This window comes from Roseovarius salis, from assembly GCF_044472985.1.
In the GTDB taxonomy this organism is placed as follows: domain Bacteria; phylum Pseudomonadota; class Alphaproteobacteria; order Rhodobacterales; family Rhodobacteraceae; genus Roseovarius; species Roseovarius salis.
In genome coordinates this window covers 1-111,334 of sequence record NZ_JBISDG010000007.1, presented here as the reverse complement: position 1 = coordinate 111,334, position 111,334 = coordinate 1, and the positions used below count along the sequence as shown (strand labels likewise).

General features: G+C 64.6%; 110 protein-coding genes, 2 tRNA genes, 1 other RNA gene and 5 pseudogenes (1 of these 118 cut by a window edge). 57 read left to right on the top strand and 61 right to left on the bottom strand.

The features are described from left to right. Positions 1–645, top strand: partial view of a hypothetical protein gene (locus ACH13J_RS04455; RefSeq protein WP_397542104.1) — the 3' portion only. It extends 471 nt beyond the left edge of the window; only the last 645 of its 1,116 coding nucleotides appear in the window; its start codon lies off the left edge, out of view; its stop codon occupies positions 643–645. 73 nt (positions 646–718) lie between these two features. On the opposite strand, the gene ACH13J_RS04450 is transcribed toward ACH13J_RS04455, so the two are convergent. After that, complete coding sequence (locus ACH13J_RS04450) at positions 719–922, bottom strand: hypothetical protein (RefSeq protein ID WP_397542103.1); 204 nt, start codon at positions 920–922, stop codon at positions 719–721. A gap of 437 nt (positions 923–1,359) precedes the next feature. On the opposite strand from ACH13J_RS04450, the gene ACH13J_RS04445 reads away from it, so the two are divergent. Together ACH13J_RS04445 and ACH13J_RS04440 are read left to right on the top strand one after the other, a co-directional pair. After that, positions 1,360–1,602, top strand: a complete 243-nt coding sequence (locus ACH13J_RS04445) for a hypothetical protein (RefSeq protein WP_251419746.1) — start codon at positions 1,360–1,362, stop codon at positions 1,600–1,602. Positions 1,603–1,649: 47 nt separating this feature from the next. Further along, positions 1,650–1,832: a hypothetical protein gene (locus ACH13J_RS04440; protein WP_397542102.1), complete on the top strand. Its 183-nt coding sequence runs from the start codon at positions 1,650–1,652 to the stop codon at positions 1,830–1,832. A gap of 46 nt (positions 1,833–1,878) precedes the next feature. Here the strand turns inward: ACH13J_RS04440 and ACH13J_RS04435 are convergent, their stop codons facing one another. From ACH13J_RS04435 to hpt, 5 genes are all read right to left on the bottom strand, one after another. Further along, entirely contained in the window at positions 1,879–2,145 is a 267-nt protein-coding gene (locus ACH13J_RS04435) for a hypothetical protein (protein WP_397542101.1), read from the bottom strand. A gap of 19 nt (positions 2,146–2,164) precedes the next feature. After that, on the bottom strand, positions 2,165–3,478 hold the full coding sequence (locus ACH13J_RS04430) for a relaxase/mobilization nuclease domain-containing protein (RefSeq protein WP_397542100.1): 1,314 nt from the start codon (positions 3,476–3,478) through the stop codon (positions 2,165–2,167). Next, positions 3,475–3,936 carry a hypothetical protein gene (locus ACH13J_RS04425; protein ID WP_397542099.1) on the bottom strand — a complete coding sequence of 154 codons (462 nt, stop codon included), beginning with the start codon at positions 3,934–3,936 and terminating at the stop codon, positions 3,475–3,477. The genes ACH13J_RS04430 and ACH13J_RS04425 overlap by 4 nt, the downstream gene beginning before the upstream one ends. A 145-nt stretch (positions 3,937–4,081) precedes the next feature. After that, complete coding sequence (locus tag ACH13J_RS04420; protein ID WP_397542098.1) at positions 4,082–4,264, bottom strand: hypothetical protein; 183 nt, start codon at positions 4,262–4,264, stop codon at positions 4,082–4,084. Then, entirely contained in the window at positions 4,261–4,803 is a 543-nt protein-coding gene (gene hpt, locus ACH13J_RS04415) for a hypoxanthine phosphoribosyltransferase (RefSeq protein WP_397542097.1), read from the bottom strand. The genes ACH13J_RS04420 and hpt overlap by 4 nt, the downstream gene beginning before the upstream one ends. Positions 4,804–4,880: 77 nt before the next feature. On the opposite strand from hpt, the gene ACH13J_RS04410 reads away from it, so the two are divergent. After that, positions 4,881–5,336, top strand: coding sequence for a type II toxin-antitoxin system RatA family toxin (locus tag ACH13J_RS04410; RefSeq protein WP_397542096.1), 456 nt, complete (start codon positions 4,881–4,883; stop codon positions 5,334–5,336). 8 nt (positions 5,337–5,344) lie between these two features. On the opposite strand, the gene ACH13J_RS04405 is transcribed toward ACH13J_RS04410, so the two are convergent. Genes ACH13J_RS04405 through ACH13J_RS04395 form a run of 3 tightly spaced genes read right to left on the bottom strand, consistent with a single transcriptional unit; the run spans position 5,345 to position 7,430 of the window. Then, positions 5,345–5,809, bottom strand: a complete 465-nt coding sequence (locus tag ACH13J_RS04405; protein ID WP_397542095.1) for a nicotinamide-nucleotide amidohydrolase family protein — start codon at positions 5,807–5,809, stop codon at positions 5,345–5,347. Next, positions 5,806–6,303, bottom strand: coding sequence for a phosphatidylglycerophosphatase A (locus ACH13J_RS04400; RefSeq protein ID WP_397542094.1), 498 nt, complete (start codon positions 6,301–6,303; stop codon positions 5,806–5,808). Before ACH13J_RS04400 ends, ACH13J_RS04405 begins: the two co-directional genes overlap by 4 nt. Further along, a complete protein-coding gene (locus tag ACH13J_RS04395; protein WP_397542093.1) occupies positions 6,294–7,430 on the bottom strand; it encodes a bifunctional 2-C-methyl-D-erythritol 4-phosphate cytidylyltransferase/2-C-methyl-D-erythritol 2,4-cyclodiphosphate synthase in 1,137 nt (378 codons plus the stop codon). The genes ACH13J_RS04400 and ACH13J_RS04395 overlap by 10 nt, the downstream gene beginning before the upstream one ends. Positions 7,431–7,609: 179 nt before the next feature. Between ACH13J_RS04395 and dusB the strand changes: the two genes are divergently transcribed. The 5 genes from dusB (at position 7,610) to ntrX (ending at position 14,808) form a co-directional block, all read left to right on the top strand. After that, a complete protein-coding gene (gene dusB / locus ACH13J_RS04390; RefSeq protein ID WP_397542092.1) occupies positions 7,610–8,605 on the top strand; it encodes a tRNA dihydrouridine synthase DusB in 996 nt (331 codons plus the stop codon). Further along, positions 8,602–9,678 carry an ATP-binding protein gene (locus ACH13J_RS04385; protein ID WP_397542091.1) on the top strand — a complete coding sequence of 359 codons (1,077 nt, stop codon included), beginning with the start codon at positions 8,602–8,604 and terminating at the stop codon, positions 9,676–9,678. Before dusB ends, ACH13J_RS04385 begins: the two co-directional genes overlap by 4 nt. Further along, complete coding sequence (locus tag ACH13J_RS04380) at positions 9,678–11,045, top strand: response regulator (RefSeq protein ID WP_397542090.1); 1,368 nt, start codon at positions 9,678–9,680, stop codon at positions 11,043–11,045. Before ACH13J_RS04385 ends, ACH13J_RS04380 begins: the two co-directional genes overlap by 1 nt. A 99-nt stretch (positions 11,046–11,144) precedes the next feature. Next, complete coding sequence (locus ACH13J_RS04375; RefSeq protein WP_397542089.1) at positions 11,145–13,406, top strand: sensor histidine kinase NtrY-like; 2,262 nt, start codon at positions 11,145–11,147, stop codon at positions 13,404–13,406. A gap of 7 nt (positions 13,407–13,413) precedes the next feature. Then, positions 13,414–14,808: a nitrogen assimilation response regulator NtrX gene (ntrX, locus tag ACH13J_RS04370; protein ID WP_397542088.1), complete on the top strand. Its 1,395-nt coding sequence runs from the start codon at positions 13,414–13,416 to the stop codon at positions 14,806–14,808. Between the two features lie 8 nt (positions 14,809–14,816). On the opposite strand, the gene ACH13J_RS04365 is transcribed toward ntrX, so the two are convergent. Both ACH13J_RS04365 and ACH13J_RS04360 read right to left on the bottom strand, forming a co-directional pair. Beyond that, a complete protein-coding gene (locus tag ACH13J_RS04365) occupies positions 14,817–15,746 on the bottom strand; it encodes a cyclase family protein (RefSeq protein WP_397542087.1) in 930 nt (309 codons plus the stop codon). Between the two features lie 81 nt (positions 15,747–15,827). Continuing rightward, a complete protein-coding gene (locus tag ACH13J_RS04360; RefSeq protein ID WP_397542086.1) occupies positions 15,828–16,298 on the bottom strand; it encodes a hypothetical protein in 471 nt (156 codons plus the stop codon). A 99-nt stretch (positions 16,299–16,397) separates the two neighbouring features. Between ACH13J_RS04360 and trkA the strand changes: the two genes are divergently transcribed. From trkA to hflX, 4 genes are all read left to right on the top strand, one after another. Further along, complete coding sequence (trkA, locus tag ACH13J_RS04355) at positions 16,398–17,774, top strand: Trk system potassium transporter TrkA (protein WP_397542085.1); 1,377 nt, start codon at positions 16,398–16,400, stop codon at positions 17,772–17,774. 13 nt (positions 17,775–17,787) lie between these two features. Then, positions 17,788–19,308, top strand: a complete 1,521-nt coding sequence (locus ACH13J_RS04350) for a potassium transporter TrkG (protein WP_397542084.1) — start codon at positions 17,788–17,790, stop codon at positions 19,306–19,308. A 128-nt stretch (positions 19,309–19,436) separates the two neighbouring features. Then, positions 19,437–19,679: an RNA chaperone Hfq gene (gene hfq / locus ACH13J_RS04345; RefSeq protein ID WP_397542083.1), complete on the top strand. Its 243-nt coding sequence runs from the start codon at positions 19,437–19,439 to the stop codon at positions 19,677–19,679. Positions 19,680–19,691: 12 nt separating this feature from the next. Continuing rightward, on the top strand, positions 19,692–20,969 hold the full coding sequence (gene hflX / locus ACH13J_RS04340; RefSeq protein ID WP_397542082.1) for a GTPase HflX: 1,278 nt from the start codon (positions 19,692–19,694) through the stop codon (positions 20,967–20,969). A gap of 55 nt (positions 20,970–21,024) precedes the next feature. On the opposite strand, the gene ACH13J_RS04335 is transcribed toward hflX, so the two are convergent. The 7 genes from ACH13J_RS04335 to ssrA form a co-directional block, all read right to left on the bottom strand. Continuing rightward, entirely contained in the window at positions 21,025–21,246 is a 222-nt protein-coding gene (locus tag ACH13J_RS04335; RefSeq protein WP_397542081.1) for a ribbon-helix-helix domain-containing protein, read from the bottom strand. Next, positions 21,243–21,422, bottom strand: coding sequence for a DUF4169 family protein (locus ACH13J_RS04330; RefSeq protein ID WP_397542080.1), 180 nt, complete (start codon positions 21,420–21,422; stop codon positions 21,243–21,245). The genes ACH13J_RS04335 and ACH13J_RS04330 overlap by 4 nt, the downstream gene beginning before the upstream one ends. Beyond that, positions 21,419–22,810 (bottom strand): class II fumarate hydratase, encoded by a 1,392-nt coding sequence (fumC, locus tag ACH13J_RS04325; protein ID WP_397542079.1) that lies wholly within the window; start codon positions 22,808–22,810, stop codon positions 21,419–21,421. Before fumC ends, ACH13J_RS04330 begins: the two co-directional genes overlap by 4 nt. 54 nt (positions 22,811–22,864) lie before the next feature. Then, complete coding sequence (locus ACH13J_RS04320) at positions 22,865–23,422, bottom strand: rRNA adenine N-6-methyltransferase family protein (RefSeq protein WP_397542078.1); 558 nt, start codon at positions 23,420–23,422, stop codon at positions 22,865–22,867. A gap of 102 nt (positions 23,423–23,524) precedes the next feature. Next, positions 23,525–23,998: a ClpXP protease specificity-enhancing factor SspB gene (locus tag ACH13J_RS04315; protein WP_397542077.1), complete on the bottom strand. Its 474-nt coding sequence runs from the start codon at positions 23,996–23,998 to the stop codon at positions 23,525–23,527. Between the two features lie 66 nt (positions 23,999–24,064). Next, entirely contained in the window at positions 24,065–25,306 is a 1,242-nt protein-coding gene (chrA, locus tag ACH13J_RS04310; protein ID WP_397542076.1) for a chromate efflux transporter, read from the bottom strand. 146 nt (positions 25,307–25,452) lie between these two features. After that, positions 25,453–25,805: a transfer-messenger RNA gene (ssrA, locus tag ACH13J_RS04305) on the bottom strand. A 236-nt stretch (positions 25,806–26,041) separates the two neighbouring features. Here ssrA and ACH13J_RS04300 point away from each other — a divergent pair. The 13 genes from ACH13J_RS04300 to ACH13J_RS04240 all read left to right on the top strand — a co-directional run bounded on the left by ACH13J_RS04300 (position 26,042) and on the right by ACH13J_RS04240 (position 39,198). Beyond that, positions 26,042–26,458, top strand: coding sequence for a universal stress protein (locus ACH13J_RS04300; protein ID WP_397542075.1), 417 nt, complete (start codon positions 26,042–26,044; stop codon positions 26,456–26,458). Between the two features lie 51 nt (positions 26,459–26,509). Next, on the top strand, positions 26,510–28,159 hold the full coding sequence (locus ACH13J_RS04295) for a BCCT family transporter (protein ID WP_397542074.1): 1,650 nt from the start codon (positions 26,510–26,512) through the stop codon (positions 28,157–28,159). 112 nt (positions 28,160–28,271) lie between these two features. Next, entirely contained in the window at positions 28,272–29,492 is a 1,221-nt protein-coding gene (locus ACH13J_RS04290; protein ID WP_397542073.1) for an aminotransferase class V-fold PLP-dependent enzyme, read from the top strand. Between the two features lie 54 nt (positions 29,493–29,546). Next, on the top strand, positions 29,547–30,971 hold the full coding sequence (locus tag ACH13J_RS04285) for an FAD-binding domain-containing protein (RefSeq protein ID WP_397542072.1): 1,425 nt from the start codon (positions 29,547–29,549) through the stop codon (positions 30,969–30,971). Between the two features lie 74 nt (positions 30,972–31,045). After that, complete coding sequence (locus tag ACH13J_RS04280) at positions 31,046–32,254, top strand: class I SAM-dependent methyltransferase (protein WP_397542071.1); 1,209 nt, start codon at positions 31,046–31,048, stop codon at positions 32,252–32,254. A gap of 6 nt (positions 32,255–32,260) precedes the next feature. Continuing rightward, complete coding sequence (locus tag ACH13J_RS04275; protein WP_397542070.1) at positions 32,261–32,719, top strand: TrgA family protein; 459 nt, start codon at positions 32,261–32,263, stop codon at positions 32,717–32,719. A gap of 2 nt (positions 32,720–32,721) precedes the next feature. After that, a complete protein-coding gene (locus ACH13J_RS04270; protein ID WP_397542069.1) occupies positions 32,722–33,834 on the top strand; it encodes an NUDIX domain-containing protein in 1,113 nt (370 codons plus the stop codon). A gap of 55 nt (positions 33,835–33,889) precedes the next feature. Continuing rightward, complete coding sequence (locus ACH13J_RS04265) at positions 33,890–34,921, top strand: cysteine synthase A (protein WP_397542068.1); 1,032 nt, start codon at positions 33,890–33,892, stop codon at positions 34,919–34,921. Further along, a complete protein-coding gene (locus ACH13J_RS04260) occupies positions 34,918–37,404 on the top strand; it encodes a DUF3772 domain-containing protein (protein WP_397542067.1) in 2,487 nt (828 codons plus the stop codon). Before ACH13J_RS04265 ends, ACH13J_RS04260 begins: the two co-directional genes overlap by 4 nt. Next, positions 37,401–38,120, top strand: a complete 720-nt coding sequence (locus ACH13J_RS04255; protein WP_397542066.1) for an alanine--tRNA ligase-related protein — start codon at positions 37,401–37,403, stop codon at positions 38,118–38,120. The genes ACH13J_RS04260 and ACH13J_RS04255 overlap by 4 nt, the downstream gene beginning before the upstream one ends. Before the next feature lie 66 nt (positions 38,121–38,186). Beyond that, a tRNA-Ser gene (locus ACH13J_RS04250) sits at positions 38,187–38,276 on the top strand. Positions 38,277–38,428: 152 nt separating this feature from the next. Beyond that, positions 38,429–38,911 (top strand): hypothetical protein, encoded by a 483-nt coding sequence (locus ACH13J_RS04245; protein ID WP_397542065.1) that lies wholly within the window; start codon positions 38,429–38,431, stop codon positions 38,909–38,911. Between the two features lie 74 nt (positions 38,912–38,985). Then, a complete protein-coding gene (locus tag ACH13J_RS04240; protein WP_397542064.1) occupies positions 38,986–39,198 on the top strand; it encodes a hypothetical protein in 213 nt (70 codons plus the stop codon). Here the strand turns inward: ACH13J_RS04240 and ACH13J_RS04235 are convergent. Genes ACH13J_RS04235 through ACH13J_RS04205 form a run of 7 tightly spaced genes read right to left on the bottom strand, consistent with a single transcriptional unit; the run spans position 39,186 to position 44,798 of the window. Beyond that, entirely contained in the window at positions 39,186–40,241 is a 1,056-nt protein-coding gene (locus ACH13J_RS04235) for a phage portal protein (RefSeq protein WP_397542063.1), read from the bottom strand. The genes ACH13J_RS04240 and ACH13J_RS04235 overlap by 13 nt on opposite strands. A gap of 2 nt (positions 40,242–40,243) precedes the next feature. Next, the gene (locus ACH13J_RS04230) at positions 40,244–40,780 is read right to left on the bottom strand and encodes a hypothetical protein (protein WP_397542062.1); all 537 of its coding nucleotides are present in this window, start codon (positions 40,778–40,780) and stop codon (positions 40,244–40,246) included. Between the two features lies 1 nt (position 40,781). Further along, entirely contained in the window at positions 40,782–41,354 is a 573-nt protein-coding gene (locus tag ACH13J_RS04225; RefSeq protein ID WP_397542061.1) for an HK97 family phage prohead protease, read from the bottom strand. Then, positions 41,354–42,610, bottom strand: coding sequence for a phage major capsid protein (locus tag ACH13J_RS04220; RefSeq protein WP_397542060.1), 1,257 nt, complete (start codon positions 42,608–42,610; stop codon positions 41,354–41,356). The genes ACH13J_RS04225 and ACH13J_RS04220 overlap by 1 nt, the downstream gene beginning before the upstream one ends. Continuing rightward, positions 42,603–42,944: an HNH endonuclease gene (locus tag ACH13J_RS04215; RefSeq protein ID WP_397542059.1), complete on the bottom strand. Its 342-nt coding sequence runs from the start codon at positions 42,942–42,944 to the stop codon at positions 42,603–42,605. Before ACH13J_RS04215 ends, ACH13J_RS04220 begins: the two co-directional genes overlap by 8 nt. Then, a complete protein-coding gene (locus tag ACH13J_RS04210; protein ID WP_397542058.1) occupies positions 42,937–43,293 on the bottom strand; it encodes a hypothetical protein in 357 nt (118 codons plus the stop codon). Before ACH13J_RS04210 ends, ACH13J_RS04215 begins: the two co-directional genes overlap by 8 nt. Then, on the bottom strand, positions 43,284–44,798 hold the full coding sequence (locus ACH13J_RS04205) for a terminase TerL endonuclease subunit (protein WP_397542057.1): 1,515 nt from the start codon (positions 44,796–44,798) through the stop codon (positions 43,284–43,286). Before ACH13J_RS04205 ends, ACH13J_RS04210 begins: the two co-directional genes overlap by 10 nt. A gap of 38 nt (positions 44,799–44,836) precedes the next feature. Here ACH13J_RS04205 and ACH13J_RS04200 point away from each other — a divergent pair, with 38 nt between their 5' ends. Further along, positions 44,837–45,142 carry a hypothetical protein gene (locus ACH13J_RS04200; protein WP_397542056.1) on the top strand — a complete coding sequence of 102 codons (306 nt, stop codon included), beginning with the start codon at positions 44,837–44,839 and terminating at the stop codon, positions 45,140–45,142. Between the two features lie 212 nt (positions 45,143–45,354). Here the strand turns inward: ACH13J_RS04200 and ACH13J_RS04195 are convergent, their stop codons facing one another. The 5 genes from ACH13J_RS04195 to ACH13J_RS04175 form a co-directional block, all read right to left on the bottom strand. Continuing rightward, positions 45,355–46,533 (bottom strand): AAA family ATPase, encoded by a 1,179-nt coding sequence (locus ACH13J_RS04195; protein WP_397542055.1) that lies wholly within the window; start codon positions 46,531–46,533, stop codon positions 45,355–45,357. Further along, entirely contained in the window at positions 46,533–46,925 is a 393-nt protein-coding gene (locus tag ACH13J_RS04190; RefSeq protein ID WP_397542054.1) for a hypothetical protein, read from the bottom strand. Before ACH13J_RS04190 ends, ACH13J_RS04195 begins: the two co-directional genes overlap by 1 nt. Beyond that, positions 46,922–47,110, bottom strand: coding sequence for a helix-turn-helix transcriptional regulator (locus tag ACH13J_RS04185; protein WP_397542053.1), 189 nt, complete (start codon positions 47,108–47,110; stop codon positions 46,922–46,924). The genes ACH13J_RS04190 and ACH13J_RS04185 overlap by 4 nt, the downstream gene beginning before the upstream one ends. A 73-nt stretch (positions 47,111–47,183) precedes the next feature. Then, entirely contained in the window at positions 47,184–47,819 is a 636-nt protein-coding gene (locus tag ACH13J_RS04180; RefSeq protein WP_397542052.1) for a hypothetical protein, read from the bottom strand. After that, positions 47,816–49,042 carry a phage integrase central domain-containing protein gene (locus ACH13J_RS04175; protein ID WP_397542051.1) on the bottom strand — a complete coding sequence of 409 codons (1,227 nt, stop codon included), beginning with the start codon at positions 49,040–49,042 and terminating at the stop codon, positions 47,816–47,818. Before ACH13J_RS04175 ends, ACH13J_RS04180 begins: the two co-directional genes overlap by 4 nt. Before the next feature lie 570 nt (positions 49,043–49,612). Here ACH13J_RS04175 and ACH13J_RS04170 point away from each other — a divergent pair. Then, on the top strand, positions 49,613–50,449 hold the full coding sequence (locus ACH13J_RS04170) for a DUF3883 domain-containing protein (RefSeq protein ID WP_397542050.1): 837 nt from the start codon (positions 49,613–49,615) through the stop codon (positions 50,447–50,449). Between the two features lie 3 nt (positions 50,450–50,452). On the opposite strand, the gene ACH13J_RS04165 is transcribed toward ACH13J_RS04170, so the two are convergent. Genes ACH13J_RS04165 through ACH13J_RS04155 form a run of 3 tightly spaced genes read right to left on the bottom strand, consistent with a single transcriptional unit; the run spans position 50,453 to position 52,655 of the window. Next, the gene (locus ACH13J_RS04165) at positions 50,453–50,836 is read right to left on the bottom strand and encodes a hypothetical protein (RefSeq protein WP_397542049.1); all 384 of its coding nucleotides are present in this window, start codon (positions 50,834–50,836) and stop codon (positions 50,453–50,455) included. Continuing rightward, complete coding sequence (locus ACH13J_RS04160) at positions 50,836–52,161, bottom strand: recombinase family protein (RefSeq protein WP_397542048.1); 1,326 nt, start codon at positions 52,159–52,161, stop codon at positions 50,836–50,838. Before ACH13J_RS04160 ends, ACH13J_RS04165 begins: the two co-directional genes overlap by 1 nt. After that, on the bottom strand, positions 52,158–52,655 hold the full coding sequence (locus ACH13J_RS04155; protein ID WP_397542047.1) for a DUF2924 domain-containing protein: 498 nt from the start codon (positions 52,653–52,655) through the stop codon (positions 52,158–52,160). The genes ACH13J_RS04160 and ACH13J_RS04155 overlap by 4 nt, the downstream gene beginning before the upstream one ends. 57 nt (positions 52,656–52,712) lie before the next feature. Here ACH13J_RS04155 and ACH13J_RS04150 point away from each other — a divergent pair, with 57 nt between their 5' ends. Continuing rightward, positions 52,713–52,943 carry a hypothetical protein gene (locus ACH13J_RS04150; RefSeq protein ID WP_397542046.1) on the top strand — a complete coding sequence of 77 codons (231 nt, stop codon included), beginning with the start codon at positions 52,713–52,715 and terminating at the stop codon, positions 52,941–52,943. Positions 52,944–53,029: 86 nt separating this feature from the next. On the opposite strand, the gene ACH13J_RS04145 is transcribed toward ACH13J_RS04150, so the two are convergent. Beyond that, a complete protein-coding gene (locus ACH13J_RS04145; protein WP_397542045.1) occupies positions 53,030–54,754 on the bottom strand; it encodes an AAA family ATPase in 1,725 nt (574 codons plus the stop codon). Positions 54,755–54,944: 190 nt separating this feature from the next. Beyond that, the gene (locus ACH13J_RS04140; RefSeq protein ID WP_397542044.1) at positions 54,945–55,622 is read right to left on the bottom strand and encodes a S24 family peptidase; all 678 of its coding nucleotides are present in this window, start codon (positions 55,620–55,622) and stop codon (positions 54,945–54,947) included. 108 nt (positions 55,623–55,730) lie between these two features. Here ACH13J_RS04140 and ACH13J_RS04135 point away from each other — a divergent pair, with 108 nt between their 5' ends. The 3 genes and pseudogenes from ACH13J_RS04135 to ACH13J_RS04125 all read left to right on the top strand — a co-directional run. Continuing rightward, positions 55,731–56,414, top strand: a complete 684-nt coding sequence (locus ACH13J_RS04135) for a hypothetical protein (RefSeq protein WP_397542043.1) — start codon at positions 55,731–55,733, stop codon at positions 56,412–56,414. A gap of 211 nt (positions 56,415–56,625) precedes the next feature. Then, entirely contained in the window at positions 56,626–56,838 is a 213-nt protein-coding gene (locus ACH13J_RS04130; RefSeq protein ID WP_074219579.1) for a helix-turn-helix transcriptional regulator, read from the top strand. Between the two features lie 608 nt (positions 56,839–57,446). Continuing rightward, positions 57,447–59,489 (top strand): annotated as a pseudogene (locus ACH13J_RS04125) (baseplate multidomain protein megatron); the annotation flags it as partial. Between the two features lie 72 nt (positions 59,490–59,561). On the opposite strand, the gene ACH13J_RS04120 reads toward ACH13J_RS04125, so the two are convergent. Then, positions 59,562–60,092, bottom strand: a complete 531-nt coding sequence (locus tag ACH13J_RS04120; protein ID WP_397542041.1) for a hypothetical protein — start codon at positions 60,090–60,092, stop codon at positions 59,562–59,564. A gap of 68 nt (positions 60,093–60,160) precedes the next feature. Between ACH13J_RS04120 and ACH13J_RS04115 the strand changes: the two are divergent. Both ACH13J_RS04115 and ACH13J_RS04110 read left to right on the top strand, forming a co-directional pair. Further along, a pseudogene (locus tag ACH13J_RS04115) lies at positions 60,161–60,463 on the top strand (hypothetical protein); the annotation flags it as partial. Between the two features lie 10 nt (positions 60,464–60,473). Continuing rightward, positions 60,474–61,550 (top strand): DUF2793 domain-containing protein, encoded by a 1,077-nt coding sequence (locus ACH13J_RS04110; RefSeq protein WP_397542039.1) that lies wholly within the window; start codon positions 60,474–60,476, stop codon positions 61,548–61,550. Between the two features lie 23 nt (positions 61,551–61,573). On the opposite strand, the gene ACH13J_RS04105 is transcribed toward ACH13J_RS04110, so the two are convergent. The 8 genes from ACH13J_RS04105 to ACH13J_RS04070 form a co-directional block, all read right to left on the bottom strand. After that, positions 61,574–64,903 carry a DUF499 domain-containing protein gene (locus ACH13J_RS04105; RefSeq protein ID WP_397542038.1) on the bottom strand — a complete coding sequence of 1,110 codons (3,330 nt, stop codon included), beginning with the start codon at positions 64,901–64,903 and terminating at the stop codon, positions 61,574–61,576. 12 nt (positions 64,904–64,915) lie between these two features. Then, the gene (locus ACH13J_RS04100) at positions 64,916–67,711 is read right to left on the bottom strand and encodes a DUF1156 domain-containing protein (protein ID WP_397542037.1); all 2,796 of its coding nucleotides are present in this window, start codon (positions 67,709–67,711) and stop codon (positions 64,916–64,918) included. After that, positions 67,708–68,496 carry a hypothetical protein gene (locus ACH13J_RS04095; protein WP_397542036.1) on the bottom strand — a complete coding sequence of 263 codons (789 nt, stop codon included), beginning with the start codon at positions 68,494–68,496 and terminating at the stop codon, positions 67,708–67,710. Before ACH13J_RS04095 ends, ACH13J_RS04100 begins: the two co-directional genes overlap by 4 nt. Next, a complete protein-coding gene (locus ACH13J_RS04090; RefSeq protein ID WP_397542035.1) occupies positions 68,493–72,014 on the bottom strand; it encodes a helicase-related protein in 3,522 nt (1,173 codons plus the stop codon). The genes ACH13J_RS04095 and ACH13J_RS04090 overlap by 4 nt, the downstream gene beginning before the upstream one ends. Next, entirely contained in the window at positions 72,011–72,859 is an 849-nt protein-coding gene (locus ACH13J_RS04085) for a WYL domain-containing protein (RefSeq protein WP_397542034.1), read from the bottom strand. Before ACH13J_RS04085 ends, ACH13J_RS04090 begins: the two co-directional genes overlap by 4 nt. Positions 72,860–73,230: 371 nt before the next feature. Then, the gene (locus ACH13J_RS04080) at positions 73,231–74,148 is read right to left on the bottom strand and encodes a plasmid partitioning protein RepB C-terminal domain-containing protein (protein WP_397542033.1); all 918 of its coding nucleotides are present in this window, start codon (positions 74,146–74,148) and stop codon (positions 73,231–73,233) included. Then, a complete protein-coding gene (locus tag ACH13J_RS04075) occupies positions 74,145–75,053 on the bottom strand; it encodes a plasmid partitioning protein RepB C-terminal domain-containing protein (RefSeq protein WP_371060248.1) in 909 nt (302 codons plus the stop codon). Before ACH13J_RS04075 ends, ACH13J_RS04080 begins: the two co-directional genes overlap by 4 nt. Beyond that, complete coding sequence (locus ACH13J_RS04070) at positions 75,053–76,570, bottom strand: recombinase family protein (RefSeq protein ID WP_397542108.1); 1,518 nt, start codon at positions 76,568–76,570, stop codon at positions 75,053–75,055. Before ACH13J_RS04070 ends, ACH13J_RS04075 begins: the two co-directional genes overlap by 1 nt. Positions 76,571–76,720: 150 nt before the next feature. On the opposite strand from ACH13J_RS04070, the gene ACH13J_RS04065 reads away from it, so the two are divergent. Together ACH13J_RS04065 and ACH13J_RS04060 are read left to right on the top strand one after the other, a co-directional pair. Next, positions 76,721–77,122 carry a hypothetical protein gene (locus ACH13J_RS04065; RefSeq protein WP_397542032.1) on the top strand — a complete coding sequence of 134 codons (402 nt, stop codon included), beginning with the start codon at positions 76,721–76,723 and terminating at the stop codon, positions 77,120–77,122. A gap of 732 nt (positions 77,123–77,854) precedes the next feature. Next, positions 77,855–79,138 (top strand): annotated as a pseudogene (locus tag ACH13J_RS04060) (phage tail protein); the annotation flags it as partial. A 129-nt stretch (positions 79,139–79,267) separates the two neighbouring features. On the opposite strand, the pseudogene ACH13J_RS04055 reads toward ACH13J_RS04060, so the two are convergent. The 5 genes and pseudogenes from ACH13J_RS04055 to nhaA form a co-directional block, all read right to left on the bottom strand. Continuing rightward, a pseudogene (locus tag ACH13J_RS04055) lies at positions 79,268–79,441 on the bottom strand (patatin-like phospholipase family protein); the annotation flags it as partial. Further along, positions 79,438–79,659 (bottom strand): hypothetical protein, encoded by a 222-nt coding sequence (locus ACH13J_RS04050; RefSeq protein WP_397542031.1) that lies wholly within the window; start codon positions 79,657–79,659, stop codon positions 79,438–79,440. The pseudogene ACH13J_RS04055 and the gene ACH13J_RS04050, both read right to left, overlap by 4 nt. Positions 79,660–79,758: 99 nt before the next feature. Further along, complete coding sequence (locus tag ACH13J_RS04045; RefSeq protein ID WP_397542030.1) at positions 79,759–80,568, bottom strand: ATP-binding protein; 810 nt, start codon at positions 80,566–80,568, stop codon at positions 79,759–79,761. Continuing rightward, entirely contained in the window at positions 80,565–80,729 is a 165-nt protein-coding gene (locus ACH13J_RS04040) for a hypothetical protein (RefSeq protein WP_397542029.1), read from the bottom strand. Before ACH13J_RS04040 ends, ACH13J_RS04045 begins: the two co-directional genes overlap by 4 nt. Positions 80,730–80,988: 259 nt before the next feature. After that, complete coding sequence (gene nhaA / locus ACH13J_RS04035) at positions 80,989–82,299, bottom strand: Na+/H+ antiporter NhaA (RefSeq protein WP_397542028.1); 1,311 nt, start codon at positions 82,297–82,299, stop codon at positions 80,989–80,991. Positions 82,300–82,929: 630 nt separating this feature from the next. Here nhaA and ACH13J_RS04030 point away from each other — a divergent pair. Beyond that, entirely contained in the window at positions 82,930–84,717 is a 1,788-nt protein-coding gene (locus tag ACH13J_RS04030; RefSeq protein WP_449619224.1) for an SLC13 family permease, read from the top strand. A gap of 156 nt (positions 84,718–84,873) precedes the next feature. On the opposite strand, the gene ACH13J_RS04025 is transcribed toward ACH13J_RS04030, so the two are convergent. Both ACH13J_RS04025 and ACH13J_RS04020 read right to left on the bottom strand, forming a co-directional pair. Then, on the bottom strand, positions 84,874–86,100 hold the full coding sequence (locus ACH13J_RS04025; RefSeq protein ID WP_397542026.1) for a fatty acid desaturase: 1,227 nt from the start codon (positions 86,098–86,100) through the stop codon (positions 84,874–84,876). A gap of 33 nt (positions 86,101–86,133) precedes the next feature. After that, positions 86,134–86,376, bottom strand: a complete 243-nt coding sequence (locus tag ACH13J_RS04020; RefSeq protein ID WP_397542025.1) for a hypothetical protein — start codon at positions 86,374–86,376, stop codon at positions 86,134–86,136. 170 nt (positions 86,377–86,546) lie between these two features. Between ACH13J_RS04020 and ACH13J_RS04015 the strand changes: the two genes are divergently transcribed. From ACH13J_RS04015 to ACH13J_RS04005, 3 genes are all read left to right on the top strand, one after another. Beyond that, positions 86,547–87,281, top strand: coding sequence for a helix-turn-helix domain-containing protein (locus ACH13J_RS04015; RefSeq protein ID WP_397542024.1), 735 nt, complete (start codon positions 86,547–86,549; stop codon positions 87,279–87,281). A gap of 310 nt (positions 87,282–87,591) precedes the next feature. Further along, positions 87,592–87,924 (top strand): hypothetical protein, encoded by a 333-nt coding sequence (locus ACH13J_RS04010; protein ID WP_397542023.1) that lies wholly within the window; start codon positions 87,592–87,594, stop codon positions 87,922–87,924. 164 nt (positions 87,925–88,088) lie between these two features. After that, positions 88,089–88,280, top strand: a complete 192-nt coding sequence (locus tag ACH13J_RS04005) for a Thivi_2564 family membrane protein (protein WP_397542022.1) — start codon at positions 88,089–88,091, stop codon at positions 88,278–88,280. Positions 88,281–88,426: 146 nt separating this feature from the next. Here the strand turns inward: ACH13J_RS04005 and ACH13J_RS04000 are convergent, their stop codons facing one another. Both ACH13J_RS04000 and ACH13J_RS03995 read right to left on the bottom strand, forming a co-directional pair. After that, positions 88,427–88,816 carry a hypothetical protein gene (locus tag ACH13J_RS04000; RefSeq protein ID WP_397542021.1) on the bottom strand — a complete coding sequence of 130 codons (390 nt, stop codon included), beginning with the start codon at positions 88,814–88,816 and terminating at the stop codon, positions 88,427–88,429. Beyond that, complete coding sequence (locus tag ACH13J_RS03995) at positions 88,813–89,232, bottom strand: hypothetical protein (RefSeq protein ID WP_397542020.1); 420 nt, start codon at positions 89,230–89,232, stop codon at positions 88,813–88,815. The genes ACH13J_RS04000 and ACH13J_RS03995 overlap by 4 nt, the downstream gene beginning before the upstream one ends. A gap of 312 nt (positions 89,233–89,544) precedes the next feature. On the opposite strand from ACH13J_RS03995, the gene ACH13J_RS03990 reads away from it, so the two are divergent. The 11 genes from ACH13J_RS03990 (at position 89,545) to ACH13J_RS03940 (ending at position 97,671) form a co-directional block, all read left to right on the top strand. Then, positions 89,545–89,859 (top strand): hypothetical protein, encoded by a 315-nt coding sequence (locus ACH13J_RS03990; protein ID WP_397542019.1) that lies wholly within the window; start codon positions 89,545–89,547, stop codon positions 89,857–89,859. After that, positions 89,856–90,200, top strand: a complete 345-nt coding sequence (locus tag ACH13J_RS03985; RefSeq protein WP_397542018.1) for a hypothetical protein — start codon at positions 89,856–89,858, stop codon at positions 90,198–90,200. Before ACH13J_RS03990 ends, ACH13J_RS03985 begins: the two co-directional genes overlap by 4 nt. Before the next feature lie 102 nt (positions 90,201–90,302). Next, positions 90,303–91,370 carry an FtsH protease activity modulator HflK gene (gene hflK / locus ACH13J_RS03980; RefSeq protein WP_397542017.1) on the top strand — a complete coding sequence of 356 codons (1,068 nt, stop codon included), beginning with the start codon at positions 90,303–90,305 and terminating at the stop codon, positions 91,368–91,370. Beyond that, a complete protein-coding gene (gene hflC, locus ACH13J_RS03975; protein WP_397542016.1) occupies positions 91,367–92,455 on the top strand; it encodes a protease modulator HflC in 1,089 nt (362 codons plus the stop codon). The genes hflK and hflC overlap by 4 nt, the downstream gene beginning before the upstream one ends. A 23-nt stretch (positions 92,456–92,478) precedes the next feature. After that, positions 92,479–92,940, top strand: coding sequence for a phosphate-starvation-inducible PsiE family protein (locus ACH13J_RS03970; RefSeq protein WP_397542015.1), 462 nt, complete (start codon positions 92,479–92,481; stop codon positions 92,938–92,940). Between the two features lie 300 nt (positions 92,941–93,240). After that, positions 93,241–93,720 (top strand): hypothetical protein, encoded by a 480-nt coding sequence (locus ACH13J_RS03965; protein ID WP_397542014.1) that lies wholly within the window; start codon positions 93,241–93,243, stop codon positions 93,718–93,720. A 197-nt stretch (positions 93,721–93,917) separates the two neighbouring features. Next, the gene (locus ACH13J_RS03960; protein WP_397542013.1) at positions 93,918–94,721 is read left to right on the top strand and encodes a hypothetical protein; all 804 of its coding nucleotides are present in this window, start codon (positions 93,918–93,920) and stop codon (positions 94,719–94,721) included. 34 nt (positions 94,722–94,755) lie between these two features. Next, positions 94,756–95,598 carry a transglutaminase domain-containing protein gene (locus ACH13J_RS03955; RefSeq protein WP_397542107.1) on the top strand — a complete coding sequence of 281 codons (843 nt, stop codon included), beginning with the start codon at positions 94,756–94,758 and terminating at the stop codon, positions 95,596–95,598. Positions 95,599–95,713: 115 nt separating this feature from the next. After that, complete coding sequence (locus ACH13J_RS03950; protein ID WP_397542012.1) at positions 95,714–96,205, top strand: hypothetical protein; 492 nt, start codon at positions 95,714–95,716, stop codon at positions 96,203–96,205. Between the two features lie 69 nt (positions 96,206–96,274). Next, positions 96,275–96,559: a hypothetical protein gene (locus ACH13J_RS03945; RefSeq protein WP_397542011.1), complete on the top strand. Its 285-nt coding sequence runs from the start codon at positions 96,275–96,277 to the stop codon at positions 96,557–96,559. Between the two features lie 245 nt (positions 96,560–96,804). Continuing rightward, entirely contained in the window at positions 96,805–97,671 is an 867-nt protein-coding gene (locus ACH13J_RS03940) for a transglutaminase family protein (protein WP_397542010.1), read from the top strand. Positions 97,672–98,292: 621 nt separating this feature from the next. Here the strand turns inward: ACH13J_RS03940 and ACH13J_RS03935 are convergent. The 5 genes from ACH13J_RS03935 to ACH13J_RS03915 form a co-directional block, all read right to left on the bottom strand. Further along, positions 98,293–99,486: an oxidoreductase gene (locus ACH13J_RS03935; RefSeq protein ID WP_397542009.1), complete on the bottom strand. Its 1,194-nt coding sequence runs from the start codon at positions 99,484–99,486 to the stop codon at positions 98,293–98,295. Between the two features lie 173 nt (positions 99,487–99,659). Beyond that, positions 99,660–99,736, bottom strand: a tRNA-Arg gene (locus tag ACH13J_RS03930). A gap of 59 nt (positions 99,737–99,795) precedes the next feature. After that, positions 99,796–101,190, bottom strand: coding sequence for an ATP-binding protein (locus ACH13J_RS03925; RefSeq protein ID WP_397542008.1), 1,395 nt, complete (start codon positions 101,188–101,190; stop codon positions 99,796–99,798). A gap of 12 nt (positions 101,191–101,202) precedes the next feature. Next, complete coding sequence (locus ACH13J_RS03920; RefSeq protein WP_397542007.1) at positions 101,203–102,627, bottom strand: FAD-dependent oxidoreductase; 1,425 nt, start codon at positions 102,625–102,627, stop codon at positions 101,203–101,205. Then, positions 102,624–103,337, bottom strand: a complete 714-nt coding sequence (locus ACH13J_RS03915; protein WP_397542006.1) for a VTT domain-containing protein — start codon at positions 103,335–103,337, stop codon at positions 102,624–102,626. Before ACH13J_RS03915 ends, ACH13J_RS03920 begins: the two co-directional genes overlap by 4 nt. A 304-nt stretch (positions 103,338–103,641) precedes the next feature. Between ACH13J_RS03915 and rpmH the strand changes: the two genes are divergently transcribed. Genes rpmH through yidD form a run of 3 tightly spaced genes read left to right on the top strand, consistent with a single transcriptional unit; the run spans position 103,642 to position 104,443 of the window. Beyond that, positions 103,642–103,776 (top strand): 50S ribosomal protein L34, encoded by a 135-nt coding sequence (rpmH, locus tag ACH13J_RS03910; protein WP_397542005.1) that lies wholly within the window; start codon positions 103,642–103,644, stop codon positions 103,774–103,776. Positions 103,777–103,799: 23 nt separating this feature from the next. Continuing rightward, on the top strand, positions 103,800–104,204 hold the full coding sequence (gene rnpA, locus ACH13J_RS03905; RefSeq protein ID WP_397542004.1) for a ribonuclease P protein component: 405 nt from the start codon (positions 103,800–103,802) through the stop codon (positions 104,202–104,204). Next, on the top strand, positions 104,201–104,443 hold the full coding sequence (yidD, locus tag ACH13J_RS03900) for a membrane protein insertion efficiency factor YidD (RefSeq protein WP_397542003.1): 243 nt from the start codon (positions 104,201–104,203) through the stop codon (positions 104,441–104,443). Before rnpA ends, yidD begins: the two co-directional genes overlap by 4 nt. An 8-nt stretch (positions 104,444–104,451) precedes the next feature. Here yidD and ACH13J_RS03895 read toward each other — a convergent pair whose 3' ends face one another. Beyond that, positions 104,452–105,333: a cation diffusion facilitator family transporter gene (locus ACH13J_RS03895; RefSeq protein ID WP_397542002.1), complete on the bottom strand. Its 882-nt coding sequence runs from the start codon at positions 105,331–105,333 to the stop codon at positions 104,452–104,454. 59 nt (positions 105,334–105,392) lie between these two features. Further along, positions 105,393–106,355, bottom strand: coding sequence for an agmatinase (gene speB / locus ACH13J_RS03890; RefSeq protein ID WP_397542001.1), 963 nt, complete (start codon positions 106,353–106,355; stop codon positions 105,393–105,395). Between the two features lie 137 nt (positions 106,356–106,492). Here speB and guaB point away from each other — a divergent pair, with 137 nt between their 5' ends. Beyond that, positions 106,493–107,941 carry an IMP dehydrogenase gene (gene guaB, locus ACH13J_RS03885; RefSeq protein ID WP_397542000.1) on the top strand — a complete coding sequence of 483 codons (1,449 nt, stop codon included), beginning with the start codon at positions 106,493–106,495 and terminating at the stop codon, positions 107,939–107,941. On the opposite strand, the gene ACH13J_RS03880 is transcribed toward guaB, so the two are convergent. Next, positions 107,938–109,368, bottom strand: a complete 1,431-nt coding sequence (locus ACH13J_RS03880) for a sodium/proline symporter (protein WP_397541999.1) — start codon at positions 109,366–109,368, stop codon at positions 107,938–107,940. The genes guaB and ACH13J_RS03880 overlap by 4 nt on opposite strands. A gap of 143 nt (positions 109,369–109,511) precedes the next feature. Between ACH13J_RS03880 and ACH13J_RS03875 the strand changes: the two genes are divergently transcribed. Together ACH13J_RS03875 and ACH13J_RS03870 are read left to right on the top strand one after the other, a co-directional pair. Further along, positions 109,512–110,720 (top strand): RsmB/NOP family class I SAM-dependent RNA methyltransferase, encoded by a 1,209-nt coding sequence (locus tag ACH13J_RS03875; protein WP_397541998.1) that lies wholly within the window; start codon positions 109,512–109,514, stop codon positions 110,718–110,720. 62 nt (positions 110,721–110,782) lie between these two features. Next, positions 110,783–111,334: pseudogene (locus ACH13J_RS03870) on the top strand (hybrid sensor histidine kinase/response regulator); the annotation flags it as partial.

Here is a 111,334-nt window from a genome sequence, read left to right as displayed (position 1 = left end):
CAGGTGAACGCCTGCTTTAGCGATGATGGCTTGCATGACCTTGTTATTGCCTTACGGGTGCTCCTTCATCATCTCCACATCGTCAAGACAGGCTGGTCGTTGAGCTCCGACATTGCGGGCACGCGAACGGCAGAATTCAGGATAGATCGCGATGAACTTGAACGCGCTATCAAGCAGTCAGGCAACTATGACGGTCCGAAATACGTACCAATGCGCGCGCTGATCCAAAGCTACGAGAGCGGAATTAACCTTCTCACCTTCTTCGATGAATACCGGTCCCGATTAGAAGGGTTTTATGGCTGGCTCGACAACGTAATTGACAACCAACCACCTTTGGCGTTGCAGGACTATGACCGATGTATACTTGAGAAGAATAGGCGTTCTGTGCGCATGAGCTGGAACGCTCTGATAGGCAACTGGTTAAACTGGGAGCGCATTCCAGACATACACAAGCACCTTCCGAACTATTTGCGGCCCGAACAGTTAGAGGCGATCTATAAGCTACGACGAAACTCGAAAGAGCAAGTCGATCTCATCATCGAATACTTCGACGAGTATGGTGCAATGAACCAAGAATTCAGAGATAAGATTTACCGGCTATTCCAGCGGCTTGACGAACAAGAAGCAAGTGCACAGATGAACTGACGCAATTATGGTCCGTTCCAGTATCGATTGAGATAATAAGCGGGTCGGCCCTGACAAGGCCGATCCGCGTTGGTTAGCGACGGCACAGCGGCCGTACGGCAGGTCGCGCCTTACTATGCATCGCGCGTTCGATATTTTCGAGCGTTGCCAGTATATTGCGGCGATCCGGCGTGTCGGGCTCGGTTTCGATCAGCAGAATCGAAAAAAGTTGATGCAGTTCGCCGAGTTCCTGAGCGGTCAAGCCGTGCAGCTCTTGCATGGTGAGAAGCGTGATCATGTGATCCTCCTTTTCCTCTTCGAGACCCGGCCTATCCAGGTCTTCTCGGAATCAGGACGACGCAGGAAGCGGCCATCGCGGACACCTTCGGGCGCAACGCAGTGGAGCAGGCTTATCGCCTTGGCCGCCAAGTGTGGCCCTTTCTGCCAGCACTGAATTCTCGGAAGCACCGCAGGACGGTCGCCAGAGGAAAGAGGGGAGCGCCTTGATCGCTTGGGTATCAACTCATGTGATGTCTGTGCGATGAACGCTCTTTGGATCGCGGTCGGCTCGTTTTCGGGTAACGCCTGACTTCCTGACCGCACGCGGCCCGCCATCAATTTCCTGCCCGCACCACTCCGGCAGAGCCGGACCGTGTTGGAAATGACGCCGTGCCTTCTTCGTCCGGTCTTGCGGAATGGCGTAACGAGCCAACCCCAAGCCAAAGGAGAACCATCATGGCACGCACACAGAAAAAATCTGAAACCCCGCAGTACAACGCGCCGGACTTTCTGGCCTGGCACGTCATCGACAAGGGCGAGAAATCGTACTGGAACAAGGTCGGAGCCGCCTGGCGGCACAAGGACGACAAGGGCTACACTCTCCAGCTCGAAACGGTGCCGATCAATGGCCGCATCGTCCTGCGCCAGCCCCTCGAAGGGCCGGATCACCAGAACGAAAAGGAAAACGGGCGCGCATGAGCGCGCCCCGCTTCTCACTCAAATTCATGCAAGGAAAGGAAAACACCATGCCACGCTACATCATCTCACGCGGCGAATATGTCGTGCACAACATCATCATCGAGGCCGACGACGAGGACGTCGCCGTCCAGATCGCCAAAGACACATCGATCCATGACGAACGCTGGCGCGACTGCGGCCCCCTTGGTCATGACGTCCTGTACCAGTGCGAGGGCGCGGCACCCGTTTGATGCCGACACCGCATCCTGAACGCCGCCCTCCATCGAGGGCGACGCTTCAGTTCAGATTTTCGGGCAGCACGCAGTGCAGACGGTCAAGTGACGGATCATCGACGATGATGACCTTGATCGCCCCGCACATGTCCTGATTTTCATACATGTGCATGAAGTGCTGCGCGTCGTGATGCTCGCTTTCATGCGCCTCATCGGCGAGCCTTATGTCCTCTTCGGCCATATCGCACACATCCTTCGGATACGCGTAAACAGCTTCGTACAGCGTCAGGACACGGCGCGGTACGAAGACAATGCAGATGAACTCATCCATTGGTTTTTCCTTTCTTTCTCTATCGTTCAAATCCGCGATCCCGCCTTCGGTCGCGGCCACGTTGACGCTTGCGGTTTTCGCGTTCGGGATCGGGCTCGCGTTGCTGCGGTTCCCGCTCCGGCAGGGCCATATCCTGATAACGGGCGACATCCTCGCGCAGCAGGAGCAGATCGGCCTGCTGCCGTTCGCGCTGTTCCCGAATCCGCTCTTGCAGCGCGCGGCGCTCGTCAAGCTGGCGGGCGATCAGGCTGTCACGTTCGGCGCGGTCGCGTACGAGCGCGGCCCAGGCTTCGCGATCATTGCGCTCCTTGATCTTGCTGTATTTGCCGGTCAGGCGCTGCCAGAGGCCGGAAATCCCGCGCGGCAGTCGTGCCGCGCGCGCATTGGTTTCGGCGATCCAGCGTTTTTCCTGTGCTTCTTTCTGCGCTTGCCGCGCCTGCCGATGCCGATTGGCCAGTTCGCTGCGCTCGGCTTCCAGTGCCTTGCGGCCCTGTCCGGCTTCCAGCTCCGCCTGCCGGATGAAGCCCTTGATCCGCTCCGACATGCGGGCGGCGATATAGGTGCGGGCTTCATCGACCGACGGATAGGCTTCGGGATTGCCGAGTCGTGCCGCCACATCCTTGGTCTTCACGCCTGCCTGCCGCGCGACCGCGTAGACTTCACCGCGATAATCGACAGCGACAAAGCCGCGCCGATCACCGCGCGCAAGCACGAAGCCGCGTTCCTTGAGCGCTTGCGCGAAGGCGGTGCCGGAATCCGAGCGGTTCCAGCTTTCCTGAAACAGCGCCTTTATGTGTTTGGGATCGAGGCCAACGCGCCGCGCTTGCTGCCATTCCTCGCCTGTGTAGCCGAGTGGATCGCGCTCCCGCCAGTCGCGCAGTCCCTTCGGCATTTCCCAGCCATGGCTGCGGAACAGATCGCGCGACACATCCCGCAGGCGCATCTTGTAATGCGGCAGGTTGATCGCCCGCATCCGGTCGGCATCAATGCGCGACCAGACAACATGGGCGTGCCGCCGCCCGTCCTTCTCGTGGAAGACTATGGCGCGGGGTTGGCCCTCAAGGCCGAGCTTGCGCTCGACCTCATCGGCGGCGGTCTCGAAATCGGCGGTTGTGACGGTTTCGCCGCCAGGCGGGTTGAGACTGGCCGAGAACAGATAATTTTCGCAGCGCGTGCCTTTGGCAATGGCATCGACTTCGCGGAAGGCGGACAACAGATCATCGCCGACGAAGCCGCGAACCTCGTGCAACTCGACATGATCGTTGTCCCGCATCGAAAGCAGGTAACGGGCAAGCTGCGCTCCGCCGCCGCGTTCTTTGGCCTTGAGGATCATGGTTTCAGCTCCGGTCCGGCTTTGGAGGCTGATCCCGTCTCGTGCAGGCCGAGCGCGATCAGCAGATCGCGCCGCATCGCCTGCACATCCTTGCACGCCTGCCGCAGATCGGCTTCGGTCTCCGGCGTGACGGGCAGCGAGCCTGTGTTCACCGCCTTGGCGAGCTGGTTGAGGTTGTTTGACAGGCGCGACTGACCGAGCGCAGCCAGCACGCGCCCAAGGGCAGCATAGTCCTTCACCGGAAAATGCCCGCGCGTCTGGCGCGGCGCAGCATCCTCACCGAATAGCCGCTCGCGGATATACGCGCCGAGCGCCATACCGGAGGCATCCTGTTCCAGCCGCGCCCGTTCGTCGAAGCTCAGGCGCAACGAAAACGGCGTCGGCTTTTGGGTGGCCGGTTTTTCAGCAGGAGGGGCGTATCCGTCTAAGTTATTGAATTTGTGTGTTAGTTTCGCCATGATCACGCTCCAGACCATCAAGGTCTAATGGCGTGAGATGGCGCTCCCATTCCGCCAGCACCTCAAAGAGAGTGTTCGAACTTTCTCCGTCGAGGTGCGCCATTTCGCTCTCGATGACAGACCGTGATGGTGAGGTGCGTGGCCGTCAGGGGCGCCAAACCCTCCGTCCTGCTTGCTCCATCGACAGCCAGTCGGGCCATCCCACGAACACTTCGACAGCGTACAGCACCAGGCAGACGCCGATCACGGCGAGTACCAGCTTCACCCGTGCCGCGCTTGGCGGGTTGCGGGCCCAACGGGCCATGCGGAACAGCCAGTGAAGGCTCATCGGTCCGTGAAGCGGACCCTGCCGATATAGGGCAGGTTGCGGTTGCGTTGCGCGTAGTCGATTCCGTAGCCCACGACGAATTCGTCGGGAATCTCGAAGCCGGTCCAGTCCGCGGTTATGTCGGTCTCGCGGCGCGACGGTTTGTCCAGCAGCGCGATGGTGCGCAGTTTCGCAGGCTGGCGGCTCTGGAGCAGGGCAAGCACGTGGCTGAGCGTGTGCCCCGTGTCGACGATATCTTCCACCACCAGCACGTCGCGCCCCGCGATGTCCCCCCGCAGGTCCTTGAGGATGCGCACCTCGCGGCTGGAGTGCATGGCGCTGCCGTAGGAGGAGGTCTCGATGAAGTCCACCTCGACGGTCATCTCCAGCTCGCGCACGAGATCGGCAATGAACACGAAGGAGCCCCGCAGAAGCCCGACAACCACGAGCTTTTCCGCGCCGGCGAACTCGGCGCTGATCTCGCGGGCCAGCGCCTCTATGCGGGCGGCGATTTCCTTGGCCGAGATCATGCGGTCGATGACATATGCCCGCTCACTCATGACACACCCTTGATTTTCCGGCGCCAGTCTACGAAACAGCCGCCGACTGTCACGTAAATTCCCGGGGCCGCCCGACGATGCCATCCCACTCCGAATCCCGTCATCTGCCCTATTCGGCACAGCAGATGTACGACCTTGTGGCGGATGTTGGATCCTACCCGAAATTCCTGCCCTGGACGGCCGCGGCCCGCGTGCGGCAGGTGGTGCCACGGGCCGACGGCGCAAAGGTGATGGAAGCCGATCTCGTCATCAGCTTCAAGGTTTTCCGGGAACGTTTCGGCAGCCGCGTGACGCTCTGGGAGGACTCGCGCGTCATAGAGACCGAGTATCTCGACGGGCCGTTCGATTACATGAAATCCAACTGGCGGTTCGAAGAGGCCGGGGACGGAGGCTGCGTCGTGCATTTCGATGTGGACTTCGCTTTTCGCAACCGGCTGCTGCAATCGGCGGCCGAGCTGTTCTTCTACGAGGCGATGAAGCGCGTCGTTCGCGCCTTCGAGGCCCGCGCAAGGGATCTTTACGGACAGGGCTGAGGCCGCGTTCAGAGCGCGGCGCCGAGCAAGGCGAGGGCATGGTCGCGGGCGAGCGCGCGCACCTTGTCGCGCCCCTGCGCGCCGAACTCGCGTGTCTCCGTCCGCGTGGGCCGTCCGGTCATGGCGAGGCCGAAGCAGACCCGGCCCTCGGGCTTTTCGGCGCTGCCGCCCGGACCGGCCACGCCGGTGATCGAGACCGCGACCTGGGCGTGCGATTGCCGCAGCGCGCCCTCGGCCATCTCGCGGGCGGTTTCCTCGGAGACGGCGCCGTGGCGCTGCAGCGTTTGCGGGCGCACGCCGAGAAGCTCGATTTTCGCGGTGTTCGAATAGGTTACGAACCCGCGTTCAACCACGTCGGACGAACCCGGAATGTCGGTCAGCGCGGCAGCGACCATGCCGCCGGTGCAGCTCTCGGCAGTCGCGATCATGACGCCGGCGGCGCGGCTCTTGTTCAAAAGCTCGGCAACAGTCATACGCCCATCCCCAGATGCGCCATTGCGGCCAGCCCCACGACGCCCAAGGCGGCGAACAGCCCGGCGATTAAATCGTCCAGCATCACGCCGAGCGCGTCGCCGCGCCTGTCGGCACGGCCGACCGGCCCGGGTTTCCAGATGTCGAATAGGCGGAAAAGGACGAACGCGGCGGCCCAGCCGGGCCACAGCGCGGTGATCGGCACCCCCACATGCGCCGCCCCCAAAGAGACCGGCCAGAAGGCGATCCACTGGCCCACGACCTCGTCCATGACGATTTCCGATGCGTCCGGGTCCGCCCGGCCCGCCGATTCCCGGTGCGTGGCCCAAAGACCGGCGGCAAAGCCGGCAACGATGGCCCCGCCGAGCGCCCACGGGCCGCCCGCGGCGTGCAGCCCCCAGGCAAGGGGCAATGCCGCGAGCGATCCCCACGTGCCCGGTGCGGGCCGCAGATGGCCGACAAGGCCGACGGTTGCCACCAGATGACTCAGCCGCATGACGGCACCAGCGTCACGGCCGCCTGCGCGGCGATACCTTCCTCGCGGCCGGTGAAGCCCAGCCTTTCGGATGTCGTGGCCTTGACCGAAACCCGGTCGGCCGCAACGCCGGTGATGCGTGCCAGTGTCTCGGCCATGGCGGTGGCATGCGGCCCCACCTTGGGCTGCTCGCAGACAAGTGTGATGTCCATGTTGTTGATCCGGTATCCTTTTTCGGCGGTCAGCCTGACTGCGTGCGCGAGAAAGACACGGCTGTCCGCGCCTTTCCACTGGGGATCCGAGGGGGGGAAGTGGCGCCCGATGTCCCCCTCCGCGAGGGCCCCGTATATCGCGTCGGTCAGCGCGTGCATGCCCACATCGGCGTCGGAATGCCCCTGAAGGCCGCGCGCGTGCGGGATGACAACCCCGCACAGAACCACCGACTCCCCGGGGCCGAAGCGGTGCACGTCGTAGCCGGTGCCAATCCTTATATCCATGGAGCGCAGCATCCTTTCGGCGCGGGCGAAATCGCCCGGCGTCGTGATCTTGAGATTATCCTCGTCGCCGTCAACGATCTCGATCGTCATCCCGGCGCTGCTGGCCACGGCAACGTCGTCTGGCGCGTCACCCCGATGGGTGCGGTGGGCGGCAAGGATCGCATCGAAATCGAACCCTTGCGGTGTTTGCGCGCGGTAGAGCCCGGCACGGTCGTGCAGGCCGGTCACGATGCCCCCGTTGCCACGCCACAACGCGTCGCTGACCGGCAGGGCCGGCGCGGCCGCCTCGGCACCGTGGCGCAGCGCGGCAATGACCCGGGCGATCAGCGCGGGTCGGACGCAGCAGCGCGCGGCGTCGTGGACGAGGACATGCGTGATGCCGTCATTTGCAAGGGAGTCCAGACCTTTACGCACCGAATCGGCTCGGGTCGTGCCGCCGTCTACGATGGTCAGCCCCGGTCTCGGCGCGATCGCGTCCCGCTCGTCGGGATGCAGCACCGCGACAATCCTATCCAGCGCGGCCACCTCGGCGAAGGCCTTGAGCGTCCAGTCGATCACCCTGCGGCCCGCGAGGGGCTGCCACTGTTTGGGGCGGTCCCCCCCGGCGCGGGTGCCACGGCCCGCGGCGACAATGATGGCGGCGATACGCATGGGGTCTGATAGCTTGGCCGTGACGTGCTGCGCAATACGGGGCTTGCATCACGGCGCGCGCCGCCGGAAGCGCCCATTTTTTCAGCGACCGGCCCGGGAAAGCAGCTTGCACACCGCGCAAACGTTGTGGTTTCGCGGTCCGCGCAGTAGAAGGAAGTACCTGCACAAGGATTAGGCAAATGGCCGTCACCCTGAATGACAAGGCGCTTGCGCCGCCCGTGTTCCTCGCCCCGATGGCGGGAATCACCGATCTGCCGTTCCGGCGGTTGGTGTCGCGCTTCGGCGCGGGGCTGGTCGTCAGCGAGATGGTTGCGAGCCAGGAAATGGTGCAATCCAAGCCGGGTGTGCGCGAAAAGGCGGAACTGGGGTTCGGCATCGAAAACACGGCGGTGCAACTGGCCGGACGCGAGGCGTACTGGATGGCCGAGGCCGCCCGCCAGGTCGAGGGAAACGGCGCGCGGATGATCGACATCAACATGGGCTGTCCGGCCAAGAAGGTCACCTCCGCCAGCGGGACCGGCGCCAGCGGCTCGGCCCTGATGCGCGATCTCGATCATGCGCTGCGCCTGATCGAGGCGGTCGTGGGCGCGGTGTCGGTCCCGGTGACGCTCAAGACGCGGCTCGGCTGGGACGAGACCCTGATGAACGCACCGGAACTGGCCCGCCGGGCAGAGGGGGCGGGCGTGCAGATGATCACGATCCACGGGCGCACACGGTGCCAGTTCTACAAGGGGGCCGCCGACTGGGCCGCGATCCGCGCCGTGAACGAGGCGGTAAGTATTCCGGTTATCGCCAATGGCGACATTACCGGCCCGGGGTCTGCGCGTCGTGCATTGGAAGAGTCCGGGGCAGACGGCATCATGATCGGGCGCGGGGCGCAAGGACGGCCCTGGCTGCTGGCGCGGGTTGCCGGTGCCCTCCGGGATGCGCCGGCGCCAGAGATCCCGCGGGGCGACGCCTTGGCGGGGCTGGTCGCGGAGCACTACGAGGCGATGCTGAGCTTCTATGGCACCGAGTTGGGCGTCCGCGTCGCCCGCAAGCATCTGGGTTGGTACATGGATCACGCGGCAACCGGACCAATGCTGCGCAAGCGTATTCTCACCAGCGATGCCGCGCGGGACGTGCTGGCCCTGCTGCCCGAGGCGTTGCAAGACGCCGAGAGGTTGGCCGCATGACAGATTCGGATGATGCCGTGTGGACATCCCTGCCGGTCCCCGCGCTGGTGCTGGATGCCCAGGACCGGGTGACGCGCGCCAATCCGGCCGCCGAGGGGTTCCTGATGCATTCGGCCCGCGCGCTGGAGGGGCAACCGGTGTGGGACTGGCTGGCGGTGGATGCGCCGCTGGAGGATGCGCTGGCGCGTGCGCGTCGCGATGGCGCGCCGCTCTTCGTCAACGACGTGGATGTTGGCACCGGCGACCGCGCGCCGATGCAATGCAATCTTCAGATCGCGCCGCTGGCGGGCGAGGCGGGGCAAATGATCCTGCTGGTCTCCCCGCGCGAACTGGCCGGGCGCGTAAGCCAGGGGCAGTCGGTCAAGTCCGCCGCGCGCTCGGCCATCGGCATGGCCGAGATGCTGGCGCACGAGATCAAGAACCCGCTGGCCGGGATCACCGGCGCGGCGCAGTTGCTGTCGATGAACCTCGGCTCCGACGATCTGGAGCTGACCGACCTGATCGTGAACGAGGGGCGACGCATCGTCGACTTGCTGGAGCGGGTGGAGCAGTTCGGCAATGTGGGGGCGCCGCGCAGGACGGCGGTGAACATCCATGATGTGCTGGACCGCGCGCGGCGCTCGGCGGTTCTGGGCTTTGCCGCCGACATGACGGTGCGCGAGGATTACGATCCGTCGCTGCCGCTGGCGCTCGGCGATGCGGATCAGTTGCAGCAGGTGTTCCTGAACCTGATCAAGAACGCGGCCGAGGCGGCCGGCACCGGCGGCGGCACGATCACTTTGCGGTCCTATTACGAACAGTCCCTGCGCGTGCGGCGCGATGACGGTGGCGGCATGTCGCTGCCGATGCAGATCGAGGTCGAGGACGATGGTCCGGGCCTGCCGCCCGATATCGCGGGCGAGGTGTTCGAACCCTTCGTTTCCGGCCGCGAGAACGGCACCGGGCTGGGGCTTGCCCTGGCCGCCAAGATCATCTCGGACCACGATGGCTGGATCTCGCTGAGCTCGGTGCCGGGGCGGACGGTGGTCCGTATCTCGCTGCCGCTGGCGCCAAAGGACATGGAGGAAAGCTGATGGATGGCACGGTTCTGGTCGCCGATGACGACCGCACGATCCGCACGGTTCTGACACAGGCGCTGACACGGGCGGGGTGCAAGGTGCATGCCACCAGTTCCCTGACCACGCTGATGCGGTGGGTTGGCGAGGGCCGGGGGGACGCGGTCATCACCGATGTCGTCATGCCCGATGGCAACGGGCTGGAAATGCTGCCCAAGATCAACGAGGACCGCCCCGGCCTGCCGGTGATCGTGATCTCGGCGCAGAACACCATCATGACCGCCATCCAGGCCGAGGAGGCAGAGGCCTACGACTACCTGCCAAAGCCGTTCGACCTGCCCGACCTGATGAAGCGGACGGCCCGCGCTCTCGACGCGCGCAGCCGCGCCGCCGCCGCGCAGCGCGCCGAGGAGGACGAGCGCCCCGACGAGCTGCCGCTGATCGGGCGGACGCCGGCCATGCAGGATCTCTACCGCGTGGTGGCACGGCTGATGAACACCGACCTGCCCGTGCTGATCACCGGGGAATCGGGCACGGGCAAATCCCTCATCGCCCGCGCGATCCACGATTTCTCGGACCGCCGCACATTGCCTTTCGTGTCCGTCGCGCCCGCCGACCTGGCCGACCTTGAAGGCCCGTCAAGAGTGATGGCGCGCGCCAAGGGTGGGACAGTGGTGCTCGACGAGGTGGGCGACCTCGATGCCGAGGCGCAGGCGCGGGTGGTGCGCATGATGGATGCCCCCGGTGACCATGTGCCGCGGTTCATGGCCACCAGCCTTGGCCGGCTCGCGGACCGTCTGGAGGCCGGCAAGCTGCGCGAGGACCTGTATTACCGGCTGTCCGGCGCGGTTGTGGATGTGCCCGCGCTGCGCACCCGTGTCGACGACATCCCGCTGTTGGTGGAGCATTTCATGGGCCGGGCCGAGCGCGAGGGACAACCTCATCGGCATCTATCCGAGGACGCGATGGAGTTGATGCGCGCCTACAGCTGGCCCGGCAACGTGCGTCAACTGGAAAACATGGTGCAACGCATCGGCCTGACCGCCCGCGGGGCCGAGATTTCCCGCGCCGAGGTGGAGGCGGTTCTGGGCAACCAGCCCGAGGCCGCGCCGGTGGTTGGCACAGGCGGCGGCGAAAGCCTGTCGGAATCGGTGGCGCGTCATCTCAGGCGGTATTTCGACCTGCACGGCAACGCGCTGCCGCCGCCGGGCCTCTATGCCCGTATCCTGCGCGAAGTGGAGTTGCCGCTGATCGAGATCGCGCTGGATGCCACCGGCGGCAACCAGGCGCGATGCGCCGATCTGCTCGGGATCAATCGCAATACCTTGCGCAAGAAGATCACCGATCTGGATATCCACGTGACACGCCGCCGCAAGTTGATGTAAAACTGCAACATGCACTGTTGCCATTGAGGGGCAGTGCATCGGGGCACGCCATATGTTGGGGTGCTTTGCAGCGGAACAACAACCTGGCGGAGGGCGGGCGTGGCGACCCGGACACGCAGATTTTCCTGGGAAAAGATCAGCCGCCTCCGGCGGCTGCGGCGCGTGCGCACGCTGGCGACCTTCGGGCTCGTGGTGCTGGGGCCGGTTCTTGCGGTGACGACCTATCTCGTGATGGGGCCGCTGGACAAGGGCGCGTCCTCCAACGTCCTGCGGATCGTTCTGCTGAGCGACCTTGTCTACGTGATCATGATCGCGGCGCTGGTGCTCCAGCAACTCACGCAGATGATCGCGGCGCGCCGGCGGCGTTCGGCGGGGTCGCGGCTGCATCTGCGGCTGACAGGGGTGTTCGCGCTGATGGCGCTTTTGCCCACGATCACGGTGGCGGTGTTTGCGACCCTGTCGATCAACATGGGGTTGGAAGCGTGGTTTTCCGACCGCGTGGGGCGCGTCGTCGACAGCTCCGTGGCCGCCGCCAAGGCCTACGAGGAAGAGCACCGGCGCGATCTCGTGACCGACGCCCGCGCGCTCGCCTCGGTCATCAACGCGACCAAGCGCGCGACGGTCTTTCTGGATGACGGGCAAATCCGGCAGGTGCTTTCGCGCGGCCAGCGCGAGATCCAGCGCGGCCTGCGCGAAGCGTTCGTTATCGACGGGACCGGCGAAATCCGGGCGCGCGGCGAACGATCCTACCTTTTCGACTACGAGGAGCCGAGCCGGGACCAGATCGAACGGGCCGACGCGGAGGGCGTCGTCGTCATCCGGGATTGGGACAACAACGAGTTCCGCGCGCTGATGCCGCTGGAGGAAATACCGGGGCGATACCTCTATGTCAGTCGCAACGTGGATGGCGACATCCTCAACCTGCTGGACGAAACGCAGGAAACGGCGCGGTTCTACAACCAGCGCGAGAGCGAGCGGGGCAGGGTGCTTTTCGAATTCGGCCTGCTCTACCTCGGCTTCGCGGTCATCCTTATCCTCGCGGCGGTGTGGCTTGGCATGTGGTTCGCCGAACGCTTGTCCCGCCCGGTCGGGCGCTTGACGAGCGCCGCGCAACGGGTCGGCGAGGGCGATCTCGACGTGCGCGTGCGCGAAGAGGAAGGCGGCGACGAGATCGCCATGCTGGCGAGCTATTTCAACCAGATGACCCGGCAGCTCAAGGGGCAGCGCGACCGGTTGCTGGCCAATACCGAGCAGATCGAGCGCCGCCGCCGGCTGTTCGACTCGGTGCTGAGCTCGGTGTCCTCTGGCGTGGTCGGGCTTGATGCCGAGGGACGTGTGACGTTCGTCAACCGGGCAGCGGAGCGGTTGCTCGACTGGCACGAGGAACAGCAATCGCTCGATCTCAGCCTCGCGGTGCCGGAGTTCGGCGCCTTGTTCGAACGGCTGAAATCCAGCACGAACGGGTTCGTGCAGGAAGAGGTCAAGGTCAGCCGCGGCGGGCGCATGGAAAACCTGCTCGTGCGCATGTCGACACGGCGGACGCGGGACGGGGCGCGCGAAGGGTACGTGGTTGCGTTCGACGACGTGACCGACCTCGTGGCCGCGCAGCGGATGGCGGCGTGGGGCGACGTGGCCCGCCGCATCGCGCACGAGATCAAGAACCCTCTCACCCCGATCAAGCTGTCGGCCGAGCGGATACGGCGCAAGTTCGGCCGTGTCCTTTCGCCCGAGCAGGTGGAGGACCTCGAGACACTGACCGGCGTGGTCATCCGGCAGACCGATGACCTGCGCCGTATCGTCGACGAGTTTTCGAAGTTCGCCCGCATGCCGCAGCCGCAGACCAGCCGCCAGGATCTCGGTGCACTCCTGCGCGAGGCTGTTCTGTTGCAGGAGTCCGGTCAGCCGGAGGTGCGCTTCGAAACCGAGTACGCGGCCGAGGAGATCTGGGCCGACGTGGATGCCACGATGATAAGTCAAGCATTTACGAACCTTATCAAGAATGCCGGCGAAGCCATTGAAACATTGCAGGAAAGCGGTGCGCCAGAAGGACATCAGCCGTGCATCCGGGTCACCAGCCGCCTCGACGATGACACGGCAGAGATCCGCATCGCCGACAATGGCATCGGCCTGCCGGAGGACCGTGCCAGGCTGTTCGAGCCGTACGTGACGACGCGCGAGAAGGGCACGGGGCTGGGCCTGCCCATCGTGCGCAAGATCATCGAGGAGCATGGTGGCACGCTCACGCTGGAGGACGCGCCGGCGTTCGCCGAGGGGGCGCATGCCGGCGCGATGGCCGTGATACGCATGCCGGTGGTCCCGGCAGAGCGCATGGCGATGCAAACGACAAAACAGGCGGTATGAGGACCTCATGAGCGACATTCTGATCGTCGATGACGAGAGAGATATTCGGGAGTTGATTGCGGACATCCTCGAGGACGAGGGGTTCACCACGCGGCTGGCCGCCAATTCCGAGGAATGCATGGGCGCCATCGGCAAGGAGCCGCCGGGCCTGCTCATCCTCGACATCTGGCTGAAAGACAGCAACATGGACGGGATCGACATCCTCAAGACCGTCAAGCGCGACTACCCCGATGTTCCGGTCGTCATAATCTCGGGACACGGCAACATCGAGATCGCCGTGGCGGCGATCAAGCAGGGTGCCTACGACTTCATCGAGAAGCCGTTCAACATCGACCAGCTGCTGGTGGTCATCCGCCGCGCGATGGAGGCCAGCCGCCTGCGCCGCGAGAACCAGGCGCTGAAGCGGCGCGGTGCGGAGCCGTCGGAGATGCTGGGCAACAGCGCGGCCTTCCGCGCGCTGGTCGCGCAGCTTGACAAGGTCACCAAGTCGAACGGACGGGTCATGCTGTCCGGGCCTTCCGGTTGCGGCAAGGAACTCGCCGCGCGCTACATCCATGCCAATTCCAACCGTGCGGGTGCGCCGTTCGTGTCCGTCTCCTGCGCCTCGATCGCGCCGGAGCGGATGGAGGAGGTGCTGTTCGGCCGCGAGACCGAGGAACGCGGTGTCGAGCCCGGCCTGCTGGAGGAGGCCAATGGCGGCGTGATCTATTTCGACGAGGTGGCCGACATGCCGCCCGGCACCCAGTCCAAGATCCTGCGGGTGCTGGTCGACCAGACGTTCCTGCGCGTGGGCGGGGCGGAGAAGGTGCAGGTGGATTTGCGGGTGATCTCGTCGACAAGCCGCGACCTGGAGGCCGAGATCGCCGCCGAGAGGTTCCGCAGGGAACTGTATCACCGGCTCAACGTCGTGCCCATCACGGTGCCCAGCCTCGAGGAGAGGCGCGAGGATATCCCGGCGCTGGCAGAGTATTTCATCGAGCAGCTCAACCGCGAGCAGGGCCTGCCGCTGCGCAGTCTCAGCGCCGAGGCGGACGCGCTCTTGCAGACGATGCAATGGCCGGGCAACGTTCGGCAGTTGCGCAACGTGATAGAACGCGTGCTGATCCTGGGCGAGGCTGCCGGCGAGATCGAGGCGCGCGAATTGCCGGGCGAGGCGCAGCCGGCCGAGACGGAGGGGCGCGTTGTGCTCTCGGGGCAGGTCGCCACGTTGTCGCTGCGCGAGGCCCGCGAGGCGTTCGAGCGCGAATACCTGCTGACACAGATCAACCGGTTCGGCGGCAACATAAGCCGCACGGCCGAGTTCGTCGGCATGGAGCGCAGCGCGCTGCACCGCAAGCTCAAGAGCCTGGGGGTGGTAACCGGCGGCAAGGGCGCGCGCGCCGAGACGGAAACGGCCGACTGAGCGGCTGGTCAGTAGACGGCGAGCGGGGCGCCGGGTGATCGCGTGGCCCCCCTGAACGGCACGGGCGCAAAGACAAAGGCGAACTCGGCAACCTCGGCGTCGATCAGCCGCTCTGTTTCGAGGTTTTCGTGCAGGAATATCCCGTGCCCGGCGATCAGTTCCAGATGTACGGGCAGGGCAGGGGGCGCGTTGGCTTCGGCCACCGACTGCACCTCGACCGCCCAGGTGTCGGCGCCGATGAGCGCCACCTTCCGTGCGGCCAGCCATTCGGCCGCCGCCATGCCGATCCCGGGCGCGCCGGAAAGATAGGTGTCGTTGTCCGCGATCCAGTGCCGGCCCCACCCGGTGTGAAAGATCACCACATCGCCCTTGCCGGGTGGCGCGAGCCCGAACCAGTCGAGTGCCGTTTCAATATCCTCAACCGTGATTTCCTCGCCCGCCTCCATGGGGCGGCCGCGCACGGTGACCATGTCGATCAGGATACCACGGGTGAAGAACGGCTTGACATGCTCTATTCCAAGCACCCCCTCCGCCGCGGTGACATCCGCGGTTGCATGACCGTTGTAGAACCTTCCGCCCGTCTCCGCCGGCCCGGCATGGCCGACATGGCCCAGCCCGTCGAGCCGGGTGCCCGCGCCAAGCGCGGCGGTCACGCGCGACTCCACGCGGATTGCACCTTGCCCGGCGCTCACCGACCGGGTCAGTTCGAACCGCTGTTCGTCGCGCAGCGGCATGTCGGGCCGGTAATCGCGGCCGATCTCGACGACGCGCCCACGCCGGATGAGGTTCGCCGCGTCGATTGCCGCGCCCTCCGTCATGTAGTTGGACGCGCCTGACGCGTCCTCCGGCCCGTGCCCGGCCTCGCGCCATTCCTGCGCCCGGGCCGCAGGCGCCGCGATCAGGAGGGCCAGACAAAGCACAAGCCGCACGCCGACCATGATGCCGTTCTCCCACTTGGAAATCCCGCGTCGATTAGAGCGCAGCAATGGCCTGTCGATCAAGCTTTTCGCGCCCGCCGGTCAGGGGGTGACGATGCGGTACCGGCCGGACCTGAAACGGATGATGCAGGACTCGCCGGTGATCGGTGGTTGCACATGGCTGGCGCTTTTGCGGGTCGCCTTGATCGTTTCGGCGCTGCACGCAGGCAGGCGAACGCGTTCGTACCCCTTTCGGGCCATGCATTGCCGCGCCACCCGCGCGCGAAGCTCTTCGTTGGCGTCGTACGACTCCCACCGGCCCGGCGTGATCACCGTCCGATAGGTCCGGCAGGCGGCCGCCGGCGTGCAGATCGTTTCGTAATCATAGACCGGCGGAATGTATCGCTGTCGCATGTCGCGCGGAACGCGGTCCAGCGCGGCGACCTCGCAGGCGGTTTCGTCCGCCTCGACCCGGGCGACGGGCGCGCCCTCGCGGTAGTACAGCGACACGGGGAAGCATCCGCCCAGCAACAGGGCGGCGAGCAGACAGGTGGCAAGGACCGGCAACCGCATGGGATGGAGTTTACCCGCCCGGGGCGGCGCCGACAATTCAATTGACCGCCACATCCCCTTCTGTCATTCAAAACTCCCGACGCGGAACGGGATGCACCCATGAAGATCATCATCTGCGGCGCCGGACAGGTCGGCTGGCAGATCGCCCGGCACCTCAGCGGCGAAAAGAACGACGTGACGGTGGTCGACAACAACGGCGACCTCGTGCGCCGCGCCGCCGAGACGCTGGACGTTCAGGGGATCACGGGCTTTGCCAGTTACCCCGACGTGCTTGACCGGGCCGGGGCGGGGGATGCCGACATGATCATCGCCGCCACCTATTCCGACGAGGTCAACATGGTGACCTGCCAGGTGGCGCATTCGGTATTTGCCATCCAGCGCAAGATCGCGCGCCTGCGCAGCCAGTCCTACCTCGACGCGATCTATTCCGACCTCTACCGGCGCGATCACATGCCGATCGACGTGGTCATCAGCCCCGAACGCGAGGTGGCCGAGGCCGCCCTGCAGCGGCTTTCGGCGCCTGCGGCCTTCGACATCGAGACCTTCATGGGCGGCAAGGCGCAGCTGCTGGGATTGCGGCTGGCAGAGGACTGCCCGGTTCTCAACACGCCGCTGCGCCAGCTGACGGACCTGTTCTCGACCCTGCGGGTCGTGGTCGTGGGCGTGCGGCGCGAGGGGCGTCTCTTCGCGCCGGAAGCCGGCGACCAGCTCTTTGCCGGGGACGAGATCTACGTCTTTTCACCCGTGGATGACGTGCCGCGGATGCTGGAGGTGTTCGGCAAGTCGGAGCGGCGACAGGAGCGTCTGGTCGTGATCGGTGGTGGCAATATCGGCCTATCGGTGGCCGCGGCGCTGGAAAAGAGCGGCCGCCACACCCGCGCCAAGATCGTGGAACGTGACCGGGGGGCGGCCGAACGGGCCGCGGAGGCGCTGGAGCGGACGATCGTCCTGAACGGTGACGGGCTGGATGCAACCCTGCTGGCCGAGGCGGGGATCAGCCGCGCCGACGCGATCCTGACCGTGACGGACGACGACAAGACCAACTTGCTGGCGGCAGTGCGCGCCAAGGCCGAGGGCTGTCCGTTCGCGATCGCGCTGATCAATGACCCCACGCTGGTGCCGCTGATGCAGCCATTGGGTATCGACGCGTTCATCAACCCGCGCGCAACCACCGTCAGCTCCATCCTGCGGCACATACGCCACGGCCGGGTGCGCACGGTCTATTCCCTCGGCGATGCCGAGGCCGAGGTGATCGAGGCCGAGGTGCTCTCCACCTCCCGGATCGCGGGGTCGGCGATCCGGGACATCGACTTTCCAGAGGGCGTTCTGGTCGGCGGCGTGCTGAAGGGGGACAAGATCGTGAAACCGTCGGGCACGCTGCGGATCGAGGCGGGCGACGTGGTCGTGATGTTCGCGCTGGCCGCGGATGTGGGGCAGGTTGAACAACTGCTTCAGGTCTCGATCGATTTTTTCTGAGGCGGGCGGAAAAATGGGCGCGCGCATCCTCGACCTTCCGCTGATACTGCAGTTGACGGCGCTGTTCGCGCTGGCGATGTTCGCACCGGCGCTGCACGCCCTTGCGCAGGGGGATCACAGCGTTGCGCGGGTGTTTCTTTACTCCGGCTTGGCGGGGCTGGTGCTGGTTTCGATCATCGCGCTGGCCATGACGCACCGGGTCGGCCGCGAACCCACCGACCTTGAAAACCTCGCCTCCCTCGTTCTGGCCTATACCCTGCTGCCGCTCTTCCTTGCACTGCCACTTTACGAAGGGCTGGAGACGACCAGCTATCTCAACGCCTATTTCGAGATGGTGTCCTCGCTGACCACGACCGGCGCGACACTGTTCGGCGATCCCGAAAGGCTGACCGAAAGCCTGCATCTCTGGCGCGGCCTCGTGGGCTGGCTCGGGGGGCTGCTGGTGTGGATTTCCGCCTCGGCCATCCTCGCGCCGCTCTATCTGGGTGGCTTCGAGGTGACCGCACGGGCCGAGCCGGGGCAGGGTGCGGAGCGGCTGGACCGTTTCCGGAGGGCCTCTTCTGCGCGCCGGATCGCGCAGATCGGGGCCCAGCTCACCCCGGTTTACGCGGCGTTGACGGGAGCGCTTTGGGTTTTCCTGCTGATCTGCGGCGACCGCCCGCTCGTGGCGGCCGTCCACGCGATGTCGACCATGGCGACGAGCGGTATCTCGCCCGTCGGCGGCGCGCAGGAGTCGAACGCGGGCCTCGGGGGAGAGGCGATCATGTTCCTGTTCATGCTGTTCGCGCTGTCCCGGCTGACCTTTTCCTCCGACACGGTCACCACGGGCCGGCCGGGGTTGCAGAACGACCCGGAGTTCCGGATCGGCATCGCGCTGGTTCTGGGGGTGCCGCTGATCCTGTTTGCCCGCCACTGGCTCGGGGCGTACGAGGTCGACGAGGGCGAGAACCTGGGGCAGGCCGCGCGCGCGCTGTGGGGGGGGATGTTCACCGTCCTGTCCTTCCTGTCGACGACGGGCTTCGAAAGCGCGTCATGGGACGCCGCGCGGAACTGGTCCGGGCTGGGGACCCCGGGGCTCATCCTCATGGGGCTGTCCATCATGGGCGGAGGTGTCGCGACCACGGCGGGCGGGGTCAAATTGCTGCGGGTTTACGCGCTCTATCTCAATGGCCAGCGCGAGATGGAGCGGCTGGTGCATCCCCGCTCTGTCGGCCGCGCCACCGGCGGCAGCCGCAGGATACGCCGCGAAGGCGCCTTCGTGGCGTGGATCTTCTTCATGATGTTCGCGCTGTCGCTCGCGCTGGTGACGACGATTCTCGCGGCGCTTGGGCACAGCTTCGAATCCGCGACGGTGCTGTCCATCGCGGCGCTCTCCACGACCGGTCCGCTTATCCAGTCTGCCACGGAAACGCCGATCGGACTGCTGGAAATGGGCAGCGCGGCCAAGCTGGTCGTGTGCGTGGCGATGGTTCTGGGACGGCTTGAGACGCTTGCCGTCATCCCGTTGTTCAAGCCGAGCCTGTGGCGCGAGTGACGGCCGCGATCCATCCCGGCAACAAGTTGATTTTGGGGGTGGAAACTCGGGCTATGGCACTCCATACTCGCGAACGGGCGAGGGAAGCGCCGGCATCGGCGTCTGCAAGAACAAAGGCTTTATCGCAAATGGCAACAGATAGACACAACCTGCAGGACGCATTTCTCAATCAGGTCCGCAAGACGAAGATCCCTGTGACCGTATTTCTGGTCAACGGCGTGAAGCTGCAAGGCGTGATAACGTGGTTCGACAATTTTTGCATCCTGCTCAGGCGAGACGGGCAGTCACAGCTTGTGTACAAGCATGCCGTGTCGACGATCATGCCGTCCCAGCCGGTGAACCTTTATGACGGTGACGACGCCGCGTCCTGACCCGGGGGCAGTTTGAGCCTGACAGAAACGTCCGAGACCCGCGCGTGGGTCCTGCATCCCGACATCCCCGGCGAGGCCGCCGCGCGCGATCCGGGACATGCGCTCGAGGAAGCCGTGGCGCTGGCGCGGGCGCTGCCCGGCTTGACCGTGTGCGGCGCCGATGTCGTGCGGCTCAACCGCCCGCATCCCGGCACGTTGTTCGGCAAGGGCAAGATCGAGGAGTTGCGCGCCCTGGTCGCGGCGGAGGAGCTTGAGCTCGTCGTCGTCGACGGCCCCGTGACTCCTGTGCAGCAGCGTAACCTGGAGAATGCGCTCGGTGTCAAGCTGCTGGACCGGACTGGGCTGATACTCGAGATCTTCAGCGACCGGGCGGCAACGCGCGAAGGCGTGCTGCAGGTAGAGATGGCCGCCCTGTCGTATCAGCGCACGCGGCTGGTGCGCGCGTGGACGCACCTTGAGCGTCAGCGTGGCGGGCTGGGATTCGTGGGTGGCCCGGGCGAGACCCAGATCGAGGCCGACCGGCGGGCCATCGACGACCAGATCGTGCGGCTGAAGCGTCAGCTCGACAAGGTGGTCAGGACGCGCAGCCTGCACCGCGAGTCGCGCGCCAAGGTGCCGTTTCCCATCGTGGCGCTGGTGGGCTACACCAACGCCGGAAAATCGACGCTTTTCAACCGTCTGACGGGCGCCGAGGTTATGGCCAAGGACATGCTCTTTGCCACGCTTGACCCGACCATGCGCCGGATCGAGCTTCCGGGCAACGGGCCCGAGGTTATCCTGTCGGACACGGTGGGGTTCATCAGTGACCTGCCGACCGAGCTTGTCGCGGCTTTCCGCGCCACGCTGGAGGAGGTGACGGCGGCGGACCTCATCGTGCACGTGCGGGACATATCGCACCCCGAAACGGAGGCGCAGGCCCGCGATGTCGCGGAAATCCTTGAAAGTCTCGGCGTCAAGGAAACGACGCCGCGCATCGAGGTTTGGAACAAGATCGACCGGCTGGATGCCGATGCGCGGCGCGCGGCAGAGAACCGCGCGGCCCGGGCCGAGAATGTTCATCTCCTCTCGGCGGCGACGGGAGAGGGGCTGGACCCGTTGATCGACGCCGTGAAGGAGGCGATCCGGGGAACGACGCATCTCACCCGCTTGCATCTGGGCTTCGACGACGGGCGGCGGCGCGCGTGGTTGTTCGACAAGGGGCTGGTGGAATCCGAGGCACAGGACGAGGCGGGATATCATCTGACGGTGCGCTGGACCGACAAGCAGGAAGCGCAGTTCGAGCGGCTATGACGCGCGGAAATCGTGCCGCCCGGCGGCGCGTGGCGGCCCAGGGTCGCGCCGGATATCAGGCCCGATCGCGGTAGTGGCGCAGCACGTAGAGGCGAATGGCGGTGGCGAGCCCCGTATCCGTGCCGCGCGCCTCGTCGATCTCGGCGGCGAGCGCGTTGAGCGGGCGGCCCTGCCGCGACGCGATTTCGCGGAACGCCTCCCAGAACTCCGCCTCCAGCGAGACGGAGGTGCGGTGTCCGTGCAGTGTGAGAGAATGCTTGACCGGTCGGTCGCTCATGGCTCGCGCTTGTGCCCGTCGACGTGGCGATTGGCGCGTTCCGAGTTGGCTTCGTCGCGCGCTTTCTCGGCCTTGCTGCGGCCGAACTTGACCGCGTTCTCGTCGGCCCGGGCGCGTTTCTCCGCCCGGGCCTTTTGCTTGCGGACCCGGTTCAGGTTGACCGGCTTGCCGTTCATTTCGGCCCGATCATCTGTTCGGGGCGCACGACGCGGTCGAAGGTTTCGGCGTCGACGAAGCCCAGATTGATCGCCTCTTCCTTGAGCGTGGTGCCGTTCTTGTGCGCGGTCTTGGCGACCTTGGTGGCATTGTCGTAGCCGATTTCCGGGGCGAGGGCCGTGACCAGCATCAGCGATTCGCGCATCAGCTTCTCGATCCGGTCGGTGTTGGCGTCCAGCCCGTCGACGAGATTGTCGGTGAAGGCCGAGGCCGCATCGCCCAGAAGCTGCATGGATTGCAGCACGTTATAGGCCATCATCGGCTTGTAGACGTTGAGTTCGAAATGCCCCTGCGAGCCGGCAAAGCCCACCGCCGCGTCATTGCCCATGACATGCGCGCAGACCTGGGTGAGCGCCTCGCACTGGGTGGGGTTGACCTTGCCGGGCATGATCGAGGAGCCGGGCTCGTTCTCCGGCAGGATCAGTTCGCCCAGCCCGCAGCGGGGGCCGGAGCCGAGGAAGCGGATGTCGTTGGCGATCTTGAAGAGGCTGGAGGCGACCGTTTTCAGGGCCCCCGACATTTCAACCATCGCGTCATGGGCGGCGAGCGCCTCGAACTTGTTTGGGGCGGTGACGAAGGGGAGCCCGGTGATCTCGGCCATGTTGGCGGCGACGGTCACATCCCACCCCTTGCGGGTGTTGAGCCCGGTGCCCACGGCGGTGCCGCCCTGGGCCAGCTCGTAGATGCGCGACAGGGCGCCCCTGACGCGCTCGATGCCCATGGCGACCTGGTGGGTGTAGCCGGAAAATTCCTGCGCCAGCGTCAGCGGCGTGGCGTCCTGCGTATGGGTGCGGCCGATCTTGATGATGCCGTCGAAGGCCTGGACCTTGCGTTCGAGCGCCGCGTGCAGCTTGGCCAGCCCCGGCAGCAGCACGTTATGGGCGGTGGTGGCGGTGGCGATGTGCATCGCGGTGGGGAAGGTGTCGTTGGAGGACTGCCCCATGTTGCAGTGGTCGTTGGGGTGGACCGGATCCTTGCTGCCCATCGTGCCGCCCAGGATCTCGATCGCGCGGTTGGCGATCACCTCGTTGGCGTTCATGTTCGACTGGGTGCCCGAGCCCGTTTGCCAGACGACCAGGGGAAAGTTGTCGTCGAGCTTGCCGTCGATCACCTCGCCCGCGGCCTCGATGATGGCGTCGGCCAGCCGCGCGTCGAGCGTGCCCTGTTCCTTGTTGGCCATCGCGCAGGCCTTCTTGATGACGCCGAGCGCGCGCACCACCGCAACCGGCTGCCGTTCCCAGCCGATCGGGAAATTCATGATCGATCGTTGGGTCTGGGCGCCCCAGTACTTGTCACTGGGCACCTCGAGCGGGCCGAAGCTGTCGGTTTCGGTGCGGGTATCGGTCATGGCTGGGCCTCCTGAAGATCGGTTCGCCCTGTCATAACCGAGTGACCGCGGAGATCAATGCGTGCGCTGGCGGAACACGAAGACACGCGCGGGCGGCAGGTTGGCCCAGACGGTGCCGCGCTTTTGCACCGACAGACCGAGTTCGCGCCGCATCTCCTCGGGGATCGGGGCGCCGGGGCTGTAGGTGATCTGGGTGAAAAACCCGCCCGGCGCCATGAGACGAAAGGCGGGGCGCACCACCTCGCGCTGGATCGTGGGACGGGCCAGCACGGGCACGCCCGACACCACCGCCCCGATCCGCTGCAGGCCGATCTGCTCGATCTCCTGCGCCGGGCGGTTGAGAACGCGCACCCCGGGGAACCGTTCGCGCAGGATCTCGCAAAAGCGCGGGTTCATCTCCATCAGGGTCAAGCGTTCAGGCGCAATGCCGCGGGCCAGAATCGCCTTGGTGAAGCTGCCGGTGCCAGGGCCGATCTCGACCACGGGTCCGGTGACATCCTCCAGCCCCTCGGTCATCTTCCACGCGACGGCGCCGGAGGATGGCAATAGCGCCGAAACCTCGGCCGGATTTCTCAGCATCTCGCCGAAAAACAGCCCCAGATCCTTGGTCATGCTACGCTCCTGCACGGTTCGGCGCACCCCGGGTACCAGAGGCCGCCGGAGGAGCAAGCATCGCGCGTGATTCTTCACGCAAACTTCATGCAGTCCTGCGCGCTACTTGCGGAACCTGTCGAGGCTGACCACCTCCGCGTCGGTGCGCGGCGCATCTTCCTCGACGTCCTCGGCCATGTCGGCCTGCTCCGCCTCGGTCTCGGCGCCGTCCTCGCCCTCGTCCTCGTGGCTTTCGAAGCGCAGCCCGAACTCCACCGAGGGATCCACGAAGGTCTGGATTGCGTCATAGGGAATGTAGAGCCGTTCCGGCGCGTCCCCGAAATTGAGCGTCACGCCGAAACCGTCGTCGTTGACCTCCAGATCGGCGAACCAGTGCTGCATGACCACGGTCATCTCGGTCGGATAGCGGTCGCGCAGCCACGGGGCCAGCTCGGCCTCGGGATGGGTGGTGTCGAAGGTGATGAAGAAATGATGCGCCCCGGGCAGGCCGTTGTCGCGGACGTCCCGGAGAACCTCCTGGATCAGGCCGCGCATGGCGCTGTGCATCAGTTTTCCGTAATCGATCTCGCGATCCATGTGGTTTTTCGGGTTATGCCCGCCCCCTTGGATTTCCCTCTAACAAAGCCCCGCTGCGCCCCGGCGTCAAATCAAAAATTCCGCGCCGCCCGAAAGGGCAGCCATGATTGCCAGAACCGGGATGAGAGGAAGGCGTAACCAGAGCAGAAGAATGGCCGCGGCAAGGATCAGCGCCGCGTTCGCCGGAACGAGGCTGGAGAGCACCACACGCGGCCCCAGGGCGCCCGGCTCGACCGTGGCGAAGATCACGTGCAGCGCGAACCAGACCGAAAGGTTGAGGATCACGCCCACGACGCTGGCCGAGATCGCGTCGAAGGCGCCGCGCAGCCGGGGGCGCGCGAGCAGGGATTCGACATAGGGCGCCCCGGCGAAGATCCACAGGAAACACGGCGTGAAGGTGACCCAGAGCGTGACCAGCGCGGCGACGAGGCCCAGCCCCGCGCCGCCCTGGTCGAACCCGGTCAGGAAGCCCACGAACTGCGTGACGAGGATCAGCGGTCCGGGCGTGGTTTCCGCCAGTCCAAGGGCATCGATCATCTCGGGCGTGGTCAGCCAGCCATGCGTCTCGACCACGGCCTGCGTCATGTAGGCCAGAACAGCATAGGCGCCGCCGAACGTCACGACCGCCAGCGTCGAGAAGAAAACGGCGATGTCGAACAGAAGCTCTGCATTCACCAGCCAGAGCGCGGCCACCGGCGCCAGCCAAAGCGTGGCCCATGTCACGACGGTGCGCAGCGTGCGCGGGGCGGCGCGCGGCGGCGGGGGGCTTTGCGTGTCGGTGAGACGGGTCGACGCCCATCCCCACAGCGCAGCGGCCGCAATGATAAGCGGGAACGGCACGGACAGGAAAAAGAGCATGGCAAAGGCAAGCCCGGCCAACGCCCAGCTGGACGGCCCCGCCAGCGCCTTGTGTGACAGCCGCCAGAGCGCCCGCAGGACCACGACGACCACGGCCGCCTTGACCCCGGCAAAGAGCGACTGCACCAGCGGGACGTCGCCGTAATGCGCGTAGCCCAGGGCCAGCGCCATGATGACTGCCGCCCCCGGCAGAACGAAGAGCAGCCCGGCGATCAGCCCGCCCGGTATGCCGCGCAGCTTCCATCCGGCATAGGTGGCCAGTTGCATCGCCTCCGGCCCCGGCAGCAGCATGCAGAAAGAGAGTGCCTGGAGGAACTGTTTTTCCGTGAGCCAGCGATGCCGATCGACCAGCTCGGAATGCATGAGCGATATCTGCGCCGCCGGGCCGCCGAAAGAGAGCACGCCGATGCGGGCGAAGACGGCGAATATCTGAGACAGCGGCGTATCCATGCGTGGGGTGTAACCCGGCCGACTGCCGTTGCAAGGTGAATGCGCCCCATTCATGAAACTGTCACGCGCGAACGCACCGGCCGGGCCGGCGGGGTATACGCGGCGCCGATCCTGTTCAAAACGCGGGTGATGTTTGTTGAAGGGAAAGTGCAGGCTTCTGTTGCCAGGTGCCTGCGAACCCCGCCTGACCTTGCTAGAGGACAGGGCTTCAAGGTTTCGGTCTTGTTACCGCTTACGCGGCAACGGCGACCGGAGCACGATTGTCGTTGGCAATTATGCTTTTACGGACCGATAACGGTGGTACCTCACCGGGACAAAGCCACTCCTTTACACGTTCGTCGATCCTGTTTCGGCCCCTCTGTCCCGCCAACGACCGGGTATCTGGTGGAGCCGCCGGGTACTGCCCCCGGGTCCGATCCGCTTATTACGAGCGCGTTTATGCCCATAGTCCCGTAGGGGACAGGGTGAATATAGGTAATGCACGCGCGTTTGCAATGGGGAAAAGACGGCCGACAGGCGCACGTGACCGGGCACGCGTGGTCATCGCGAGGGCGTCGCAAATCGGGGCTCAGGCGTCGTGGTTATTTGATTGTCAGTGCGGAATCGCGTTAGCGTTGCGGGTCAGGGTGGCGAAAATTTGCTTGTCCCCCTGTTCTGAAGGGCAACAACGAGGCACCACGGAGCCGAGGCGGTCTGCCCGTTTCGTTCCCTTGGTGTCCAACCAGGAGGGAACTCGTGTTCAAAAAGATCATGACGCCGGTGGATCTGGCGCATCAGGGAGATCTGAAGAAAGCGCTTCAGTGCTCGGCGGACCTGGCCAAGCATTACGGCGCAGAAGTCGTTTATGTCGGCGTTACGGCGGCGACCCCGAGCGCGACCGCGCACAACCCGCAGGAGTTCGCCGAAAAGCTGGAGGCCTTCGTCGCAAACGAGGCCGAACAGCACGGGATCAAGGCGAAGGCGGACACGATCGTCAGCCACGACCCGAGCACGGACGTGGATGACGCGCTGCTCAAGGCTGTCAAGGATACCGGCGCGGACCTGGTCGTGATGGCCAGCCACGTGCCGAACGTTCTCGATTATATCTGGCCGTCCAACGGCGGCAAGATGGCCGAGCATGCCGACTGCACGGTGATGGTGGTCAGGAGCTGACCGCGCGCGGATCGACCGGACCAAAAAGAAAATCAGAGAGGGAGGCCGCACATGGCCGATGAAACAGACATTCAGGGTATCCCGAAGCCTGAAGGGCATTCGGATATCATCGAGACCGATTACAGGATCGGTCAGGACAACATCCAGACCAAGATCGGGCCGCTCGGGCTCGACATCCACAACCCCGTCTTCGTGATCTCCGGGTTGGTGATCATAGCGTTCGTGGCCTATGCGCTCGCCGCGCCGGCGCAGGCCTCGGAATTCTTCGGGTGGCTGCGCCCGACGCTGACCAGCACCTTCGACTGGTTCTTCCTGTGGTCGGCGAACATCTTCGTGATCTTCTGCCTGCTGCTCATCATCAGCCCGTGGGGGTCGGTGCGGCTCGGCGGCACCGAGGCGACACCGGATTACAGCTACGCGGGGTGGTTCGCCATGCTCTTCGCGGCGGGCATGGGCATCGGCCTGATGTTCTTCGGCGTGCTGGAGCCGGTATATCACATGGCGATCTCGGAACCGCTCGGCGTTGCCTCGCCCATTGCCGATGATGGCACGATCATCGCCGGCAACGTCGAGGAAGCGCGCCGCATGGGTCTTGCCGCGACGTCCTATCATTGGGCGCTGCACCCGTGGGCGATCTACGCGGTGGTGGCGCTGGCCCTCGCGCTGTTTTCCTACAACAAGGGTCTGCCCTTGACGATCCGCTCGGCGTTCTACCCGATCTTCGGCGAACGGGTCTGGGGCTGGACGGGGCATATCATCGACACGCTGGCGGTGTTCGCCACGCTGTTCGGTCTGGCCACGTCGCTGGGCTTCGGCGCACAGCAGGCCAATGCCGGGCTCGAATACATCTACGGTGTCCCGAACACCACGACCGTGCAGGTCATCCTGATACTTGCGATCACGGCCGTCGCGCTGGTCTCGGTGCTGCGTGGCCTTGATGGCGGCGTGAAGGTGCTCAGCGAAATCAACATGGTCATCGCGCTCGTGCTCCTGCTCTTCGTGCTGTTCACGGCCGGCGCGGCCGCGATCTTCACGGACTTCATCTCGGGACTCGGGGCCTACGTGCAGGAGGTCATCCCGCTTTCCAACCCGCACGGCCGTGACGATACCGGCTACATGCAGGGCTGGACCGCGTTCTACTGGGCCTGGTGGATTTCCTGGTCACCCTTCGTGGGCATGTTCATCGCCCGCGTCAGCCGCGGCCGTAGCGTGCGCGAGTTCATTACCTGCGTGCTTATCATCCCCTCGGTCGTCTGCATCTTCTGGATGGCCGTCTTTGGCGGTGCGGCGATCGAACAGGTGCTCAGCGACCCCGAGGGCAGCGCCGTCAAGGCGCAGGTGATCGACAGCTACAACCCGCCGCTGTCGCTCTTCGCCATGCTGGAAAGCCTGCCGCTGGCGGCGATCACCTCGACGGTCGGGATCATCCTGGTGATCGTTTTCTTCGTCACCTCGTCGGACTCCGGGTCGCTGGTGATCGACACGATCACGGCGGGCGGCAAGGTCGACGCGCCGGTGTCGCAGCGCTTCTTCTGGTGCACCTTCGAGGGGCTCGTGGCCATCGCCCTGCTCGTCGGCGGGGGACTGGGCGCGCTGCAGGCAATGGTGATTTCAACCGGGCTGCCGTTCACGGTCATCCTGCTGATCATCTGTTACGGCATCCTGCGCGGGCTGATGTCCGAAAAGCAGCGCGTCGGCTGACGCGCACGACCTTGAATTACGCGAAAGGCCCCGGCACAGCCGGGGCCTTTTTTGTTTCGCGGCCGTTGCGGGACTGCTTGACCCCGCGCGCCGGGCGCTGTTTTGTTACGCCATGACGCTGGATACCGATTTCGTACGCGGGCAGTTCCCCGCCTTTTCCGAACCGTCCCTGCGGGGGCAGGCATTCTTCGAGAACGCGGGCGGCTCCTATGCCTGCGCTCCCGTTATCGAGCGGCTGGAGCGGTTTTACCGCCAGCGCAAGGTGCAACCCTATGCCCCTTTCGAGGCCAGCCGACTGGCGGGAGAAGAGATGGACGAGGCGCGCACCCGCCTTGCCGCCATGCTGGAGGTCACCCCCGACGAGCTGTGCTTTGGCCCGTCGACGACACAGAATGCGTACGTTCTTGCACAGGCGTTCCGCGAGTGGCTTTCGCCCGGTGATGCCATCATCGTCACCGATCAGGATCACGAGGCCAATTCCGGCCCTTGGCGCCGTCTGGTCGACAGCGGGATCGATGTACGGGAATGGCGGATCGACCCCGAGACCGGCCTGCTGAGCCTTGCCGCGCTGGAGCGCCTGCTGGACGAAGACGTGCGGCTGGTGTGTTTTCCCCATTGTTCCAACATCGTCGGTGCCATCAACCCGGTGACCGAGATCACCGCGGCCGCCCATGCCGCGGGGGCGTTCGTCTGCGTGGACGGGGTGAGCTACGCGCCGCACGGCCTGCCACAGGTCGGGTCCATGGGGCCCGACATCTACCTGTTTTCGGCGTACAAGACCTATGGCCCGCACCAGGGCATCATGGTCATCCGCAAGGAACTGGCCGGGCTGCTGCCAAATCAGGGGCACTGGTTCAACGCTGATACGCCCTACAAGAGGTTCACACCGGCGGGTCCGGATCATGCGCAGGTCGCGGCCTGCGCGGGCATGGCCGATTATTACGACACGCTGGCGCGTCACCACGGGATAGAGGGGGATGCGCCCACCCGCGCACGCGGCGTTCATGATCTTTTCCGCGGTCATGAAACGGAGCTCCTCCAGCCGCTGCTGGACTTTCTGGCAAGCCGCGACTCGGTCCGGCTGATCGGCCCCGCCACGGCCGCCGACAAGGCGCCGACCGTGGCGGTCGAACTGCCCGAACCGGGCGAGGCGGCCGCGGAGAAACTGGCGCGGCACGCGATCATGGCGGGCGGCGGCGATTTCTACGGGGTTCGTCCGCTCAGGGCCATGGGTGTCGACACGCGCAAGGGCGTGCTGCGCCTCAGCTTCGTTCATTACACGACGAGGGACGAAGTCGACCGGCTCATCGAGGCCCTGGACAACGTGATTTGATCCGTCGGGCCGGCACCTGCGTACAACACCCGCAAACACTGGACGAGGCTGCCGATGACCGACGCGTCCCCGACATTGCTATGGCTGCGGCGCGACCTGCGGCTGCGCGACCATCCCGCGCTGGAGGCCGCGATTGGCCGCGGCGGGCCGGTCATCCCCGTCTTTGTACGCGACGGGGTTGTAGACGCGCAGGGCACGGCACCGATATGGCGTCTTGGCTTGTCGCTGGTGGATCTGTCCCGCCGGCTGGAAGCCGTGGGCAGTCGCCTGATCCTGCGCTCCGGCCCGGCACTGGAGGCTTTGCGCGCGCTCGTGCGCGAAACGGGGGCCGGGGCGGTCTACTGGTCACGGCTCTACGATCCCGACGCCATCGCCCGCGATACCGAGGTCAAGAACGCGCTGGCCGAAGACGGGATCGACGCGCGGAGCCATCCGGGGCACGTGCTGTTCGAGCCGTGGACGGTGCAGACCGGGGCGGGAGGATACTACAAGGTCTATACCCCGATGTGGCGCGCGGTGAAGGACCGCGACGTGCCCGCGCCGGGACCGGCGCCCGGCCGGATCCCCGCGCCGGCAGTCTGGCCTGTCAGCGAGGACGTGAGCGAGTGGGGCATGGGCGCCGGGATGCACAGGGGGGCCGCTGTCTGCCTGCCTTATCAGAACGTCGGAGAAGAGGCCGCGCAGGACCGGCTCGACCGGTTCGTGGCCGGCCCCGTCGCCGCCTACGACACGGCCCGCAACCTCGTGGCCGAAGACGGATGCTCTGGCTTGTCGGAAAACCTCGCCTACGGGGAAATCTCGCCGCGCCGGTGCTGGCACGCGGGGCTGCGCGCGTGGCAGGACGGTGCGAATGGCGCCGAGGCGTGGCTGAAGGAACTTGTCTGGCGCGAGTTCGCCTATCACCTTGTCTACCACGCTCCGCACATCACGCGGCACAGCTGGCGCGAGGGGTGGCAAAACTTTCCATGGGAAACCGAAGAGAACCGCGACAGCGTCCTGCGTTGGAAGCAGGGGCGCACCGGGGTGCCCTTCGTCGACGCCGCCATGCGCGAGCTGTATATCACCGGCAGGATGCACAACCGTGCCCGGATGATCGTGGCATCCTACCTGACCAAGCACATGTTGACCCACTGGCGCATCGGCCAGCGCTGGTTCGAGGATTGCCTGACCGACTGGGACCCGGCCAGCAATGCCATGGGCTGGCAGTGGGTGGCCGGGTCGGGGCCTGATGCGACGCCCTATTTCCGGGTGTTCAACCCCGAGACACAGGCCGAGAAGTTCGATCCGGGCGGTCACTACCGGCGCCGCTGGATCGCGGAGGGCCAGGCAAACCCGCCGTCCACGGCACTGAGTTTCTTCGACGCCGCACCGCGCAGCTGGAACATTTCGCCGGGCGACGCGTATCCGGCGGAACCCGTTGTCGGCTTGTCGGAGGGCAGGAAGCGGGCGCTGGCGGCCTACGAGGCGCGCGATTTCTGATCTTGCCACGATAACCGCTTGCCGACCGCGCGCGGTGTGGCAATGCTTGCACCGCATCACGCTGGGGGAAATGGATGATCCTGACTGATACGACCGGGCAGAAAGACCTGCCGCGTTATTTTGCGCAGGTATTCGAGAGCCTCAAGACCATCAACAACGGCCGGATCGACATCGTGCTGCCGGACGGGCGCCGGTTCCGCGCAGAGGGGCAGGGGCCCGGCCCCGTGGGCGAGGTGGAGATCCACAACCCCGACTGCTTTGCCCGGCTCATACGCGAGGGCGACATGGGCTTCTCCGACGCCTACCTGGATGGCTGGTGGAGCACCCCCGACCTTCAGGCGCTGATGGATTTCTTCCACGAGGACAACTGGGAGGTCTATGACGGGTTTCCCGGCATGGGTCTCTTGCGTCTCTACGAGCGGATGCGTCACTGGCTCAAGGGCAATTCCAAGGCGCAGGCGCAACGCAACATCAGCCATCACTATGATCTCGGCAACGATTTCTACGGCCTCTGGCTCGACGAGACGATGACCTATTCCAGCGCGCTGTTCCGGACCGGGCAGGAAAGCCTGGAGGCGGCGCAGCGCGCCAAGTATGCCCAGCTCATCGACCAGATGGGCGCGCGGCCCGGCGACCACGTGCTCGAGATCGGCTGCGGCTGGGGCGGTTTCGCCGAGTACGCCGCCGGCGAGCGCGGCCTGAGGGTGACGGGGCTTACCATCAGCCGCGAGCAGCACGCCTACGCGCAGGAGCGCGTGGCCCGCGCGGGGCTGTCGGAGATGGTGGACGTCAAGCTGCAGGACTACCGGGACGAGCGGGGCAGCTATGACGGCATCGCCAGCATCGAGATGTTCGAGGCGGTCGGCGAACGCTACTGGCCGACCTATTTCGACACGGTGCGCGACAGGCTGCGTCCTGGCGGGCGGGCCACGCTGCAGGTCATCACGGTCGAGGATTCGCGATTCGAGGCCTACCGCAAGGGCGTCGATTTCATTCAGAAATACATCTTCCCCGGCGGCATGCTTCCATGCCCCTCGGCGCTGCGGGCCGAGGTGGAGCGCGCGGGGCTGAGCGTTCTGCACTCCGTCGAGTTCGGGCAGAGCTACAGTCAGACGCTGCGCCGTTGGCACGAGACTTTCAACGCCAAGTGGGACGATGTCGCCAGCCTCGGCTTCGACGACCGGTTCCGGCGCATGTGGAATTTCTATCTCACCTCTTGTGCGGGGGCATTTCGTGGAGGAAACTGCGACGTGACACAGATCACCATCGCACGGCCCGGATAATCTCGCATGCCTCCCACCGACCGGATGCCAACCGCCGGAAAGCTGGTTTCGGCCCTCGGGCTGGCGGCACTCGCATGGTACGCGACGCAGATCGTCAAGGCGATCTGGCCGGTGGAACAGAATTTCGGTTTCTTCAGCGAATTCGCGGCGGTGCTTGGGCTTCTGATGGGCTGGCGCGTGATCGGCACGCGGTTGGGTCGCGGATACATGCAGGGGCTCAGCGCCGGTCTGACCGGGCTGTTCGCGCTGGTGTTCTGGGCCGTGGTCCTGCTGGCCTTCTACGAGGCCATCGAACGTTCCATGGACCAGCGCTACGGCGGCCCCTTCGAGGCCGCGGTCGGCATGTTCAACATCATGCTGGCCTATCTTGGCAACGTGGCCTACTGGCCGCTGGTGGGGCTGCTGGTCGGCGGCGCGGCGGTTCTGGGGCTGTTCGGCGAATTCATAGCGCGGCGGATGGGCTGAAGATGGCCCGGGTGATCCTGACCGGCCCGATGGCGTGGCCGCCGCTGCTGGCCCGGGTCGCGGGCCGCGACCTGTCCGACGGGGCAGAGCAGGTCGAACTCGCAGATTTGGCGGTGGCCGGCGGCGATGCGTGTTTTCCGCTGACGGTGCCTGTCCATGGCGGCTCGGTGGTTGGCCTTGAGGTGGAGGCGGGAGATACCTTTGACAGGTTGTCCTTCTTCGCGGCGGTGATGGGCGCCGCCCCGGTTCCAAGGCATGTCGGCCCCGACGCGGGCAGCGCCAGGATCACGTTTCTCGGACCGGCAGAGGCCGCCCCCGTGACCGATGCGTGGGACCGGCAGGCGTGGATCGACCGATGGGGAGACATCGCGCTCGCCGCGGCGGACGAGGTGATGGGATATCACGGCACCCGGAACCCCGCGGCGCTGCACCAGCGGATGCCGATGATCCTGGGGCGCGCGGCCTCGCGCAAGGCGGCAAAGGCTGTCGCGCCCGCCACCGTGCGCAGCGACACCGGTGCCGACACGGTGCAGACGGTCGCGATGGACACGCCGCATGCCGGGTACTTCCTGACGCGGGAATATCATCTGCGCCATCCCGCGTTTGGCGGTGGGATGGGGGCCGAGGTCCGGCGCGAGGTGTTCGTGGCCACCGACGCGGCGCTGGTGCTGCCATATGACCCGGCGCGCGACCGCCTGCTGCTTGTCGAGCAGTTCCGCATGGGACCGTTCGGGCGGGGCGATCCGCGCCCGTGGGTGCTGGAGCCCGTGGCCGGCCGCGTCGATGCCGGCGAAACGCCGGAGGAAGCCGCCCGCCGCGAATGCGCCGAGGAGGCGGATCTCGTGCTTGGGGGGCTTGAGCACATGACAAGCCATTACTGTTCGCCGGGATGTTCGACCGAGCTGTTCCATTGCTACCTCGGCTTGGCAGAGCTGCCGCGGATGGAAACGGGGCGGGGCGGGCTGGAGACCGAGCACGAGGATATACGCACGCATGTGCTGTCCTTTGACCGGGCCATGGCGCTCGTCGCCAGCGGCGAGGCGAATATCGGGCCGTTGGTGCTCATGCTGCTGTGGCTTCAGCGCGAGCGTGCGCGGCTGCGCGCGGCTGCTTGAGTTCGGCAGGTACAGCTTCTATTGCTGGGCGCGCAAGAAAGAGGGAGTCCGGGTGATGCGTGTCGTCAAAGACCTCGCGGATGCGATTGGAAACACCCCGCTGATCCGCCTGCGCGGGGCGAGCGAGGCGACGGGGTGCGAAATCTACGGCAAGTGCGAGTTCCTGAACCCGGGGCAGTCGGTCAAGGACCGCGCGGCGCTCTACATCATCCGTGACGCGGTCGAACGCGGGGTGCTCGCCCCCGGCGGCACCATCGTCGAGGGGACCGCCGGAAACACCGGCATCGGGCTGGCGCTCGTGGGGGCGTCGATGGGTTTCAGGACGGTTATCGTCATCCCGGAAACCCAGAGCCAGGAAAAGAAGGACATGATCCGCCTTTGCGGCGCGGACCTCGTGCAGGTGCCGGCAGCGCCCTACAGGAATCCGAACAACTATGTCCGCTATTCGGGCCGGCTGGCGGAGGAACTGGCGCGCACGTCCGAGGCCGGCGCCGTGTGGGCCAACCAGTTCGACAACACGGCCAATCGGCGTGCGCATTTCGAAACCACGGGCCCCGAAATCTGGGAACAGACGGGCGGGAAAGTGGACGGTTTCGTCTGTGCCATCGGCTCCGGCGGAACGATCGCCGGGGTGGGGCAGGCGCTGCAGCCGCGCGGCGTGAGGATCGGGCTGGCTGACCCGATGGGGTCGGGCATGTACACGATCTACCGCGACGGCGAGGCGCACGCGACGGGCAATTCCATCACCGAGGGAATCGGCCAGGGGCGGATCACCGCGAACCTGGAGGGTTTCAAGCCGGACATGCTCTACCAGGTGCCCGACGAGGAGGCGCTGCCGGTGGTCTTTGACCTGCTCCAACAAGAGGGGCTCTGCCTCGGCGGATCGTCTGGCATCAACGTCGCGGGGGCTATGAGCATGGCCCGCGAGATGGGGCCGGGCCATACGATCGTCACCGTGCTCTGCGACTATGGCACCCGCTACCAGTCGAAGCTGTTCAACCCGTCCTTCCTGCGTGAGAAAGGTTTGCCGGTGCCCGGGTGGCTGGAGAGTGAACCGCGCAGCATCCCGGGGGTTTTCGTCGAGTGAGCCGCCTTTGCGCAACCCTGTGGCTTTGTCTGGCGCTGTTGTGCGGGGCCGCGGCCGTCACGTTGGTCGCGGTCCCTCAGGCCGCGGCACAGGACACCGAAACGGAGTCGGAAATCGACTACGAGGCGTGGGCGCGCACGGCGAGCCGGGCCGAAGAGGCCGTGGAGGCCGGCCGCGCCTCCACCGCGGCGCTGGAATCGCTCCGCGCCGAGCTTGTTAAATGGCGTGATCGTTTCCAGAGGGCACAGCAGTCCAATGCCAGCACGATCGAGACCGTCGAGGGTCAGCTCGACGCGCTTGGCCCGCCCCCCGAGGAGGGCACCGAATCCCCCGAGATCGCGCAGGAACGCGAGCAGCTCAACGCGCGGCTGTCCCAGTTGCGGGCGCCGGTCAAGAAGGCCGAGGTCGCTTATAGCCGCGCTGACGGGCTGATCGGGGGCATCGATCGCATCATCCGCGAGCGCCAGACCGAGCAATTGCTGGAATTCGGCCCGTCGCCGGTCAACCCGGTGCATTGGCTGCCCGCGCTGAACACGCTGAGGCAGGCCGCCGGGCAGCTGAAGGGCGAATTCGTCTCCGCGTGGTCCAACCCGGTTCAGCGGGGCGAGACACAGGAGGACCTGCCGCCCGTCGTGGTCCTGCTGGCGGTGGGTTTGGTGCTGGTATTCCGCGGCAGACAATGGAGTCGCCGCCTGATGCGGCGGGTGGTGGGCGACCACCCCGGCGCGGGGCTGTGGCTGGCGGGCTTCGCGATATCCCTCGGCAGCCTCGTGCTGCCCTTCCTCGGCGTCTACGCGCTGATCGAGGCCGTTTACGCGACGGGCCTTGTCGGGTTGCGCACCGATCAGTGGCTCGCCGCGTTTCTGCCGGCGGCGTTCGTTTTCCTCATCGCGCGCTGGCTGTCCACCCGCATCTTCCCCTCGCGTGAGGCCCGGATGCTGCCGCTGGCGCTTGACGACGGGCAACGCTACGCCGGCCGGTGGTATGGCGCGATGCTGGGTCTGGTGGTGGCAGGCTACCACCTGTTGCGTGACGTCGCCGAGTTCTCCGGCTGGTCAGAGGCCGACACCAACACCCTGCTGTTCCCCTTCATAGTCGCGGCCGGCCTGCTGCTGCTCCGGATCGCGGGGCTGCTGCACGTCCATTGCGTCGCGGCGGCGGGCGAAGACGGTGACGAGACCTACCGCATCCGCCTGACCCGGTTTCTGACGCTGGTCCTGAGGATCCTGTCGGTCGGCGCGCCCGTGCTGGCCGCCGTGGGATATTTCAAGCTGACGCATTTCCTGCTTTTCCCGTCGCTGACGTCGCTGTTGCTGCTCGGTGCGCTCCTCGTGCTGCAACGTCTTGTGGTCGAGGTCTACGTGCTGGTCACCGGCAACCGCGACGGGGCGGCGGACTCACTGGTCCCGGTCCTGATCGGTTTCCTGATGGTTCTGGCCGCGTTGCCGTTTTTCGCCCTCGCCTGGGGGGCGCGGGTCGCCGATCTGACCGAACTGTGGTCCCGTATCCTCAAGGGGGTCGAGATCGGCGGCACGCGCATCTCGCCCTCAATCTTCCTGACCTTCGCGATCGTCTTCGTCATCGGCTACACGGCCACGCGCCTGCTGCAGGGGGCGCTGCGCAACAGCGTGCTGCCCAAGACGCGGATGGACGTGGGTGGCCAGAACGCCGTGGTTTCGGGGATCGGCTATGTCGGGATCTTCCTGGCTGCGATCATCGCGATCACCAGCGCGGGGCTGGACCTGTCATCCATCGCGATCGTCGCCGGTGCGCTCTCGGTCGGGATCGGTTTCGGCTTGCAGACGATCGTGTCCAACTTCGTCTCCGGCATCATCCTGCTGATCGAGCGGCCCATATCCGAGGGCGACTGGATCGAGGTCGGGGGCATTCACGGATACGTCCGCAAGATCGCGGTGCGTGCCACGGTGGTCGAGACCTTCGACCGCTCCGACGTGATCGTTCCGAACTCCGACCTCGTGAGCGGACGCGTCACCAACTATACGCGCGGCAACACGGTGGGGCGCGTGATCGTGCCCGTCGGCGTCGCCTACGGCACCGATACGCGCAAGGTCGAAAGGATACTTCAGGAGGTGGCAGAGGCCCACCCGATGGTGTTGATGTCGACGCCGCCCTTCATCGTGTTCCAGGGGTTCGGCGCGGATTCGCTCGACTTCGAGATCCGCGCCATCCTGCGCGACGTCAACTGGGTGCTGGTGGTCAAGTCCGACATGAACCACGAGATCGCCCGCCGTTTCGCCGAGGAAGGCATCGAGATCCCGTTCTCGCAGCGCGAGGTATGGTTGCGCAACCCCGAGGCCCTGCGCGGGGTCATCGGCAACGACAATGCCGAGCGTTCCGCCGACGCGCAGGCCACGGACCCAAAGGCGCACACGTCGCGGGCGCACCTGACGAAGGGCGACATGGACGACACCGCCGACGCCGACGATGCGGCCGACCCCGACACCGGTGGAGACGGAAGATGACCCGGATGCTCTTTCGCGACGACCCCTACAGGACCGAGGCGAACGCGACGGTCGTGGGCCACACGCCCGAGGGGGGACTCGTGCTCGACGCGACGGTTTTCTACCCGCAGGGCGGCGGCCAGCCCGGTGACAGCGGGCGGATCGAATGGGCCGGCGGCAGCGTCGACATCGCCACCACGGCGAAGACCGGCGAGGGCGGGATCGCCCTTTTTCCGGCCACGGCGGGCCATGTGCCGCCGGTCGGCGCGGCGGTGACACAAACGCTCGACTGGGGGCGGCGCCATGGCCACATGCGCGTGCACACCGCGCTGCACTTGTTGTCTGTGGTGATCCCGCTACCCGTCACCGGCGGATCGATCGGCGCGGGAAAGGGACGGCTGGATTTCGACATGGCCGAGGCGCCCGGGGACAAGGCAGCGCTGGAGGATCGGCTCAATGCGATGATCGCGCGCGATCTGGCCGTCGGGGAGGACTGGATCAACGAGGCCGAGCTGGACGCGCGGCCGGAACTGGTGAAGACCATGTCGGTGCAGCCCCCGCGCGGGGCCGGGGAGATCCGGCTGATCCGGATCGGGCAGGGCGCGTCGCAGGTCGACCTGCAACCCTGCGGCGGCACCCACGTGGCAAGTACCGGCGAGATCGGGCGCGTGCGTCTCGGCAAGATCGAGAAAAAGGGCCGTCAGAATCGCCGCGTGACACTGCACCTCGACGCGTGAGCGGGATATCGCACGTCAAGAATCCGCTTGAAAGCCGCGCCGTTGCGCGGCTAAACAGAGCGGCACGGAGAGGTGGCCGAGCGGTCGAAGGCGCACGCCTGGAACGCGTGTAGGCGGGAAACCGCCTCCAGGGTTCGAATCCCTGTCTCTCCGCCAAATACTCCAAAATTATTATTTACAATCAGCGTCTTAGCGGGGAATAGGCATCAAAAATATCCTCCTACCCGCCTACATAAAAATCGCTTGTGTCCAACGGGTAGCAGGTGTTTTCGTACCTGCATGATATTGATCCGGCGGGGTAAATCTAGATGGAGTTTCGAGACGTCGCACTTGTCCTTACAGCTGCGGGCTCATTAATCGCAATTATTTGGCCGATAATCGAAAAGGTTTGGTTCGACACCCGCGAACATAACCGTAAAGTGGGTGCAGAGTTGAAGGCGCGTTTAGTTGAATGCCTAGAAAGCATTGATCACGAGGCTGAAACTCGCAGCATTCAGTATCGTGATTTGAAGCGTGCAAGCGAGGGACGCGCCCCCGCCGGTAGCTTCGAGGCGTTTTCTTGGTCACGCAAGATAGAAGCTCAAACCCTTGTTATTCTTGCAATGTTTGAGGCTGCCGGTATTGACGCATTTGATTTCCAAAAACAAGCCAATGATTACTTAGACATCAGTAGCAAGAAACTGGTGATAGATGGCTATTCCTCGCCCGATGAAATATCGGTTGCTCGCGCATCGCTGGCTGCATCTGCAGCAAAGCTATTTGAAACTATTAGGAAGAAATATGGCACCTAAGTCGCGACCTCCAACATTTTGCGAGCCGTCGCAGATCGTCTATAGAATATCTAGAAGCTAGCTATGGGAGCGCCATGACTGACAAACCGAGCAGCCGAGAGTTGAACGTACTGCACCATTTCGTGGGCAGTCATATTGAGCCGCCGGGGGCTTTCCCGGGCGCTGGGGAAAAGACCTTTGCGGCTATGCTAGCCAAAGGCTGGATTGAATGGGTCGACTCACCCGAGACGAACGAACACGGCTACCGCATCACCGAAGCCGGGGAAAAAGCGGCCTACCCCGAGTGATCCCATCCCACCAACTTCATTGCCGTGTCAGGATCAACGCCCGCCTCTTTCGCTTGCGCTAGGGCACCCACAATCGCCGTGATCGCCCGCGCCCGTCCGCCTGCATCGAATGCTTGAAGGGGCCGCATCACGTCCAGCGTGACCGCCGATCCCAGCTTGTCCGTCGCTTCCTCGGCAATGCCCGTGGCGATAGGTTGCAAAACCCATTGCGCCAAATGCCGTTGCGCTTCCCTGACCATCGGCCCGGTTGTGGCGGGTGCGGTCAGACCGGGCAGGATACCAAACGCCATGTTGATGCCGTCGCGCGCCGCCGCCAGCGTCTCGCGCGTCATGGCTTTCGACAGGTCCGGGGAAAGATCGTGCGGCTTCCAGTCCTGCATCGGGGCCGGTCCGCCCGCCGCCGCCACGTTGACGGATTCGCGGATCAGCACCTTGCCCCGGTTGCCCCGGAACCCGCGCGCCATCGCTTCGAGGTCGGTTTGCGGTGCCTCGGGGAACGGGACGATCTGACTGGCCAGCGGGGCCGTCTCATAGACCTCGGCAAGCGCCGTCTCGACCGCGTTCAACAGCCCCGCCGTCAGTTGCGCCCGCTTGAGCGGGGCCGTGCCATAGTAAGGGGCGGACACGTCGCACCCGATCCGAAAGTGCAAGACCTCAGCCGCCAGCGCGGTTTCAGACCGTCCGCCGCCCGCCTCGGATACCGACACGCGGTAAGCCGTGGGGCGTCCATCGCGGGTTTTCAGATCCCAATCGGAACACGGCACAAGCCCCGCGTCACGGATCAGGAAAAGCGCCTCGCCACGCAAGGCCAGAGACCGCGCGCAGAGCGTTAGGGACCGCCGGTCCAGTAGATCGGTGCCCGACACATCGGCAAGCCCTAGACCGCCTTCCCAGAGCGTCACAGCGCCTTGTGCCGTGGCCGTCAGTTCGGCAATGCCGCGCCGACCGGATACATAGGCTTCCCGCGCCGCCATGATCTCAGCCGTGAAGCCCGATCCGCTGGACCGGGTTTCCTCAGCCGTTTTTCGCTTGAATGGCCACATGCTCAGGCCCTCCTTTTGTAAGGCCGCAGCAGGTCCGCCGCGCCGCTCAGTTCCATTGCGCGCGCTACCCATGCCGGGTTGCGCTGATAGCTTTCCTCGATCGCGCCACCCATGTTGACGGAATAGCTGGACACGCCCGCCCGATCCGTCGCGTCCGTCAGGTATTCGGCAAGCCGCCGGAACGCCTCAGAGACAGCCGCGGGAACGTCACCGCCCCCCACGTCCGCCGTGATCCGATAGGGGCCGTCACCGGGCAGATCATAGCCGCCCCAAGGGGACGCCGCCGGGGTGCATTCCACCCATGCGACGCTTTCCCAGACCTCGACCGCATTCAGGGTGGCGGGCGTCAACGGGGCTTCCCATGCGCCTTCCCCCTCGACCGTCCAGACCACTTCCCGCACCGCCCAGCGCATCCGGCAATAAGCCTCGATTCGCTGCCAGAGCGCCGCTTGATCCAGCATCATCGCCGGAACGCTCAGGCCCGTGACGTTCGGATAGCTGGCCGGGATTGCCTCGACCTCTTTCAGTGTTACCGCCATGTCAGAGCCTCCACCGATTGAGCGCATGGGCAAGCGTCCGATCCTCGACCGCCGCGCATGGCGTCCAGTTGCGCGCCTCGATTTGCGCCGCCGGATATGCGGGTTTCGTCACGGCGCTGATCTCGATCAGGTCCGCAGAGCGCACCACCCGCAACAGCCCGTCGCTATCGCGCTTCACCAGATCGCCGCCGTCCGTCACGCGAAAGCCGGGGCTGATCCCGCCCACCAGCCCCGCCGCAAGGGTGCCCAGGAAGTCGGTGACATAGCCCACGCCGCGCATTTCCGGGGCAATCGTCGCCTCGAAAGTCAGGGCGTCATCGCCGTCCCTGACCTCAAGGCTTCCCGCCGCCCGCGATGCAAGCGGACGGTCAAAGTCGTGATGCACCAGCAAGTGAACGTCACCGCCAGCCGCGACCGATGCACCGAAAGCCCGTGCCTCGAATACTTCCCGCCGCCGTTCCCGACCGCCTTGCAAGACAGTCGGGACGGCATACGGAAACCGGCCCCGCAGGACGGTTGCCCCGTCCGCAGAGGTGCGGACCTCAAGCCCGCCTTTGGAACCGGCCCAGAGCATCACTGAATGCCCGTCAGGATGCGGGTTTGCACCGCGCGGGAAATGGTCACGTCCATCGTGGCCAGCGCCGTGAGCCGCAGCCCGCCCGATTGCGCATCCGAATACGGATCGCGGACCAGGTCGATTGCGCCCCAGGTGCCGACGAAGAACGGGGGAACACCGCCCGCCGTGGTCGTCAGGACCGCGCTTGTCTCAGCCGGGGTGCCGGTCGGATCAGCAAGGGCATTGTGCGACATGACCACCGCGCCCAGCGCCTCGGTGAGACGGTCATACTCGAATTTGAAACCACCATCTCCGACCATGAGGCCATCCATGAAGTCCCAGACCTCGGGACGGATCAGCGCCCGCACATCGCCGGGGCCGGTCGCGGCGTTGCCGGTGATGAAGCTGACCACCTCGGACCGGAACGCCGCCCAGCTTGCAGCCGCGTCCACCGCCGTTTCGGTGATGCCCCATGCCGACGCCCCCGCGAAAAGCCCCGTAGGTTCGCCCGCCGATCCGCTGCCCAGGAACACCGCGCGGTCAAGGGCTTCCTCGATAGCGCCGTTCATGTCGCGCCGCACGGCTTGCTCAAGGCCGCTGCCGGATTGCTTGAGCGTCTTGCGGGTGAGGCGCATCTGGACGCCAAGGTTGTGATCCGGCTTCAAGGGCCGATCAACGGTCGTGTAGGCACTCGGTCCGGTCACATTGCCGGTTTCCGAAGTCGCCCACCCCGCCGTCACGCTGGACGTGGCAACGGGATATTCGACCTCGCCCACGCCCACGTTGACCATTTGGCCACCCATGCGGGCCGCGACCGATCCCGCGAAAAGCCTCTCGATGATCGGCGCGGTGCGGATCGGATCGGGGGTGCCGCTCGCCACGGTTTCACCGGCCCGGATTTCCAGGGCTTCCCACGGAATCGGAACGCCGCGATAGCCGCCGCGCGACCGCAGTTCGGTGACGATCTCGCCCGTCTGCCCCTCAAGGGCGCGGCCCTCGTCCAGAGCAAGGGCCACTTGGCGCATTTCAAAGCCCGCCATGACCTCGGACCATTCCCGGCTGGACCGGGTTTCCAGATCGGCCCCGGCTTCCCGCCGTTCCTCATCCTCGGCAATGAGCGCCGCGCGATAGCGGGTTTCGTTGGACCGATATTCCCGATCCATTTCGTCCATCTGGCGGGTTTCATCCTCGGACGGCTTTTCCTTGCCGACCAGTTCCGAAAGTGTCTGGCGGATTTCGCTTTGCCGCCGTGCGATTTTCACAGAATCAAGCATCTGGTTTCCTTTCGTGCTCGATAGGGTTTCGGCCCGTCTGACGGACCAGCTTTTTCCACGCCTCGCGGGCGGGGTCGGGTCGGCCAAGGCCGATCTCGATTCGGGTCTTGCGGGAATGACAGCGCCCGCAGAGGCATTGCAGATTGGACAGCGACCACGCCAAATCGGGCCGGTCCCTGACCGGCTCGATATGGTCGATCTCAAGCCGGTGCCGGTTGCCGCACTGGACGCATTTCCAATCGTCGCGCTCAAGCGCCTGCATCCGCAGAGCCTTCCAGCGCGGGCCGCGCGTGATCCGCCGGGAATGGCGGGCGTATTCCTTTCGATCAGTCATCCCGCACCTGCAATTCCCAGAAAATGACCTCGCCAGCGGGGGCCAGCGGGGAAACGCGGATCGTGCGGAACACCTCGCCACCGATGCGCAGCCGGTCGGTTGTGGCGGGCGTGAGGGTCAGGCCCTCGACCGACAGGAAAACCCGCTGATCGCCCACGTCCATCAAGCCGCCCGCGATGAATTGCAGCTCGACCGCGTAAGTCGCCGTCAGGATCGTGACGGGGTATTCGGTATCCGGGCCGGGGGTGTATCCCCCAAAGCCGTCCGTTGTGCCTTCACCGGGCCGCAACAGCGTTGCCGCCTGACCGTGTTTCGCTATCAGCCGCGAAGCGGTCTCCATCATCCCCATGCGATGCGCCCTCCCTTGTGAGCGGGGCGGCCCATCATCCGGGCACCCTCAGCGACCGCCAGCACCGTTGCCGCCGCCGCGTCGATCCGGCCCGTGGACCGTGCCTTTGCCAGTTTCAGATTGTTCGCCGGGTCGCGCAGCGTGACCGCATCCGCGAAAGCGGACCGCAGCAGCAGCGACGGGGCGGTTTTCACCTTGCCGTCATAGGCCGCGCGCCGGAACCGCTCGCAATCCTCGCCGCCGTCCTTGAAGCCTTGGCCGCGCCAGGTGATCGGGCACCGGATGCCCGCGCGGTCTATCGCCTCGCCAAGTTCGGCTTGCTTGTATCGGTCCGCCGTGATCGCCGCGACCGGCTCGCCTTCCACATGGGCCATGACCTCGACCAGCCAGGGCGCGACGGGAACCGTCTGATCGCCCAGGGTGGACAACTCGCCCCGGTCCTGCATTTCGACATAGCGACCGGACACGCCGTCATTCTGGCCCCGGTCCAGCAGGGAAGGCTTTGACGGGAAGGTGCCCAGAGCCTCAAGCCGCCCCGTCTCGGGCCAGTAGAACGCCGCCGCCGTCATGCTGGCAGAGCCGCCCAGGTCGATCCCGATGACTACCTGACCTTGCCGGGGTGGCAGGTCCGCCGTCTCGCAAGAGAGCCATTCATCGACCGTCAACAGCAGGTCGCGGGTTTCGCCGCTCACACGCTCATTCCGGTTGTAGAGCCGAAAACTTGTCAAGGTCGATCCGCCCCGCGCAATCGCCCGCCGCGCCTGACCTTGCAGCCAGTCAAGGCTTGAGCCGATCCCGTATGCCGCGCCGGGATTGGCCAGCTTGAGCGACTCCAGATCGTCCGCAGGAAGGCCGGGGGCGGGCCGGTGCTCTTGGCGATAGACGCCCTCTTGTTCCTCATCCAGCCATACGGAAAACGGGTGCGCATCATCCGCCGCGCTTGTGCTGATAATCAGCGCCCGCCCGCCACGCTTTCCCAGACCGGACAACAGGGCGTGTTCCAGGGCGTCCCCTTGATCCGCCTGCCAATGGCCGCGCTCATCCATCAGGACCAGAGTCGGGGCCGATCCCAGAGCCGTCTTGCCATCCGCCGCAATGGCCCGGACGAAGTGTCCGCCGCCGTCGCCGTCATACTCGACCTCAAGCCGGGGGCTGCGCCGGATCGTGAAGGCCGCTTGCTCATCCTCGGGAAGCGACCGGATGAAACCCACCACGAAGTCAAAAGCGATGCGCGCCTGATCCCGCGTCCGGGCCGCAATCAGGATTTCCCGCCGGGGCTGACGATCCCAGACGCCCTTGACCGCGCCAAGGGCGATGCCCGCCGATTGGGCCGTTTTCGCGTTGCCCCTGCCGATGCTCAGACAGGCCACGTTGATCCCGTCCGCCAGGGCACCCTTGACGAATTGCTTTTGGAACGGGGCCAGCTTCACCGCCTGACCGGCTTTCGGCCCCTCGGGGATGCTCAGGCTTTCAAGAAAGCGGATTGCCTTGGTGGATGCCTTCATGCGACCCTCCCACAGACATTGGCCACGCGAGAAAGCACATGCTTGAAGAATTTGCCTTTTGTACCGTCGTCTTGGATCAGGGTGGGCTTTGGATCAGTTTCCTCCCGGAGCAAATGAAAAATACAGTATTCGATAGCCTTGGATTTGACCCTTGGAGCGACGATGCGATTTCGGCATTGCGAACAAGCATTGGCGTTGCATCCGGCGGAGACACGGATAAGGCACTGACGGCTCTCTTTGAGGCTGAAAAACGTTATCACGCACTCACAGTTGACGAAGTCAAAGTTGCCTTGAATGAATGTGGCGCAAAAATTTCGGGCATAATTGCTGCGTCGGACAAGTAGGCACAGCGCGAAAGCGCAAGTACGCCCCCCGGTTTCCTGCCCACTCGGAAACGGGGGCATTGGGACCAGATCATTGCCCCACCCCACGCCAAACAGGTGATGCACGCCCCACCACCCCCGCCCCCCCGTTAGGGGCGGGGTGGTGTGGCACCTGTTTTCAAGGGTGTTTGCCCCACCTTGCCACACCATGCTTTCAGGGGTGGGTGTGGCACTCATTGGTTTGCCCATTCGCCTACCTCCAAACACGGGCGTTCCATGCGCTTTGCATCCAGCAGCTTGACCTTTTTCAAAGCCCCGGATTTCAGCCACGCCTCGATCATTTTCTTGATGCGCTTGCGGTCCGCCGTGGCGTCCAAGCCCAGCACCTCGGCCACGGCTACGCCTGCCCAATCGTCGCCTGCCTGATCGGAGTAGCGCCGCCCCTTGCCGTCCAGCGCGCGTTGCACCGACATCAGATCATCGACCGACACGCCGTCGAAAGTGTCGGGCCATTCCCAGACCTCGGGCACGCCCACGCTATCGCCGTTGGCCAGATGCACCGACGCCATGCGCCGCCAGACACGATCCCCCACGGGGGCAAGGTTTGCCTTGTCGCGGGTAATGGCAAAGTAGGTGGCAGGGTCATCCTGCACCCCAGCTTCGGCTTTCAGATCGTCGCTCATCTTGTTGAGCACCCGACCGGAACGCGCCGCCGCCAGAAGGGCCGATGCGCCGCGCCCGCTTTCGGTCGTCGCTTCCTCGCCATTGGTCTTGCGGGTGTGGTGAACCAGTTCGATTGCGCAGTTGCACCGATCCGCCAGACGCGCCCATTCCTTCGCCACCAGGTCGATTGCGCCGTTGTCGTTTTCGGACGCTTGATGCGATGACACGAAAGGGTCGATCACCAGCACGTCGATTTCCCGCGCCTCGATCTCATCGCCCAGCGCGTCCAGTTCCGGCTTGATGATCTGGACGCCCTCACGGGTTTGGATAGCCGTGCTCAGGGCACGTTCCCGGCCCGTGTCCACATAGAGCCGCCCCGCGATTTCCTCGGGGCTGACGTGGTGGTGCTGCATCGCCGCGATGATGCGTCGATCCATTTCGTCGCGCGGGTCTTCAAGGTTGTATATCCAGACCTTGAGGCCCTTGGCGGTCCAGTCCCCCAGCAGTTCCCGCCCGGATGCCATCGCCAGCCCCTCACAGATCGTCAGAGACGATTTGCCGACGCCGCCGGGGGCAACCGTCACCGATACTTGCTTGCGGATCAGGTGACGCCCATAGACCCACGGGCGCGGGGGAATGCTTGCCGGGTTACGCCAGACAAATTCCGTGGGCAACCGATCCGTCCTTTCGCGCGGAAACTCGGCCCGGTGCGCATCAAGCTGCATCGCCATGTCAGAAAAATCACGCATCACGCCGCTTGCCTCCCCTGCACATGGTCAAGGAAAGCCGCCTGCCGACCGCGCGGCATGGCTTGGAACGTGGCAAGGCAATAGGCTTCCAGTTCCTCGGGGGATGCTATGTCGGCCCAATATGCCGCCTCGTCCATCGGTGAGATAAAAGGCGGTAGCGGTGCGCCCGCGTCCTGAATGACCGTGTTTGCAACCTCGCGCGCATGGTCCAGGTCAAGCGACCGCAGAGCCGCCCAAGCGAGTGCCGCGCATTCCTCGGGCGTAAGCCGCGCCTGCCAGACCGCAGAGGCCGCTTCCCACGTTTCAAAATCGTTCATCGTGAGAGCGTAACCAATCATCCGGGTAGCCCCGAGATGCGCGCGCTTCATCAGTTTTGAGAAAGACGCGCTCATGCCGCCGTCTCAGCGCGGACTTGCTCCCACGCGATCAGCTCGGACAGTTTCCAGCGGGTGCAGCCGCGCGATAGGCGCACCGGGCGCGGCAAGCCGGTGCGCTCGCGCTGCCAGCGCCACCACGTATTGCGACTGATACCGTATCGCGCGGCGCAGTCAGTATCTCTAAGGTATGTCTCGGGCATGATTGGCTCCGTTCGTTACAGGAGCCAATCAGCCAGATTTCAGGAGGCTTTCATAAATGAGATAATGCGCTCATTATCGCGGGGTTTTCTCACTTATCGCGCGAACCTGCGCGGCAACGGATGCGTCGATGTAGAGCGCATCAAAAACGGCAGATAGAAAATCAGGCCAAGCGCCACTCACTTTGCCGGTGAGCGGATCGGTTGTGAACGTCGCCCGCCGCCCGCTGATATGCTCGAAGAGTCGAGACGAAAGAAAGGCAACCTCCGCCGCTTCGATCTTCTTCGGAGCGCCGCTTGGCGTGCTTTCTACCTCAAGCGCGGAGAACGCATGGCGCGCGTTATCTTGCGTCTCTTGTAGCGTCCGCACCAGCTCGAACAAACCTCGCCCACCGCGCGCAGTTTCGGCATAGAACGCCGAAACAGCAGGCTGGCGCATCGACAGGATATGCCGCTCCAGCCGCTCCGCGAGCGCGGCCAGCTTGCGCAACTCGCCTTCGCTGGCCTTCTGCGATGCGGGCCGATTGCGCGGCAGCTCTTCATCGCGCCCGCCCTCGGACACCGCATAGAGCATCCGCGCCTTGCCTTCGACGTCATCCTCCGTCAACGGCTCCGCGCCCGGTATGGCCCAGATTGCCTGTATCAATTTTGCGCCGAATCCGCTCATCGCAAATTCGCACGGCCAGCCGTCCGCGCCGATAAAATCATTCATCTTGCCGCTTCCATCTTCACCACCTTGGCGCCTGCCTCGCCTTTGAGAAACCGCGCCCAAGCGGCCATCATCTGTCGCCGTTTTTCTATCATATCTGAGCGCCTATAGGCACGCTCAACCGTGCTGCCCACCGTATGCGCAAGCGCAATTTCGGCCATGTCGCGCTCAAATTCGGTGCGCTCCGCCGCCCAGTCGCGGAACGTGCTGCGGAGCCCGTGAGGCACGGCAGGACGGCCCGAACGCGGGTCGAGATACCCGCCCTCGCGTGCCTCGTTTATCCGCTTCATGCAGGCGCTCAGCGCCATGTCAGACAACGCGCCGCCGCGTGCGGCCGGGAACACGTAGTCGCTGCCCTTCATCCTTGGCAGAGCCTTCAGCAGCGCCACGGCCTCTTGCGTGAGCGGGACGCGGTGTTCCTTGCCCGCCTTCATCCGTTCGGCCGGGATGATCCACACGCCCGCGTCCAAGTCGATCTCGGCCCATGTAGCGCCGCGAACCTCGCCAGATCGTGCCGTCGTGAGCGCGACAAATTCCAGCGCCCGCGTTGCCATGCCGTCGCGCTTGCGCAGATCGGTGAACCAGTCCGCCGCATCGGCCAGCGACAGCGCCGGGTTGTGCTTCACCTTTGCCACCTTGCCGGGCTTGGGTAGCACCGCGTCGAGATTGCCGCGCCAGCGGGCCGGGTTGTCGCCCGTGCGGTGCCCGCCGACCGTGGCCCATGACAGCACCGCCTCGATACGCCCGCGCAGCCGCGATGCCGTCTCGGTCTTCGTGGCCCAGATCGGCTCCAGCACGCGCAGCACGTCCGACACGTCAATGTCCGACACGGCCATGTTGCCCAGCATCGGCACCGCGTAGGCGTCCAAGGTGCTGCGCCATTGCTTCTTGTGTTTCTCGTTTCGGAACTCGGCCGTTCGCGCCTCCAGCGTCTTTTCCATCGCCTGCGCAAAGGTGAGGCGGCGCTTTTCGGCCAGCGGGTCGATGCCCTGCCAGATCATATCCTTGACGCCGCGCGCCCGTTCGCGCGCCTGCGCCAGCGTCACGTCAGGGTAAGCGCCAAGACCGATCTGGCGGCGCGTGCCCTTCACCGTGGCGCGCAACAGCCATGACCGCGCGCCGGTCGGTGTGACCTGCAACAGCAGCCCGTCAACGCCGCCCACGGCCACGTTGCGATTGCCGCCGGTGCCAAGATGCGCGATCTTGCGAACCTCCACCGCCGACATTTCTTTCGCTTTCCTTGGCATAATGAACCATCCTTCCTACCCGCCTATAAGGTATGGCATTGGACGGTATCGGGCGCAACAGGGTGTTACAGGAAAGCGGTCTAAATTACTGTCATATATGGATTAAAAGGTGCGTGCCGTTACATGCTGATACTCTGGCATGGCTGCCTGTCTCTCCGCCACTATCACCCTTTCGAACCCGTTCAGGCCGCCCGACCGAGGCGTATTTTCCCCTGCTTTCAAAGGGGTTTGCAGGATGGATGCGAACCGCGGAGACGCGGGCGCACAGCGATTTCCGTCTCTGAATGGCCCGTCGTCTCTGGTCGGGCGAACCGCACTGATTTCGGTTCGGTCGAAAATTCTCGCGCCTTTCCAATGGCCTGACTCGCAACCCCGCCAAAACTGCGCGCCCTGTTTCCATCGCTATCGACCGAAACAGAGACCGAACATGCAGGAGGCGTAGCCGATGGGGACGATGGCAGAACGGCGCGTAGCGGTGGCGGAGCAAGCGGCGGCGGGCTCAGTGAAGCCATTGATGACAAACGCACATCGTGCCTCTAGCCTGGCGGCATGGCGAGTGGCCCCTGGACCGATGAAGAAAACGACCTGATCGTCGCGGATTACTTCGCGATGCTGGCCGACGACTTGGCCGGGCGCCGCTACAGCAAGGCCGAGCATCGCCGGGCGCTCCTGCCGCTTCTGAACGACCGTTCGGAAGGATCGGTCGAGTTCAAGCACCAGAACATCAGCGCGGTGCTGAAGGGGCTCGGCGAGGACTGGATCCCCGGCTACAAGCCCGCCTTCAATTTCCAGATGACGTTGGTCGACGCGGTGGCGCGGTGGCTGGAACTGCATCCGGACTGGCTCGGCCGGTTGCCAGGAACGCTCCCTGCGACCGGCATGCACGAGGCGGCGCAGGTCTGGATCGGTCCTCCGCCCACGCTCTCCAACCAGCCTCCGCCGCAAGAGCTGGAGCAGATGCTGCACATCGCCCGCAAGTTCGACGTGGCGGGGCGGGACGAGCGCAATCGCGCCCTTGGCCGCGCTGGCGAAGAGCGTGTCCTGGCCCATGAGCACGCCACGCTGAAAGCCGCGGGGCGCGATGACCTGGCGCGCAAGGTCCGCTGGATCTCGGAGGAGGACGGCGACGGCGCGGGCTATGACATCGCCAGCTATACGCCCGATGGCCGGCCGCGCTTGATCGAGGTGAAGACGACGAACGGCTGGGAGCGCACGCCTTTCCACATCACGCGGAACGAGCTTGCCGTCGCCGACGAACGGCGCACGGACTGGTGTCTGTTCCGGATGTGGAATTTCTCGCGCGAGCCGAGGGCCTTCGAGCTCTACCCGCCGCTCGATGCGCATGTCTCTCTGACGCCGACGTCGTTTCAGGCCAGCTTTCACTGACCGTCAGTCGAATACCCGCCCCGGCTGCTCGTCCCAAGGCAGCGATGCGACGAAGCACAGGTCGTAGAGGCTGATCGCGCAGGGCTCGCGGTGCACAACCAGCCGCTCGAGCACGTCCGGTGCCAGCCACGCCAAGCGCAGGAGGCGGCTGACATACCGGTCGGACAGCCCCTCCTCGGCGGCGAGATCGGCGATGGTGGTGACCTCGCCGCGCTCCATCCGCTTCCGCCACGCCCATGCCCGGCCGATGGCGCGCAGCACGCGGGGGTCCTGTCCCGGCGGCGGGTCCGACGTGTCGATGTCCTGCGGCGGCAGGATGCGCGGCCGCCCACCGCGTTTGCGGACCGTGAGCGGGATGTGGACGCGGATGGTGTCGTTCGCGGGCATCAGGCGGCGTCCTCCCGCGCCGGCGTCATCAGGCTGGCCAGCGCGCCGAGCCCATCGTGGCGCAGGTCGATGTCGAGCCCGTCCTCGCCCACCGTCACGCGCGCCACGAGCAGTTGGACGACACGGGCCTGTTCGGCCGGGATCAGCGCCTTCCAGAGATCGTCGAACTGCGTGAGCGCTGCGGTCACGGTGCCCTCGTCGAGGTCGGGGCGCTCCTTCTTCAGCGCGCGAGCGGTGCGCGCGATGACCTCCGGCGTGCGTAGCAGCCGCCGGATCTCGCCGATGACCGCTTCCTCGACCATGGCCGCGGGCAGCCGCTGGGGCCCGCGGAGTTCGGCCGTCAACCGTTTCTGAATCACGTCCATCGAGACGTAGTAGCAGTACCGCCTGTTGCCCTTCTTCGTATGGTGCGGGGTCATGGCGGCGCCGGTCTCGGTGAAGATCAGCCCGCGCAGCAGCGCCGGCTCGGTGCTCCGGGTGCGCCCGGCGCGCTGGTTGCGGTTGCCGGCCAGCACGGCATGGACGGCGTCCCACAACTCCGCATCGACGATGGGCTCGTGCATGCCGGGATAGGTCTCGCCCTTGTGGGTGATCTCGCCGCGGTAGATCCGGTTGTGCAGCAGCTTGTAGAGCGCCCCGCGGTCGATGGGCCGGCCCCGCTTGGACCGGATGCCGCGCGCGTTCAGCTCCCGGATCACGGCGGCGGTGGAATCGGATCGCGCGAAGAGCTCGAACATGGTCCGCACCTGCGCCGCCTCGGCCTCGTTCACGATCAGCTTGCGATCGACCACGTCGTAGCCGAGCGGCACGTAGCCGCCCATCCACATGCCCTTCTTCTTAGAGGCAGCGACCTTGTCGCGGATCCGCTCGCCGATCACCTCGCGCTCGAACTGGGCGAAGCTCAGCAGGATGTTCAGCGTCAGCCGCCCCATGGACGTGGTCGTGTTGAACGACTGCGTGACGGACACGAAGGTCACGCCATGGCGGTCGAAGATCTCGACCAGCTTGGAGAAGTCCATCAGCGCGCGGCTGAGGCGGTCGATCTTGTAGACCACCACCACGTCGATCAGCCCGTCCTCGACATCGGCGATCAGCTGCTTCAGCGCCGGGCGGTCCAGCGTGCCGCCAGAGAACCCCCCGTCGTCGTAGCGCTCGCGCAGGCAAGCCCACCCCTCGGCGCGCTGGCTGGCGATGTAGGCCTCGCAGGCCTCGCGCTGTGCGTCGAGGCTGTTGAACTCCATGTCTAGCCCTTCCTCGCTCGACTTGCGGGTGTAGATGGCGCAGCGCAAGCGACGCGCCGGTTCGGTCCGGGTCTTTCTGGTCATCGCGCGCCTCCGGTCTGGTCGAGGCCGAAAAAGCGCCAGCCGTTCCAGTGCGCACCGGTAATCGCGCGGACCGCGGCCGAGAGCGACTTGAAGCGCCGGCCCTGCCATTCGAAGCCGTCCGCAAGCACGGTGACCATGTGCTCCTCGCCGCCCCACTCGCGGACCAGCTTCGTGCCGGGCGCTGGCTTGCGCGGGTCCGCCACCATGCCGCCGAGCTTGCCGCTCGCGACCTCGTCGGCGAGCGCATCAAGCGTGCGGCGCGTCTCGCGGCGCAGACCGCCCTGGGCCAGTTCCTGGATGCGGTAGCCGAGCCGAAGCTCGAGGTTGCCGCGGCTGGCGTTTGGCGCACGCTCCCCGAAGATGGCCTGCCACTTCTCCTGCAGCTCGGGCACCGTCATCGCCTTCAGCGCAGCGAGTTCGGCCAGGACGTCGATCCCCGCCGCCTGCGCCGCCGGCGCGGCCCTTGCACCTGATTTCCTTATGTTTTTCCTCATGTGTCGTCTCCAACTCGGTTGCGAACCTGTCTCCGACGACGGCGTCTGAGGGCGAGAATGTCCAGCGAACAGTCTCCGTCGAGCGGAGAATTCTCGTTCGTTTCCGGTGGGTTGGAGCGCGCGATGGCGCTGGCGAGGATGGCGGCCAGCTCCGCCAGCCGTTCACCGGTGGTGAGCGTGTCGGCGGGCGGCGCGAAGGTGCTGTCGTCGGGCATGGGGAGCGAACTTCTGGAGGTGATTTGCTCCGTGTTCGCCGCGAGCGGCAAAGGAATTCAAGTGAAAACATAGCGTTGTCGTAGTTGCGCGAAGCAGCAAGTACGCGAGGGATAGTGAAGACCATGCTTCCGCCAGCCCATCACTAGCCGGCCAGCGAACTATGGTTCGATCTGAAGCTTACTCATCAGGGACCTCGCAAACGCGTCGACTGGGCTGAACCGAGCTTCCATGACAACATTGTCGACATTGTCCTTCGCGAACTCTGCTAGCCAGAGCTTAACTCGCATTTCCACCCCATCATCCCAAATCTTCCCGTGCGCCTGAAACTTCTTCTCCATGGCTACCGACCACTTCTGACCTTTCGCGCCCGGCGGCGTCACTGTAGGATCTACCTCAAATTGACTGAAGAACGCTTCTTTGTACTTCTTGGCATCCAAGAGATCCTCAAGCTCCGCTTCCTTCTGCCCCGGAACGTTTATCAGGTTGTAGTCCGAGTCCCGAATGATGGCGTCAGAAAGTGCCTTTTGTACGCCGGACATTCCTGCAGCGTCACTGTCAAGAAAACACTGAACTAACGTGGCCGAGCTCCGGTACGTCCGAACCTTGTAGGAGAGATTTGAAGCTCCTCCAAGAGGATCGAACACAAGATCCCCGGCATTTATGGCCTTCTCCAGCGCCGGGTACCGGCTCTGAAGAATAGCCTTAAGGATTATCACATCGTCTTCACCTTCAACGATTGCGACAAGGCGTGCGCTCTGCAGGTTGTCAGACAGTCTAACTCCGAGGACTTCTCTTACTTCGGCAATGCTCTTCGCAACGGCCGCTTTGCTAGTCTGAACAACTATGGTGCTATCCAGCTGTGCGGGGTTCACAAACAGCGGAGAATGACTCGTGAGGATGACCTGGTTGTTCTCTGAAAGACTTGTCAGGACATCTCGGAGTTCGTGTATAGCTTGGGGATGCAAATGCGCTTCGGGCTCTTCGATCGCGACAATTGAACTCGCCGAGCCGCTAGCGGCATTAGATGCATAGCGCATAAGGGCTAGTGCAACTAAGCTCTTCACACCATCGCCTTTTCGCTCCAGGGGGGTATTATTTCCGTCATCCACCTCAATTTGGAGGCCCCGCCGCATCGCTCGGATGCGAGCATCGCGAACCATCTTTATCTCAACCGACTTAACCGAAGGGAGAAAAGATGAGATGGTTTCCGTGATTGATTGGGAAAGAGCCGTCAGAATGGGTTCTTGGATCTCATCAATCTTCTTCAGCGCTGCCACATACTCATTATTTCCCTCGAGCCGATCCAGCTCTTTGGAGAGTAGATCGGAAATGACGCTCTCTGCACTTTCAGACGTTCGTATTGCCGGAATATATTCAAACCGAACATTCCTCGACACGAAATCCGCAATTTTGTTGGTCTTTTTATTCAGCGCTGCGCCACCAGGGCCTTGCTTTGGGATCAGGACTTCTTGGTCATCCCTCGAGAGCCGCACCAGAACTGGTAGCGTTCCGTTTAACTTGCTACCGATCTCAGATTGAAATGCCTCAATTTCACTGTCAGAGAGTTTGAATTCAAAACTAATATCGATGCATTGATCCTTAGATGATCGAACTTGTTTCGTTATTGGGAAGTCATGTGACCAACGATATCTAGCCCGCGAGCCTAAAAGGGTTGGTCTCGTACTCCTAATTCGCCCAAGTCGATCCCGAACGACTGAATGCTTAAACCCTTCAATTACCTCCATTCCAAGAGCTAGGGCATGAAGAATATTTGACTTTCCCTCGTTGTTTGCGCCCACAAGAACCGAATAGTTCGTCAGCGGAACCTTTTTCGCAGTCGTGATACTGCGAAAGTTCGATACCGTGAAAGAGGCCAGCTGCATTGTGCGTCCAGTGGTTCGGAGTGTATTTCTTTGATGTCTATCGCAAATCTGCGTTTGATTTCAAGAATTTGTTGGTGTCACGCTTCACGGTGCGTGTCAGAGAGAAGGTGTCAGGTTGGATGAGCTAGACAGAAATCTTCTCGTTGCCAACGTCGGATCGGCATCGCCTACCTCCATGAACGCGATCACCTCAAATCTCCCGCGCGAACCAACGGATGCGGCCGACGATGTGGATCTCGTCGGCCGTTCTTTCGTATTCGGGGTAGTGCTTGTTGTCGGAAATGACACGCACCGCGGGAGGATCGCTGTTCGGGATGTGCTCGAGCCGCTTGGCCACCAGCCCCATGCCGTCGTCCAGCACGAAGATGCCGGGCGGGTTCGGCGCCCGCCGCGCCATGTCTACCAGCACCGTGTCGCCGTCGAGCAGCGTGGGCGCCATGCTGTCGCCTTCCACATGCATGATCCGCAGCTGAGAGGGGCTGGCCTTTAGGCTGTGGCGGATCCACGACCGGCGGAAGTGGTAAGCGCGACCGGCGGGATCGTCATGCTCCTGGACCACGGCGCCGCCGCCCATCGACGGGCGGGGGCTGGCATGCGCGATCGACACGAACGCCTCGTCCGGGTTCTCGATGAAGGGGGGCGTGCCCTCGACATCGCCGATGCCGTGGATCAGCCAGTCGCGGTCGACCTTGAGGACGCGGGCGACCTCGGCCAGCCGGTCGATGCCGGGGCGCGCGGAGCGGCCGCGAAGGATGTCGTAGACGAAGGAGCGGTTCACCCCGGCCATCTCGGCGACGTGGGCGGGGCTGAGGCCGAGCTGGTTGGCCCGGGCCCTGAGACGGTCGGCAAGCGTGTGATGCTCGTTCATGTTTCCCCACCCATCTGTGGATGAAATAGGATAAAATCGGATTGATCGTAGCTCGTCAAGAGAATAAGAACAGAAGGTAAACATCAGGCAGGGGAATCGGAGGGGCGCGTGCACATCGACAAGCTGTATTTCACGCTCCCCGAGGTGCTCGAGCGCTGGCGGATTTCCGAGACGGACCTTGTGTACCTAGCCGAGAACGACAAGCTCCGGCTGTCGGTGCGGGTCTTCGGCGAGCCGGTCGAGTTCGGCGACTATGAGGAGGGCCAGGACGGCGAGCGGTTTCGCGTGCCGTGGGAGCAGAAACCCTTCAGCGGGTTGCTCGACCTGCATGCCTGTGATGTCTTCCAGCTGTTCCGCTGCGGCGAGCTCCATGTCAGCGAGTTCCGCACCCCGCGCGCGGACTATGCGACGCTCTACGGCGAGGCCAAGCCAGTCTTCGTGATGATCGGCGACCTGCTGCTAAGGCGCGAGGAACGCGATCGTTTCGAGCTCCAGTCCGGGTTCTCCTCCGGCGGCTCGGCGATGGAGGAGAGCACCTTCATCGCCTCGGCCGATTACCAGGAGGTGCGGTGCAACGGCTACCGCTTCCGCCTCGGCCCGATCCAGGCGCAGGTCGTCCGCGCCCTGCACGAGGCCGCGCAGCGCGGCGAGCCCTGGCAGAGCGGCAAGGCCATCTTGTCCTCAGCGGGCTCGAAGAGCCTGCGCATGGCCGACGTCTTCAAGTCGCAGAAGGACTGGCGGCAGCTGATCCGCTCCGACCGCCGCGGCGGCTACCGTCTGAACATCGACTGACTCGCTCCGCGTCCCCCATGCGGGGTCCCGGATCGCGCTCGGTGTGGGATCAGCTGGGGGATGGAGGGGGATGACGATCCCCCAGCGCGCCGTCCGCGCCTGTCCTGCAAGGCCATATCCATCCCCCTCTGCATCCCCCTGAGATCCTGACGACATCCCATAGCGGGATTTCGCAATCTCTCTCCGAAGCACACGCAAACGGAGAGAGCCGATGCAGCAGAAGCATTGCCTGAATCAGAAGGAACTCGCCCGGCGCTGGACGATCTCGCATCGCACGCTGGAGCGCTGGCGGTGGGCGGGTGAAGGCCCGGCCTACATGAAGATCGGCGGTCGGGTCGTCTACCGGCTCGAGGACATCGTCGCCTTCGAGCGCGACCAGCTCCAGCACACCATGGACACCCAGCCGCGCGCAGGAGCGGCCTGATGGGACGCCTGTCGCCCATCACCGAGGCCGAGGTCGTGCAGCTGCACGGCGCGAACGGGCCGGGGCTCGACGAGGTCGGGCTCGCCGCCTGGATCGCGCAGGCCGAACCCGGCGAGGCTCTGGTCTATCACCGGGGCTTCCTCGCCGTAGATGCCACGTCGGTCATCTCGAAGCTGCCGGCGGATCGCCAACGCACGCTGCAGCTGGTGGCGGCCGCCGCACGACGCGCGGCCGAGCAGAACCTCGTCCACCTCGTGCAGTCCCGGCTCGGGCCCGACGCATTTGCCTACATCGCCGTCGCCCGCCCGAAGCCCGGCCCGCCCGCCTTCGCCTCCAAGCGGATCGAGACTTGGCCGCTTGCGCGCCTGCAGCCCTACGCGAAGAACGCGAAGGTGCATGGGGCCGACCAGGTCGCGAAGATCGCCGCCAGCATGGCCGAGTTCGGCTGGACCGTGCCGTGCCTCGTCGGCGAGGACGGGGAGCTGATCGCAGGGCATGGGCGTGTGCTGGCCGCAACGCAGCTCGGGCTGACCGAGGCGCCGGTCATCGTGCTGGGCCACCTGACCGAGGCGCAGCGCCGGGCCTACCGCATCGCGGACAACAAGCTGACGCCTGCCAGCTGGTCGGTGAATGGCGTCAGCCGCGCCAATGCCTTTCTTGTCAGCCGCGACGACCAGGATCGCCCTGTCTATGGCGGCACGCCGTCCGACTTCGCCGTGGTGCAGGCCATCCAGGAGATGAAGGCGCGCGGGCTGCGTGTCACCTTCTACCCGTTCATCCTGATGGACGTCCCGCCGGGCAACACGCTCCCGAACCCCTACAGCGACAACGCCGCCGAGACGGACCAGCCCGCATTTCCCTGGCGGGGGCGGATCACCTGCTCGCCTGCAGCGGGGTTCGCAGGGACCGTGGACAAAACGGCCACGGCCGCAAGCCAGGTCGCCGCGCTGTTCGGCGCAGCCACGCCCGCGAGCTTCAGCGTCTCGGGCGAGAGCGTCAGCTGGACAGGCACGCCCGGCGACTGGGGTCTGCGCCGCATGGTGCTGCATTACGCCCATCTCTGTGCGGCGGCGGGCGGCGTGGACGCCTTCCTGATCGGCACCGAGATGCCGGGGCTGACCACGATCCGGTCGGGCGCCAGCAGCTATCCGGCGGTGCAGGCGTATCGGGAATTGCTCGCGGACGTCCGCTCGATCCTCGGGTCTGGGACGAAGATCAGCTATGCGGCCGACTGGTCGGAGTATTTCGGCCACCAGCCGGGCGACGGCAGCGGCGACGTGTTCTTCCACCTCGACCCGCTCTGGGCCGATCCCGAGATCGATCTCGTCGGGATCGACAACTACATGCCGCTCTCCGACTGGCGCGACGGGTTCGAGCATCTCGACGCGGCCGAGGGCTGGCCCGCGATCTACGACCGGGCCTACCTGCAGGCGAACATCGCGGGCGGCGAAGGTTTCGACTGGTTCTACGCGAGTACGGCCGATCGCTCGGCGCAGGTGCGGACCCCGATCACCGACGGTGCCGCGGCCAAGCCGTGGGTCTTCCGCTACAAGGATCTGCGCGCCTGGTGGTCGAACCCGCATTACAACCGCCCCGGTGGCGTGGAGAGCGCGACGCCGACAGCGTGGGTGCCGGAGTCCAAACCAGTCTGGTTCACCGAGCTCGGCTGCCCAGCCATCGACCGCGGCACCAACCAGCCGAACGTCTTCTTCGACCCGAAGTCGTCCGAGAGCTTCACGCCCTACTTCTCGCGCGGCTGGCGAGATGACGCGATCCAGCGCGCCTATCTCGAGGCCAGTTACCTCTGGTGGGGTGCCCCGGCCAACAATCCGGTGTCCGCGATCTACGGCGGACGGATGGTGCATGTTCCAGAATGCGCCGCCTGGACCTGGGATGCGCGGCCCTATCCCTTCTTCCCGGCGCTGACTGACGTCTGGACGGACGGGGCGAACTGGCGGCTCGGGCACTGGCTGACGGGGCGGCTGGGAGCGGTGTCGCTGGCGGCCCTCGTCCGGCACCTCTGCCTGCGGGCGGGGCTGCCCGAGGACCGCATCGACGTCTCCGGCCTCTGGGGCGCGGTCGAGGGCTACGCCATCACGGCGCTGGAGCGCCCGCGCGCCTCCATCACCACACTGTCGCGCCACTTCGGCTTCGACGCGGTCGAGACCGAGGGCGTGATCCGGTTCGTGATGCGTGGCCGGCCAGCTGTCGCCACCGTCAACCCAGACGATCTGGTCGCCGCCCGCGAGGGCGACGTCCTTGAGTTCACCCGCGGCCAGGAGACCGAACTGCCGCAGGCCCTGAAGTGGCAGGTCGCCCGCGCCGACGAGGATTACGAGGCCGCGCAGGTGGAAGCGCGGCGCATCACCGTCGACACGACCCGGATCGCCTCGGAGAGCTTCCCCATGGCGGTGCCGCCCGAAGAGGCCGAGCGCCGCTGCCGCCGCGCGTTGATGGAGGCATGGGTGGGGCGCGAGACGGCGGCGTTCCGTCTACCGCCTTCGCGCCTCGCGCTCGATCCGGCCGACGCGATCCGGCTCGCGCATGACGGGCGGATGGTCGATCTGCGGCTCGTCTCCATCGCCGACGCCGAGGCGCGCGGGATCGAAACTGTCCGCCAGGACCGCGCGACCTACGACCTGCCGCCGGGGACCCGGTAACCGTCATTTTGGTCGCTTAGCATGGATTCCGACGTTTTCATGATCTACCGGCTGGGATGTACATCAAAACCAGATAGTTCGAAGGTGTTGAGAGACATCTTCGACATCAGGGTGTCCTCGCACGGCGTCCGTAAACATTAGCCGCCATGAGTTTGTGTGGCTGCTGTAATCCGCATGAGTCCGGACAATGCGTGCCGGGATAAGGGCGGCTGCCACAACCTCGTACTCATGGCTGAACAGAATTGCAGCCAACACATCGAAGCCATCAAGGTCGCGGATCGCGCCAAGTTGTTCATTCCCTCCCCCCTGCGACAAGCGACGCGCCTTGATCTGGATCCGCAGCGATCCCTCCATTGCGTCGAATCCAGCTCGGGAAGTTGCAGCAGGCTCCCACTCGAACGCCTTGATGAACAGGTATTCGCCAAGCTGCCCAGTTAACGAATTTCCTGAGGTGGTAACCTCACGCTCCCTTAGTTCGTCCTGAATTGCGACATAAGTCTGGATCAATTCTGTCGTGGTCATAGTTGCGACGTCTTGCGCAAAGAGCCGAACCGGAAAAAGGAAAAGAAAGACAAGTCCAAGAATTCGCAGCATGGCATCTATGATACACTGGAGTGTCTTAACGGAAAATTAACGCTATCCTAGCCGTGCACAAGCCCAGCACGCCCAGCGATCTCACCATCCACTGGACCCGCCGGTCCCGCGCGCTGTCGGCCGACAGCTGGAGCGGGCTTGAAGTGCCGCTGGCCGAAGACATGGAGGTCTACGAGGTCGAGATCCTCGACGGCGCGACCGTGAAGCGGGTGCTGAGCACGACCACCACCAGCGCGGTCTACACCGCCGCCGACCAGACCGCCGACTGGGGCGCGCCGCTCGGCCCCGGCGACACGCTCGACATCCGCATCTTCCAGCTCTCCGCCCTCGTCGGGCGGGGCGCGCCCAAGACCGTCACGCTGGCACTCTGAAGGCCAACCCATGTCCGACGCCACGACCCATCTGCTGCTGCCCTACATCCTGGCGGCGCAGGCCCAGAAGCACGTCACCCACAACGAGGCCCTGCGGATCCTCGACGGGCTCGTGCAGCTTTCCGTCCTCGACCGCGATCTGACTGCACCCCCACCAAGCCCCGCCGACGGCGACCGCTACATCGTCGGCACGGGCGCAACCGGCGACTGGGCAGGCTGGGACCTGAACGTGGCGCTCTGGACCGACGGCGCCTGGCTGCGCCTGCCGCCGCGCACCGGCTGGCGGGCATGGGTCGAGGACGAGAGCCTGCTGCTGGTCTACGATGGGTCCAGCTGGGTCGGGACGACGCCGGCCACGCTGCAGAACCTCGCATTGCTGGGCATCGGCACCACCGCCGATGCCTCGAACCCGTTCTCGGCCAAGCTCAACGCCGCGCTCTGGACGGCGAAAACGGTGGCCGAGGGCGGCACCGGCGATCTGTTCTACACGATGAACAAGGAGGCGGCGGGCGACGATCTCGGCCTGACCCTCCAGACCGGCTTCGTGACCAAGGCGCTCGTGGGACTGTTCGGCTCCGACCGCTTCCGCCTCTCCGTCTCGGCCGACGGCAGCACCTTCTACGACGGCCTCAGTGTCGACAACGCGAACGGGATCGTCGATCAACCCCGGCTGCCCCGCTTCAAGGCCTACACGAACTACGACAACTATGTCGGCGTCGGGACCTGGACGAAGATCGGCCTGAACAACACCGACTACAACGATCAGGGGGCGTTCGACGCGGCGAACAACCACTTCGTCGCGCCGGCCGAAGGTACTTACCTCTTCGGTGCGACGCTGCTCTACAAGGTCAACGCCAGCACCGCGGCGCGCATGAGCGGGCGGCTCGTGCTGAACGGGGCCACGGAGATTCGGGGCTCGGCTGGGGAGATTTCCGGCACACATGTCTCCGAGGCGACCGCGCTCTGGCTGCAGACCATGGTGCCGCTGACCGCGGGCGATACCGTCGAGCTGCAGGGGTATTTCCGGGTCGCGGACGGCTATTTCGCCGCCGATCACACGTCCTTCTGGGGGGCGAAGGTGGGGTGATTCAGAAGTGGATCTGCGCTGTTCTATTTCACCGCCTTGTCGATGAAGCCAAGCGTGCTGGCATTCTCTAGGAGCGTCCGGACTTTTGCTCTGTCGAGGCCGGAGGCGACTTCGGCGTCGATCTCTAGCCTCAGCGACACCTCGGCACCTGGCAGCGTGGTGAGCTGTTCCACGATGGCTTCGACGATCTGGTGCATATCACGTGCCGGGCGATCAGCTGAGAGCATCACGGTCCCGACAAACCTCTTTGGCTTGGCCTCTGCTTCCGGTTTAGGTTGCGCATCGGAGCTTTCGCTCTCGACACCGGTTTGAGAATCGCTGCCTTCGTTCGCGCTTCCTGTCGCGACGCCGGTTCCAGCACCAAGACCGCTATGTTCCGCTGCGGAAGCAGCTTTCGGACGGTTCGCTTCTGCCGCGTCGGGCCTTACGATGACAGAGTCGCTGTCAATCGAAACAAGGGTGTTAGAGGATTTCTCGATCGCCAGACCTGCATAGGACTGGGACACCTCATCACATCTCTCCGCGTAGGCGAACGGACCTGGAAGCATTCCGGAGACAGCTGACTGCACGGATTTGATCAGCGAATCTCTGTTCTTCAGGCGGGGCAGGTACGTGTAGCGATTCAGGTACTCCCAAAGATCCTTGAGATGCAGGTGCTGCTTCCCGTTCCAGATGTATTTCTCCAGCTCGCGATTTAGGCGTTCGGGTCCGATTTCCGGCAGCAAAGCCTCATCGCTGACGAGCTTCTTGCTTGCTCGGCCGAGAACGCCGTCCTGTGCCGCGATGCGAGCAGACGTCAGTTCCACGTCCGATTGTGCGGTGTCCTGGTATGGATAGATCAGGTAGCACCAGGTCTCTTTGAGCCGAGTTTGTACAGTTTCCCTGGATTCTTTCGCCTTGTCTTTCGCCAGTGCAATGTCACTCGTCTTCAGGTCGAGGCGTCCGGTGTCAGCGTCCCGAACAATTCCGTCCCATGCGAGCGAGGACCGCATAGCCTCCTTCAGGTTGTCGAGCTGGCGATTGTCGGCAGCGAGGAATACAAGGGTGTTTCGATAGACGCGAGGCGTTGCCCCCCGTTGAAGCAGGATATCTTTCACTTCGACCAATGCGTCGGAACCATCACGGCCTGTATGAGGATGAGCAACGCCAAGGACGACGGATCTGACGCCACCCGCTTCGTCGGGAACTTCAGAAGAACTGTCCGGTGCGACCTGGACGGCATCGAAGTGACCACGATCCGCTAGGCCGTTTATGTAGCCTGTCAGAGCCTTGTCGATCTCCATCAGAACAAGCGCCTCTTCCAACTGACCGGCCCGGTCTGAAGCCACGCGGTTGAGGCTTGCTGACATCGAGTACCAGTAGCGCCCGAGGTCGCTGTGCATGAACTTCGCCTGGTTGGTCAGGCGACGGAGCGCATCACCGAAAATCGCTACCTTTTCGCCTGGCTGAACCACGCCGAGATTGATCCGCTTGTCGTCTATCCCGCGGTTCTGCTGGCCTTCCGTGGGCGCCGTCGCGACAAAGACCGCGCGCGCGACACGGCGTGTGGCGGAGTAACGGTTCAGATTCGGCGCAGACTGGTCGATCTTGTAAGGTGTGGAACTCATTCCATCCACGTCCCCAGCGATGATCCCCTGCCATGCGTTCGGCAGATAATGGAGAAGTTCAGGCTCCACGCGCGCCGAACTGATCGCCACGCTGCCTGGCATGATCATGACCGACGGATCACCAGACATCCAAAGCTCGTGAATGACCTGCGCCATCAAGCGCAGCACACCGCGCGTGCGCTGGAATTTGTCCAGCGAACCCCACGCCGTGTAGAGGTGGTCGAACAGGTCCGGATGGATCGGATAGGCCTTCTCGAGCTTTCGGCGATAGTCCTCGTCAGCGCAGCCCTGCGGGAAATCGTTCGGGTTTTCCCGGTAGAGCTTGGCGAACTGCTTCAGGGTATTGTCCCGATGCATGTACTTGTCGCCGGAGATCTCCTTGAAGAGGCGGCGCCGGACGATCTCGTAGCTTTCTTCCTGCGACGCCGGCCGCCACGAACTCTCCACCCGGCTGAAGGTCTGCTTGAGACGTGTCAGCGCTTCTTGACCACCTTCGCCCCCCACCTCGATTTGAGAGGCCGGCAGAGAGGCAACCAGAAGCGTCTGCGGCGAGGTCTTCACCGCTTCAGTCAGGGCCTGAACGAACGAGATGTTGGCGTCGAAAGAGCCCGAGGGCAGTTCTTGCACCTTGTAAACCTGGCGCAAATACGCGACCCACTCGTCGATCAGGATCAGGTTCGGCGCACATTTCTTGAAGATCGCCTCGAGCAGGTTCGACCCGGGCGCGATCCCGCGCGCGTCGTTCTCGGCGACCATGTCGAAGGCGTCCTGCCCGCCAAGCTGCCACGCAAGCTCGCCCCAAATAGTCCGGATCTCCTGACCACCATCTAGCCGGATGACGTCCTGCGGGCCGCGCGACGTGCCCACCAGCACGGCGCGGCTGATCGTGTCCGGAACGGTCAGCCCCTTGTCGGACAGCAGCTGGTCTAGGCCCGGCAGGTCGTGCACCGGCGTCTTCCCGACCATGTGGTAGAGGGCCAGCATCGAGTGCGTCTTGCCGCCGCCGAAGTTGGTCTGCAGCTCGACGACCGGATCACCAGCCTGGCCCGACAGCCGCTTCGCAGCACCCTCCAGCAGCCGGCTCAAACCATCCGTCAGATACGTCCGGCTGAAGAACTCCCGCGGATCGCTGTACTCGTAGGGCGCGCTGCCGTTGTGCACCTTGGCGAGGTCGGCGGCGAACTCGGCCTGCTGAAACTCGCCGGTCGCGACATCCTGGTGCGGTTCCACCACGTCCCGCCAAGGCAGCAGGCCCGAGACGGTCTCGGTCGAGATGGTCGAGACATTGCTCTTGCGCTCCTCCGACCGGGCCAGCTCGCGGTACTTCGTGCGCAGGATCGTGTCGCGCATCTTGCCGATTTCCTCGGCGCTCTGGCTCGCGCTCACCGCCTCCAGCAGCCGCCGCATCGAATCCAGCGCGCGCTCGGCGTCGTCGTAGGTGAACTTGCCATCATGGGCGAGCTTGTTGCGCACATCGACCAGCTCGTTGACGATCGAGCGATGCGTGCGGTCCAGCACGTCGCGGAAAACATCGTTCCAGAGCCGCTCCATGATCTTCAGCAGCTTCTGGGTATCGAGGCTGAACTTGCCGTTCTGCTCCGGCCGCCACTCGGGAAAGCGCGAGATCACCTCCTGCGGCCAGCCTTTGCCCATCGCGGCCTCCAGCCGCTGCATCACGAAGGGTTGCAGGCCCTTGGGCAGAAGCTCCATGCCCTCGAAAACGGTCTGGCGCGCACTCTTTGCCATTCAAATTATCCCTTAGATGTCGAGCGTCGACTGGCGATTCAAATCGTCGACCCGTACGGTTGCAGCCTGTCGCGTCAACTCCGTCCACACGGCAATCAGCCCGTTGTAGGAGGTCGCCTCCTTCGCGTCCTGCCGCTTGTTGGAGCAGACGTCGTAGAGGTAGTAGGCGAGGTCCTTGACCATCTCGGCGCGATCCGGGCCCAGCTTCTTGAGCAGCAGGGCCGCGGCGTATTCGCCGTCGTTCTCCAGCACGCGGATCAGGTGCTGGCAGCATTCCCAGATCGTCAGGTGACCGTCCTCGGCCGGGTCCCAATCCGGGTCCAGCTCGGCGCGCTTGAGGATGCGCACCTTGCCGGCGGAGCTGTCGACGATCCCGGCGTGCTTCACGCTCTCCACCGAGATGCCGCGCGCGCGGGCGAGGTTGTCGGCCGCGCCGTAGTCGCCCTTGTCGGTGCCGTGCTGCTCGAACCAGGTCGCGGCAAAGCGGGTGTCGGCGTCGAACTCACCATGCAGGTCGTTCAGGAACTCGTCGAGCTCGGCATTGATCAGTTGAAGTGCGGTCTTGACCGTCATCGGGCTGTCGTCGGCCTCCAGCACCGCCTTGTAGCGGGAGAAGACGCCCATGCCGGGGCCGATGGCCGATTGCGGCATATCGGCGGGCGAGACGTTGGCGGCCTGAAGCTCGGCGATGGCCGGGGGCAACTCGCGCTTCAGGGCGCGGATGAACTCGGCGCGGGTAATTATCTCAGCTGTGTCCTGCTTCTTGCGACAGACGAGAACGACCGAGTTAGCAAGAGCATTGGTGCCGGAGGCAATCATACGATTGGAAAGCTCCGTGCGGACTGGCCAAGTGCCGACGACAGCGAAGCCCGCTTCAATAACGGCCTGAAGGAAAGTGGCCCATCCGGTGGAGCTGATTCCCTCCTGCTTTATCTCGCTTTGTTTGAATGCATAGTAGATAGTGGTGGGCCAAGATACCGACGCATTTAAGGCCATTGAGCGCATGGCGTCTCGCATGCCATCAAGAAAGAAGCGCTCTGCCTTTGACTTAGAGCCATGACGATATGGCGTGGCCACGAGCTCTTCTGATTTCGGGGTTGATATGACGCCAAGAAGTTCCGGAAATGCATCCTTCATTGTACGGCGCAGCCAAACATAGAAGAAATCTGATAAATCGGCATACCCAATGTTATCATAGTAGGGCGGGTCCGTACTTACGGCTTTGCCCGACAATAAAGGTCCGGCCTCACGGGCATTCATCTGCGTCTGCTTGCCCGGTCCCGCCGGGTGGAGGCCAGCGAGGCTATTTGCAGTCCACTTTACCGCCCCCAAAAGGGTTCCAGTTCCCTCCAAGAGAACGTTCATCTCAGCAAAGTCCCAAGTCATTGGGACTGACTGCCGAGCAAACGTGTTGCGCGTTGAATCGCGTTCGGTGAACCAAGTGCATATCGTCGAACCGCGATCTGCAACCTTAGAAATTGAAAAGGCGAGGTACAGCACAACGGCATCCGCATAGGCGGCAGGACCACTCCCTTCTTCGTTTAGTGGTCGGATGTCGTCGGGGAGCCTGCTACCCTCAGAGTCCTCAATTACCTTCTTCCGCACTTCATTAGCCAAATCGCAAAACGTATTCAGAGCGTGTAATTGACGGTCGGTGAAAAGATTACCGAAGGTAGTCAACCCATAGTCCACAGTCCAAAAGTTTCGCGGATCGTTCGGGAGGCTGGTTTCAGGCTCCCAACTTGGGCTTGCAGAGAGCGCGACCGCCTCTTGCTGTTCGAGCGGCTCCAGGTAGACCCGCGCAGTTGCTCCTTCCGCGACAATAGCAATGAGGGTTTGACCAATCCGTCCAGCTTGGCCCATCCTTTTCACGTAGTCAGATGTGATCGCGGATCCTGACATTATACATTGAAAGCTCGCACCTCTGCCGGCTTTCGTTCCGTTCTTTGCGTCTTGGATTTCAGAATTGGTGCCGCCCTTCCGAATGGTGTAGCCAATCTTCTTCGACGCTTTGTCGACTATCGGCTGCACCCAAACTTCCTTTCCCTTCCGCGAACTAAGCATAAAGGTGGATGCGATTGGCACCTGAACGTCTGAGAATGCTGGATCTGGGCTTGGTACTGTTCGAGACCAAATCCATGCAACGACATTCGCTTGGCCACCGCCGTATTCCTTCGGCAAATTGATCTGCGGGTAGAGGTGTCCGATTTGCTCGACCGCCTTCTCCCGCATCCATTCGCCATAGTGTTTAACGTCCTCCGCCAACCCTTCGGCGTTGCGGTAGTGGTTGCGCTCCTTCAGTCCCGGATGGATCGGCTCCATGTCCTTGAATTTCGGCGGGATCTCGATCATCGCCTTGCCGATCATCACCGCCACCGGGTTCAGGTCGGACCCATAGGCGGGCAGCCCCAGCCGCTGCGCCTCCAGCGGGATCGACCCGCCGCCCGAGAACGGGTCATAGACCGGGGGCAGCTCGCCATCGCAGCTGCGCCGGATCTCGGCCCGCGCGAGCTCCAGCACCTCCTCGTTGGTCGAGTTCTCCCACTTGACCAGCTCCTCGATGATGGTGAACAGCCGCTTGCGCTCAGCCTCCACGGCTTCCTCGGTCGGGAACTTGTCCGGATGGCTCGACGGATCGTCCACCAGCTGCGCGAACAAGACCGCCCGACACGCCGCCAACGGCCGCCGCGCCCACCACAGATGCAGCGTTGAGGGATGCCCATGCCGGATCGACTTCTCCCGCGCCGACGCCGCATTGATCGCCTCGAGCGGGATGGCGACTTCGATGAGTTTCTTTTTGTAGGTCATGATACTCGACCCTTATGTAATGCATTGGGTAGAAACAAGCCGAAGAGGCCTGAGGCCAAGTCGCGCTCTGCGAAGTCACCAAGCATTTCCTCAAATTCATTCATCGAACTGATTGGTCTGATGTCTCGGGAAAGGTCGCCGTCCCGTTGCGCGGTTTCACCGATTGGAATTCCAAACTCCTCAAAGTCTGTGTTGAATAACGGTTCAGCTGCATCCAATTCACGCGATCCGGTTGGAGAAAGAAACAGGTAGGTTGATCCATTCGGCCTTGGTGAGATCACCAATGCTTCCCATGATGGCGGGCAAAAGCAGCCGAAAACCTTGCACGCATGCCTTGCCGGTATCGACAGCTTGGGGCGAGACTTTTCAATCTTACTTTTTGCATCATTCAACGACAGCGTCGCTGTCTCGGCTCCACTCTTGAATGCCGACCCTAACGAATGAGCATCGGCGAACCAGCTGTGTCTCAAGAGGCAGCGTGCAGCGTTCGCTTGCTTTGCATCTGATGCCTCTGGAAACACATAGAATGTGCTGGATGGGTATTTTTTCGCAATGCGCGAAAGGCAGCGCCATTGAAATTTCTCCAAGCGGAACTTTTCGTTATTCTTGGCTTTGAACTGGAGCACAATCAGTCGCCCACCTTTACGGAGCATCGTATCGATGCCGGACATGCGCTCTTGCGCCTGCGTCATGCCAAACCACTGTGGATTTCGGTTGAACGGCATCAGAGCCGCAGAGAGCGCTGCACAGAAACGGACCTCAAAACTCTTCTCTGAGAACCTCAACGAGTTGCTCCACCGCATTCGGCCCGCTCAAGCAGACTGCTGATCGTGAACTGAATGGCTGTCTGGCCGAACTCGGGCTCGCGCGTCATGAGCCGCCCCGGCCGATAGACCGGGTGCTGTGCGTAGCCGTCCGTGATCGGCACGAAGACGAGGAAAAAATCCTCCTGCTTGTTCAGGGAGGCCATGAGCTCGTTGCGGGTGATCATGACGGTGTCGGCCGTGTCGATGCGGCCCTTGACCTCGAGAAACCGCAGATGGCCCGTTGCCGGATCGAAGGACTCTATGTCGTAACCGAGCCCACGCTGGCTGGACACGTCCCGCGGCTCGTTCCCAAGCTCTCGCTCGGCAGCCATGACCGCATCCATCGCCTTGATCTCGATCTCACGACGCGCAACCGGATCCTCGGAGAAGCCCGACCCCGCATCGGCCATTTCGACGGCCATACGCTCGCGCAGCAGACCAGCGGGGACGACGACCATCCCGCCCCGGACACGCGGCGGCTGGGCCGAGATGAACCGCTCCTGTTCGATCAGCTCCAAGCGGCGCTTCATGCGTTCGGCCAGGTCCTCCGCCCGGCGCTGCGCGTTCTGCCAGTTGAGGCGGGTCTTCTTGCCGGCTTTCTCCTGCTCCTTGAGCTCGAAGGCGCGCGCGTCCCAATAGTTGATCTCCTTCTTGAGGCGCGCTTTCACCTCGTGCTCGACCTTGTCGATCTCGGGGATGCGGCGGGCGCGGACCTCTGCGACGTGGCCCTGCGCCAGTTCGACCGTCGCGAACTGCGTGACCTTCTTTTCCAGATCGGCTCGCAGCCAGTCGGCGTTCAGGACATCCTCGACGCCCTTGATTTCCTCACTGGTCGCCGGACGCAGGTTGAGGTGAGGCGCGATCCCCGCATTCGTGACGGTCCCGGCCTCGTCAATCGCGGCGAACTGGAGCTTCTGGGAGATTGCATTGGCGTTGCCGGAGCTGGTTGGACGTCCGTCCTGCACGCTGTGTTCGAGCAGGAAGAGGGCAGAGACGCCGGTACCGTCGTCGGTGTCATCGACCAGGACGGCGCCCTGTTTCATCAGGTGATCGTTCTGTTCGCGCACGAGGCTGATCACGGCGTCGAGCAGCGGGTGCCCGGGGTAGACGAAGGCCGCGACAGGCTGCTGGTTGATCTTGTCCTTCTCGAAGCAGATCCGCTCGTACTTCTTCTGAAGCGGTGCGCCGGAGCCGATCTGACGATCACGTTCGCGAACGCTCAGCGGGACGTGAGTGATCTCCCATCGCCCTTCCTCCCTGCGTTTGAGCTGGCCGCCAAGGCGCCTGAATGCCTCTACGAAGAAGCTCTGGATATGGTGGGGCTGCAGGCGTTGTGCCTCAGCCCGCTCCATCTCGAGCCGCAATTCCTGAACCCGGGCCTCGGGCATCGTGTCGCTCGTCAGCTGGCGCTTCTGCAGCAGATGGAGCAGGTGGCTTTGGTCGACGGCGCCATCCACGGCCTGGAAGAGGCGGGCTTTCACCTCTTCCTGTTCCCCGTATTGAATTGCTTCGAACAGAAGGTCCTTGAGCGCGCGCTCTTCGAACAGCTCGCCGAGAACGTCATACACACGCCCGCCCAAGGCTTCGCGAGCGGCTTCGAGCTTTTCAAGAAGGCGCGCGTAGACCTCGCCCTCACGGGTGTCTTTCGCCACAAGGTTCCAAAGATGGCAGACCTCAGTTTGGCCGATCCGATGGATACGGCCGAAGCGCTGTTCGATCTTGTTCGGATTCCACGGCAGATCGTAGTTCACCATCAGGTGTCCGCGTTGAAGGTTCACACCTTCACCGGCGGCATCATTCGCGATCAGCACGAGCAGATCGCGGTCCTGCATGAAGCGCTCAACGATCTTGCGGCGTTCTTCCCGCGACACGCCGCCATGGATCACGTCAACAGCATCGGGTCGCCCAAGGCGGGCTACGACCTTTTCCCGCAAGTATTCGAGCGTGTCCTTCGGCTCGGTGAAAATGATCAGCTTGCGTCGGTACCCATCCGGGTCGAGCATCAGATCGTCGTCCAGAATGCGGTCCAGCTGCTGCCATTTCGCATCCTTGCCCGATCGGAGCACGTTCAGCGACATGCTCTCAAGCCCTTTGAGCGTCTCAACCTCGAGTTCCAGCTGCTCGATAGTTTCGGCAGTGGTTGCACCCGTGGAGATCAGTTCCTCAAGGTCATCCACTTCATCCTGGCCGTACTCGTCCAGGTTTCGAAGCATCTCCTCATTTACCGAAACCCCGCTGAATTTCGATGATGCACCTCTTGTCGCCAGTCGGGCTTCGGAAAGCTCAGTCTCCAAGCGCTCGCGGCGTCGCTTCAACGACTGGGAGATCGCTGCGGGGCTGGAAGCCAGGCGGCGCTGCAGAATCTGAAGGGCGAATCCCACGTTGTTGCGTTTCTTGCCGTCTTCCTCCGCAAAACGCTGAACCCGGTTCATCTCGTTGCGCACGTATTCGGTGACGGCCGTATAGAGTTCGGCCTCTTGAGGCGAGAGATCGTACTTCACCGTGTAGGCGCGTCGCTCGGGAAAGAGGGGGCGGCCATCGAAACGGAGAAGTTCTTCTTTGGTCAGCCGCCGCATCATGTCTTCCACGTCCGCGACGTGGACGCCGTCACGGAAGCGGCCCTCGAAGCGATCGCCGTCGAGCAGCGCCATGAACAGCTGGAAGTCCTTTTCCTTGCCGTTATGTGGCGTTGCCGTCATCAACAGAAAATGCCGACACGCACGACTGAGTTGCTGACCAAGCTGGTAACGCTTGGTGTACTTGACCTCGTTGCCGAAATAAGTGGCCGACATTCTATGGGCCTCGTCCGCGATGATCAGGTCCCATTCGGTGGATGCAGCCAGCTTTTCCTGTAGCTCCTCGTTTCGAGACAGGACATCGAGGCGCGCGATGAGCCGATTGTGGTCGTTGAAAGGGTTTCCCGACCGCGAACTTTCAATCATGTCTCGCGTCAGGATATCGAATTCTAGGCCGAATTTTTCGCCGAGTTCGTCCTGCCATTGTTCGACGAGGCTGCCAGGTGCCACGATAAGACAGCGTTCGAGATCGCTCCGTGCGACCAGTTCCTTGATGAGAAGCCCAGCCATGATCGTCTTTCCGGCGCCCGGATCATCTGCCAACAGAAACCTCAGGGGCTGCCGGGGAATCATCTCGCCGTAGACTGCGGAAATCTGGTGCGGCAGAGGATCGACCAGGCTGGTGTGGATCGCGAGATAAGGATCGAAGAAATGGGCGAGTTTGATGCGGTTTGCTTCGGTCACCAGACGCAGCAGGGCGCCGTCAGCGTCAAACGACCACTTGCGCCCCCTGCTTTCCATACCAAGCCGATGCTCATCATCGCGGTAGAGCGTTGTTTCGGCGACCGAGCCGTTCGATGTTCGGTAAACGACGTTGATCGCCTGGTCGCCGATCCACTCGACGGATACGACCTCGACTGATGTGCCGGGGGCGAGCCCGGTAAATCGCCCACCGGGCCTGATCTCCTCGAGCGCGCTCACGAGACCGCCTCCTGACGGATGAGTACGATCTGCTGGTCCTGCGGTCGCCGCGCGTCAGGTTCGGTGTCGAGTCCAAGGCGACGGAGCGCGTAGTAAAGCAGCGCCCGCCGGACCTTGATCGTCGCCTTGCCTCCCTGCATCCCGTAGTCGAGCGCGATGACCTTCGCCTGTGTTTCTGACAGGTCGGGGTGGGGCCCGATTTCCAGCGCCACCTCGGAGTGCCAGTCGGAATCGTCCTCGGCCGATGTCTCGCTCTCGCGCGCCCCGCGGATCTTGAGCATGCGCGACAGCAGGAAGTCCTTGAAGCACTCGTCCGTCATACAGAACGCCCGAGTGTGCCAGCGGTACCCGTCGAACGCGACGGCGTGGGGCGCGATCCAGCGCCAGCGCGGCTCCGGGCTCGACAGAGACTGGTACTTCACCTCGATCGCTTCGGACCGGCGGATGGCGCCAACGACCGAGCGGAGTGTCTCAGGGTTGACGCCACGCACCGGCGTCGGGGCGGACGCGTACGGCGGGAGGTTGGCGATCCAGGAATCCTCTCGGTCGAGGATCCCGTCAGCGAGTGAGCGCAGCTGCGCGAGGTAGCGGCTCGCATCGGGCTCGAGGAACTGCGCCTTGAAGTCCGAGCCGCGGACGTAGGTCCGCGCGCTCTTGTCATAGACCATGTTGTCCGGCGCGAAACCGATGTAGCGGTTCAGGTCGGTGGACGCCTGGTTCACCGAGACTCCGAACTGATCCATCAGGTCGCTGCGGTTCACATGTCCCTCCCAAAACAGGCGGAACTCTATGAACTCGAGCCGTTGCTCGACGCCCCAGCGAAGCTCCACCTTGTCATTTTTCACCACGCTCTCCCGGTCTTGCCGATGCGCCCGTTAACTATGCAGGCACATTTTCTGTGCCCACTTGGACGTTAACCGAGGCATTGTGCGCGTTCAATCGAATTCGAGAAGAGAGTTGACGCCATACCTACGCGAACTGGGGACTGGGCCATTCAGGCGGAGGGGCGTGCCGAGGCCCGCTTTGCTCGGCACGCCCCATTGGAACACGACCGCCGCAGCGATCGTGCAGCCGGCGAAACCTCGAGCCGGCCTGGTGGGCTCCGAGCGGGTTCGCCGCCATCCCCACCGCCGCGCTCGATCCGGCCCACAGTCCGGCGTCTCCCGCGGTCCCCGCGCTTATCGGGTCCGGGTCCCCATCAACTGCTCGCGATCCATTACTCCGCGTCGGCGGCTTCCGCTGGCGAGATCTCGGTGATCGTCTGGAATTCACCGAGGAATTCGGGATGATTCTGCGCCAGGTAACGCACGATCCGTGCATTCCCGAGCAGCTTGCCGACGTAGCCCTTGATCACGGTCAGATGCAGATGGTCCTGTCCGTAGGTGTCCTGGATCGAGGCGATGCCCTCCTGCAGCCGGGCGAGTTCCTGTTCCATCCGCGCCATCGCCTCGGGCGTGATGCCCTTCACCTTCTTTGGCTTGGACGACTCGACCAGCTGTGCCTGTGGCGTGCCGGCGAGGATCGCCTTCACGTAGGCGACGGAGTAGTTGTTCGCGTTGACCAGAAGCTCCGCAGCCTCGATCTGGCGCATGGTCTTCATCTTGCGAAGCGCGTCGAACACGGCGCCCGTAGCAGGTTTGTCTTTCAGGATCGCGATGGCTTCCTCGGAGATGCCATCCAGCAGCTTGATCTTCTTCTGGATGCTGCGCGTGCCAAGATCGAGCGCGGCTGCGAGCTTCTCCTCGGGCACGCCGCGCTCGATCGCCTTGCGGATCATCCTGTGCTCCTGGATCGGCGCAAGGCGGCTGACCTGCCGGTTGTAGGTGAACGCTTCGTCGTCGGTGGAGACGAGGCATTCCGCCTCCTGCACGCCGTCATCCTTCAAGGCCTCGATCCGCAGATGCCCGTCGAGCAACAACCAGGTGGCCGATTTGTCGGGGTTCGGGACGACCACTGGCGGTTCGACGATCCCGATCTGGGCGATGGAGGCGACGATCTGCCGGTACTTTCGGCTGGACTTTGCGCTCTTGCTGAGGGTTCGCAGGGGCAAGATCACGTCGATCGGCAGGGTGACACAGTCGTCTTCGAAGCCGTGGTTGACGCTGGCCGGGCGTTTGTTCGCGGCCCGTTTCATGACGAGGGTCCATCGGTGACCGCCTGGGCGAGATCGGCGGGCATTGTCTCCAGCCCCTCGGCACGAAGCAGCGTCATGAAGTGCTCATCCGTGCAAAGCGTTCGGAACGCCTCGCGCACGAACATCAGCCGGCTCTGCGCGAGTTCGGCCTTCTTGATCAGCAGTTTCTGACGTGCCGCCTCCTGCTGATAGGCTCGGACAAGGCCCTCACTGGTCAGCGCGCGTTTCGCCACCCGCCGCCCGAGCGCATTGCTCTTGATCTGGGGCCCGCGGAGCTCGCGCTGCTGGATCAGGCGGCGCACAAGCGTCAGTTTCCGGCCACGCAGCTTTTTCTGAGTATAGGCGTCCATCAGCGCCTTCTGCGCGCCCTTGGCGTCGGTCTTGGAGATCTGGATGGCGAGGTTGAGCGGCAGCAGTCCGGTCTCCACGGCGGAGACCAGGCGCTCCTCGCCCTTCTCCAGCAGTCCGGCGATCATGTTCACGTATTCGTAGGAGACCCCGATCTTCTCGCCGATCTGGCGGTCGTTGTAGCCGCGTTCGCGAAGCGAGCCGATTTCGCGCATCAGATCGATCGGGTTGTGCTGCCGCCTTGCGCAGTTCTCCACAAGGCTCATGACGAGGCAATCGCTCTCGTCGGCTTCGATCACGATGGCCGGGATGTTGTCCTGCTTGAGTTCGATGAAGGCCTCGAGGCGGCCTTGACCGCAGACAAGGTCATACTCCTGCGGATCGGTCCCGGCGCGCGGCGCCACGGTGATCGGTCGCTTCAGGCCGATGCGCGCGATGTTCTCCACCATCGCCTCGAAGGTGCGCCGGTTTCGGACGCGGGGGTTGAGGATCCGGATCCGGTCACAAGGGATCAGGGTCACCTGCTTCTGGCTGGTCGGCTCCGTGTCGTCGGGCATCACGCCACCTCCGCGATCCTGGCCCGCGAGGCGAGCGCGTAGAAGAAATCGAGCGTGTCGAACCGGTACGCATCGAGTGCGAGACCATTCTGCTCGGCGAATTTCAGTTTCCCGAGAGTCATGTCGATGCTGGGCAGCACGAAGTAGTCGCGCGGTGCCTCGTTCACCTCGTCCATGCGCACGGCGATCGTGATGTCCGGCACCAGGCCGGTGTCGAGGCGGATGCGCCACCGCAGTGACCCGGCCGCTGTTGCCGTGCAGCGGGCCAGCACGATGGACACGGTAAACTCGTCATTGACCCGCACCAGGTCGGTGTCCTGGTCCTGCACTGCCGACCCGCCATGCCGCGCCACCCCGTCGATGATCTCGGCCACTATCTGCGGGTGGGCCTGCCGTAGGGCGCGATTGATCTCGATGTAGCTGTAGTCTCGGTCCGGCTTGTAACCGATCAGGCGGTAGGCGCGCAGCAGGCTGCCGAAGCGGCTGCGATAGGCGCTGGAGGGCGGCTGATCATCCTCCTCGTCGATGATCAGCCCTGACAGAATGCCTTGCCGCTTCAGGATCGTGCGCAAGGCGTCGAGTAGTTCCTCGTCGGAGAAACGGCGGCTGCGGGCATCCACGATTTCCCGGGCGCGCAGGAAAAGCGCCTGATCGACGATGGCGGGATAGGCGCCCTCAGCCCGGATCCACATCTCGCGCGGATTCACCACCCGACGCTGTTTCAGCTTGAACGACACCTTGTTGAAGACGTTGTTCCCAATGTACTTTTCGTTCGTCAGTACCTGATGGACGCTCGAGCGCGTCCAGGGGCGGCCGAGGTCAGTGCGGTGGCCTTCCGCGTTCAGAACCTCCGCAATCTCGCGCTCGGAACGGCCCTCGTTGACGAACAACTCGTACATGCGCTGGACAACCCGCTGTTCTTCTTCGGGGCCGGGCACCAGGATGACGCGGTCGGTCTGCAGGCTCTTCTGCTCGCCGCGAGACAGCTCGCCCTTCGGGTTGCCGTGCTCGTCGATCAGCACCCGGCGCAGCCCGTATCCGGCTGCGCCGCCCTGGCGATAGCCCAACTCGACGAGGCGGCACTGCCCGGCGAAGACTTTGACCGAAAGTTCCCGGCTGTATTCGCCGGCCATGACCCGCTTGACGGTTTTCAGAAGGTTCGAGCCGATGCTGCCGTCGTTCTCGAACTGCTCGCCACAGTAGTGTACCCGGATCCCGGCGCGGGAGCAGACATGCTCGTGATACGCGCCCTCGTCGGCATCCTGAAAACGGCCCCAGCGGCTGACGTCGTAGACGAGGATCGCTTTGAAGTCGGCACCGCCGGACTGGACTTCGGCCATCAGGTTCTGCAGCGCCTCGCGGCCGTCAAGCCGCAGGCCAGAGCGTCCCGAGTCCTCGAAAGTCCGAAGGACCGTCAGCCCACGGGCCTCCGCGTACTTGCGAATGACGTCCAGCTGGTTCTCGGTCGAGTACTTCTGATGATCGGTCGACATCCGGACATAGGCGACCGCGGGCACATCCGTCTCCGACTGCCCATTTCCGTCCCGTCCATGGGTCAGTTCCCGACCGCTCACGCACGTTTCTCCTTGTTACGCCGCACAAAACCATCCGAACCGCCTGAATCCAGGGCCGAATCCCTCCCATTATGTAAAACAAGGGAGGTCGGAATGTCGTTTCCGAAAAAGGGCAAGTTCTTTCCGAAAGAAAACGGGTATGATGGGGTGCAGGCCGATGGGGCCGCTGGTTCCTTCGCGCAGGTAATCGCAGCTACGCTTCGCCGTGAACTCGGTGAAAGCAGGGCGGGTGTGAAAACCGTGGAGGGGTGGACGGGCGCTAACGAAAAGACGATCAAGAACTGGTTTGCCGGGAAGTATGGTCCGAGCGGGGAGCATCTTGTGGCCTTGGTGCGGCACTCGGACGAGGTTCTGATCGCCTTCCTCGCGATGGCCGGCCGCGAGAACCTGAAGCTGGCATCGAGCCTCCTTGCCGCCGAACAGGCGGTCACCGGGGTGCTGGAGGTGCTGCGTGAGTTCTCTGAGCGGGCGGCGGACGGAACCTCGGACGACTGAACGCAGCGAACGAGTGAGTATTGGGGTTTTTGCTCGGGCCTTCGCGCGGGTCGCACCGGGCTGCGACAGCTCTCGCGGAGCGGAGTTTTTGCGCGCTCCGTTCCCTCCGCCACTTGCCCTCGCGAAAGCGTTCTCCCGATCCGGCTGCGGCTGGATTTTTCCGTTATTTTCGAGGGTTATGCGGGTGGGGCTGAGCACTGGCCTTGGCGCCAGAACGCCTGGAAGCGGTCTCTCAGAGCCGATATTCTCCGGACCTGTTGACTGCGCGGGTTTGGTGAATTGCTCTCAACACGCTGTAACCAAACGGCTTTCCGAGGGTGCAACCTGAACACTTCGAACGGAGTTTCGTTTGGTGGTATGGAACAGAAATCGAACATTCTCTGTTCCCCTTTATCAGCGAAGTACTGGCATTTCTGCAGTGCCGCATTCTGTGGTGTCCTGCAGGAACGGGTGGGTCGGAAACGTACAAAGCCGGCAAGAATCTCTCAGGTTGTCCTGCCGAACCTCTTCAACACGTTACGGGTAATCTGCTCGACCTGCCAGTCACGGCGAGCAAGCCCCATGACCCATTCGCAAGTTGCGGCGGTGAAGACCTCTCCTGCACCTCGCTTCCAAGACGCGATAACGCCATTGCCGCGTTCCGCGCGTTCGAGGCTTTCCGGCGATGTGTCGCCGAAGAGCGACTTTGCCTTGAACCCGGTATCCTCGCCACCGATGTAGCGGATCTCACCCCAGGAGACGGAACTGCCGCAGGTCTTGAAATGGCAAGTGGCCCGCGCCGACGAGGATTACGAGGCCGCGCAGGTCGAGGCCCGGCGTATCACCGTCGACACGACCCGGATTGCCTCCGAGTCCTTCCCGATGGCGGACCCGCCCGAGGAAGCCGAACGGCGTTGCCGCCGCGCGCTGATGGAGGCCTGGACGGGCCGCGAGAGCGCGGTCTTCCGACTGCCGCCCTCGCGCCTCGCGCTCGACCCGGCCGATGTCGTGTCGTTCGCCCATGACGGGCGTGCGATCCCGCTACGGCTCGTCTCCATCGCCGATGCGGATGCGCGCGGCATTGAGGCGGTCCGCCAGGACCGGGAGGCCTACGACCTGCCGCCGGGAGCCCCGCGGCCCTCGGCGCTCTCGCAGGCCGTCGTCTTCGGCGCGCCGGAGGCGGTGCTGCTGGACCTGCCGCAGCTGACCGAGGACCAGCCCGCACACCGGCCCTTCGCTGCGGCGCATGCCGTCCCTTGGCCGGGCGAGATCGCGGTATTCCGAAGCTCATCGACGGACGGCTTCGAGCTGCTGACCAGCTTCGGCACGCGGTCCCGGATCGGCGCACTGGTCTCGGACTTCCACGCCGGTCCAACCTCGCGCTTCGACCTCGGCAATGTGCTGGTGGTCGATCTGCTCACCGGCACGCTGGAGAGCGTCATTGACCTGACGCTTTTCGGCGGGGCGAACGCGCTGGCCATCGAGACCACGCCAAGCGTCTGGGAGATCGTGCAGGCGGGGACAGTCGAACTGATTGCACCGGGCCGGTATCGCCTGACCCGGCTGTTGCGCGGCCAGCGCGGCACCGAAGGCGCGATGGGCAATCCCGCGCCCTCGGGCGCGCGGGTGGTGGTGCTGGACGACAGCCTCGCCTCGCTGCCGATCGCCGAGGCCGATCTCGGCATCCCGTGGAACTGGCGCATCGGCCCCGCAAGCCGCCCGGTCAGCGACGAGACCTATGTGGGGCAGGCCTTCACGCCTGCGGGCGTCGGGCTGCGGCCGTTCTCCGTCGCCCATGTCGGGCAGCCATGGCGAAAACCGCGCACGCCCGGCGATCTGACGATCCGCTGGACGCGCCGGTCCCGCGCTCTTTCCGCCGACAGCTGGGGTGGGCTGGAGGTGCCGCTGGCCGAGGAAGTCGAAGCCTACGAGGTGGAGATCCTCGACGGCGCCACCGTGAAGCGGGTGCTGAGCACGGCCACCACCAGCGCGGTCTACACCGCCGCAGACCAGACCGCCGACTGGGGCGCGCCGCTTGTTCTGCAGACCCCAATTGCCCGTCAGCACGTCATAGGGTGTGCGTTTCAGGGGACTGTGCTTCGCGCCGTCGCTCATTGCGCGCCAGAAGCGATCGAGCGCCGCGCGTGCGCCCTCGGGGCCCTCACGGGTGAAGCCGTCGGCCAGCGCCACCGCGTTCATCGCCCCCGCAGACGTGCCCGAGATCCCGGCGATGCGCAGGCGTCCATCCTCTAGGAGGCGGTCGAGAACACCCCAGGTGAAGGCGCCATGCGCGCCGCCGCCCTGAAGCGCGAGGTTCACAAGTTTCGTTTTCTGCGTCATGGAGTTGACCTTTTCCGGTTCCGGAGGCGCTGGCCGCCCGCTCGGGCGAGCTGGTCCTCGACGACGCGCCCGCGGGGCAGCGCCATGGCGGCGATGATGCGCTGGCCCCCGGCGACAAAACTGCGCACCGGCAGGTCCGCGACCAGCGCGTCGATATGCGCCACGTGGTGCAGCCGGGCGCGGCCGCGCCGGACGCCCATTCCGGTGATGTCGGTCATCCGCTGACCTGGAAACGCGGGAACTGGCTCTCGGTCCGGCGGGCTCTGGTGGGCGGCGCGGGACCTGGCCTCAGACCCGTGCCCGTCACGCGCGCTCCGTCATCTCGCCCCTACCGCGGTGCGCGTTTCGCTCATCGCATCCGCCTCGGGCTCTGCGAGGCTGTCGGGGATCGTGACGCGGAAGCACGCGCCTTCGGCGAGGCCGTGGACGAGACAGATGTCACCGCCATGGGCGCGGACCAGATCGGCCGCGATCGCAAGTCCGAGGCCGGAGCCGGAGCCGTCCGGACGGGTGGACACCGGGGACGACAGGAACAGATGCTTCAGCGCATCCTCCGGCACGCCAAGGCCTGTGTCGCGCACGTCGATGGTGCAGCCGGACCCACTGCGCCGGGCATCGACACGGATCTCCTTGTATCGAAAGTCCGGCCCCTCCAGTGCCAGAATGGCGTTTCCGCACAGATTCAGGAGCGTGCGGAACAGATCGTCCGGATCGGCGTCGATCTCGACGGCGGTCGCGACGTTATTGATCCAGCTTATCTCCGCGCGGTCGAGACCGAGCGTGTTCGCGACCTCGTTCACCAGCGGCGCAAGGGCGAACCGCTGCCGGTGCGGCCGCCCCTTCGCCGCCTTGTCATCATTCCGCGATGTCGTGCAGAGCGCGATGGACCGGTCCAGCGACGCGGTCAGCTTCGGTGCCAGCCGCCGCACTGTCGGGTCATCAACCTGCGCCAGCCGATCCGACAGAAGCTGCGCACATGTCAGGATATTGCGCAGGTCGTGGTTGATCTTGCGCGTGGAAAGGTCGGGTCCTGCCTGGTCCACTTGCCCGTCATTCAGGTTGCCGAAATCGCGCATCGTTGCGCCGTTCATCCGGTTGTCCGGTACTTTGAATTGGTCGATATTCATTCACAATATCCCTTGCTCTCGGTGGCCGAGCCGGACACGGCATCCGCACCAGCGGACACGTCTTCCTCAAGCCCGTCCACGGCGCTGCAGGCCTGCGGCGCGAACGACGCGGACAGGGCCGTCGCAAAGCGCGTGAGCGAGCTGAGCCTGGGCGTCGCCATGTCGCTTTCTCCTTGTGCCGAGACGCGCGCGGCGACCTCCGCGGGCCCTGCCACCCGCACTACGCCGATTGCGCAAAGCGGGCACTTACCTGCATCAGCCTCCGGCGCGGTCTCGTCGTGCCGGGCTCGATGCCCCCGTGCCGCAAGCTGACGCCGGATGACCGACAGGTGGTGTGTCCGAGAGATAGGCGTTGTGTGAGGCGCGCTTTGTCCGGGATCGAAACCAGAGGCGACGTGCGCGTCTCGCTGCGCGGTACCGTCATCGCGGTCGCAATGTGAGCCAGGTCAGCAGCAAGCTGCCAAGGATCGCGGAAAGTGCCGATCCGCCGAGAATGCCCAGCTTTGCCGCATCCAGGACTGGTTGCTCGAACGCAAGGCCCGCGATGAACAGCGACATGGTAAAGCCGATGCCTGTGAGGAACGCCCCGGCGGCGACGAAGGGCCATGACAGGCCGGACCCGCGGGTAGCCAGGCCGGACTGAACCGCGAGCCAGCTGAACACGAACACCCCGACCGGTTTTCCGAGCACCAGACCGACGACGATCGCCAACGAAACCGGCTGTGCGAAATACGCGCCCCCGATCGTGATCCCGGCATTGGCCAGCGCAAAGAGCGGCATGATGACAAAGCCCACCCAAGGGTGCAGCATCATCTCGAGCCGTTCAACGGGAGAGAGCGATTCCGTCACGGCCCTGCCGGCGCGGCGCAGGTCCTCGCGATCTTCGGTGTCGCCGCTCCAATGGTCGCCGGCTGGATAGGCGAGCACCCCCCCGAGAATGGAGCGTAGACGTGTGTCGCTGACCCAGACGCGGGTCGGCGTCATGAGCCCGAGAACGACGCCGGCGATGGTCGCGTGGATGCCGGAGGCGTCGAAGCACAGCCAGATCGCGCCTCCCATCAGGAAATAAACCGGGATGCGCCGCACCCCGAGCTTCGCGGCGCCCGCGACACCCGCAAGTCCCAGCGCCCCAAGGCCGAGCGCGGACCAGTTCATCGCTTCCCCGTAGCTGAAGGCGACGACGAGAACGGCCCCGACGTCGTCGAAGATCGCCAACGAGAGGAGGAACAGCCGCAGGCTGGGCGGGATCCGGGTTCCGAAGATGGCAAGACATGCGATGACGAACGCGGTATCGGTCGCCATCACCGTGCCCCAGCCATGCATGCCCGGCTCCCCGACCATCAAGGCCAGATACAGCGCGACCGGAACGGCCATACCGCCGAGGGCCGCAGCGAAGGGAAGCGCGGCCATTCGCGGATGTCGCAACTCACCGAGGACGAGCGCGCGCTTGAGCTCGAGCGAGATCACGAAGAAAAACAGCGTCATGAGGCCGTCGTTGATCCAGTGGCGCAACGACCGGGTAAAGTCGAGCGCACCGAAGCTCAGGCCGACCGGTGTCTCCCACAGCGCCAGATATGCGCCTCGCCAGGGCGAGTTGGCCAGGGCCATCGCCACCAGAACGGCCAGCAAAAGAAGACCGCCAGATGCCGCTTCAATCTTCAGGAAACGCGCAAAGGGCTTTGTAAATCTGTCGGCCGCTTCGCGGGGCAGACTTTCGGGATTGTCGATCATGGATTCAAGATGTCTTTCCCGACCGTGATTGGCAAACGCCATCAATAATTGGGCCCCGCTCTCGGGACAGGGTGTTCGCTCAACGCCTTCGGACCCTATCCCCGGCGGCCATGAACCAATTCCCGGGGCACTGCCGGTCGGCGACCTCCGCGATCTCTTATATCCAGTCTGCTTCGATTGCAGAAAGCGGGCACTTACCTGCATCAGCCTCTCGGTTGATCTGACCGGGCTCCGTCCACCGGGAACAGGCCTGGCCATTCATCACGAGCGGGACCCCCCGGCAGATCGAGGCCGTGGCGGCTACTCCTCGGTCTGTGTCGGGTGACAAGACGATCATGAAAGCGAACAATCTTTGGCATGTGCGCGCAAGTTCGATATACGGGCGGCAGCAGCAAGACCGCCCGTGAGCTGACGGGGAATCGTGCTTTCCAAGCGTGCGTCCCGACCGTGCCAAATCCGGGAGCCTTCTGCCGGCGTCATTGACTCTCTGACTCTATTGGCAACCAAAACCAAGAAGAGGTGAAACGATGGCAGCGAGCAAACCGGCCGACAGTGCTGCCATGCGGAAGACGCTATGGGGTCCCGGCACAGGGCAGAACACGAGGACCGTGGCATCTGGGCAAGGATAATATGTTGACTGATTTTGTGACCGGGTACCAACCCTATCTTGCGCTAGTTCTACTGCTGATCCTGTTGGTGGGTTTCGTGCATGAACGCTTTGCCCCGGACGTTACGGCCGCGGGAATGGCTGCGCTTTTCATAATCTTCGGCCTTGTGCCCACTGAGAAGGTTCTGGCGGCGTTCTCGAATCCGGCGCCGATCACGATTGCGGCCATGTTCATCATCAGCGGTGCGTTGGTCCGGACCGGCCTTCTAGATGCGATCGCGAACCGCGTGGTGGCCGGCGCGAGCTATCGGCCGGTCGCGGGAACCGCCGTGTTCCTGCTCGCAACGCTTGTGGCGTCGGCCCTGATGAACAACACGCCCGTTGTGCTCGTCCTCATACCGGTGGCGATCCGCTTGGCACAAAGTCTCGACCTTGCAGCCACGCGCCTGCTGATACCACTCTCCTACACAGCGGTCCTGGGCGGGACATGCACCTTGCTCGGCACGTCAACCAACCTGCTTGTGGATGGTGTGGCACGTGAAACCGGAATGGTGCCGTTCTCGATCTTCGAAATCACGCCGGTCGGCCTGATTGTCGCGGCCACAGGCGGGGTTGCTCTTTCGGTTCTCGGCCCGTTCCTCTTGCCGGACCGCAAGGATCAAGCCGATCCCGGAGATGAAGAAGAGGCAACCTTCCTGACGGAGTTGCGTCCGCAGGACGGCTACGAAGGTCTGGGGATGCCCATTGGTCGGATCGGTGATCTGAACCGGCAAGGGGTGAGGATCATCAGCATTCGCGGCCGGTCGAATGTCAAACGGGATGGCTTGGACGAGCATGTTCTGGAGAAAGGCGACAGGATCATCGCCGCCGTGACCACGTCGGAGCTCCTTACTCTGCGAGATCGCAGCGCTTTGCATGTCGGATTGCGCCAGGGGCCAGAGGTCGAGGACACTTCCAAGCTTGTCGTCGCCGAAGCCATCGTGACACCGTCGCGCCGAAGCCGTGGCATGCGCATTGCGCAGTTCGCCATCGGGCGTCGCCACGGCATGCGTGTGCTCGGGGCGCATCGCCACGGCAAAAGCCTTGGCCCGGACCTGTCGACCGCACTCCTGCGGCCCGCCGACAAGCTTTTGCTGGAAGGGACAGCCGAAGGATTTTCGCACATGACCGAGGCAGGAGATCTCGTAGCGATCACGCAGGCAGGCGGGCGTGCCTTCCGTCGACGCAAGGCGCCGCTCGCCCTGCTTGCCCTTGTCGCAGTTGTCGCGCTCGCCGCGCTCGGCGTGGCCGAGATCAGCGTTCTCGCCCTCATCGCCGTCGCCGCGCTTCTCGTGCTGCGGTGCATAGACAATGACGAAGCGTGGGCCTCGATCGACGCCGGCGTCCTGGTGCTCATCTTCTCGATGCTGATCGTGGGCACGGGCTTGCAACATTCGGGGGCCGTCGCCCTTGTCGTCGAGGCGATATCGCCGGCACTGGAGGGGTTGCCACCTCTTGTGGCCCTTGGGGCGGTCTATCTGCTGGCCTCGATGCTTACCGAGGCGGTCACCAACAATGCGGTGGCGGTCGTGGTGACGCCGCTCGCCATCGGCCTTGCCGTAAAGCTCGGGGTCGATCCTCGTCCCTTCGTGGTGGCGGTGATGTTTGCCGGAAGCGCGAGCTTTGCGACACCGATCGGCTATCAGACCAATACGCTGGTCTATGGCGCGGGGAACTACAGGTTCACTGATTTCATCAGGATCGGGCTGCCCATGAATGTGATCGTCGGCACGTCGGCGGTGCTTTCCATTCCCGTTTTCTTCCCCTTTTAGGACGGGCTCGCAACCTGGCTCCGACCAATGGCGCCTGGCGATGATCCGATGGCCAGAATAACGGTCGACGCTATCCAAGTGTGGCTTTGAAGTGCAGCGACGGTGCCGCGTGACACGGGGTCCCGTACGGTCGTCCATTGGCGAAATCTACAAGGCTCATGAGGCACGTGTCCGGGCCTCGGCGAAGGACAGGAGCCTGCAGCGCTGCTCGTCCCACAGGTGCAGTCGCGCGCAGCGAAAGCTTTCCATGAGCGTGATGCGCTTGGACCGCGCCAGCAGGTCGTGGTCCCTGACCACCTCGCCAAGACGATAGAACGGGATCCGGCTGGCGAGGTGGTGCACATGGTGGACGCCGATATTGCCGGTGATCCAGCGCAGGATGCCGGGAAGGTCGTAATGCGAACTGCCGTGCAGGGCCGCCTCCTGGATGTTCCAGTCCTCCTCGTGCTCCCAGCTGGTCTCCTCGAACTGGTGCTGAACGTAGAAGAACCAGGTTCCTGCGATCGCGCCCAGAAGCATCGTCGGCAGGAACACGAACAGCAGGACATCCCAACCGCCCAGCCAGACGATCAGGCCAAGGACAAGGCCGATGGCGGCATTCGTCGCCATCGCGCTTAGCCAGTAGCGCCAGCCGGAGCGCATCAGGTAGACCGGCAATCGGTGCTGAAGGAAGAACAGGTAGAACGGAACCGCGCCGAACAGGATCACGGGATTGCGGAGAAGACGGTAGAGGGCGCGGCCGAGCCATCCTTTCTCGCGATACTCCCTGACCGTCAGGGTCGGGACGTCTCCGACACCGCGTCGATCGAGGTTGCCAGTCGTGGAATGGTGGATCGCGTGCGTCTTGCGCCAGACGTCGTAGGGCGTCAGCGTCAGCACGCCGAGCCCGCGGCCGATCCAGTCGCACAAGCGCCGATCGCGGAACAGCGAGCCGTGCCCGCAATCGTGCTGAATGATAAACAGGCGGACGAGGAAGGCTGCGTTCGCCAGCGCAAGGGCCATGGCCAACAACGCACTGATCGAGACCAGCCACCACGCCACCCCCCAGATCGCGACGAAGGGCACCAGCGTGACGGTCAGCTCGAAGACGCTACGGGAGGGGTTGGGCTGGCGGTAGGCTGCCAGTGTCCGGGTCCAGTCCGAGGGCCGCAACGCGGTGTCGCTCTGCGGGCCTTGCCCGCCGGCGGCCGGGTCGGCGCAGGACGCGGGCGTCTCGCCCAGGCGTGTCTGTGCCTGCCCGGACTCGTCGTTGTCCGCAGCGGGCTGCCCGGCCTGTGCACCGGATTGCGGCGTGGCGACATGGTTTCCCGCGTCAGCCGGCATGTCCTGATTGTCGGGACGACCGGCGGCCGGGGTGTCAGCTGGTCTGGTCGCGAATGTCATGGTTGTGCGTCGTCTCCTCTCTGGTCGAGCCTGTCATTCCGGCGGTCTGCGAACAGAGTTGCCGCCAGCGATGATTCGGTTGATGATCCGCGCCACGGTCCGGTGCGATTCGGTTTCGGCCTCCGTGCCTGTGGCACTCTCGTGGGTCGCCGCGGCATCGCGGAGAACCCCCATGATCTCGCTCTCGGGCAGCAGCTTGTGATCGTTCATGGCAAGCAGCAGCGCCTCGCAGATCGAGAGGGCAGCCATACCGGCATGATCTGTTTGAACGGGCATCGTTGAGACTCCTTGAGCCTTGAGGCGAAACGGCCGTCGGGTCGGTCGAATCCTGGTTGATGTATATGTTGTGACAGGAAATGAGCTATGCTGGGCTGATCCAGAGCAGTCACCTAACCAGAATTTCCGAATATGTCAGTTATCGGGGATAGCGATCAGGAGAAGGGCCCATGACCACCGCGGCAAACAGCCCGCTTACGCGCAAACTCTCGACTTTCGTCGCCTTGTCTGAGGCCGAACTCGCGGTGCTGGAGCGCCTGCACCAGCGCCGCCGGACCTTCGCCGCCGGGCGGGACATGGTGCATCAGGGGCAGTCCGGGCAGGCGGCCTTCATCCTCTCGGCAGGGTGGGTCTGCTCTTACAAGATCCAGGCCGACGGGACGCGCCAGATCGTCGATTTTCAGATCCCCGGAGATTTTCTCGGGTTGCGCAGCGTTCTCCTGCGCACCTCGGACCACAGCTTCGAGCCCGTCGGGGACATCGAGGCTGCCGAAGTTATGGCGAGCGACCTTCTCGAAGCGCTTGCCGAGACGCCTCGCCTGGCGACGGCCATTCTCTGGGCCGCGTCGCGGGATGAGGCGATGGTCGTGGAGCATCTCGTCAGCATCGGGCGGCGTGACGCCGAAGCCCGCATGGCGCATTTCCTGCTGGAGCTGGGGTCGCGGCTTGCGCTGGTCGGCATGGGAAACAAGCAAGGATACGACTGCCCGCTGACGCAGTATCACCTTGCCGACGCCTTGGGCCTGAGCGCGGTCCACGTGAACCGCGTCCTGCGGCAGCTTCGCGAGAATGGGCTGGTCACTGTCCGGGACGGGCGCGTCACGTTCCATGACCATCACCGGCTTGCCGAACTTGCGGAGTTTGATCCATCCTACCTGGATCAGATCGGGCCGCTTCTGAAGTGACAAACGCCACCGGCGCGGCACGATGGTCCCTGTCAGGTCGATGGTGTCATGCAAGCGCGAGGTTTGCCACGTGGAATTCCTGGTCCGTCTCTTCGGCGGCCGCCATCTGATCGGGAGTTATCGGGATTTTCATTTCATGGACAGCCTGGGTGAATCCCCCGCAGAAGCGGCTTGAGCAGAACGGATGTATGCCCCCTCACAATCTTAATTCGATCCAGGCTAATATGTATCAGCGCCGCACGAGATGACCCAGGTTAAAAAAGCGCCAAGGCCGGATTCCGGCCTGGACACTGGACAAAGGAAAATCTCGATGAAAACCTGGATCATCAGCACCGCCGCACTTCTTGCCGCCGGTTCGGCTATGGCAAGCGAAGGCGGCATTCCGTGGGACACCGACGGCAACGGAACAATCTCCGCCGAAGAGTACATGGCCGGAGAGAAGCGCGACATGGTGTACAACACGTGGGACGCCAACAGCGACGGCACACTGAGCCGCGAGGAGTTCGCTGCCGGCAAGTGGAAAATGTTCGACGAGAACCAGGACAACGCCTGGGACAGCGATGAGACCCGGACGTGGATGGACGCCGCGGACCGCTCGGGCGCTGCGCTCCCCGATTCATGGACTTTGCGTCGCGACCGATAACATCCTGAAACATATGGGGTAGAAACGGGCGCGCACCGACCTCTTCATAGCCGGTGTTGCGCGTTTGATCACTGAGCGGCGGTCCCGGCGAGGTCGGGCCGCTGACCGACCGTCGCCGGGGCATCACCCGCCCGGCGTGACGCGAGCACAGGAAACCCGATTCAATGTCTCTCATCAATCTGGTCGTCACCCTTGTCGTCGTCGGCGTCTTGCTGTGGGCGATCAACACCTATGTCCCGATGGACCGCAGGATAAAGCAGATCCTGAACGTGGCGGTGGTGATCGTGGTCATCCTCTGGCTGCTGCGCGGCTTCGGGCTTCTCAGCGGGGTCGGCGATATCGGCTTCAGTGGCTGAGACCGTCCCAGTGTCGCCGATCACCCGGCCTCGCAGAAATCAGGCGGGCGATCTTCGGGCGAAGCCGTCGGCCGGGTGTGAGGATCGAGTCGAGCCCGGGCAGCGCGGGGCGCTCCGCTGCGATAGGGGGCCCCGCGCCTCCCGGCCTACCGGGCCGGCGTCTGCTGGTGGGTCAGGCGCAGCCACTTGCCGTCGTCCCTCAGATAGGTCGAGGTGCAGACCGCCTCGTGGATGGGCTCGCCCGCCCGCTCGGCGGACACGCGATAGGCGAGAGCGGCAATCTCGCCCTCGCGCGTGAGGTAGCGCTCGCTCATCTCGACGGAGCGCCACCGCTGGGCGACGTCCTTCTCGCGCCAGATCGCATCGCCCTGAAGGATGCCGGCAGGATAGGGAAAGACGAAGACCGCGCCCCGCGCTGTCATCCGGCGCGCGCTGTCGGCACCGCCGGTCCAGAACCGTTCCTCGAGATCCCAGAGGGTAGCGGCATCCTCCGGCGCCGTCTTTCCATCGGGCGTGGCGGGCGCTGCGGGTGTCATTCGCCTGTCCCCGACGATCCGCCGAAGAACATCTGCGCCGCGAGAAGAAGTGCGGCAGCGATCGCCCAGACCAAACCCGGCGCAAGCGGAGCCCCCTTTGCCGACGCAGGACCGGCCCTGCCGGGACGCGCCGAGCGGTCGGGAAGAAGATGGGCCAGTTCCCGCCCCACCGGGCCATGCGCCTTTTCGAGAGCCGGCACGTCGCGCACGCGCGACAGCAGCGCGCCGAAACGGGTCGCCGCCGCCTCCCGGCCAAGCGCGGCGAGGTCTGCCGCCTCCGCCCAGGGGTCGAGGTTCAATCGCGCAAGTGCCGAGAGAACCGTAACCGGGCTTCCGCGGGGGTCCTCGCCGACGAACGCGTAAAGGAAAGGCTCGAGTTCGGGGGGGTGGGGGTTGAGAACAAGTGGTTCGGACATCGTGATCGTGCTCCTCGATGGAAGGGGGGCGACCGGCTCGCCGTTCACGGCACAACGAACGCAGACGCATTCGTGCAGCCATTTCAGCCATTCTACGCACGCGTCGGCCCACGCGCACTTACACAGGTCAGCCCGGCCGTTCGCCACCCCCGCGCGCCGACGCAGAGCGCGCTGGCCCCGGACTAACCTGCGTCAGCACCCGTCGAGCGGCTCTCGCCTACAAGAGGCCATCCGTTCGACCATCCCGGCGCCAAAACGGCGTCCCGGTCATGGCGATGAACGACGGCTCTGCCAACATCCTGGAGGCCCTGCATGACCACGCGCTCGACCAGATCGACGGTCACCTTCTCCGCCCCGTTCGCCCTCTCGGGTTACCCGGGCGAACTGCCCGCCGGCACCTACGAGGTCGTCGTCGAGGAAGAACTCCTGCAGGGGCTCAGCTTCGAGGGCTGGAGACGCACGGCGACCAGCCTGACCGTGCGCGGCCGGGGCAGCCATGCCGGACGGAGCGAGTCGCACGCGATCTCGGACAGCGACCTCGAGGAGGCGCTGCGACGAGACGCGGCCACGACCAAGACAAACACTCACAGCGAAGCGGCGCTTTCCCCGCAGGAGGATAGAACATGAACACTCCCGAATGGCTCAAACCCGGCATCTATGGCGCACTGATCGGCGCTGTCTTCGTCGGCGTTGTCGGATTCACATGGGGCGGCTGGGTGACCGGTGGCACCTCGAACGACAGGGCGATGGCGATGTCCCGAGACAATGTCGTCGCTTCCATGGTGCCGGTCTGCCTCGACATGGCTCGGTCCGACCCGGCGCGGGCGGACAAGCTGGCAACGATCCGGGCCGCGTCGACCTATCAGAGGCGAAACGCCCTTATGGAGGCTGGTTGGGCAACCATGCCGGGTACTGATGCCCCGGACCGGGACATAGCGGAAGCCTGCCTGAAGGAACTCGACCTCTGAGGGCATGCCGGTCAGAGCCGACCGAGTGATGGCGCAAAACGCGTTACGCCGTGAAACGCGCGCGACACACACCAAACGCAAAATCCAAGCGAGGACATTTCAATGCCGTCTGATGAGAATGGATCTGGAGACCGTGGACCATGGAAAAACAGGCAGACCCGTGCGCCCCCTGAGGTTGACGCAATTCTTCGAAAGGGCCGGGATCGGCTGCACGGTATCTTGCCGGACGGCCCGCCGCCGGTGAGGCGTCTGGCGATCGGGGCTGTCATTGCGCTTGCGGCGTTTGGGGCGTGGTCCTCCTGGTACACGGTGCCCAGCGACTCCGTTGCAATTGTCCAACGGTTCGGGAAATACGCGGCCGAGGTTCCCCCGGGGCTGCACTTCAAGATCCCGTTCGGGGTCGACGCGACAACGCTGGTGCCGGTCAAGCGCCAGCTGAAACAGGAGTTCGGCTTCACGACGCCGGGCGCGACAGACCCCTATCAGAGCCCTACGGACGGTCGCCGCGAGACCGAGATGGTGACGGGAGACCTCAACGCAGCGCTCGTCGAATGGGTGGTGCAGTACCGGATTTCCGAGCCCCGGAAGTTCCTCTTCGAGGTGCGCGAGCCGAGCGCGACGCTCCGTTACGTTTCGGAATCCGTCATGCGCGAGGTTGTGGGGGACCGCACGGTCGACGAGGTGATCACCGTCGGCCGGCAGGAGATCGAAAGCGAGGCGCTTCTGAAGATGCAGGCTCTGGCGACCAAATATGCAATGGGCATCAGCATCGACCAGGTGCAGCTGAAGAACATCAACCCGCCCCAGCCCGTTCAGGCCTCGTTCAATGAGGTCAACCAGGCACAGCAGGAAAAGGAGCGGATCATCAACGAGGCCCGCCGCGAATACAACCGGGTCATTCCTCTGGCCAAGGGCGAAAAGGACCAGCGCATCCGAGAAGCCGACGGGTACCGCCTGAGGCGGATCAACGAGGCTGAGGGCGACGCCGCCCGCTTCACGGCGCTTCTGACGGAATATCGTCAGGCTCCCCAGGTGACGCGGCGCCGGATTTACATCGAAACCCTGCAGGATGTTCTGCCGGGCATCGGTTCCAAGATCATCGTCGACGGGTCCACGGCAAGCATCCTGCCGCTGTTGAACCTTGATCGACAAACAGGAGAGACCCCGTGAAGACCATTTCGTTCATTGCCGCGGGGATCGCCCTGGCCGGCGTCGTCACGGCGTCCTCCGCCGTCTATACGGTCGGCGAAGTGGAGCAGGCCATCATCACCCAGTTCGGCAAGCCCGTGGGCCCGCCCATCACCGAGGCGGGCCTCAAGGTGAAATTCCCCTTCGTTCAGGAGGTCAACCGGATCGATCGCCGGGTCCTGGAGTGGGATGGCTCGCCGTCGGACATGCCGACCAAGGACAAGCTCTACATCTCCGTCGATCTGTTCGCGCGGTGGCAGATCACCGACCCGCTGCAATACTTCCTGCGCCTGCGCGACGAGCGCAGCGCGCAGTCGCGCCTCGACGATATCCTCGGCAGCGAGACGCGGAATGCCGTCGCGAAGCACGAACTTATCGAGATCATTCGGACGACCAAGGGGCGGACGCCACTGCGCGACAATCTTCTGACGGATCAGGAGCTTGCGCAGGATATCGGCGCGCTCGTTCCCATCACCAAGGGGCGGGCGCTGGTCGAAGAGCAGATCTTCGCGGCGGCGGCCGAGAAGGTGCGGGTCTTCGGGATCGAGCTTCTCGACATTCGTTTCAAGCGCATAAACTACAACGAGAGCGTGCGGCCCAAGATTTATGACCGCATGATCTCGGAGCGGCGACAGATCGCCGAACGCTTCCTGTCCGAAGGCAACGGCGAAGCGGCCCGTATTCAAGGCAACAGGGTGCGGGATCTCAACAAGATCCAGTCCGAAGCCTATCGCGCCGTCGAGGAAATCCGCGGCGCCGCTGACGCCGCCGCGGCGGACATCTATGCTGGCGCTTACAATGTCGATGCCGTTTCGGTCGAATTCTTCGACTTCACCCGCACCATGCAGGCCTATGGCGACATGATTTCCGACGACACGACGCTCGTCCTGACGACGGACAGCGACCTGTTCAGATTCCTTCGCGGAATGCAGGTAGAGGCAGACCCCGTTGGCGACCCTCCCGCGGTCCCGGGCGATGGCGGTATAGCGTCAACACACAAAGACCGACCCCAGACAGAAGCCGCGGCGCCGATCGTTGCCCGGACAGATGACGAACCCGGCCAGTAGGTTCATGGCTGGAGTTCGTCATCATGGGTAAGGGCCACCTCGACAGTCCATCCGTGGCGGAGACGGACAAGGCCGATGACCGACATGGAGATACCGGGGCGGGGCGCGGTGAACGGCGATTTGCTCTCGGTCTGTTCCATATGATCGAGCGGTTGTTGCTTGTGGTTATCGTGGCGATGACACTTCTCGCTGTTGTCTTCGAGATCCTGGCCATCTATCGGCTCGGAACCATTCTGCTGGCCGATATCCTCCTGATGTTTCTGTATCTGGAGGTGATTGGCATGGTGTCGGTCTACTATGCGCGGCGCAACTCCGTCTTTGTCTATCCGATATTCATCGCCATCACCGCGGTCGGTCGTCTGGTCGTGCTGCAGGGCAAGGAAATGGCGCCGGAAAACATTCTGATCGAGGCGGCCGCAATTCTTCTCCTTTCACTCTCTGCGCTCGTGATAATCTGGGCGATCGGCAAGCAGGGTGCACAATGACCTTCGATCGCGTTCACAGTACGCGCCTTCTCCCACCCGTCCGCCCCGTGGCAAAGGATTGCTTTTAGGGAAGGCTCGAGACCATTCATGGCGATCAAACCGCCGAGGCCGGCTTCCGCTGCGTTCGAGCGAGACGAGCCGTTTGAGTTTTCACGACCCTAACCTGCGGCAGCACGCGATGTCGGCCCGCCTGGTAGATGGATGGTTGCGAGCTGGATCGTGACCAGCTGACTTTGGCCCGCCGGCATTCGAACTTGCGACGGCCAGGGTCGCTCCCCTCGTCGCGATGGAGGAACATCAGTGACATCAGTCGAAAATCTTTCCACGACACCCGCAGAGACGACCGATCTCGAACGGCGGGTGCTCGCACATGAACGGGTCTTGCAGGCCTTGATCGCGTACATGGCCCGCACCGAGCCGCGGTTCATCGACCACCTTCGAGAACGGTTCGTCGAACCGATGCGGATGGCCCGGCACGAACACGATCATCGAGAAACCGACGACTACGCGGAAGAATTCATTCGCGCCGTTATGCTCCTTGGAGAAGCGCGCGCGCCCAAGGCAAAGGAGCCGGACGTGACTGACAAGCAAGCGGTGCCGCCGAAGAGCAGTGGAGGAAAAGGTTCTTCCATGAACCGGCCAACGCAGCGCGGTGGTGTCGAGGTACGCGAAAGAAACGGCATCTGGGAGGTGCGGGTCGACGGCAAGTTTCGCGGCGACTACCACCAGAAGGAACATGCGCTTGCGGCCGCGGCCTTGCACAAGCTGTCATTGCGATGACCGATAGCACCCGCCCAACACTCCCGCGGGAATTCCCGATCGAGGTAGCCGAGAACGAAGGCATGCCGCCGGGACCAGATTCCATCGGCTTCTCGCCACCATTGGCGCCCACCCGACGGGTCACAGGTACGCTCACGCTTGGGCTATCAAAGACACGGACGGCGACCGACGGACTCCGGTCCGCAAAGGAAATGCCGATGAGGCAGAAAGAGGTACCAACAAGGCGCCCGCTTGCAAGGCTGATCGCGAGGATAACGGTCGCTGCCGGTGTGATCGCGTCCATGGCCTTCCCCGTCCTTGCGCAGGACGGCACCGGGCCGTTGCCACAGAACGCTCAGTCGCGCAGCTATGGCGGAGGCTGGGACTGCGATCTCGGCTATCGGGTGGAGGGCGCCGAATGCCTGGCTCTCGAGATCCCCGAGAATGCCTATGCATCCGGCCGGTCCTACGGCTCGGGCTGGGCTTGTCGTCGCGGGTACGAGGAAACGGGAGGAACGTTCTGTGAGGCGATCCCGGTGCCCGAGAATGCCTTCCTGCGATCGTCCGGCTACGACTGGCAGTGCGATCGTGGGTACCGGCAAGATCGCGAGACCTGCGTTCCCATCGTGCTGCCAGACAACGCCTATCTTTCCGACGATACCTCGGGCTCCGGATGGACCTGCGAACGCGGTTTCACCGCCAGGTCCGGCACCTGCGTTCCGATTGCCGTTCCCGAGAACGGCTATCTCACCAATGCGGACTACGGTGACGAATGGGCTTGCGAGAGGGGCTTCTTTGAGATCGATGGCCGTTGCGATCCCATCACGCTTCCGGCGAACGCCTTTCTGGACACGGCGCCCTACGGGCCGGGATGGCGCTGTGAGCGGGGATTTGAGACCGTCGACACCGCCTGTGTCGAGATCGACCTTCCGGCGAACGCACATCTCGGTCGATTAGGAAACCGTTGGAGCTGCGATCGCGGTTATCGACTTGCGGATGGGGAGTGCGTTCTTGGACGATAGAGCGCCCCGATCGGACCACGGCGACATCCCCGGCATCCGGATGCGGATCGGATGCCGGCTGAAGTACCGGCTGACACAAACGACGCCACTCATCGCCATGCTGAACGTGCACTACTCGCGCTTCGGCGACCCGGAGCGCGCCGATTATCTGGTGACCTCGCCCAGTGTGCCGCTCGATAGCTATCGCGACGGGTTCGGAAACTGGTGCACGCGGATGGTTGCGCCGGCCGGCGATTTCACGTTGTCCACCGACGGAATCTTCCGCGATTGCGGATTGCCCGATCCGGTCGCGCCCGACGCCACGCAAGCGGCTGTCCAGGATCTGCCCTTCGAGACGCTGGTCTATCTTCTCGGCAGTCGCTACTGCGACACGGATCTTCTGTCGGAAGAGGCATGGCGCCGTTTCGAGACCACGCCGCCGGGCTGGGCGCGCGTGCAGGCGATCTGCGATTTCGTGCACTCCGCGGTCTCATTCGACTACATGGAGGCCAGCGCGACGCGCACGGCCTCTCAAACGCTGGTCGGGCGGCAGGGGGTGTGCCGTGACTTTGCCCATCTCGCGATCGCCTTGTGCCGCTGCATGAACATCCCCGCCCGCTATTGCACCGGCTACCTGAGCGAGTTCGGCGAACCCGAGCCCCACGCCCCGCACGACTTCGCGGCCTGGATGGAGGTCTTTCTCGATGGCGGTTGGTGGGTTTTCGATCCGCGCAACAACTCGAGGCGCATGGGACGGATCCTGATCGCCCGAGGCCGGGATGCAGCCGATGTGCCGCTGGCCCAGACTTTCGGGCCGAGTACCCTGACGCAGTTCGACGTCTGGACATGGGACGCAAGACATGACCCAGCCGAGACGGCGCCTGTGTCTCGGAATTGAACCGGTAGCGCCCCATCGCAGGACGGGTGTGTTCCTTCGTCGTCGGCTCGCGAGGCCGGCCGCTCTGCCGGTGTTCCCGTCATGGCATCCCAAGTCACCATTCTGGAGAACCGAGATGACCAATTCGATCAAGACGACCGCCGTATTCCTGCGACCGTTTCAGCTTCCGAGCTTCAACGAGACCCTTCCGCCGGGCGAGTACGAGATCGAGACCCAGCTGCTCGAGCCCGTGGACTGGATCGAACCGGGCACATGGACGTCGTCCGTGCTCGTGCACCTCCATCCGCGCGCCTCGCATCCCGGACTCAGCCGAACGCTGACCGTGCCGCTCGCCGACCTGGAGCATGCCGTTGCCAAGGACAAGCTGACCGGCAAGGCGCTGACGGATTTCCTCCTCGAGGAGATGCTGGCCGATCCGATGATCCGACTTGTCATGCAGGCCGACGGCGTGGCCGAGCAGGACCTTCGCGCCCTCTACTCTCCCCAGGCCGACAAAAGGCAGGCAGAGCAAGACGACCCGTCCAAGACGGGAGAATCCCATTGTGGGAGGCATGCCAGCGATGCCAACCCACGCTCCGGAAGCGCGCGCCCGGGCATCGGAGAGTGACTCCGTTCTTGCACATACGTCGCTCCTTCCAGACGAGAGCTTCGCTCGATGGCATTGTCGAGGCTTCGAATGACCGATGAGCCGATCGATCTCAACGGCCGCAGGTCCGTTGCCGGACAGCGTGCGTCGGAAATGCGACGGCGCCCTGCGAACAGCCAGCCACCATTTGCACTCCCGCAGCAACTCCACCTTGAAAGCCTCGAAGATCAGATACTGGCGGAGCCGGCGCGGACATGGGCCGAAGTCCTGAAAAAGTGGCGCTTCCTTCTCGACCGCTACGCGATGACGCCTGAGGCTGGCGATGAACGCATTCAGAAACTCATCAAGCGTGCCATTGGCGACATGGAGCGATAGAAAAAGCGCGAGGAGCGGAAATGACGATCAAACCAGCGGAGACCGATTTCGGGACAATCAAAGCGTTGGCCGACGTCGCCGCCGAGCGGGCCTGCCTGAGATGCAGGTCGACCTTCTGGAGCGAAGGGTTCAGCGAACGGATATGTTCCCGTTGCAAGAGATCGGCCGTCTGGCGCTCGGCAATTCACGAAGGCAGCGGACAGGGCCGGCGGCGCTCGGGCGGCCGTTCGTCATAGGTCGCACCCATGCCATCCGTCACGATTACTCACACGACAAAATACCAATACGGAACCGAAGTCGCTCTCGGACCGCACAGACTGATGCTCCGTCCGCGGGATACCCGGGATCTCATCCTGACGTCCTTCGACCTCGAGATCAGTCCTGAAGCCCGCAGCGACTGGTCACACGACGTTACCGGCAATGCGGTCGCGACGGCACAGTTCGACACCAACACGACGAGGCTTTCGATCCGGTCTCGCGCGCGCGTGAAACTGCGCGCCCCCGTCTGGCCAGTTTTTCCGATTGCCGCCGCCGCGGCCTCATATCCATTCGTGTATGCACCCGACGATTGGACCGACCTCGGTGATCTGGCGATGCCGCAATATGCGGACGAAACCGGCCGGCTGTCGAATTGGGTTGAACAGTTTGTCATGGCACGGCCAACGGATACGCTCTCCCTGCTGAAGGACATCAGCAACGGCGTCACGGCCGGGATTTCCTACCGGACCCGGGAGACCGAGGGCACGCAGGGGCCGCTGGAGACCCTCGACAGGGCATGGGGATCCTGCCGGGACTTCGCCGTTCTGTTCGCGGAAGCCGTTCGAACGCTTGGCTTCGGGGCCAGGCTTGTGTCTGGATATCTGTTCAATCCCTCCGGAGATCAGGTCGGATCGGTGGACACCGGTTCCACGCACGCCTGGGTCGAGGTGTTCGTCCCCGGCGCGGGCTGGATTCCGTTCGACCCCACCAACAGATCGATCGGGTCCACCAATCTCATTCCCGTCGCCGTCGCGAGGAGGATCCAGCAAGTTGCTCCGGTGACCGGCAGTTTCCACGGTAGAGCCATCGATCTGCTTTCAATGGATGTCACAGTTGATGTTCGAGAGCTCTGAATAGGCGGGAACTCGCACGCTCATCTCTCTAGGCGGGACGGCCTTGGAACTGCTGCCACAGGTCATGGTCGTGGAGCTTGTCGTCCGAACGACAAGAACGCGCGATGAAGTTTGGGCGTGCCAGAGTGACCCGACCTCCGACACGCTCCGAATGAACGCAGCCGATGCGCGGCCGCGCGGCCGGCGAAAACTCGAGCCAGCCTGGTGGGCTCCGAGCGGGTTCTCTGAGCCGTTTGCCTCGCGGATCGTCGTCGGCTGAATCCAAGATGTCGGTCGAGCCAGGTCCACGACCATGGCAGATTGGCAGAGGGCTGTGTGTAGTTCTTTCAATGGCTTGACTTGGAGAACGCTCGCTCCCGGTCGCGTCCCCTCCGCCACTATCATCCTTTCGAACCCGTCCAGACCGTTCACCAGAGGCGGAGTTGCTTCTGTTTTCAAAGGGTTTCGCCGCGCATGGGCGTGCCGCGCTGAGGGCCGTGACAGCAGGCTTGCACGTCTCCTCTTCGAGGTGGCGGCTGTTTCGAGGCGTCGTGACGCGGTGCGGTGTGAGCGCGGTGAGCCGTTGAACCAGAAACCACGTTGGCGCCGATTTGAACGCCGTTGGGGCCATGCCCCGCGGCCTCACGGTTTTTCACGGAATGCATCGTTCCAGAGCGGGACACGCTGCCTGTCGCGCGCGTCATACGCCTCAAGCGCTGCCGAGGCATCCAATTCCGCCTGGCCCTCGCGATCCTCTCCGAGGTCGTTGAGCCGCATGGTGAACCATGCCGTGACCCCGCCGGCCGGCGCCGCCTCGAAGCGCGGAAAGGTCGGGTCCGGGCCCGCGGCCTGCCAATGGCGGGGCAGGTCGGGGTCCAGCACGAGGGCGCGGGCAAGTCCGACCACGTCGACGACACCGCTGGACAGGGCGGCCTCGGCATCCTCGCGCCGCTTGAAGCCGCCTGTCGCCATCAGCGGTGTGCCGGTCGCGCGGCGTGCCCCGGCCGCGAAGTCGAGGAAATACGGCCCTGTCGATGCACGGTCCGAGCTTGACGGCGCCCCCGGGAAATACGTCCCGCCACTGATATCGATCAGGTCCAGACCACGCCGATCCAGCGCCTCGATGACCGCCAAGGCTTCCGAGGGTTCGAGTCCCCCCTCGAGCTGATCGCTGGAATTCAGCTTGAGCGCCACGACGAAAGAGGTGGACACCGAACCACGCACCGCCTCGACGACCTCGAGAAGCAGCTTCATCCGGTTGCCGATGTCCCCGCCATAGGCATCCGTTCGCCGGTTGAAGAGAGGCGACAGGAACTGGCTCAGGAGGAAACCGTGCGCGGCGTGGACCTGGACCCCGGAGAACCCGAGGCTTTCGGCCTGCATCGCGGTTTTCGCGAACTGGTCGGGCAACGCCCGGATCTCGGCCAGGGTGAGCGCGGCCACGCGCAGCTCGGGCAGGTCGATGGCACTCGGGCCCTTCGGTGTCCCGATCCCCGGAGGCGTCAGCGCGCCCGCGTGACCAAGCTGACACCAAATACCGGCGTCTTCGGCGCCGCCGCGACGGGCCAGGGCGCGGAACGCCTCGCGGTCACAACCATCGTGCAGCACGAGGTTGCCGGGTTTCTCGGCGAAACGGGGATCGCCCTGGACTTCGCCGATGATCGAGGCCGCGGCACCGCCCTGCGCCCATCTTTCGTAAAGACGTATCTGTGTCCCGGTCGGGTTGCCGCGCCCGTCGCCCAGCGAGTCGGACATGGCGGATTTCACGATGCGGTTCTTCAAATACGTGCCGTTGGGCAGCGCGAGCGGGGTGAAGAGCTCAGTTTCCTGGGACATGACACTCCCGGTTTTGCGGGTGCATTTCCTGCGACTGGAAAAGGTTTCGAAACGGTTCGATGGAAACCTCAGCCGACGGGAATGCGACAGCCTGTTGGGGAATGCGTAAGGTGCCAACGCCGAAAACAGTCAAATCAGCGGCGTGTTCGAAAATCCGGGTTGTCGGGATCAAGTGGCGGACCGAGGAGGATTCGAACCCCCGACCCCTTGATTCGTAGTCAAGTGCTCTATCCAGCTGAGCTATCGGTCCGTGGGATCGAGCGTTTAGACGCTGAGGAAAGGGGATGCAAGGGGGGCGGTTCAAAATAGTCAGCTACTCCCTGACGACTCGCCGGGCAGCCGGATCACGAAGTGCGTGCCGGTCTCGTCGCTGCGCTCCAGCGTGAGAGAGCCGCCATGGCCGCGCACGAGTTCCTGCGCGATCGAAAGGCCAAGGCCCGTGCCCCCCTTGGAGGCCCCGCCGTGGAACGGCTGGAACAGATGTTCGCGCGCCTTCTGCGGCAGGCCGGGGCCGGTGTCGGAGACGTGTATCATGACCCCCTCCCGCGTTGTCTGCGCGCTTACCCCGATTTGGCCCGCCCGCCCGGTGTCGCTCAAGGCCTGTCGCGCGTTGCGCACGAGGTTGGACAGCACCCGATGCAACTGGTCCGGGTCGGCGCGGACGACGAGACCTGCCGGGATGTCCTCGGAGAAGGTCAGGCCGCTCCCCTCCGCGGCGAGGCGTTCGGTCTCCACCACGTCGGCGACCAGATCCGGCAGGTGGATATCCTCGAATTCGGGTTCCGGCTCTTCGGCGCGGCCGTAGGCAAGGGTTGATTCGCTCAGATGCACGGCGCGGGAGATCGAGTTCACCAGCTTGGGCGCCATCCGCTTGACCTGCGGGTCGTCGCTCATCTCCAGCCTGTCGGTGAAGAGCTGGGCCGAGCTGAGAATGTTGCGCAGGTCGTGGCTGACCTTGGCGACCGCGCCGCCAAGCTGGGCCAGCCGCTCGCGCTGTTTCAGCGCGCCGGTCAGTTGCGTCTGGAGCGATTGCAGCGTCTCCTCGGCCTCGCGCACCTCCGTCACCGTCGAGTTGGGGCGAATGACCCGGCGGCTGTCCTCGGGCGCCGCGGCATAGGACTGCATGTGCCCGACAACCCGCCGGATCGGCCGCACGATCAGCGCCTGGACCGCGATGAACAGCAGGCCGGCGGTGATGACGGATATCACGGCCGAGAGGAGCAGGATGCGCAGGCCGTAATCCAGCAGGGCGTGGCGGAGCGGTTCGGAATCCAGCGTCACCTCGATCAGCAGGCCGGCCATCTGCGAGGGCTCCCCGATCACCCGGATCACTTGTGGCTCGGGATCGACAAGGCATTTCAGCGCGTCGAGGATCAGCTCGTAGGCAGAGGCGCCGCGCAAGTCGAAGGTGGCCGAGACGGGTTCGGGTATGGGCGAGCTGAGAACCAGTTGCCGCGCCGCATCGCGCCGGAGCACCACGTTGTAGACGCCCGCGTTGGCCAGCAGCTCCTCCTGCAGGTCCGCGCCGATGTCCTCCTCGGCCAGCAGCGCGAGCGAGGCGATCTGCGCCCGCTCCAGCCGCGCCTGCAGGAAATCCTCGCGGAAACGCGCGACCGAGGGCACGAAGATTAGCACCTCGGCCAACATCACGAACGCCACCGTCAGCACGAGAAAGCGTCCGGAAAGGGATTTGAGAAACGTCATTTGCCGCCCGCTTCAGGGGAGCCAGCGCTGCACCAGCCCCACAACCGTCTTTATCAGAGGTTTATCAAACAGCCGGGGCGAGAAATAGGCCCCGGCGGCGCGTTTGTTGATCTCGCTCAGGGTGGGGTAGGGGGCAACCATCGCGGCGATCTGTCCCATCTTCATCCGGTTGGCGATGGCCAGTGACCACAGCCCGGCCTGTTCGGCCGCGTGCGGCCCGACGATAGAGACGCCCACGGGGCGTCCGCGCACGACCATCAGCTTGATGCCGCCACGCGTGTCGCGCTGCGCGACGGCACGGTCGTTCCCGGCATAATCTGCGCGCGCGACCTCCACACGGTCACCGAAACGGCGGCGTGCCTCCTGTTCGGTCAGGCCGATCTGCGCGAGCTCGGGGTCGGTATACGTGGCGCGGGGCAGATGCGCGGTCGCCGCCTTCGCTGGCAGACCGAACAGCGCCGAGCGCAGGATCACGCTCGCGTGGTATCCGGCCACGTGCGTGAACGGCATTTGCCCGGTGACGTCCCCGATGGCATAGACCCGGCGGTTGGTGGTCCTCAGCCCCGCATCGACGCGGATGCCCGCCGATGTGGCCTCTATCCCCGCCGCCTCGAGGTCGAGCCGCCCGGTGTTGGGGCGCCGCCCCACCGCAACCAGCAGGTGCGTGCCCCCGAAGCGGCGCCCATCCTCGGCCTGCACCTCGACGCCGCCATCCGTTGCGCGGATCTGCGCGGCGACCGCGCGCTGCGCGATCTCCACGCCCTCGGCGCGCAGGCTGTCACAGACGGTCGCGGCCATTTCCGGATCATCACGGCCAAGCGCGCGATCACCCTCGATCACGGTGACATGGCTTCCCAGGCGGGCGTGGGCCTGCGCCATTTCCATCCCGACCGGCCCGCCGCCGACGATCAACAGATGCGCCGGCCGCTCGCGCAGCGCGAAGATCGTCTCGTTGGTGTGGTAGGGCACGGTCTCCAAACCCGGGATGGGCGGCACCAGCGGTGCGGAGCCCGTGGCGATCACGCTTCGGCGGGCGCGGATGACCTTGTCGCCGGCACGCACCTCGGTTGGCGAGATGAAGGTGCCGTATTCCCTGATGACCCGGACGCCCAGTCTCTCGAACCGTTCCACGCTGTCATGCGGCGCGATCCGGGCGATCACTTCGGCCACGTGGTCCTTTGCGGCGGCGTAATCCACCTTGGCGGCGGCGTCGGCGACGCCGAAGACCGCGCTGTGGGCCTGTGCGTGTGCGGCGGCGCCGCTGGCAATGAGCGCCTTGGAGGGGATGCAGCCGTGGTTGAGGCAATCCCCGCCCATGGCGCCGCCCTCCAGCAGGACGACACGCGCGCCCATCTGCACGGCCCCGGCCGCGGCTGACAGCCCGCCGGACCCCGCGCCGATGACCAGCAGATCGGTCGTGATGCGCTCAGCCGTCATATGTCTTTGCGCCCGCGCAGCGTCTTGATGACGATGGGCAGCGCGGCCAGCACGCAGAGCCCGAGGATCGGACCGATGACCTGTGGCTCCCACAGCAGCGACAGGTCCGGGCTCTCGCCGCGATCGAAAACCTCTCCGAGGCCGACACCGATCCAGGTGTAGACGACAGCCCCGGGAACGATGCCCAGCACGGTGGTCCAGGCGAAATTCACCAGCCGCACCCCCACGAGGGCCGGCATCAGGTTGGCCACGAAGAAGGGCACCGCCGGCACCAGCCGCATCAGCAGCAGCACGCTGATTTCATGCTGCCGCAGCCCCTCGCGAATGCGCCTGAGCGTGCCGTCCGAGGCGTCCAGCCGGGCGGCGAGCATCCAGCCAAGGCCATGGCGCGCGGCAAGGAAGATCACGACCGCCCCGAGCGAGGCGGCGAGCACGTTGAACAGCGTGCCAACGCCCAGCCCGAACAGGAAACCGCCCGTGACCGACGCCACCGCCGCGCCGGGCAGCGAGAACGCCACGATGACGAAATAGGCGCCGAGAAAGACGATGGCGAGGCCCGCGAAATTGGCGTCGCGGAACGCAAGCAAAGACTCGCGGTTGGCGCGCAGCGTCTCGAAGCTGAGGTAGTCGCCGAGGAGGAAGAATCCGGCCACCGCGACCGTCAGGATGACGGCGAGGGGCAGGTGGCGCAAAAGAGGGCGTTCAGCCATTCGGCTTGCCTGTTGCATGATGGATGCCTGATCGGTTCATGGTTCCCCCTACATGCGCGAGCGGCGGGCGGCACGCCAGTGCCCTCACGCGGGGGTGATGCCAATTGAGGGCGCGATGACCGGGATGGGCCGTTATTGCAAATATTGTAACATTGCCGGTCCCCGGCCCCCTGATTTGTTGCAAATCCGCATGCCGCGGGTTTGACTTGGCCAGCCGGCGACACTATAGAGCGGGCTTCGAACACATGTCCCGGGCCGGCGGCGATTCCTCTTCGTCGGGCCCGCAAGACCGGAGACCGCAGCGATGAAACGCACCTACCAACCCTCGAACCTGGTCCGCAAGCGCCGCCACGGGTTTCGCGCGCGCATGGCAACCAAGGGCGGCCGCAAGGTTCTCAACGCGCGCCGTGCACGCGGCCGCAAGACCCTGAGCGCCTGAGCCGCGTCCGCCGCGGACCTCCAATGATTCCGTCACCGCCGGAGACGCCCGGAACCGACCCGGGAACTGCGTTGCCGGAGTTGTCGTTTCATGTCGAACGCCTGCGCAAGCGGGCGGATTTTCTCGCGCTCAACCGTGGCCGCCGCCAAGGCACAGCCTCGATGCTGGTACAGGGGCGGGACCGCGCGGACGGGTGCGGAACCGTGCGCGTCGGCTTCACCTGTTCCCGCAAGGTCGGCAACGCCGTCGCACGCAACCGCGCCAAGCGGCGCCTGCGCGAGGTGGCGCGCCAGTTGCTGCCCGTTCACGGGCGGCCGGGATGGGATTACGCGCTGATCGGCCGGCGGACCGAGACGGCCGAGCGCCCGTTCGAGGATCTCAAGCGCGATTTCCGCTATGCGCTGAGAAAGCTGCACGGCGAGACATGAGCCCGCTTGCCCGCCTTCTGTCACTGCCGGTCAAGGGGTATCGGCTGGTATTTTCGCCATGGGTGGGCTGGCACTGCCGGTATCAACCCACCTGCAGCCAGTACGCGCTGGAGGCGCTGGAAAAACACGGCGCACTCCTGGGTGGATGGATGGCCGTGAAACGCATCGCGCGCTGCAACCCGTGGGGGCGGTGCGGCTATGATCCTGTCCCCGATCGCGAAACCGTTCCGCGGCGATAGCCGTCCCGTCACCCTCCGCCGGGCGCGGGGTCGTCATGTCCGATCGTCCGGGGCCGTGGACAGGCATGCCGCGCGCATTCCATCTCCAGCGTGCTGTGCGCGATCCCGTACTCAGACTGCAGCACGTCCCGGCAATGCGCCTTGATGGCGTCCGCGCGCGCCCAGTGACCTTCCCGGATGGTGATATGGCAGTCCAGCGAGGGTTGATTTTCCTGCATCTGCCAGAGATGCACGTGGTGTATGTCCTGCACGCCATCGACCTGACGCAGGCGCTCGATCACGGCCTCGGTGTCGATGTCGGGCGGGCTGCCCAGCATCAGGATGCGGATGACGGCACCGATCTCGCTCAGCGCCTGCCAGAGGATGTAGCCCGCGATCAGCAACGTGACCGCCGGGTCTACGAGACGCCAGTCATAGAGCAGGATCAGCGTGCCGGCCACGATCACCGCGAGCGAGCCGAGCGCATCCGCGAGATTGTGCAGGAACGCGGCGCGGATATTGACGCTGGACTTGGACATTGCGTGGGTGAGCATCGCCGTGATGGCGTCCACAGCCAGCGCCACGGCCGCGACAACCACGATCAGCCAGCCGTCCACGGGTTGAGGAGAGACCGCGCGCATCACGGCCTCGTAGACGAGGTAGAGCCCCATCACGATCAGCGTCGTGTAATTGATCAGCGCCGCCGCGATCTCGGCGCGACCGTAGCCGAACGTCATGTTGCCATCGGCGGGGCGGCGGGCGATCCGGCGTGCCACGAAGGCGACGATCAGCGAGAGCGCGTCGGAGAAATTGTGCAGCGCGTCGGCGATCAGGGCGAGGCTGCCGGCAAGGATGCCGCCCCCGACCTGTATGACCGTCAGGCCAAGATTGACGGCAATCGCCCAGAGCATCCGCGCGTCTCCCGTGCCGGGATGGTGGTGATGGTGGTGCTCTGCCAAGGTGTATCGCGCTAGGCTGCCGCCCCGCGGGCGTGGAACACGAACCCCAACAGGTTCAGCAGCAACTGCGCGGCAAGGACCTGGGTGCTGCCGGTTGGGTCGTAATCGGGGGCCACCTCGACAAGGTCGATGCCGGCCACTTCGTGCCGCCGCGTCACCTCCTGCAGGATTTCGAGGACCTCGTAATACAGGAACCCGCCATGGCTGGGCGTGCCGGTCCCCGGCGCGATGGACGGGCAGAAGGCGTCGATGTCTATGGTGATGTAGACCCGCGCGCCCTCGGGGATGCGTGCGGCCGTGGGCCCGGGGCCCAGCCTGCGTGCCTGTCGCACCGACAGGATATCGGCCCCCATGGCGCGGGCGTCATCGTACCCTTCCTTCGCCGTCGAACTGACATTGCGGATGCCGAGCTGGGTAAGGCCGGTCACGTAGGGCTTTTCGGCGGCCCGGCGCATCGGGTTGCCGTGGCCGAACCGCACGCCGTGGCGTTCGTCGACGAAATCGAGATGCGCGTCGAGCTGCAGGATATGGATGTCGCCTTGGCCCTCGAAGGCGTTGATGCATGGGATGTTGACCGAATGATCGCCCCCGATCACCACCGGCAATGCGCCGGCCCCCAGGATCGCGCGAACCCCCGCGGCGATATTGGCGTGGCTTGTCGCTGTGTCGGTGTGCACGATATCGGCATCCCCCAGATCGACGATGCGCACCTCCGGTCCCAGATAGGTGACGTCGTCCTCGTGATCGTAGGCGCCGGCATGGCCGAAGCTGAACAGCGTGGACGCCTCGCGCACGCCGCGCGGGCCGAACCGGGCGCCCGGGCGGTACTGCGTGCCGCAATCGAACGGCGCGCCCAGTATGGCGGCGTCGGCCTCTATCGCCGTCCAGTCGGGGACGTAGGGGCGCTTGCCGAAGGTCGATATTCCAACGAACGGCAGGTCCAGCCGCCCGCCAGCGTAGCCATGTTGCGCCATGCCGCGTCTCCTTGGTGTCAGAACTGGTGCGAAGGTGACCCGTTTGGCCGCGCACGGCAAGGCGCGAATGGCCCTTTCAACTGCGCGCGATCCGTGCAATAGGGACGTGCCAAACAATCTGTCCATGGAGAGACCCGATGCAGATTCGTGAGGCGCTGACCTTCGATGACGTGCTGCTTGTACCCGCCAAGTCGAGCGTCCTGCCCAACACGGCAGACACGCGCACCAGGGCGACGAAGTCGATCGATCTCAATATCCCCTTGCTCAGCTCGGCCATGGACACGGTGACCGAGGCGCGGATGGCCATCAGCATGGCGCAGGCCGGTGGCATCGGCGTGATTCACCGCAATCTCGACACCGCCGACCAGGCGCGCGAGGTGCGCCGCGTCAAGCGGTTCGAGAGCGGCATCGTCTACAACCCCGTCACGCTGACACCCGACCAGACGCTTGCGGATGCCAAGGCGCTGACCGAGCGCTACGGTTTTACTGGCTTTCCGGTCATCGACGAGAAACGCCGCGTGGTGGGCATCGTGACGAACCGCGACATGCGCTTCGCGGCCGCGGATGACACGCCCGTGCACGTCATGATGACTTCGGACAACCTGGCCATTCTGCGCGAGCCGGCCGACCTCGACGAGGCCAAGTCGATGATGAAGGCGCGGCGCATCGAAAAGCTGCTGGTCACCGATGGCGAGGGCCGGCTCACCGGCCTTCTGACGCTGAAGGATACCGAGCAGGCGGTGCTCAACCCCACCGCCTGCAAGGACCACCTCGGGCGGCTGCGCGTGGCGGCGGCCTCGACCGTGGGCGACGCCGGGTACGAGCGGTCGCAGGCTCTGGTCGATGCGGGTGTCGACATGATCGTGATCGACACCGCGCACGGCCATTCCGAGAGCGTTGCCGAGGCCGTGACGCGCGCCAAGAGCCTCAGCAACGAGGTTCAGATCGTCGCCGGCAACGTCGCGACCGCCGAGGCCACCCGCGCCCTGATCGATGCGGGGGCGGACGCGATCAAGGTCGGCATCGGGCCGGGCAGTATCTGCACCACGCGGATGGTCGCCGGCGTCGGCATGCCACAGCTCACCGCGATCATGGATTGCGCCGAGGCGGCGGGTGACGTGCCCGTGATCGCCGATGGCGGCATCAAGTTCTCGGGCGATTTCGCCAAGGCGATCGCTGCCGGCGCCTCCTGCGCGATGGTGGGCTCGATGCTGGCGGGCACCGATGAAAGCCCGGGCGAGGTGATCCTTTACCAGGGGCGCAGTTTCAAGGCCTATCGCGGGATGGGCTCTATGGGGGCCATGGCCCGCGGTAGTGCCGACCGCTACTTCCAGAAGGATGCCGCCAGCGACAAGCTCGTGCCCGAGGGGATAGAAGGGCAGGTGCCCTACAAGGGATCGGCCGGAACCGTCGTGCACCAGCTCGTGGGCGGGCTGAGGGCCGCCATGGGGTATACCGGTTGCGCCACGGTCGAGGAGATGCGCCGCGATTGCCATTTCGTGCGCATCACGGGCTCCGGCCTCAAGGAAAGCCACGTGCACGACGTGCAGATCACCCGCGAGAGCCCAAATTACCGCATCGGCTAACCGGGTTCCCGCCGGGCCTTGAGCCGCCGCATGACATGGTAGGCAAGGAATGCCGCGATAATCCCCGGCATGGCCTTGAACACGTCGTCGTCAAACCCCGACAGGTGCCAGGCCGTCACCGCGGCGAGCCCCGCGGCCATGGCCGCAAGCCCCGTGCCCGAGGGCAGGGGCCAGCGGAACAGGCGAAAGAACAGCACCGGTCCGAGCGTCGCCCCGAGCCCTGACCACGCGATGAGAACAAGGTCGAACACCGTTTCCGGCGCGTAGAGCGCGATACCCAGTGCAAGGGCCAGAACCGCGCCGGTTGCCAGTTTCGACGCGAGGTAGCTTTCACGCCAGCGGGGCATCATGTCCTGCGTGATCACGCCTGAGCACAGGATGATCTGGCTGTCCGCCGTCGACACGGTGGCCGCGAAGAGCCCGGCCAGCGCGACGCCCACGAACACTTCCGGCAAAAGCTCCATCGTCATGAGCGGCAGCGCCAGCTCCGTGGGGTCGGGCACGGCATCGGTGCCGGGCAGTCCGGCCAGGTCGGGCAGTACCGCCCGCGCGTAAAGGCCCACGGCGATACAGGCCATCCAGAACGGCACGAACCACGCGAAATAGAACAGCCGCGCCTTGCGGATGCCACGGGTGTGGTCCATCGCGATGAGCCGGGTCATCAGGTGCGGCTGGCCCAGCGTGCCGAGCCCCGCAAACACGAAACCCAGCACGAAAAGCAGCGGACCGAAGGCGAGGTCCGCGGGGAATACCGACAGTAGAGCCGGGTCGAGCGCCCGCAGTTTTTCGGCCAGCGTGACGGGGCCGCCGACCTCCATCCCTCCGGCGATCAGGATGAGCGCGATCGAGACCAGCATCACCGCTGATTGCGCGGCGTCGGTCCAGATGTCGGCGCGGATGCCCCCGGCGAAGGAATAGAGGATCACGATCGCCGCCCCGATCCAGACCCCCGTGGCCGGGTGCCAGTCGAACAGCGCATGCAGCGCCGTGCTGCCCGCCTTGAGCTGGGCGGCGGCATAGAGCCCCAGGAATACGAAGGTCAGCGCGCTCGCGGCCACCACGAGCGAGCGGCGCGGCCCCTCCGGCCCTGTGGCCAGGATCGCCGTGACGGTGATCGTCCCGGCGGCCCCGGAGCGTGCCCTGAGCCGCGGGTAGAGCCGCCACCACGCGATCGCGTCGCCGATGATCCAGCCGACCATCATCCAGATCGTCTCGATCCCCAGCCGGTAGCTGGCCGCGATCATGCCGATGAACATGAAACCGCTGTTGTTCGTCGCCACGGTCGAGAGTGCCGTTAGCCATGGCGGCACCGAGCGGCTGGCCAGCAGGTAATCCTCGGTGGTGGCCTTCTTGCCGATCACCGACGCTGCCCCGGCCAGGATGACCGCCAGGGTAACGAGGATGAAGCTGACGACCGTAACACCCATTGCCGCCGATGGTATCCAACCAGCCGGGCGATACAACCGTGCGGCATCTTTCCCGCGCCGCGGCGACGCGTTACAGAAGCGATGCACTCCGCCCGAAGGACCGCCATGATCCATGCCTTTTGCTTGTCCCCGGGGTTGCGTCCGTGACCCCCGGCGCGCGCGTCGCTGCGGCCATCGCGGTGCTCGACCGCGTTCTTGCGGATGACCCCGCCGAGGCCTGTCTGACGAACTGGGCGCGGGGCGCGCGCTATGCCGGTTCCAAGGACCGTGCGGCCGTGCGCGACCATGTTTTCCAGGCACTGCGTTGCCGGCGCTCCTATGCGTGCCTTGGCGGGGCCGCGACCGGGCGGGGGCTGATGATCGGGATGCTCCGCGACGCGGGCACGGATCCCGGCACATTGTTTACAGGGCTGGGGCATGCTCCGCCGCCTCTTGCCCCGGCGGAACGCACGGCCGGTGCGCCCCCCGTGGCCGAGGGCGACAGGATGGACCTGCCGGACTGGCTTGTCGGGGAATTCCGCGATTCGCTTGGCGATGACGCCTGTACCGCGGCGCGCGCGCTCAGGGACAGGGCGCCGGTGATGCTTCGGGTCAATCGGCGCATGAACAGTGTTTCCCAAGCCATTGAAATGTTGATGGAGGATGGCATCCAGGCCAGGCAAGCGGACATCGCTGACACCGCGGTCGTCGTGACGGCGAACGCGCGCCGGGTCGGGCTGTCGTCGGCCTACCAGGAGGGGTGCGTGGAACTGCAGGACGGCAGCAGCCAGGCGGCGATGGCCCGGCTGCATGTGCCGGCGGGCGCGCGCGTGCTGGATTATTGCGCGGGGGGCGGTGGAAAGGTGCTGGCACTGGCGGCGCGGGCCGACGCCATGTTCCTTGCGCATGACGCGGATGCAGGGCGCATGACCGATCTGCCGGCCAGGGCGCGCCGGGCGGGTGTGCGGGTTGATATTCTCGCTCCAGGCAAGGCTGCCGAGCAGGCGCCCTACGATCTCGTCCTGTGCGACGTGCCGTGCTCCGGCAGCGGCACCTGGCGGCGCGCGCCGGATGCGAAATGGCGGATGACACCGGCGCGGCTGGAGTCGCTGCGTGCGATACAGGCCGAGATCCTGCGCACCGCCATGCCGCTTGTCCGGCCCGGAGGCTTGCTGGCTTACGCCACGTGCTCCGTGCTGAGATCCGAGAACGAGGCGCAGATCGCCCGTTTCACCGCGGAATGTCCGGGCTGGCGGGTCGAGGAGGAGGTCCGCTGGCCGATCGGCCCCAACGGCGACGGGTTCTTCCTCGCTCAACTCAGGAATGTCGGGGCTGGGGGGGCAACCTTGACGGGTTTTCCGGGCGCTCATTAAACTGCCGTTAGTATTTTTTCGGCAAGCACCGGGCATGGCTTGCCAGAATACGGGGAAGTGACGTGCAGTCCGACACATCGGCCGGTCAACAGTTGCAGCACGCGGCGATGTTGCTGCGCCCGCGTGGCAAGGCGATCATCGGTGCGGCGCTGGTGTTTGCCGCGGCGGCGGTCGTGGTCGGGCACGATTTCGCCCGGCTGACCCTCCTGCTGCTTGCGGTCTCTCTCGGCGGTGCTTTCGTGTGGGTCCGGCTGTCCGGGGTGCGCGCCAACTGGGCGGCGCGGGATATCCTCGGATCGGTGGCGGACATCACCGCCAACGACCCGGTGCCTGCCGTGCTGACCGGGCCCGACCGCGTCATCATCCATGCCAACCCGGCCGCGCGGGCACACCTTGCCTCCGGGGGCGAGGTGACGCTGGCCGACGCCCTTGGCGGTATCCTGGCCAACCCTGCGCCCGTCCTGACGCATCTTCACGACGAGATCGTGGCGCGTGGTGCGGCGCGGCGCGAGGTCGCGACCAGGGAGACGGTGGTGCGGCTGAGCGTGCACCGCGTCGGGCCGCGGCACGCGCTCTGGAGGGTCGAGATGCTGGCCGCGTCCGCCGCGCCGACC

Bases quoted from the DNA above. Each gene is read 5' to 3' on its own strand.
- ACH13J_RS04450 (WP_397542103.1), bottom strand. From the start codon at position 922: ATGATCACGCTTCTCACCATGCAAGAGCTGCACGGCTTGACCGCTCAG.
- ACH13J_RS04445 (WP_251419746.1), top strand. From the start codon at position 1,360: ATGGCACGCACACAGAAAAAATCTGAAACCCCGCAGTACAACGCGCCG.
- ACH13J_RS04440 (WP_397542102.1), top strand. From the start codon at position 1,650: ATGCCACGCTACATCATCTCACGCGGCGAATATGTCGTGCACAACATC.
- ACH13J_RS04435 (WP_397542101.1), bottom strand. From the start codon at position 2,145: ATGGATGAGTTCATCTGCATTGTCTTCGTACCGCGCCGTGTCCTGACG.
- ACH13J_RS04430 (WP_397542100.1), bottom strand. From the start codon at position 3,478: ATGATCCTCAAGGCCAAAGAACGCGGCGGCGGAGCGCAGCTTGCCCGT.
- ACH13J_RS04425 (WP_397542099.1), bottom strand. From the start codon at position 3,936: ATGGCGAAACTAACACACAAATTCAATAACTTAGACGGATACGCCCCT.
- ACH13J_RS04420 (WP_397542098.1), bottom strand. From the start codon at position 4,264: ATGAGCCTTCACTGGCTGTTCCGCATGGCCCGTTGGGCCCGCAACCCG.
- hpt (WP_397542097.1), bottom strand. From the start codon at position 4,803: ATGAGTGAGCGGGCATATGTCATCGACCGCATGATCTCGGCCAAGGAA.
- ACH13J_RS04410 (WP_397542096.1), top strand. From the start codon at position 4,881: ATGCCATCCCACTCCGAATCCCGTCATCTGCCCTATTCGGCACAGCAG.
- ACH13J_RS04405 (WP_397542095.1), bottom strand. From the start codon at position 5,809: ATGACTGTTGCCGAGCTTTTGAACAAGAGCCGCGCCGCCGGCGTCATG.
- ACH13J_RS04400 (WP_397542094.1), bottom strand. From the start codon at position 6,303: ATGCGGCTGAGTCATCTGGTGGCAACCGTCGGCCTTGTCGGCCATCTG.
- ACH13J_RS04395 (WP_397542093.1), bottom strand. From the start codon at position 7,430: ATGCGTATCGCCGCCATCATTGTCGCCGCGGGCCGTGGCACCCGCGCC.
- dusB (WP_397542092.1), top strand. From the start codon at position 7,610: ATGGCCGTCACCCTGAATGACAAGGCGCTTGCGCCGCCCGTGTTCCTC.
- ACH13J_RS04385 (WP_397542091.1), top strand. From the start codon at position 8,602: ATGACAGATTCGGATGATGCCGTGTGGACATCCCTGCCGGTCCCCGCG.
- ACH13J_RS04380 (WP_397542090.1), top strand. From the start codon at position 9,678: ATGGATGGCACGGTTCTGGTCGCCGATGACGACCGCACGATCCGCACG.
- ntrX (WP_397542088.1), top strand. From the start codon at position 13,414: ATGAGCGACATTCTGATCGTCGATGACGAGAGAGATATTCGGGAGTTG.
- ACH13J_RS04365 (WP_397542087.1), bottom strand. From the start codon at position 15,746: ATGGTCGGCGTGCGGCTTGTGCTTTGTCTGGCCCTCCTGATCGCGGCG.
- ACH13J_RS04360 (WP_397542086.1), bottom strand. From the start codon at position 16,298: ATGCGGTTGCCGGTCCTTGCCACCTGTCTGCTCGCCGCCCTGTTGCTG.
- trkA (WP_397542085.1), top strand. From the start codon at position 16,398: ATGAAGATCATCATCTGCGGCGCCGGACAGGTCGGCTGGCAGATCGCC.
- ACH13J_RS04350 (WP_397542084.1), top strand. From the start codon at position 17,788: ATGGGCGCGCGCATCCTCGACCTTCCGCTGATACTGCAGTTGACGGCG.
- hfq (WP_397542083.1), top strand. From the start codon at position 19,437: ATGGCAACAGATAGACACAACCTGCAGGACGCATTTCTCAATCAGGTC.
- ACH13J_RS04335 (WP_397542081.1), bottom strand. From the start codon at position 21,246: ATGAGCGACCGACCGGTCAAGCATTCTCTCACACTGCACGGACACCGC.
- ACH13J_RS04330 (WP_397542080.1), bottom strand. From the start codon at position 21,422: ATGAACGGCAAGCCGGTCAACCTGAACCGGGTCCGCAAGCAAAAGGCC.
- fumC (WP_397542079.1), bottom strand. From the start codon at position 22,810: ATGACCGATACCCGCACCGAAACCGACAGCTTCGGCCCGCTCGAGGTG.
- ACH13J_RS04320 (WP_397542078.1), bottom strand. From the start codon at position 23,422: ATGACCAAGGATCTGGGGCTGTTTTTCGGCGAGATGCTGAGAAATCCG.
- ACH13J_RS04315 (WP_397542077.1), bottom strand. From the start codon at position 23,998: ATGGATCGCGAGATCGATTACGGAAAACTGATGCACAGCGCCATGCGC.
- chrA (WP_397542076.1), bottom strand. From the start codon at position 25,306: ATGGATACGCCGCTGTCTCAGATATTCGCCGTCTTCGCCCGCATCGGC.
- ACH13J_RS04295 (WP_397542074.1), top strand. From the start codon at position 26,510: ATGGCCGATGAAACAGACATTCAGGGTATCCCGAAGCCTGAAGGGCAT.
- ACH13J_RS04290 (WP_397542073.1), top strand. From the start codon at position 28,272: ATGACGCTGGATACCGATTTCGTACGCGGGCAGTTCCCCGCCTTTTCC.
- ACH13J_RS04285 (WP_397542072.1), top strand. From the start codon at position 29,547: ATGACCGACGCGTCCCCGACATTGCTATGGCTGCGGCGCGACCTGCGG.
- ACH13J_RS04280 (WP_397542071.1), top strand. From the start codon at position 31,046: ATGATCCTGACTGATACGACCGGGCAGAAAGACCTGCCGCGTTATTTT.
- ACH13J_RS04275 (WP_397542070.1), top strand. From the start codon at position 32,261: ATGCCTCCCACCGACCGGATGCCAACCGCCGGAAAGCTGGTTTCGGCC.
- ACH13J_RS04270 (WP_397542069.1), top strand. From the start codon at position 32,722: ATGGCCCGGGTGATCCTGACCGGCCCGATGGCGTGGCCGCCGCTGCTG.
- ACH13J_RS04265 (WP_397542068.1), top strand. From the start codon at position 33,890: ATGCGTGTCGTCAAAGACCTCGCGGATGCGATTGGAAACACCCCGCTG.
- ACH13J_RS04255 (WP_397542066.1), top strand. From the start codon at position 37,401: ATGACCCGGATGCTCTTTCGCGACGACCCCTACAGGACCGAGGCGAAC.
- ACH13J_RS04245 (WP_397542065.1), top strand. From the start codon at position 38,429: ATGGAGTTTCGAGACGTCGCACTTGTCCTTACAGCTGCGGGCTCATTA.
- ACH13J_RS04240 (WP_397542064.1), top strand. From the start codon at position 38,986: ATGACTGACAAACCGAGCAGCCGAGAGTTGAACGTACTGCACCATTTC.
- ACH13J_RS04235 (WP_397542063.1), bottom strand. From the start codon at position 40,241: ATGTGGCCATTCAAGCGAAAAACGGCTGAGGAAACCCGGTCCAGCGGA.
- ACH13J_RS04230 (WP_397542062.1), bottom strand. From the start codon at position 40,780: ATGGCGGTAACACTGAAAGAGGTCGAGGCAATCCCGGCCAGCTATCCG.
- ACH13J_RS04225 (WP_397542061.1), bottom strand. From the start codon at position 41,354: ATGCTCTGGGCCGGTTCCAAAGGCGGGCTTGAGGTCCGCACCTCTGCG.
- ACH13J_RS04220 (WP_397542060.1), bottom strand. From the start codon at position 42,610: ATGCTTGATTCTGTGAAAATCGCACGGCGGCAAAGCGAAATCCGCCAG.
- ACH13J_RS04215 (WP_397542059.1), bottom strand. From the start codon at position 42,944: ATGACTGATCGAAAGGAATACGCCCGCCATTCCCGGCGGATCACGCGC.
- ACH13J_RS04210 (WP_397542058.1), bottom strand. From the start codon at position 43,293: ATGGGGATGATGGAGACCGCTTCGCGGCTGATAGCGAAACACGGTCAG.
- ACH13J_RS04205 (WP_397542057.1), bottom strand. From the start codon at position 44,798: ATGAAGGCATCCACCAAGGCAATCCGCTTTCTTGAAAGCCTGAGCATC.
- ACH13J_RS04200 (WP_397542056.1), top strand. From the start codon at position 44,837: ATGCTTGAAGAATTTGCCTTTTGTACCGTCGTCTTGGATCAGGGTGGG.
- ACH13J_RS04195 (WP_397542055.1), bottom strand. From the start codon at position 46,533: ATGCGTGATTTTTCTGACATGGCGATGCAGCTTGATGCGCACCGGGCC.
- ACH13J_RS04190 (WP_397542054.1), bottom strand. From the start codon at position 46,925: ATGAGCGCGTCTTTCTCAAAACTGATGAAGCGCGCGCATCTCGGGGCT.
- ACH13J_RS04185 (WP_397542053.1), bottom strand. From the start codon at position 47,110: ATGCCCGAGACATACCTTAGAGATACTGACTGCGCCGCGCGATACGGT.
- ACH13J_RS04180 (WP_397542052.1), bottom strand. From the start codon at position 47,819: ATGAATGATTTTATCGGCGCGGACGGCTGGCCGTGCGAATTTGCGATG.
- ACH13J_RS04175 (WP_397542051.1), bottom strand. From the start codon at position 49,042: ATGTCGGCGGTGGAGGTTCGCAAGATCGCGCATCTTGGCACCGGCGGC.
- ACH13J_RS04170 (WP_397542050.1), top strand. From the start codon at position 49,613: ATGGCGAGTGGCCCCTGGACCGATGAAGAAAACGACCTGATCGTCGCG.
- ACH13J_RS04165 (WP_397542049.1), bottom strand. From the start codon at position 50,836: ATGCCCGCGAACGACACCATCCGCGTCCACATCCCGCTCACGGTCCGC.
- ACH13J_RS04160 (WP_397542048.1), bottom strand. From the start codon at position 52,161: ATGACCAGAAAGACCCGGACCGAACCGGCGCGTCGCTTGCGCTGCGCC.
- ACH13J_RS04155 (WP_397542047.1), bottom strand. From the start codon at position 52,655: ATGAGGAAAAACATAAGGAAATCAGGTGCAAGGGCCGCGCCGGCGGCG.
- ACH13J_RS04150 (WP_397542046.1), top strand. From the start codon at position 52,713: ATGTCCAGCGAACAGTCTCCGTCGAGCGGAGAATTCTCGTTCGTTTCC.
- ACH13J_RS04145 (WP_397542045.1), bottom strand. From the start codon at position 54,754: ATGCAGCTGGCCTCTTTCACGGTATCGAACTTTCGCAGTATCACGACT.
- ACH13J_RS04140 (WP_397542044.1), bottom strand. From the start codon at position 55,622: ATGAACGAGCATCACACGCTTGCCGACCGTCTCAGGGCCCGGGCCAAC.
- ACH13J_RS04130 (WP_074219579.1), top strand. From the start codon at position 56,626: ATGCAGCAGAAGCATTGCCTGAATCAGAAGGAACTCGCCCGGCGCTGG.
- ACH13J_RS04120 (WP_397542041.1), bottom strand. From the start codon at position 60,092: ATGCTGCGAATTCTTGGACTTGTCTTTCTTTTCCTTTTTCCGGTTCGG.
- ACH13J_RS04110 (WP_397542039.1), top strand. From the start codon at position 60,474: ATGTCCGACGCCACGACCCATCTGCTGCTGCCCTACATCCTGGCGGCG.
- ACH13J_RS04105 (WP_397542038.1), bottom strand. From the start codon at position 64,903: ATGGCAAAGAGTGCGCGCCAGACCGTTTTCGAGGGCATGGAGCTTCTG.
- ACH13J_RS04100 (WP_397542037.1), bottom strand. From the start codon at position 67,711: ATGACCTACAAAAAGAAACTCATCGAAGTCGCCATCCCGCTCGAGGCG.
- ACH13J_RS04080 (WP_397542033.1), bottom strand. From the start codon at position 74,148: ATGAAACGGGCCGCGAACAAACGCCCGGCCAGCGTCAACCACGGCTTC.
- ACH13J_RS04075 (WP_371060248.1), bottom strand. From the start codon at position 75,053: ATGCCCGACGACACGGAGCCGACCAGCCAGAAGCAGGTGACCCTGATC.
- ACH13J_RS04065 (WP_397542032.1), top strand. From the start codon at position 76,721: ATGTCGTTTCCGAAAAAGGGCAAGTTCTTTCCGAAAGAAAACGGGTAT.
- ACH13J_RS04050 (WP_397542031.1), bottom strand. From the start codon at position 79,659: ATGACCGACATCACCGGAATGGGCGTCCGGCGCGGCCGCGCCCGGCTG.
- ACH13J_RS04045 (WP_397542030.1), bottom strand. From the start codon at position 80,568: ATGAATATCGACCAATTCAAAGTACCGGACAACCGGATGAACGGCGCA.
- ACH13J_RS04040 (WP_397542029.1), bottom strand. From the start codon at position 80,729: ATGGCGACGCCCAGGCTCAGCTCGCTCACGCGCTTTGCGACGGCCCTG.
- nhaA (WP_397542028.1), bottom strand. From the start codon at position 82,299: ATGATCGACAATCCCGAAAGTCTGCCCCGCGAAGCGGCCGACAGATTT.
- ACH13J_RS04030 (WP_449619224.1), top strand. From the start codon at position 82,930: ATGTTGACTGATTTTGTGACCGGGTACCAACCCTATCTTGCGCTAGTT.
- ACH13J_RS04025 (WP_397542026.1), bottom strand. From the start codon at position 86,100: ATGACATTCGCGACCAGACCAGCTGACACCCCGGCCGCCGGTCGTCCC.
- ACH13J_RS04020 (WP_397542025.1), bottom strand. From the start codon at position 86,376: ATGCCCGTTCAAACAGATCATGCCGGTATGGCTGCCCTCTCGATCTGC.
- ACH13J_RS04015 (WP_397542024.1), top strand. From the start codon at position 86,547: ATGACCACCGCGGCAAACAGCCCGCTTACGCGCAAACTCTCGACTTTC.
- ACH13J_RS04010 (WP_397542023.1), top strand. From the start codon at position 87,592: ATGAAAACCTGGATCATCAGCACCGCCGCACTTCTTGCCGCCGGTTCG.
- ACH13J_RS04005 (WP_397542022.1), top strand. From the start codon at position 88,089: ATGTCTCTCATCAATCTGGTCGTCACCCTTGTCGTCGTCGGCGTCTTG.
- ACH13J_RS04000 (WP_397542021.1), bottom strand. From the start codon at position 88,816: ATGACACCCGCAGCGCCCGCCACGCCCGATGGAAAGACGGCGCCGGAG.
- ACH13J_RS03995 (WP_397542020.1), bottom strand. From the start codon at position 89,232: ATGTCCGAACCACTTGTTCTCAACCCCCACCCCCCCGAACTCGAGCCT.
- ACH13J_RS03990 (WP_397542019.1), top strand. From the start codon at position 89,545: ATGACCACGCGCTCGACCAGATCGACGGTCACCTTCTCCGCCCCGTTC.
- ACH13J_RS03985 (WP_397542018.1), top strand. From the start codon at position 89,856: ATGAACACTCCCGAATGGCTCAAACCCGGCATCTATGGCGCACTGATC.
- hflK (WP_397542017.1), top strand. From the start codon at position 90,303: ATGCCGTCTGATGAGAATGGATCTGGAGACCGTGGACCATGGAAAAAC.
- ACH13J_RS03970 (WP_397542015.1), top strand. From the start codon at position 92,479: ATGGGTAAGGGCCACCTCGACAGTCCATCCGTGGCGGAGACGGACAAG.
- ACH13J_RS03960 (WP_397542013.1), top strand. From the start codon at position 93,918: ATGAGGCAGAAAGAGGTACCAACAAGGCGCCCGCTTGCAAGGCTGATC.
- ACH13J_RS03950 (WP_397542012.1), top strand. From the start codon at position 95,714: ATGACCAATTCGATCAAGACGACCGCCGTATTCCTGCGACCGTTTCAG.
- ACH13J_RS03945 (WP_397542011.1), top strand. From the start codon at position 96,275: ATGACCGATGAGCCGATCGATCTCAACGGCCGCAGGTCCGTTGCCGGA.
- ACH13J_RS03940 (WP_397542010.1), top strand. From the start codon at position 96,805: ATGCCATCCGTCACGATTACTCACACGACAAAATACCAATACGGAACC.
- ACH13J_RS03935 (WP_397542009.1), bottom strand. From the start codon at position 99,486: ATGTCCCAGGAAACTGAGCTCTTCACCCCGCTCGCGCTGCCCAACGGC.
- ACH13J_RS03925 (WP_397542008.1), bottom strand. From the start codon at position 101,190: ATGACGTTTCTCAAATCCCTTTCCGGACGCTTTCTCGTGCTGACGGTG.
- ACH13J_RS03920 (WP_397542007.1), bottom strand. From the start codon at position 102,627: ATGACGGCTGAGCGCATCACGACCGATCTGCTGGTCATCGGCGCGGGG.
- ACH13J_RS03915 (WP_397542006.1), bottom strand. From the start codon at position 103,337: ATGGCTGAACGCCCTCTTTTGCGCCACCTGCCCCTCGCCGTCATCCTG.
- rpmH (WP_397542005.1), top strand. From the start codon at position 103,642: ATGAAACGCACCTACCAACCCTCGAACCTGGTCCGCAAGCGCCGCCAC.
- rnpA (WP_397542004.1), top strand. From the start codon at position 103,800: ATGATTCCGTCACCGCCGGAGACGCCCGGAACCGACCCGGGAACTGCG.
- yidD (WP_397542003.1), top strand. From the start codon at position 104,201: ATGAGCCCGCTTGCCCGCCTTCTGTCACTGCCGGTCAAGGGGTATCGG.
- ACH13J_RS03895 (WP_397542002.1), bottom strand. From the start codon at position 105,333: ATGCTCTGGGCGATTGCCGTCAATCTTGGCCTGACGGTCATACAGGTC.
- speB (WP_397542001.1), bottom strand. From the start codon at position 106,355: ATGGCGCAACATGGCTACGCTGGCGGGCGGCTGGACCTGCCGTTCGTT.
- guaB (WP_397542000.1), top strand. From the start codon at position 106,493: ATGCAGATTCGTGAGGCGCTGACCTTCGATGACGTGCTGCTTGTACCC.
- ACH13J_RS03880 (WP_397541999.1), bottom strand. From the start codon at position 109,368: ATGGGTGTTACGGTCGTCAGCTTCATCCTCGTTACCCTGGCGGTCATC.